94 protein-coding genes, 2 pseudogenes and 1 riboswitch (1 of these 97 running past the window's edge) are annotated in these 115,343 nt (G+C 71.0%); of the genes and pseudogenes, 51 read left to right on the top strand and 45 right to left on the bottom strand.

The genetic code is table 11. From position 1 onward, the window contains the following. A protein-coding gene (locus tag ACIP5M_RS29055; RefSeq protein WP_401202196.1) for a malate dehydrogenase crosses the window boundary here: on the top strand, nt 1-46 show its 3' portion. The gene continues 944 nt to the left of window position 1, outside the view; the window shows 46 of its 990 coding nt (coding positions 945-990); its start codon lies off the left edge, out of view; it ends in the stop codon at nt 44-46. 95 nt (nt 47-141) lie between these two features. On the opposite strand, the gene ACIP5M_RS29050 is transcribed toward ACIP5M_RS29055, so the two are convergent. Further along, on the bottom strand, nt 142-681 hold the full coding sequence (locus ACIP5M_RS29050) for a carboxymuconolactone decarboxylase family protein (protein WP_401202195.1): 540 nt from the start codon (nt 679-681) through the stop codon (nt 142-144). Between the two features lie 47 nt (nt 682-728). Between ACIP5M_RS29050 and ACIP5M_RS29045 the strand changes: the two genes are divergently transcribed. Both ACIP5M_RS29045 and ACIP5M_RS29040 read left to right on the top strand, forming a co-directional pair. Then, nucleotides 729-2,123 (top strand): PLP-dependent aminotransferase family protein, encoded by a 1,395-nt coding sequence (locus tag ACIP5M_RS29045; protein WP_401202193.1) that lies wholly within the window; start codon nt 729-731, stop codon nt 2,121-2,123. Nucleotides 2,124-2,209: 86 nt separating this feature from the next. After that, a complete protein-coding gene (locus tag ACIP5M_RS29040) occupies nt 2,210-2,602 on the top strand; it encodes a nuclear transport factor 2 family protein (RefSeq protein ID WP_401202191.1) in 393 nt (130 codons plus the stop codon). A gap of 67 nt (nt 2,603-2,669) precedes the next feature. Here the strand turns inward: ACIP5M_RS29040 and ACIP5M_RS29035 are convergent, their stop codons facing one another. After that, nucleotides 2,670-3,491: a hypothetical protein gene (locus ACIP5M_RS29035; protein ID WP_401202293.1), complete on the bottom strand. Its 822-nt coding sequence runs from the start codon at nt 3,489-3,491 to the stop codon at nt 2,670-2,672. A gap of 111 nt (nt 3,492-3,602) precedes the next feature. Here ACIP5M_RS29035 and ACIP5M_RS29030 point away from each other — a divergent pair, with 111 nt between their 5' ends. Both ACIP5M_RS29030 and ACIP5M_RS29025 read left to right on the top strand, forming a co-directional pair. Continuing rightward, nucleotides 3,603-3,920, top strand: a complete 318-nt coding sequence (locus ACIP5M_RS29030; RefSeq protein ID WP_401202190.1) for a hypothetical protein — start codon at nt 3,603-3,605, stop codon at nt 3,918-3,920. A 47-nt stretch (nt 3,921-3,967) separates the two neighbouring features. Continuing rightward, a complete protein-coding gene (locus ACIP5M_RS29025; RefSeq protein ID WP_401202189.1) occupies nt 3,968-5,158 on the top strand; it encodes a glutathionylspermidine synthase family protein in 1,191 nt (396 codons plus the stop codon). A 162-nt stretch (nt 5,159-5,320) separates the two neighbouring features. On the opposite strand, the gene rocD is transcribed toward ACIP5M_RS29025, so the two are convergent. Continuing rightward, nucleotides 5,321-6,526 (bottom strand): ornithine--oxo-acid transaminase, encoded by a 1,206-nt coding sequence (rocD, locus tag ACIP5M_RS29020; RefSeq protein WP_401202187.1) that lies wholly within the window; start codon nt 6,524-6,526, stop codon nt 5,321-5,323. A gap of 109 nt (nt 6,527-6,635) precedes the next feature. Continuing rightward, nucleotides 6,636-6,726, top strand: a riboswitch (ZMP/ZTP riboswitch). Nucleotides 6,727-6,761: 35 nt separating this feature from the next. Here rocD and glyA point away from each other — a divergent pair. From glyA to ACIP5M_RS29000, 4 genes are all read left to right on the top strand, one after another. After that, on the top strand, nt 6,762-8,027 hold the full coding sequence (gene glyA / locus ACIP5M_RS29015; protein ID WP_401202185.1) for a serine hydroxymethyltransferase: 1,266 nt from the start codon (nt 6,762-6,764) through the stop codon (nt 8,025-8,027). Nucleotides 8,028-8,392: 365 nt separating this feature from the next. Next, nucleotides 8,393-9,406: a tryptophan--tRNA ligase gene (gene trpS / locus ACIP5M_RS29010; protein ID WP_401202183.1), complete on the top strand. Its 1,014-nt coding sequence runs from the start codon at nt 8,393-8,395 to the stop codon at nt 9,404-9,406. A 130-nt stretch (nt 9,407-9,536) separates the two neighbouring features. Continuing rightward, nucleotides 9,537-10,145, top strand: a complete 609-nt coding sequence (locus ACIP5M_RS29005; RefSeq protein ID WP_401202181.1) for a 2'-5' RNA ligase family protein — start codon at nt 9,537-9,539, stop codon at nt 10,143-10,145. A gap of 178 nt (nt 10,146-10,323) precedes the next feature. Further along, entirely contained in the window at nt 10,324-11,226 is a 903-nt protein-coding gene (locus ACIP5M_RS29000; RefSeq protein ID WP_401202179.1) for a YihY/virulence factor BrkB family protein, read from the top strand. Between the two features lie 46 nt (nt 11,227-11,272). Here ACIP5M_RS29000 and ACIP5M_RS28995 read toward each other — a convergent pair whose 3' ends face one another. Further along, nucleotides 11,273-12,544, bottom strand: coding sequence for a D-alanyl-D-alanine carboxypeptidase family protein (locus ACIP5M_RS28995; protein ID WP_401202177.1), 1,272 nt, complete (start codon nt 12,542-12,544; stop codon nt 11,273-11,275). A 121-nt stretch (nt 12,545-12,665) separates the two neighbouring features. Here ACIP5M_RS28995 and ACIP5M_RS28990 point away from each other — a divergent pair. Beyond that, nucleotides 12,666-12,896 (top strand): annotated as a pseudogene (locus tag ACIP5M_RS28990) (SCO4848 family membrane protein); the annotation flags it as partial. Between the two features lie 128 nt (nt 12,897-13,024). Beyond that, complete coding sequence (locus tag ACIP5M_RS28985) at nt 13,025-14,332, top strand: metallophosphoesterase (protein WP_401202176.1); 1,308 nt, start codon at nt 13,025-13,027, stop codon at nt 14,330-14,332. A 58-nt stretch (nt 14,333-14,390) separates the two neighbouring features. On the opposite strand, the gene ACIP5M_RS28980 is transcribed toward ACIP5M_RS28985, so the two are convergent. From ACIP5M_RS28980 to ACIP5M_RS28935, 10 genes are all read right to left on the bottom strand, one after another. Continuing rightward, nucleotides 14,391-15,143, bottom strand: a complete 753-nt coding sequence (locus tag ACIP5M_RS28980; RefSeq protein WP_401202174.1) for a TetR family transcriptional regulator — start codon at nt 15,141-15,143, stop codon at nt 14,391-14,393. Nucleotides 15,144-15,154: 11 nt separating this feature from the next. Beyond that, nucleotides 15,155-15,580, bottom strand: a complete 426-nt coding sequence (locus ACIP5M_RS28975; RefSeq protein WP_401202172.1) for a thiol-disulfide oxidoreductase DCC family protein — start codon at nt 15,578-15,580, stop codon at nt 15,155-15,157. 3 nt (nt 15,581-15,583) lie between these two features. After that, entirely contained in the window at nt 15,584-15,988 is a 405-nt protein-coding gene (locus ACIP5M_RS28970; RefSeq protein ID WP_401202171.1) for a hypothetical protein, read from the bottom strand. 1,849 nt (nt 15,989-17,837) lie between these two features. Then, nucleotides 17,838-18,359, bottom strand: a complete 522-nt coding sequence (locus ACIP5M_RS28965) for a hypothetical protein (RefSeq protein WP_401202169.1) — start codon at nt 18,357-18,359, stop codon at nt 17,838-17,840. A 42-nt stretch (nt 18,360-18,401) separates the two neighbouring features. Next, nucleotides 18,402-19,562 (bottom strand): serine hydrolase domain-containing protein, encoded by a 1,161-nt coding sequence (locus ACIP5M_RS28960; RefSeq protein ID WP_401202167.1) that lies wholly within the window; start codon nt 19,560-19,562, stop codon nt 18,402-18,404. A gap of 154 nt (nt 19,563-19,716) precedes the next feature. Further along, nucleotides 19,717-20,493, bottom strand: coding sequence for a succinate dehydrogenase iron-sulfur subunit (locus ACIP5M_RS28955; protein ID WP_401202166.1), 777 nt, complete (start codon nt 20,491-20,493; stop codon nt 19,717-19,719). Next, nucleotides 20,493-22,247, bottom strand: coding sequence for a succinate dehydrogenase flavoprotein subunit (gene sdhA, locus ACIP5M_RS28950; protein WP_401202164.1), 1,755 nt, complete (start codon nt 22,245-22,247; stop codon nt 20,493-20,495). Before sdhA ends, ACIP5M_RS28955 begins: the two co-directional genes overlap by 1 nt. Nucleotides 22,248-22,271: 24 nt before the next feature. After that, entirely contained in the window at nt 22,272-22,754 is a 483-nt protein-coding gene (locus tag ACIP5M_RS28945) for a succinate dehydrogenase hydrophobic membrane anchor subunit (protein WP_046779165.1), read from the bottom strand. 5 nt (nt 22,755-22,759) lie between these two features. Next, a complete protein-coding gene (gene sdhC, locus ACIP5M_RS28940; RefSeq protein ID WP_401202162.1) occupies nt 22,760-23,140 on the bottom strand; it encodes a succinate dehydrogenase, cytochrome b556 subunit in 381 nt (126 codons plus the stop codon). A 152-nt stretch (nt 23,141-23,292) separates the two neighbouring features. Continuing rightward, entirely contained in the window at nt 23,293-23,925 is a 633-nt protein-coding gene (locus ACIP5M_RS28935) for a 2-oxo-4-hydroxy-4-carboxy-5-ureidoimidazoline decarboxylase (protein ID WP_401202160.1), read from the bottom strand. Nucleotides 23,926-24,253: 328 nt separating this feature from the next. On the opposite strand from ACIP5M_RS28935, the gene ACIP5M_RS28930 reads away from it, so the two are divergent. Continuing rightward, a complete protein-coding gene (locus ACIP5M_RS28930; RefSeq protein WP_401202291.1) occupies nt 24,254-24,985 on the top strand; it encodes an RNA polymerase sigma factor in 732 nt (243 codons plus the stop codon). Next, a complete protein-coding gene (locus tag ACIP5M_RS28925) occupies nt 24,985-26,013 on the top strand; it encodes a hypothetical protein (protein WP_401202158.1) in 1,029 nt (342 codons plus the stop codon). Before ACIP5M_RS28930 ends, ACIP5M_RS28925 begins: the two co-directional genes overlap by 1 nt. A gap of 258 nt (nt 26,014-26,271) precedes the next feature. Here ACIP5M_RS28925 and ACIP5M_RS28920 read toward each other — a convergent pair whose 3' ends face one another. Further along, entirely contained in the window at nt 26,272-27,105 is an 834-nt protein-coding gene (locus ACIP5M_RS28920; RefSeq protein WP_401202156.1) for a peptidoglycan-binding protein, read from the bottom strand. A gap of 241 nt (nt 27,106-27,346) precedes the next feature. On the opposite strand from ACIP5M_RS28920, the gene ACIP5M_RS28915 reads away from it, so the two are divergent. Beyond that, nucleotides 27,347-28,927 (top strand): methylmalonyl-CoA mutase, encoded by a 1,581-nt coding sequence (locus ACIP5M_RS28915; RefSeq protein ID WP_401202154.1) that lies wholly within the window; start codon nt 27,347-27,349, stop codon nt 28,925-28,927. A gap of 44 nt (nt 28,928-28,971) precedes the next feature. Beyond that, complete coding sequence (gene leuE, locus ACIP5M_RS28910; protein WP_401202152.1) at nt 28,972-29,622, top strand: leucine efflux protein LeuE; 651 nt, start codon at nt 28,972-28,974, stop codon at nt 29,620-29,622. A 6-nt stretch (nt 29,623-29,628) separates the two neighbouring features. Here leuE and ACIP5M_RS28905 read toward each other — a convergent pair whose 3' ends face one another. Next, a complete protein-coding gene (locus ACIP5M_RS28905) occupies nt 29,629-29,799 on the bottom strand; it encodes a hypothetical protein (protein WP_401202151.1) in 171 nt (56 codons plus the stop codon). Here ACIP5M_RS28905 and ACIP5M_RS28900 point away from each other — a divergent pair. The 8 genes and pseudogenes from ACIP5M_RS28900 to ACIP5M_RS28865 all read left to right on the top strand — a co-directional run. Then, nucleotides 29,781-30,353: pseudogene (locus ACIP5M_RS28900) on the top strand (hypothetical protein); the annotation flags it as partial. The gene ACIP5M_RS28905 and the pseudogene ACIP5M_RS28900 overlap by 19 nt on opposite strands. Nucleotides 30,354-30,489: 136 nt before the next feature. Continuing rightward, nucleotides 30,490-31,734 carry an amidohydrolase gene (locus tag ACIP5M_RS28895; RefSeq protein ID WP_401202289.1) on the top strand — a complete coding sequence of 415 codons (1,245 nt, stop codon included), beginning with the start codon at nt 30,490-30,492 and terminating at the stop codon, nt 31,732-31,734. A gap of 229 nt (nt 31,735-31,963) precedes the next feature. Continuing rightward, nucleotides 31,964-33,025: a BMP family protein gene (locus ACIP5M_RS28890; protein ID WP_401202149.1), complete on the top strand. Its 1,062-nt coding sequence runs from the start codon at nt 31,964-31,966 to the stop codon at nt 33,023-33,025. Nucleotides 33,026-33,266: 241 nt separating this feature from the next. Further along, entirely contained in the window at nt 33,267-34,862 is a 1,596-nt protein-coding gene (locus ACIP5M_RS28885) for an ABC transporter ATP-binding protein (protein WP_401202288.1), read from the top strand. Beyond that, entirely contained in the window at nt 34,859-35,971 is a 1,113-nt protein-coding gene (locus ACIP5M_RS28880) for an ABC transporter permease (protein ID WP_401202148.1), read from the top strand. The genes ACIP5M_RS28885 and ACIP5M_RS28880 overlap by 4 nt, the downstream gene beginning before the upstream one ends. Continuing rightward, nucleotides 35,968-37,233 carry an ABC transporter permease gene (locus ACIP5M_RS28875; RefSeq protein WP_401202146.1) on the top strand — a complete coding sequence of 422 codons (1,266 nt, stop codon included), beginning with the start codon at nt 35,968-35,970 and terminating at the stop codon, nt 37,231-37,233. The genes ACIP5M_RS28880 and ACIP5M_RS28875 overlap by 4 nt, the downstream gene beginning before the upstream one ends. Further along, nucleotides 37,230-37,628, top strand: coding sequence for a cytidine deaminase (locus ACIP5M_RS28870; RefSeq protein ID WP_401202144.1), 399 nt, complete (start codon nt 37,230-37,232; stop codon nt 37,626-37,628). Before ACIP5M_RS28875 ends, ACIP5M_RS28870 begins: the two co-directional genes overlap by 4 nt. An 88-nt stretch (nt 37,629-37,716) precedes the next feature. Continuing rightward, nucleotides 37,717-38,994, top strand: a complete 1,278-nt coding sequence (locus ACIP5M_RS28865; protein ID WP_401202142.1) for a thymidine phosphorylase — start codon at nt 37,717-37,719, stop codon at nt 38,992-38,994. A 59-nt stretch (nt 38,995-39,053) separates the two neighbouring features. Here the strand turns inward: ACIP5M_RS28865 and ACIP5M_RS28860 are convergent, their stop codons facing one another. Then, complete coding sequence (locus ACIP5M_RS28860; RefSeq protein WP_401202140.1) at nt 39,054-39,614, bottom strand: ferredoxin; 561 nt, start codon at nt 39,612-39,614, stop codon at nt 39,054-39,056. Between the two features lie 56 nt (nt 39,615-39,670). Between ACIP5M_RS28860 and ACIP5M_RS28855 the strand changes: the two genes are divergently transcribed. Next, entirely contained in the window at nt 39,671-39,979 is a 309-nt protein-coding gene (locus ACIP5M_RS28855; protein ID WP_401202138.1) for an STAS domain-containing protein, read from the top strand. Nucleotides 39,980-40,189: 210 nt separating this feature from the next. Here ACIP5M_RS28855 and ACIP5M_RS28850 read toward each other — a convergent pair whose 3' ends face one another. After that, the gene (locus tag ACIP5M_RS28850; RefSeq protein ID WP_401202137.1) at nt 40,190-41,167 is read right to left on the bottom strand and encodes a sigma-70 family RNA polymerase sigma factor; all 978 of its coding nucleotides are present in this window, start codon (nt 41,165-41,167) and stop codon (nt 40,190-40,192) included. A gap of 82 nt (nt 41,168-41,249) precedes the next feature. Further along, nucleotides 41,250-42,575: an MFS transporter gene (locus ACIP5M_RS28845; RefSeq protein ID WP_401202135.1), complete on the bottom strand. Its 1,326-nt coding sequence runs from the start codon at nt 42,573-42,575 to the stop codon at nt 41,250-41,252. Nucleotides 42,576-42,673: 98 nt separating this feature from the next. Here ACIP5M_RS28845 and ACIP5M_RS28840 point away from each other — a divergent pair, with 98 nt between their 5' ends. Continuing rightward, nucleotides 42,674-43,615: a LysR family transcriptional regulator gene (locus tag ACIP5M_RS28840; RefSeq protein WP_401202286.1), complete on the top strand. Its 942-nt coding sequence runs from the start codon at nt 42,674-42,676 to the stop codon at nt 43,613-43,615. Nucleotides 43,616-43,697: 82 nt separating this feature from the next. Further along, the gene (locus tag ACIP5M_RS28835; RefSeq protein WP_401202133.1) at nt 43,698-44,744 is read left to right on the top strand and encodes a hypothetical protein; all 1,047 of its coding nucleotides are present in this window, start codon (nt 43,698-43,700) and stop codon (nt 44,742-44,744) included. 21 nt (nt 44,745-44,765) lie between these two features. Here the strand turns inward: ACIP5M_RS28835 and ACIP5M_RS28830 are convergent, their stop codons facing one another. Further along, nucleotides 44,766-45,782 carry a LuxR C-terminal-related transcriptional regulator gene (locus ACIP5M_RS28830; RefSeq protein ID WP_401202132.1) on the bottom strand — a complete coding sequence of 339 codons (1,017 nt, stop codon included), beginning with the start codon at nt 45,780-45,782 and terminating at the stop codon, nt 44,766-44,768. 137 nt (nt 45,783-45,919) lie between these two features. On the opposite strand from ACIP5M_RS28830, the gene ACIP5M_RS28825 reads away from it, so the two are divergent. Continuing rightward, nucleotides 45,920-47,236 (top strand): ATP-grasp domain-containing protein, encoded by a 1,317-nt coding sequence (locus tag ACIP5M_RS28825; protein WP_401202130.1) that lies wholly within the window; start codon nt 45,920-45,922, stop codon nt 47,234-47,236. Here ACIP5M_RS28825 and ACIP5M_RS28820 read toward each other — a convergent pair. After that, entirely contained in the window at nt 47,212-47,580 is a 369-nt protein-coding gene (locus ACIP5M_RS28820) for a cupin domain-containing protein (RefSeq protein ID WP_401202128.1), read from the bottom strand. The genes ACIP5M_RS28825 and ACIP5M_RS28820 overlap by 25 nt on opposite strands. 64 nt (nt 47,581-47,644) lie before the next feature. Beyond that, nucleotides 47,645-48,382 (bottom strand): alpha/beta hydrolase, encoded by a 738-nt coding sequence (locus tag ACIP5M_RS28815; protein WP_401202127.1) that lies wholly within the window; start codon nt 48,380-48,382, stop codon nt 47,645-47,647. A 113-nt stretch (nt 48,383-48,495) separates the two neighbouring features. Here ACIP5M_RS28815 and ACIP5M_RS28810 point away from each other — a divergent pair, with 113 nt between their 5' ends. From ACIP5M_RS28810 to ACIP5M_RS28800, 3 genes are all read left to right on the top strand, one after another. Next, a complete protein-coding gene (locus ACIP5M_RS28810; RefSeq protein ID WP_401202125.1) occupies nt 48,496-49,644 on the top strand; it encodes an adenosine deaminase in 1,149 nt (382 codons plus the stop codon). A 139-nt stretch (nt 49,645-49,783) separates the two neighbouring features. Then, the gene (locus ACIP5M_RS28805; RefSeq protein ID WP_215018220.1) at nt 49,784-50,044 is read left to right on the top strand and encodes a hypothetical protein; all 261 of its coding nucleotides are present in this window, start codon (nt 49,784-49,786) and stop codon (nt 50,042-50,044) included. A gap of 130 nt (nt 50,045-50,174) precedes the next feature. Then, nucleotides 50,175-50,939: a hypothetical protein gene (locus ACIP5M_RS28800; RefSeq protein WP_401202123.1), complete on the top strand. Its 765-nt coding sequence runs from the start codon at nt 50,175-50,177 to the stop codon at nt 50,937-50,939. 34 nt (nt 50,940-50,973) lie between these two features. Here ACIP5M_RS28800 and ACIP5M_RS28795 read toward each other — a convergent pair whose 3' ends face one another. The 5 genes from ACIP5M_RS28795 to ACIP5M_RS28775 all read right to left on the bottom strand — a co-directional run bounded on the left by ACIP5M_RS28795 (nt 50,974) and on the right by ACIP5M_RS28775 (nt 54,278). Continuing rightward, a complete protein-coding gene (locus ACIP5M_RS28795) occupies nt 50,974-51,174 on the bottom strand; it encodes a PspC domain-containing protein (RefSeq protein WP_401202121.1) in 201 nt (66 codons plus the stop codon). A 54-nt stretch (nt 51,175-51,228) separates the two neighbouring features. Continuing rightward, nucleotides 51,229-51,795 carry a VanZ family protein gene (locus ACIP5M_RS28790; RefSeq protein ID WP_401202119.1) on the bottom strand — a complete coding sequence of 189 codons (567 nt, stop codon included), beginning with the start codon at nt 51,793-51,795 and terminating at the stop codon, nt 51,229-51,231. Nucleotides 51,796-51,927: 132 nt separating this feature from the next. Further along, nucleotides 51,928-52,572: a PH domain-containing protein gene (locus tag ACIP5M_RS28785; protein ID WP_401202118.1), complete on the bottom strand. Its 645-nt coding sequence runs from the start codon at nt 52,570-52,572 to the stop codon at nt 51,928-51,930. A 25-nt stretch (nt 52,573-52,597) separates the two neighbouring features. Beyond that, nucleotides 52,598-53,221 carry a class F sortase gene (locus tag ACIP5M_RS28780; protein ID WP_401202116.1) on the bottom strand — a complete coding sequence of 208 codons (624 nt, stop codon included), beginning with the start codon at nt 53,219-53,221 and terminating at the stop codon, nt 52,598-52,600. An 85-nt stretch (nt 53,222-53,306) separates the two neighbouring features. Then, entirely contained in the window at nt 53,307-54,278 is a 972-nt protein-coding gene (locus ACIP5M_RS28775; protein WP_401202115.1) for a hypothetical protein, read from the bottom strand. A gap of 266 nt (nt 54,279-54,544) precedes the next feature. On the opposite strand from ACIP5M_RS28775, the gene deoC reads away from it, so the two are divergent. Genes deoC through ACIP5M_RS28760 form a run of 3 tightly spaced genes read left to right on the top strand, consistent with a single transcriptional unit; the run spans nt 54,545 to nt 57,841 of the window. Next, nucleotides 54,545-55,507, top strand: a complete 963-nt coding sequence (deoC, locus tag ACIP5M_RS28770) for a deoxyribose-phosphate aldolase (RefSeq protein WP_401202284.1) — start codon at nt 54,545-54,547, stop codon at nt 55,505-55,507. Between the two features lie 5 nt (nt 55,508-55,512). Beyond that, nucleotides 55,513-56,949: an aldehyde dehydrogenase family protein gene (locus tag ACIP5M_RS28765; protein WP_401202114.1), complete on the top strand. Its 1,437-nt coding sequence runs from the start codon at nt 55,513-55,515 to the stop codon at nt 56,947-56,949. Continuing rightward, nucleotides 56,942-57,841, top strand: coding sequence for an aldehyde dehydrogenase family protein (locus tag ACIP5M_RS28760; protein WP_401202112.1), 900 nt, complete (start codon nt 56,942-56,944; stop codon nt 57,839-57,841). Before ACIP5M_RS28765 ends, ACIP5M_RS28760 begins: the two co-directional genes overlap by 8 nt. A 77-nt stretch (nt 57,842-57,918) precedes the next feature. Here the strand turns inward: ACIP5M_RS28760 and ACIP5M_RS28755 are convergent, their stop codons facing one another. Continuing rightward, entirely contained in the window at nt 57,919-58,263 is a 345-nt protein-coding gene (locus ACIP5M_RS28755; protein WP_401202111.1) for a hypothetical protein, read from the bottom strand. Nucleotides 58,264-58,322: 59 nt separating this feature from the next. Here ACIP5M_RS28755 and ACIP5M_RS28750 point away from each other — a divergent pair, with 59 nt between their 5' ends. Continuing rightward, the gene (locus ACIP5M_RS28750) at nt 58,323-59,030 is read left to right on the top strand and encodes a uridine kinase (protein ID WP_401202282.1); all 708 of its coding nucleotides are present in this window, start codon (nt 58,323-58,325) and stop codon (nt 59,028-59,030) included. 579 nt (nt 59,031-59,609) lie between these two features. Here ACIP5M_RS28750 and ACIP5M_RS28745 read toward each other — a convergent pair. Continuing rightward, nucleotides 59,610-60,317: a SigE family RNA polymerase sigma factor gene (locus ACIP5M_RS28745; protein ID WP_401202109.1), complete on the bottom strand. Its 708-nt coding sequence runs from the start codon at nt 60,315-60,317 to the stop codon at nt 59,610-59,612. A gap of 191 nt (nt 60,318-60,508) precedes the next feature. Here ACIP5M_RS28745 and afsQ1 point away from each other — a divergent pair, with 191 nt between their 5' ends. The 3 genes from afsQ1 to ACIP5M_RS28730 are packed head-to-tail and all read left to right on the top strand — an operon-like array spanning nt 60,509 to nt 63,298. After that, on the top strand, nt 60,509-61,186 hold the full coding sequence (afsQ1, locus tag ACIP5M_RS28740; protein ID WP_401202107.1) for a two-component system response regulator AfsQ1: 678 nt from the start codon (nt 60,509-60,511) through the stop codon (nt 61,184-61,186). Further along, nucleotides 61,183-62,667, top strand: coding sequence for an ATP-binding protein (locus tag ACIP5M_RS28735; RefSeq protein WP_401202105.1), 1,485 nt, complete (start codon nt 61,183-61,185; stop codon nt 62,665-62,667). The genes afsQ1 and ACIP5M_RS28735 overlap by 4 nt, the downstream gene beginning before the upstream one ends. Beyond that, on the top strand, nt 62,654-63,298 hold the full coding sequence (locus tag ACIP5M_RS28730) for a hypothetical protein (RefSeq protein WP_401202104.1): 645 nt from the start codon (nt 62,654-62,656) through the stop codon (nt 63,296-63,298). The genes ACIP5M_RS28735 and ACIP5M_RS28730 overlap by 14 nt, the downstream gene beginning before the upstream one ends. Nucleotides 63,299-63,614: 316 nt before the next feature. Here the strand turns inward: ACIP5M_RS28730 and ACIP5M_RS28725 are convergent, their stop codons facing one another. From ACIP5M_RS28725 to ACIP5M_RS28715, 3 genes are all read right to left on the bottom strand, one after another. Further along, nucleotides 63,615-65,264 (bottom strand): phospho-sugar mutase, encoded by a 1,650-nt coding sequence (locus ACIP5M_RS28725; protein ID WP_401202280.1) that lies wholly within the window; start codon nt 65,262-65,264, stop codon nt 63,615-63,617. Nucleotides 65,265-65,302: 38 nt separating this feature from the next. Beyond that, nucleotides 65,303-66,109, bottom strand: coding sequence for a purine-nucleoside phosphorylase (locus ACIP5M_RS28720; RefSeq protein WP_401202102.1), 807 nt, complete (start codon nt 66,107-66,109; stop codon nt 65,303-65,305). A gap of 135 nt (nt 66,110-66,244) precedes the next feature. Then, nucleotides 66,245-66,682 carry a gamma-glutamylcyclotransferase gene (locus ACIP5M_RS28715; protein WP_362308388.1) on the bottom strand — a complete coding sequence of 146 codons (438 nt, stop codon included), beginning with the start codon at nt 66,680-66,682 and terminating at the stop codon, nt 66,245-66,247. Nucleotides 66,683-66,866: 184 nt separating this feature from the next. Here ACIP5M_RS28715 and ACIP5M_RS28710 point away from each other — a divergent pair, with 184 nt between their 5' ends. Beyond that, the gene (locus ACIP5M_RS28710) at nt 66,867-68,306 is read left to right on the top strand and encodes an NAD(P)H-quinone dehydrogenase (RefSeq protein ID WP_401202100.1); all 1,440 of its coding nucleotides are present in this window, start codon (nt 66,867-66,869) and stop codon (nt 68,304-68,306) included. A gap of 175 nt (nt 68,307-68,481) precedes the next feature. Continuing rightward, entirely contained in the window at nt 68,482-69,423 is a 942-nt protein-coding gene (locus ACIP5M_RS28705; protein ID WP_401202098.1) for a DeoR/GlpR family DNA-binding transcription regulator, read from the top strand. Between the two features lie 109 nt (nt 69,424-69,532). On the opposite strand, the gene ACIP5M_RS28700 is transcribed toward ACIP5M_RS28705, so the two are convergent. Together ACIP5M_RS28700 and ACIP5M_RS28695 are read right to left on the bottom strand one after the other, a co-directional pair. Further along, complete coding sequence (locus tag ACIP5M_RS28700) at nt 69,533-69,898, bottom strand: hypothetical protein (protein ID WP_401202097.1); 366 nt, start codon at nt 69,896-69,898, stop codon at nt 69,533-69,535. Nucleotides 69,899-69,908: 10 nt separating this feature from the next. Next, the gene (locus ACIP5M_RS28695) at nt 69,909-77,117 is read right to left on the bottom strand and encodes an RHS repeat-associated core domain-containing protein (RefSeq protein WP_401202096.1); all 7,209 of its coding nucleotides are present in this window, start codon (nt 77,115-77,117) and stop codon (nt 69,909-69,911) included. A 457-nt stretch (nt 77,118-77,574) separates the two neighbouring features. Between ACIP5M_RS28695 and ACIP5M_RS28690 the strand changes: the two genes are divergently transcribed. Next, the gene (locus tag ACIP5M_RS28690) at nt 77,575-82,584 is read left to right on the top strand and encodes an FG-GAP-like repeat-containing protein (RefSeq protein ID WP_401202095.1); all 5,010 of its coding nucleotides are present in this window, start codon (nt 77,575-77,577) and stop codon (nt 82,582-82,584) included. 97 nt (nt 82,585-82,681) lie between these two features. Here ACIP5M_RS28690 and ACIP5M_RS28685 read toward each other — a convergent pair whose 3' ends face one another. Both ACIP5M_RS28685 and ACIP5M_RS28680 read right to left on the bottom strand, forming a co-directional pair. Continuing rightward, on the bottom strand, nt 82,682-83,092 hold the full coding sequence (locus tag ACIP5M_RS28685) for a hypothetical protein (RefSeq protein ID WP_401202093.1): 411 nt from the start codon (nt 83,090-83,092) through the stop codon (nt 82,682-82,684). Nucleotides 83,093-83,109: 17 nt separating this feature from the next. Continuing rightward, the gene (locus ACIP5M_RS28680) at nt 83,110-90,354 is read right to left on the bottom strand and encodes an RHS repeat-associated core domain-containing protein (protein ID WP_401202091.1); all 7,245 of its coding nucleotides are present in this window, start codon (nt 90,352-90,354) and stop codon (nt 83,110-83,112) included. 430 nt (nt 90,355-90,784) lie between these two features. On the opposite strand from ACIP5M_RS28680, the gene ACIP5M_RS28675 reads away from it, so the two are divergent. Further along, nucleotides 90,785-95,758, top strand: coding sequence for an FG-GAP-like repeat-containing protein (locus tag ACIP5M_RS28675; protein ID WP_401202089.1), 4,974 nt, complete (start codon nt 90,785-90,787; stop codon nt 95,756-95,758). An 87-nt stretch (nt 95,759-95,845) separates the two neighbouring features. On the opposite strand, the gene ACIP5M_RS28670 is transcribed toward ACIP5M_RS28675, so the two are convergent. Next, nucleotides 95,846-97,609, bottom strand: coding sequence for an acetyl/propionyl/methylcrotonyl-CoA carboxylase subunit alpha (locus ACIP5M_RS28670; RefSeq protein ID WP_401202088.1), 1,764 nt, complete (start codon nt 97,607-97,609; stop codon nt 95,846-95,848). 375 nt (nt 97,610-97,984) lie between these two features. Here ACIP5M_RS28670 and ACIP5M_RS28665 point away from each other — a divergent pair, with 375 nt between their 5' ends. Next, on the top strand, nt 97,985-98,458 hold the full coding sequence (locus ACIP5M_RS28665) for a hypothetical protein (protein ID WP_401202086.1): 474 nt from the start codon (nt 97,985-97,987) through the stop codon (nt 98,456-98,458). Here ACIP5M_RS28665 and ACIP5M_RS28660 read toward each other — a convergent pair. From ACIP5M_RS28660 to ACIP5M_RS28645, 4 genes are all read right to left on the bottom strand, one after another. After that, the gene (locus tag ACIP5M_RS28660) at nt 98,439-99,059 is read right to left on the bottom strand and encodes a nucleoside triphosphate pyrophosphatase (protein WP_401202085.1); all 621 of its coding nucleotides are present in this window, start codon (nt 99,057-99,059) and stop codon (nt 98,439-98,441) included. The genes ACIP5M_RS28665 and ACIP5M_RS28660 overlap by 20 nt on opposite strands. 87 nt (nt 99,060-99,146) lie before the next feature. Then, nucleotides 99,147-99,278, bottom strand: a complete 132-nt coding sequence (gene mmpB, locus ACIP5M_RS28655) for a morphogenic membrane protein MmpB (RefSeq protein ID WP_401202083.1) — start codon at nt 99,276-99,278, stop codon at nt 99,147-99,149. Between the two features lie 169 nt (nt 99,279-99,447). Next, nucleotides 99,448-99,654 carry an acyl-CoA carboxylase subunit epsilon gene (locus tag ACIP5M_RS28650; protein ID WP_401202081.1) on the bottom strand — a complete coding sequence of 69 codons (207 nt, stop codon included), beginning with the start codon at nt 99,652-99,654 and terminating at the stop codon, nt 99,448-99,450. An 18-nt stretch (nt 99,655-99,672) separates the two neighbouring features. Continuing rightward, nucleotides 99,673-101,259 carry an acyl-CoA carboxylase subunit beta gene (locus ACIP5M_RS28645; RefSeq protein WP_401202080.1) on the bottom strand — a complete coding sequence of 529 codons (1,587 nt, stop codon included), beginning with the start codon at nt 101,257-101,259 and terminating at the stop codon, nt 99,673-99,675. 131 nt (nt 101,260-101,390) lie between these two features. Here ACIP5M_RS28645 and ACIP5M_RS28640 point away from each other — a divergent pair, with 131 nt between their 5' ends. The 5 genes from ACIP5M_RS28640 (at nt 101,391) to hutH (ending at nt 107,545) form a co-directional block, all read left to right on the top strand. Next, a complete protein-coding gene (locus ACIP5M_RS28640) occupies nt 101,391-102,257 on the top strand; it encodes a biotin--[acetyl-CoA-carboxylase] ligase (protein ID WP_401202078.1) in 867 nt (288 codons plus the stop codon). A 162-nt stretch (nt 102,258-102,419) separates the two neighbouring features. Next, on the top strand, nt 102,420-103,574 hold the full coding sequence (locus tag ACIP5M_RS28635) for an adenylate/guanylate cyclase domain-containing protein (protein ID WP_401202077.1): 1,155 nt from the start codon (nt 102,420-102,422) through the stop codon (nt 103,572-103,574). A 27-nt stretch (nt 103,575-103,601) separates the two neighbouring features. Then, nucleotides 103,602-104,423: an enoyl-CoA hydratase/isomerase family protein gene (locus ACIP5M_RS28630; RefSeq protein WP_401202075.1), complete on the top strand. Its 822-nt coding sequence runs from the start codon at nt 103,602-103,604 to the stop codon at nt 104,421-104,423. A gap of 103 nt (nt 104,424-104,526) precedes the next feature. After that, nucleotides 104,527-105,642 (top strand): diguanylate cyclase domain-containing protein, encoded by a 1,116-nt coding sequence (locus ACIP5M_RS28625; protein WP_401202073.1) that lies wholly within the window; start codon nt 104,527-104,529, stop codon nt 105,640-105,642. 361 nt (nt 105,643-106,003) lie between these two features. Next, nucleotides 106,004-107,545, top strand: a complete 1,542-nt coding sequence (hutH, locus tag ACIP5M_RS28620) for a histidine ammonia-lyase (RefSeq protein ID WP_401202278.1) — start codon at nt 106,004-106,006, stop codon at nt 107,543-107,545. A 67-nt stretch (nt 107,546-107,612) separates the two neighbouring features. Here the strand turns inward: hutH and ACIP5M_RS28615 are convergent, their stop codons facing one another. Beyond that, nucleotides 107,613-107,936, bottom strand: coding sequence for a hypothetical protein (locus ACIP5M_RS28615; RefSeq protein WP_401202071.1), 324 nt, complete (start codon nt 107,934-107,936; stop codon nt 107,613-107,615). 146 nt (nt 107,937-108,082) lie between these two features. On the opposite strand from ACIP5M_RS28615, the gene ACIP5M_RS28610 reads away from it, so the two are divergent. After that, complete coding sequence (locus ACIP5M_RS28610) at nt 108,083-108,385, top strand: hypothetical protein (protein WP_401202070.1); 303 nt, start codon at nt 108,083-108,085, stop codon at nt 108,383-108,385. A gap of 133 nt (nt 108,386-108,518) precedes the next feature. Then, on the top strand, nt 108,519-109,787 hold the full coding sequence (locus ACIP5M_RS28605) for an Ig-like domain-containing protein (RefSeq protein ID WP_401202068.1): 1,269 nt from the start codon (nt 108,519-108,521) through the stop codon (nt 109,785-109,787). An 87-nt stretch (nt 109,788-109,874) separates the two neighbouring features. Here ACIP5M_RS28605 and ACIP5M_RS28600 read toward each other — a convergent pair whose 3' ends face one another. Next, on the bottom strand, nt 109,875-110,798 hold the full coding sequence (locus tag ACIP5M_RS28600) for a helix-turn-helix domain-containing protein (RefSeq protein ID WP_401202067.1): 924 nt from the start codon (nt 110,796-110,798) through the stop codon (nt 109,875-109,877). A 159-nt stretch (nt 110,799-110,957) separates the two neighbouring features. Between ACIP5M_RS28600 and ACIP5M_RS28595 the strand changes: the two genes are divergently transcribed. After that, complete coding sequence (locus ACIP5M_RS28595; protein ID WP_401202065.1) at nt 110,958-112,004, top strand: NAD(P)-dependent alcohol dehydrogenase; 1,047 nt, start codon at nt 110,958-110,960, stop codon at nt 112,002-112,004. 45 nt (nt 112,005-112,049) lie between these two features. Here the strand turns inward: ACIP5M_RS28595 and msrA are convergent, their stop codons facing one another. Both msrA and ACIP5M_RS28585 read right to left on the bottom strand, forming a co-directional pair. Then, nucleotides 112,050-112,712 carry a peptide-methionine (S)-S-oxide reductase MsrA gene (gene msrA / locus ACIP5M_RS28590; RefSeq protein WP_401202064.1) on the bottom strand — a complete coding sequence of 221 codons (663 nt, stop codon included), beginning with the start codon at nt 112,710-112,712 and terminating at the stop codon, nt 112,050-112,052. A 118-nt stretch (nt 112,713-112,830) separates the two neighbouring features. Continuing rightward, nucleotides 112,831-113,940 (bottom strand): hypothetical protein, encoded by a 1,110-nt coding sequence (locus tag ACIP5M_RS28585; RefSeq protein ID WP_401202062.1) that lies wholly within the window; start codon nt 113,938-113,940, stop codon nt 112,831-112,833. Between the two features lie 98 nt (nt 113,941-114,038). On the opposite strand from ACIP5M_RS28585, the gene ACIP5M_RS28580 reads away from it, so the two are divergent. Further along, a complete protein-coding gene (locus ACIP5M_RS28580) occupies nt 114,039-115,196 on the top strand; it encodes a cystathionine gamma-synthase (RefSeq protein WP_401202060.1) in 1,158 nt (385 codons plus the stop codon). The last annotated feature ends 147 nt before the right edge of the window (nt 115,197-115,343 follow it).

Genomic DNA, 115,343 nt, shown 5'->3' with positions numbered 1-115,343 from the left:
GCTGTCGGAGGAGCGCGACGCGGTCCGCGAGCTCGGCCTCATCTGACCCCTCGGATGTGATCGGTCCGATCCGGCCGCTCCGGCCTGATCCGCTGTCCCGAAAGGCCCCGGCGCATGGTGCGCCGGGGCCTTTCGGCGTGCTCAGCCCTGCTTGTACATCCCCGGGGTGTAGTGCCCCGGCACCATGCGGGTGGTGACGCCGAAGCGGTTCCAGACGTTGATCGTCGCGATGACCGCGATCAGCTGGGTCAGCTCGCGCTCCTCGAAGTGCCGGGCGGCCTTCTCGTAGACCTCGTCGGGCACGAACCCGTCGGTGAGGACGGTGACCGCCTCGGTGAGCTCGATCGCGGCGAGCTCCTTCTCGGTGTAGAAGTGCCGGGACTCCTCCCACGCGCCCAGCAGCACGATCCGCTCCACGCTCTCGCCGGCGGCGATCGCGTCCTTGGAGTGCATGTCGATGCAGAAGGCGCAGTGGTTGAGCTGCGAGGCACGGAGCTTGACGAGCTCGACGAGGGCCGGGTCCAGGCCCTTCGTGGAGGCGATCTCCAGTGCCGTGACCGCCTTGTAGACCTCGGGGGCGAGCTTCGCCCACTGCAGGCGGGGGGTGTGTTCGGGGGCGTGGGAACCGGCGTCGGAGTGGCTGTGGCGGTGGGTCTGCTGCTGCACGTTCGTGGTCGTCATGCGTCCCACCGTAGGAGGGAACCGGACCGCCGATATGGTCCATATCCATGACGGATTCCTGGGCCACTTTCGGCGCCGACCTCCATCTCGACCTCTCCGCCGGCCGCGGTCTGCGGGCCGGGCTCACCGAGGCGCTGCGCGAGGCCGCGCGCAGCGGGCGGCTGGCCGCCGGGACGAGGCTGCCTTCCTCCCGCTCGCTCGCCGCCGATCTGGGGATCGCCCGCAACACGGTCGCGGAGGCCTACGCCGAACTCGTCGCCGAGGGCTGGCTGACGGCCCGACAGGGCTCGGGCACCCGGGTCGCCGAACGGGCCCGGCCGCGCAAGCCCGCGGCGGCGGCCCGGGTACGGCACCCCGTGCGCCGGGGGGCCTCGTACAGCCTGCAGCCCGGCTCCCCCGACGTGGGCGGCTTCCCGCGCGCGGCGTGGCTGTCGGCGGCCCGGCGGGCGCTGACCGACGCGCCGAACGAGGCCTTCGGGTACTCGACCGACGGGCGCGGCCGGCCGGAGCTGCGGGAGGCGCTGACCGGGTACCTGGCTCGGGCCCGCGGGGTGTACGCGGACCCGGACCGGATCGTGCTGTGCGCGGGCTTCGTCCACGCGCTGGGGCTGCTGGCCCGGGTGCTGCGGGCGCGGCGGGTCCGGGAGATGGCGGTGGAGGGGTACTGCCTGGGCATCCACCGCAACCTGCTGGCACGGGAGGGCCTGCGGACGCGGCCGCTGGGCGTGGACGCGGAGGGTGCCCGTACGGAGGAACTGACCGGGGCGGTGGGCGCGGTGCTCCTGACCCCGGCGCACCAGTTCCCGACCGGGGGCGCCCTGTCCCCGGCCCGGCGGGCGGCCGTGGTGGACTGGGCCCGGACCACGGGCGGGCTGGTCCTGGAGGACGACTACGACGGGGAGTTCCGCTACGACCGCCAGCCGGTCGGCGCACTGCAGGGGCTGGATCCCGACCGGGTGGTCTACCTCGGCACCGCGAGCAAGTCCCTCGCCCCCGGGCTGCGCATGGGCTGGATGGTGGTCCCGCCGGGGCTGCTCGACGAGGTGCTGGCCGTGAAGGGCCCGGGCGACTGGACGTCCAGCGCGCTGGACCAGCTCACGCTCGCGGAGTTCATCACCTCCGGGGCGTACGACCGGCACGTGCGCGGCATGCGCCTGCGCTACCGGCGCCGCCGGGACGAGCTGGTGGCGGCCCTGGCCGGCCGGGTGGCCGTCTCCGGCATCGCGGCGGGACTGCACGCCGTACTGGACCTCCGGGCGGGCACGGAGCGCTCGGTGATCCAGGCGGCGGCCTGGCAGGACCTGGCGGTGGAGGGCCTCTCCGCCTTCCGCCACCCGGAGGCGGACCTTCCGCCGCGCGAGGCGCTGGTGGTGGGCTACGGCACCCCGTCGGACAGCGCGTGGGCCCCGACGCTGGCCGCGCTGTCGACGGCGCTTCCGTAGCCGGTGCCATTCCCCGGAGGGAATTGAGGGGGCCGGGGCGGGCGGGGAGGATCGCTGCAACGTCCAGGCCGAGGAAGGGACCCCCGATGACGACGACGGTGACGGAACTCGACACGGCAGAAGTGATCAGCCGCTTCAACAAGGCCTTCACCGACCGCGAGCCGGAACTCCTGACGGACCTCGTGGCCGAGGACTGCGTGATGGTCGGCGTCCAGCCGGCCCCCGAGGGCGCGCGCTACGAGGGCCGTGAGGCCTGCCTGGAGTTCTGGCAGAACCTGGCCGCCGACCGGTCGACCACCTTCACGCCGTACGAGGTGTTCGTGGCGGGCGACCGCGCGGTGATCCAGTGGCGGGCGGTCTTCACGGACGGCGAGGCGGTCTTCGGCACCGGCCAGGAGACGTCGGTCCTCGGCGTCAACCTGATGCGGATCCGTGCCGGCCGCATCACGGAAGCCCTGGGCTACGCCAAAACCCCCTGACGCCCGGCCCGCCCAGCCCCGCCGCCGGGCCCGGGGCACGGGCCCGGGGCACGGGCGCGGGGACACCCTAAGGCGGCGGCTCCGCGGGGGGTTCGCCGAAGCGGGCCAGGGCCAGGGAGCCGGCCACCGCCACCGCGAAGCCGGCCACCGCCAGCCAGGTGAGGCCCTCACGGGTGCGGTCGCCGAGCCAGGCCACCCCCGCCACCGCCGGGGCGATCGTCTCGCCCAGCACCAGCCCCGCCGTCGCCGCCGTCACCGAGCCGCGCGCCAGTGCCGACGTGAGGAGCAGGAAGGCCGCGCCCCCGCCCAGCAGCAGCGCGTACAGCGCCGGGTTCCCCACGTCCCAGACGGAGTCGAGCAGACGGACCGCCACCTCCACCACGCCGAAGCCCGTTCCCGCCGCGAAACCCAGGACCAGCGCGCGCGGCCGGTCCGGGAGCCGGCCCGCCGCCGCGCCGACGAGCAGCACCAGCCCCGCCACCCCCAGCAGCGCCAGCTTCAGGGCGAGCGACCCCTTCCCCGAGCCCTCCTCCCCGGACGCCAGCCCCAGCATCAGCAGCCCAGCACACACCACCCCCACCGCGCCCCACTCCATCCCCGACAGCCGCACCCGCAACAGCCTGGCCGCCACCACCGCCGTCACCGCCAGGCTCGCGGCGAGCGCGGCCCCCACCGCGTAGATCGGAATGTGACGCAGCGCGATGATCTGGAGGACGAAACCGACCGCGTCCAGGCCGAGTCCGGCCAGGTACCGCCACTGCCGCGCCGCCCGCAGCAGCAGCGCCGCGTCCACCCCGGAGCCCGTCCCCGGCTCGGCGGCCCGCGCCGCCACCGCCTGCAGAACGGACGCCGTACCGAAGCAGACCGCCGCCGCCAACGCGCAAACCATCCCAATCAGCACGAACTGACTCTAAGTCACCGCGCTCGCCACGGCCGGATTCCATCGGCCCGGTGCCCCGCTCTAGGCTGTCGGCAGCACGCCACCAGGGGGAGCAGCCACATGGACGACACCAGCAGCACCAACACCGCCACCACCCGGCGCCGTATGCGCTCCGGCGCCGTGGCCCTCGGCGGCATGGGCCTGCTCGCGGCCACGCTCGTGGCCTGCGGCAGCAGCGACGAGCCCGACAAGCGGTGCGCGTCGCGTTCCACGCTGGACCACCTGAACAACAAGGACTGCAAGAGCGGCGGCCGCGGCTCCTGGTACTACGGCGGCTCCGTCAGCCGCGGCAAGGTCACCGGCGGCAGCTTCGACAAGTCCGCCGTCACCCGCGGCGGCATCGGCGGACACAGCAGCTCCGGCTCCAGCGGCGGCTGACGAGCGCCACGAACGAGCGCCACGAACTCCAGGGAACCCCCACACGCATGAAGCGGCACACCATCGAGCCCCGCCCCGACTGGCAGAAGACGGTCGAGGAGCAGGGCCTGATCTACCCCCTCACCCGCTACCCCGACGATTCCCTGCGCCCCTACTGGGACGAGAGCGCGTACTACTCCTTCTCCCTCCCCGAGGTCGAGGCCCTGGAGAACGTCGTCGAGGAGCTGCACGCCATGTGCCTGGCCGCGGCCGGGCACATCGTCGAGCACGACCGCTTCGCCGACCTCGGCATCACCGACCCGAAGCTCGCCGCGCTCATCGCCGAGTCCTGGCGCCGCCGCGCCGAACAGCCCTCCCTCTACGGCCGTTTCGACCTGCGCTACGACGGCTCCGGCAGCCCGGCCAAGATGCTGGAGTACAACGCCGACACCCCCACCTCCCTCGTGGAGGCGGCCGGCCCCCAGTGGTTCTGGATGGAGGAACGCTTCCCCGGCGCCGACCAGTGGAACTCCCTCCACGAGCGCCTCGTCGACGCCTGGCGCCGGCAGGCCGAGCTGCTCCCGCCCGGCCCGCTGCACTTCGCGCACTCCGAGACCGACGAGCTCGGCGAGGACCTGATGACGGTCGCCTACCTCCAGGAGACCGCCGAGCAGGCCGGTCTGGAGACCCACGCCCTGTCGGTGGAGCAGATCGGCTGGGACAGCCTTTCCGGCCGGTTCGTCGACGACCGGCTGCGCTTCATCCGCGGCTGCTTCAAGCTCTACCCGTGGGAGTGGCTGGCCACCGACGCGTTCGGCCCGCAGGTCCTCGGCACGTACGACCACGGCGGCGGCTCCGGCACCACCTGCTGGATCGAGCCGCTGTGGAAGATGCTGCTGTCCAACAAGGCGCTGCTGGCGATCCTGTGGGAACTCTTCCCGGAGCACCCGAACCTGCTGCCCGCCTACCTCGACGGTCCGCGCGAGCTGGCCGAGGAGGGCGGTTACGCCGCGAAGCCGCTGCTGGGCCGCGAGGGCGCCGGGGTCACCCTCCACGAACCGGGCGGCGAGCCGTTCGTGGCGAAGGAGGACGAGCGGTACTGCTTCCAGGGCCTCGCACCGCTGCCCGATTTCGACGGGAACCGGGTGGTGCTCGGCGCGTGGGTCGTCGAGGACGAGGCGGCGGGGCTGGGCATCCGCGAATCGGCGGGTCCGGTCACGGACGAGTACGCCCGTTTCCTGCCCCACGTCATCCTGTAGGGCCGGGGCCGGTCCTGGCGGGCCGGTTTCGACGGGGCCGGGCGCGCCTGGGCACCTCCTCGGGCGCCGGACGTGACCAGGGGCCGGAGAGTGCATCGGCGTGTGTTCGGCGCCCTGCGAGGGCGCCCCGCCACACACCCGGCTCCGTCGAAACCGGCGGGGTCAGCCGGCGAGCACCGCCCTCAGCTGGTCCAGCCCCCAGTCCAGGTCCTCCTTGGAGATCACCAGGGGCGGGGCCAGCCGGATCGTCGACCCGTGGGTGTCCTTCGCCAGCACCCCCCGCTCCATCAGCTTCTCGGAGATCTCCCGGCCCGTCCCGTGCGCCGGGTCGATGTCCACCCCCGCCCACAGCCCCCGCCCCCGTACGGCGGTAACCGCGCCCCCGCCGACCAGCAGGCCCAGCTCCCGGTGCAGGTGGTCGCCGAGTTCGGCGGCCCGCTGCTGGTACTCGCCGGTCCGGAGCATCGCGATCACCTCCAGCGCGACGGCGCACGCGAGGGGGTTCCCGCCGAAGGTGGACCCGTGCTCGCCGGCCCGGAACACCCCGAGCACGTCCGAGTCGGCGACGACCGCCGACACCGGCACCACGCCGCCGCCGAGCGCCTTGCCGAGGACGTACACGTCCGGCACGACCTCCTCGTGCTCGCACGCGAAGGTCCGCCCGGTGCGCCCGAGCCCCGACTGGATCTCGTCCGCCATGAAGAGCACGTTCCGCTCGCGCGTCAGCTCCCGTACGCCCCTCAGGTACCCGGCGGGCGGCACCAGCACCCCCGCCTCGCCCTGGATGGGCTCCAGCAGCACGGCCACCGTGTTCTCCGTGACCGCGTGCGCGAGCGCGGTGAGGTCCCCGTACGGGACGATCTCGAAGCCCGGCGTGTACGGACCGAAGTGGTCGCGCGCGTCGTGGTCCGTGGAGAAGGAGACGATGGTCGTGGTCCGCCCGTGGAAGTTGTCGGCGGCGACCACGATCTTGGCGTGGCCGTCCGGGACACCCTTGACCTCGTAACCCCACTTGCGCGCGGTCTTCACGGCCGTCTCCACCGCCTCCGCGCCCGTGTTCATGGGCAGCACCATCTCCTTGCCGCACAGCGCGGCGAGTTCGGTGCAGAAGTCCGCGAAACGGTCGTGGTAGAAGGCGCGGGAGGTGAGCGTGACCAGCTCCAGCTGCGCCTTGGCGGCGTCGATCAGGCGGCGGTTGCCGTGCCCGAAGTTGAGCGCCGAATAGCCGGCGAGCATGTCCAGATAGCGGCGGCCCTCCACGTCGGTCATCCACGCGCCCTCCGCGGAGGCGACGACGACGGGCAGCGGATGGTAGGTGTGCGCGCTGTGCGCGTCGGCGGAACGGATGGCATCAGCAGTTGTCGACACGGGGTCTCCGATCGTCCGTCAGGCCTGTGACGAGGGTGGCGTCACCCTCCATCCTCGCTCGTATACAGGGCGGAGAAACCTTTCTCGTGGCGCGCCCGCTAAGGTGACCGGTACGCACGGCGACTGGCGTACGGAGAACGAACTCCGGGGGAGTCGTGCGCGTACGACCGCACACAGGGCCGCTCGCCTGGGCCTCGCGGGGACGAGATCTGACATCGACCCCGGAGGAGCCGCCATGACCGCGCGCCGCCACCCCGCCCTCTTCGCGACCGACCCCGAACTGGCGTCCTTCGTCGCGGCGGAAGAAACACTCCAGGCCCAGACCCTGCGCCTGATCCCCAGCGAGAACTACGTGTCCGCGGCCGTGCTCGAAGCCTCCGGCACGGTCCTGCAGAACAAGTACAGCGAGGGCTACCCCGGCCGCCGCTACTACGAGGGCCAGCAGAACATCGACCGCGTCGAGGCGCTGGCGGTCGAGCGGGCCAAGGGCCTGTTCGGGGTGGACCACGCGAACGTGCAGCCGTACTCCGGCTCGCCGGCCAACCTGGCGGTGTACCTGGCGTTCGCGAAGCCGGGCGACACGGTCATGGGCATGGCACTGCCGATGGGCGGGCACCTCACCCACGGCTGGGGCGTCTCGGCGACGGGCTCCTGGTTCCGGGGCGTGCAGTACGGGGTCCAGCCCGGCACCGGCCTGATCGACTACGACGCGGTGCGCGACCTGGCCCTGGCGGAACGCCCCAAGCTGATCTTCTGCGGCGGCACGGCGCTGCCCCGCACGATCGACTTCGCGGCCTTCGCGTCGATCGCCGAGGAGGCGGGCTCGATCCTCGTCGCGGACGTGGCCCACATCGCCGGCCTGATCGCGGGCGGGGCCCACCCGTCCCCGGTGGGTCACGTGGACGTCGTCTCGACCACCACCCACAAGACCCTGCGGGGACCGCGTGGCGCGATGCTGATGTGCCGGGAGGAGCACGCGAAGGCCATCGACAAGGCGGTCTTCCCGGGCCTCCAGGGCGGCCCGCACAACCAGACGACCGCCGGCATCGCGGTGGCCCTCCACGAGGCGGCGCAGCCGTCCTTCACCGCCTACGCGCACGCGGTCGTCGCGAACGCCAAGGCGCTGGCGGAGGCGCTGCTGGCGCGGGGCTTCGACCTGGTCTCGGGCGGTACGGACAACCACCTGATCCTGATGGACCTGACCTCGCGGGACGTGCCGGGCAAGGTGGCCGCCAAGGCGCTGGACCGCGCGGGGATCGTGGTGAACTACAACACGGTGCCGTTCGACCCGCGCAAGCCGTTCGACCCGTCGGGCATCCGCATCGGTACGCCTTCGCTGACGTCGCGGGGCCTGTCGACGGACCACATGCCGCTGGTGGCGGACTGGATCGCCCGCTCGGTGGACGCCGCCGCCAAGGCCGACGAACCGGCCCTCGCCGCAGTCCGCGCGGAGGTCGCGTCCCTGATGGCCGCCTTCCCGGCCCCGGGCCTCCCCCTCTAGCGGTTCTTCCGGGTCGTACCGGCGCGGCGCCGCTGCTGGGGCTCCGCCCCAGGCCCCGCGCCTCAAACGCCGGCGAGGCCGGATTCCGGCCGCTCTCGCCTGCCCCTGGCGGGCTTGGACTGCGCGCAGCGCCAGTCGAGCCCGCCAGGCGTTCGAGGGCGACCTGCAGCGAAGCCGCCCGGCGCCGGTGGCGCCCGCGGCCCGGGCGGCGGCCATGGCGCAAAGCGGTCGCTCGGCCGAAGCGAGATCCGGACGCCGCGCTACTGCTCGGTACCCGTACGGGGCACGGGCCGGCCGGGGCCGACCCGGAAGGATCCGGCCAGTGGCGGGCCCGAGCCCGCCCCCGCACCTGAGAGAATGAGGGCATGGCTTCTGATCGTCCTCGCGCGCTCTCCGGCATCCAGCCCACCTCCGGTTCGTTCCACCTCGGGAACTACCTCGGAGCCATTCGCCAGTACGTCGCCCTGCAGGAGACGCACGACGCCTTCTACATGGTCGTCGACCTGCACGCGATCACCATGCCGCAGGATCCGAAGGACCTCCGCGCGAACACCCGCCTCTCCGCCGCGCAGCTGCTCGCCGCCGGCCTGGACCCCGAGCGCTGCACGCTCTTCATCCAGAGCCACGTGCCCGAGCACGCGCAGCTCGGCTGGGTCATGAACTGCATCACCGGCTTCGGCGAGGCCAGCCGGATGACCCAGTTCAAGGACAAGTCCGCCAAGCAGGGCGCCAACAACGCCACCGTCGGGCTCTTCACGTACCCGATCCTCCAGGTCGCCGACATCCTGCTCTACCAGGCGAACGCCGTCCCCGTCGGCGAGGACCAGCGCCAGCACATCGAGCTGACCCGCGACTTGGCCGAGCGCTTCAACCAGCGCTTCGGCCAGACCTTCACCCTCCCCGCCGCGCACATCGTCAAGGAGGTCGCGAAGATCTACGACCTCCAGGACCCGGCGATCAAGATGTCCAAGTCCGCGTCGTCCCCCAAGGGCCTGATCAACCTCCTCGACGAGCCCAAGGTCACCGAGAAGAAGATCAAGAGCGCGGTCACCGACACCGAGGCCGAGGTCCGCTTCGACACCGAGAAGAAGCCCGGCGTCAGCAACCTGCTCACGATCTACTCCACCCTCACGGGCGAGAGCGTCCCGGCCCTCGAGGCGAAGTACGAGGGCAAGGGCTACGGCGCGCTGAAGACCGACCTGGCCGGCGTGATGGTCGATTTCGTCACACCCTTCAAGCAGCGCACCCAGGAATACCTGGACGACCCCGAGACGCTGGACTCCATCCTGGCCAAGGGCGCGGAGAAGGCCCGCGCGGTCGCCGCCGAGACCCTGGCACAGGCGTACGACCACCTCGGTTTCCTGCCCGCCAAGCACTGACGGAAGCCCTGACGGGGCACCTGGCGACCGAGGGCTCTGGCGAGACGGGGGGTGTCGGCCCCACACTGGGGCGACACTCCCTGTCGGCAGTCGCGCCGGCAGTCCACAGACACAAGCGGAGGAGAGATACGTGGGGACCGTAACGCTCGGCGTTTCGATCGCGGTCCCGGAGCCGTACGGCCGCCAGCTCCAGCAGCTGCGCGCCGGCTTCGGGGACGCCGCCGCGCACGGCATCCCCACGCACGTCACCCTCGTCCCGCCCACCGAGGTCGAGGCCGACCGGCTCCCGGCGATCCGGGCCCACCTGGCCGAGGTCGCCGCCGCCTTCCGCGCCTTCGGCATGCGGCTGGCCGGGACGGGAACCTTCCGCCCCCTCTCGCCGGTCGTCTTCGTACAGGTCGTCGAGGGCGGCGCCGGCTGCACCCGGCTCCAGTCCGAGATCCGGGACCCCGCGGGACCGCTCGACCGCGAGCTGGCGTTCCCGTACCACCCCCACGTCACCGTCGCCCACGGGATCTCCGAGGAAGCGATGGACCTGGCGTTCTCGACCCTCGCCGACTACGCCGCCGAGTGGGTCTGCGACGGCTTCGCGCTCTACGAACAGGGCTCGGACGGGGTCTGGCGCAAGCTGCGCGAATACCCCTTCGGGGCCGGTACCACCGGCGTCCCCGCCCAGCCCGGCTCGCTCACCGACGCCGCGGCGGAAGCGGCCGTGCGCCCCTCCGTACGCCACTCCTGACGGAGCGGACGCAGGGCCCGACACAAGGCCCGGAGCGTGCGGAAGCGGAGCCCGCGCAGGACCAGGACGTGGAACGGGCACCCCACCGGCAGCCCTTCGCGAAAAGTCACAATCGACGACCGTAGTCCCCGAAAGCGACAATCCCTGCTATTTCCGTCCGCTCATTTACGGTGACTTCATGGACTGGCTGACGAAACTTCCGGTGATCGGTCCGCTCGTGGCCCGTCTGATGCGGACGCACGCCTGGCGTTCGTACGAGCGCCTCGACCGCGTGCACTGGACCCGGCTCGCCGCCGCCATCACCTTCATCAGCTTCCTCGCCCTCTTCCCGCTGATCACCGTCGCCGCCGCCGTGGGCGCGGCGCTGCTCAGCGAGGAACAGCTGGACCGGCTGGAGAAGAACCTCGCCGAACAGGTCCCCGGCATCTCCGACCAGCTCGACATCGGCGGGCTCGTCGCGAACGCGGGCACGGTCGGCCTCGTCGCCGGCGCGATCCTCCTCTTCACCGGCATCGGCTGGGTGGGCTCGATGCGGGACTGCCTGCGCGCGGTGTGGGAGAAGGACGACGAGGACGGGGGGAACCCCTTCGTCCGCAAGGGCAAGGACGGGCTCGTCCTGCTCGGCCTCGGCGGAGTGGGCCTGGCCTCCGCCGCGGCGTCGATCTTCGGCGCCAGCGCGGTGGGCAAGACCGCCGACTGGCTGGGCATCCCGCAGCACGGCCTCGGCGGCGGGCTGCTGCGGGCCGCCGCCTTCGCCGTGGGCGTCCTGGCCGCCTTCCTGATGCTGCTCTACGCACTGACCCTGCTGCCCGGCGTCGAACCGCCGCGCCGCCGCCTGCTCGAAGCGGCCCTCATCGGCGCCGTCGGCTTCGAGCTGCTGAAGCTGCTGCTCAGCGGCTACATGCGCGAGGTCGCCGCGAAGAGCATGTACGGGGCCTTCGGCACGCCGATCGCCCTGCTGCTCTGGATCAACTTCACGGCGAAGCTGCTGCTGTTCGTCGCGGCCTGGACGGCCACGGGCGCCGATGACGACGCTTCCCGTACGGGTGGACCAAGGGCACAGGCGCCGGCGGCCGGCTGAAGATCCCCGGCCGGCGAGGGTCTTCCCGTCCCGGTGTCCGCGCCCGTCAGACGAGCTCCTCGTCCCGGTCCCGGTCCCAGGCCCGGTTGCGGCGGCCGCGCGGCCAGCGCCGGTTGAACACGAACGCGCCGCCCGCCAGCACCGCCAGCGCGCCGCCCGCGACACCGAGCGCGGTGCCGATCCCGCCCCCGCGCCCGCCCGAACCCTTGCCGGCCACCGACGGGGTGTTCTCGTGCGACCGGGCCGGGGAGCCGACGGAGGAGGTGTCCGCGCTCTTCGGCGGCACCAGCTCACCCACCGGCTTGACCTTCCCGGCCGCCGCGAACCCCCAGTCGAAGAGCGCGGCCGTCTCCTCGTACACCGAGTTGACGCCGCCCGCGTCCGGGTTCATCACCGTGACGAGCAGCTTCCTGGCACCCTGCTGCGCCGCACCGGTGAAGGTGGCACCGGCCATCGTCGTGTTGCCGTTCTTCACCCCGGCGATGCCCTTGTACGGGGCGATGCCGCCCGCCCCCGTCATCAGCCGGTTGGTGTTCTGGATCTCGAAGTACTCCCGCGGCTTGCCCTCCTCCTGCCGGCCGGGGAACTTCGCCTCGGCCGTGCCGCAGTACTCCCGGAAGTCCTTCTTCTGCAGCCCGGAGCGGGCGATCAGGGTGAGGTCGTACGCGCTCGACACCTGCTCCGGTGCGTCGTACCCGTCGGGGGACACCACGTGGGTGTCCAGGGCCTGGAGCTCCTCGGCGTGCGCCTGCATGTCCTTGACGGTCTTGTCGATGCCGCCGTTCATCGCCGACAGGACGTGCACGGCGTCGTTCCCCGACCGCAGGAACACCCCCAGCCACAGGTCGTGGACGGTGTACTCCAGGTCCTCCTTGACCCCGACCAGGCTGCTGCCCGGGCCGACGCCCTCCATGTCCTGCTCGGTGACCTTGTGCACCTGGTCCTTGGGCAGGCCCGGCAGCACGGTGTCCGCGAAGAGCATCTTCATGGTCGAGGCCGGGGGCAGCCGCCAGTGGGCGTTGTGCGCCGCCAGCACCTTCCCGGACTCGGCGTCCGCCACGATCCACGAGCGGCCGGTGAGGTTCGCGGGCAGGGCGGGCGCGCCGGGCAGCAGGTTGACCTGGGTGCCCGGCTGCCCGAGGAGCGAACCGCCGACCGTCGACATCGAGACGGGCGGAGCGGGTGCCGCCGGGGCCTTGCCGGGCCGCGCCTTTCCGTCGGCCGGCGGGGCCGGCGCGGCGTGCGCGGAGGTCACGAGGAGGGAGGGGACCAGCAGCGCGGCGGAAAGGACCGTCAGCGCGGTCTTTTTGGCAGACACGCAGGTGAAAGTACATCCCGATGGGCTGTTTGCGGTCATGGACCGGCCCATTCGGTAGAACCACTGCCGGGACAGCCCACCCCCGCGCGTCCGTCCTGGGGACGAATCCGATACTGGGGGCATGAAACTCAGCCGTGCCGCCTCCTGGTTCCTGCTCGCCTTCGGAGTGTGGAGCTGGTTCATCTGGGTGTCTTTCGTCCGGAACCTGTGGAAGAACGGCAGCGGCCTGGCATTTGATGCGGCGGGCGACCCCACGTCCTACTTCTGGGTGCACCTGACACTCGCGGTGACGTCCTTTCTCCTGGGGACGGCCGTCGGCGTGATCGGGTTGCGCGGGGTCCGGGCCCTGCGGCGTGCGTCACGTACGGGGTCGGATGCGGATGCGGGTGCGGGGACGGGCTCGCAGCCGCGTACGGGCACGGACCCGGGCACGGGTACGGACACGGGCGCGGACAGCGGCTCCGGCGCGGGGAGCGCGACATGAAGATCGCGCTCGTCGTACTGATCGCGCTGGCGGTCCTCGCCCTCCTGGTGCTGGTCCACCGCTGGCTGTGGATCCGCCTGGTCCGTGACACCACGGCCCCCGGTGGCCTGCCCCGCCGCATCGGCACGGTCTCGGTCATCGTGCTGCCCCTCCTCTCCGTGGCCGCACTGACCGCGGGCCGCGCGGGCGCCCCGTTCCCGGTCCAGCAGGTGGTGTCCTGGCCCGGCTACCTCTGGCTCGCGGTACTCCTGTACCTGACCCTGACGATGCTGGTCGCCGAGCCGATCCGCGCGCTGTTGCTCCGCCGTCTGGCCCACCGGAACCCCTCGGGGGAGGACCGGGACCCCGCGCCGCACACGCCGGCGGTACTGATGCAGCCCGCCTCCGGCTCCGGCTCCGACCTCGCGCCGGTCTCCGCGCCCGCCCCCGCCGCCGGCGCCCCGGAGGGCTCCGATAGGCCAGGGGTGACCTCACCCGGCCTGACCCGGCGCCGGTTCGTCGCGCGCACCGTCGGCGGGGCCGCCGCAGCCGTGGCCCTCGGGACCGTCGCGGGCGGCACCTACGGAGTCCTGCGCGGCCCGAGCGTCCGCCGCGTCCAGGTGCCGCTCGCCAAGCTTCCGCGCGCGGCGCACGGGTTCCGGATCGCCGTCGTCAGCGACATCCACCTCGGCCCGGTCCTCGGCCGCGCCCACACCCAGCGCATCGTCGACACCGTCAACCGCACCCAGCCCGACCTCATCGCCATCGTCGGCGACCTCGTCGACGGCAACGTCCACGACCTCGGCCCGGCCGCCGAGCCGCTGCGCCGACTCAGCGCCCGCCACGGCTCGTACTTCGTCACCGGGAACCACGAGTACTTCTCCGGCGCCCAGCAGTGGGTCGACCACGTACGCGAACTCGGCCTGACCCCCCTGGAGAACGCCCGCCGCTCCCTCCCGCACTTCGACCTCGCCGGCGTGAACGACATCGCGGGGGAGAGCGAGGGCCACGGCCCCGACTTCCGGGCCGCCCTCGGAGACCGCGACCGGACCCGTGCCGCCGTACTCCTCGCCCACCAGCCCGTCGTCATCCACGACGCCGTCCGGCACGGCGTGGACCTCCAGCTCTCCGGGCACACCCACGGCGGCCAGCTCTGGCCCGGCAACTACCTCGCCGAGCTCGCCAACCCCACCGTCGCCGGGCTGGAGCGCTACGGAGACACCCAGCTCTACGTGTCCCGCGGAGCGGGCGCCTGGGGACCCCCGGTCCGCGTCGGCGCGCCGTCCGACATCACCGTGGTCGAACTGGCCTCGCCGCAGGCCTGACGGGGCTCCCGGGGGGTCTCCTCCGGATCACGGCCGGGCCCGGGACGTCCGGCACCCCCTAAGCGGGATCGCGGTCCGTCTCCGGGCCCGGGTCCGGGTCCGAGGCCCGCTTGCGGGCGCCGGCCGTGGCCGTCTGGGCCATGCCGGGCAGGAAGTCCGCGAACAGCTCGTGCACCTCGCGCACCAGCGGCCGCAGCACCCGGAACCGGGCCAGCACGATGCCGCGCGTCGTCAGCTGCGCGCCGCGCTCCGCGAGCCGCCGCGTCTTCTCGCTGTTCGGCGAGCGGTCGAACACCCAGTACAGCACCAGCCCCATCTGCGAGAGCCACATCAGCTCCGGCAGTACGTCGGCCAGCTCCGCCGGCACCTTGGTCTTCGCCCCGGCCAGCACCTCGCGGTGGATGTCGATGGCCGCCTGGCGCGCCGGCTCCGACTCCGGAGAGAAGGGGCTGAGGGGACTTTCCGGGTCCGCCGCGTTCTTGAAGAACTGGGAGGCGAACTCGTGGTACGGGGCAGCGATGTCCATCCAGCTCGTCAGCACGCCGGCGAGCCGCTTCTGCAGATCGGTCTCGCTGTCCAGGATCGGCCGGACCGCCGCCTGGTGCGCGGCGCCGATCCGGTCGTAGAACCCCTGGACGAGGTGTTCCTTCGACTCGAAGTAGTAGTAGGCGTTGCCGACCGAGACACCGGCCTCCTTCGCGATACCCCGCATCGTCGTCTTGTCGAAGCCGCGCTCCTGGAAGAGCCGGAGCGCGGTTTCGAGGATGAGCGTGCGGGTCTGCTCGCTCTTGGGAGCCTTCTGATCAGTCACGGTGTACGAGCCTAACGGGGTACGGAGCACTGGTCGTCACAGGCCGGTACCTCAGGCCCCTGCGGCCCGCCTTCGGTCCGTACGGCCTCCCGCCATTTCGAGGCGGTGTACATGGCCGCCCGGGCGAAGGGCCGACCGGCGGCAGTGGCGAGCCAGTTGGCCTTCGGGCGGTGCTCGACCAGCGCCCACAGGCACACGATGAACGCGTCCGTGCCGGTCCACACCTGCCCCGAGTCCCCGATGACGGTGATCTCCCGCAGCGTCGCCGCGTGGTCGAGCCGCGGGTACTGCCGCTGCGCCTCGTAGGAGCCGGCGGGGATGAGCCGGAGCGGTACCAACCAGCGCTGCGCGAGCAGCCAGTGCCGGATGTGGACGCAGAGCGGGCAGTTCGCGTCGTACAGCACCGTCAGCCGCCGCACTGCCCCGGTGACCGCCACCGCTCAGGCCCCGGCCGGAGCGGTCCACCCCTGCGGGGCGACGGGCGGGGTCTGCTGCCGCTCCATGATCCCGCGGCGGCGCATCTTGTTGAGGACCCAGACGTTCCCGAGGTGCATGACCCCGAGGACGAGCAGGACGACGCCGAGCTTGACCGAGAGCGCCTCGAAGAGGTCGCGGGCCTGGAGGATCTCCTGGCCCGAGCGGAGGTAGAGGGTCACGAAGCCGATGTTCACGAGGTAGAACCCGACGACGAGGAGCTGGTTGACGGCGTCCGCGAGCTTCTCGTTGCCCTGGAGTACGTCACCGATGAAGACGCGACCGTTACGGCTGAGCGTACGGGCGACCCAGACGGTGAGCCCGATGCTGATGAGCAGGTAGATGACGTACGTGACCACGGTGAGGTCCATTGCCCCAGCCCCCTTGAACGCGTTCAATTGCTTACGGGGTCGACTGTAGGGGTTCGTTTGAACATGTTCAAGTGGGGGGTTGGGGGTGGGGTTGGAGTGGGGTGGGAGTGGGGCTGGTCGGGGGTGGGGGCGGGGGTGCGCAGGGGCGGGACGGGGATGCGAAGCGGCACACGATGGGCGGCAGCCGACTTACCCGGAAGTGGTGAGGGTTTGGGGGTTTCCCGTCAGTCCCATCGTCTCTCCGGTTCGGGCCGGTCCCTCAAGGGCGCTCCCTGCGGTCGCGTCGCTTCGCGATGGCCTGCGGCCACCCTTGACCGACCGACCCGAACCGGAAAGCCGAAAGACTGCCGGGAAGCCCCCAAAAGAACGATCCACGGGTCCATGCCCATATGCGGGCCCGCCAGGGAGCCGACGACCCCGCTCCCCTAATACGGCCAAGGCCGCCTGGGAGGGCTGGACGGCACCGAGCCCCGGGCAGAGAGCCTCCGCCCGGGCCCGTTTCCCTCACACTCCGGGCCGGGGGCGGCCCAATCTGCGCCAAACGGCGGCTAGACGGGCGTCGGGGCAGGTCGGGCGGGCAGATCGCGTCAGATCGCTACGCGCTTCTCGCGGCTTGGCGTCCGGTGCCCGTCTGGGGCTGGACATAAGCCGCCCAAGATCGCTACAAGCGTCCCCGAGACCGCGACAGCGGGTAGTTTGTCCCTATTTGGCGGCTAGTTGGGGGCTGTGAAGCGTCTTGGCGGAGTGAGAGGTTGAGAAATCCGCTCTCACGCTCCGTCTGGCCCTTTCTTCGCGCGAAAACGACCCCAAGAGGCTCCCCAAGGGGTTCATTTGTGTCGCTGGTGGCTTCCGAGTGGCAGTCGGCTGGCTGTGCATGGCAGTCGGCCGACCGCAGACGCCAGCCCACGGGCACATGTGACGTCGTGGGCGCCGCCCACTTCCCCTGAAGCCCCAAGGAGCCCATTCCTGCCGCCGGATGCCATCCACTTCCCGCAGGCGCCTGCCGGCCGGACTTCTCCTCCTGGTAGGCGCGGCGAGTGGCCCGCAGGCGCCCGTCCACCGTGCGTTTACTCGCCGTAGGCGGCTTATGGGAAGCCCATGGCGGGCTGATCGCCGCCAGATTCCCCCAGCTGTGTAGCGATTTGTGGCGGCTTATGAGCAACCCAAGACGGCATGATCGCCGCCAGATCACCTCAGCTGTGTAGCGATTTGTGGCGGCTTATTCCCAGCCCCAGACGGCCGCAGGACGCCGATAAATGGGGAGCGCGTAGCGATTTGACGCGCTGGTGGGTGCGGAGGGGCTTCTCGCCGCCGTTTGGTGCAGGTTGGGCCGCCCCCGGCCCGGAGCGTGAGGGAACGGGCCCGGGCTGAGGCTGTCTGCCCGCGCCTTGGCTCTGCCCGGCTTCCTGGTTGGCTTTGGCCGGATTGGGGGAGCGGGCTCGAGCATCCCTGGCGGGCCCTTGGTCATGTCACTGAACCGGTGATCGTTCTTTTGGGGGCTTCCCGGCAGTCTTTCGGCTTTCCGGTTCGGGTCGGTCGGTCAAGGGTGGCCGTAGGCCATCGCGAAGCGACGCGACCGCAGGGAGCGCCCTTGAGGGACCGGCCCGAACCGGAGAGACGATGGGACTGACGGGAAACCCCCAAACCCTCACTGATTCCGGGTTATTGGGTGCCGCTCATCGGGTGCCGCTTCACTTTCCCGTCCCGCCCGGCAAGTTTCCGACCCTCCAGCCCCCGCCGCACCTGTCACCCCGTCCCGCCCCCGTCGCCGCGCGCGGTGGGTGGGCAACCGCCGTCCGCGGGGGCGGGGAGAGGGGGGCGGAGGCCCCGCCCGACCCCCCCTCTCCCCCTACATGCTCAGCGACCGCGCGTAGTTGATCTGGGTCATGACGCGCTGGTACGCCATCGGGTCCGTGGCCGGGAGCATCGTGGAGTGGTGGCGGCCGCCGCTGGTGACCGTGATCTGGATGTAGCCCGTGGTCTTCTTCTCCTTCATCAGGAGGAAGAGCAGGCCGAGCAGGCAGAACAGGAAGAAGATGACGGCGAGCACGATCGCGTGTGCGGGGATCTTCTCCTCCGTGCGCGAGAAGTCCGTCGCGTTCCACATCGCGCCCCTCAGCGGCATCGAGCCCGACGGGGTGATGATCTGGTCGCCGGCGATGCTGATGTCGCCGATCGAGAAGCCGGCGCCGCCCGGTGCGGCCATGGGGTAGGCGGGGGCCGGCATGCCCGCGCCCTCGGTGGTGGGCGGGTAGGGCGGGGTGGCGGGGTAGGGCTGCGGGTAGCCGTAACTGGCCTCGCCCGGGCCCCACTTGTAGTCGCCGCCCTGGCCGGGGTCGCTCGCGTAAGGATTCGGCTGCTGCTCGCTCATGCGGCCGATCCTTCCACAACGACACCCGGTCCCATACCCCGGTCAGAGAGCTGCTTCGACAATGCCCTGGACGCGCAAGACGATGTCGGTGCTCTTCGCCTCCTCGGTCGGCAGGAAGGACCAGGTGACGATCCGTCGGCCGCTGTCCGTCCCGAAAACGCCGTTGGAGTACTGGGCCATGCTGCCGGTCTTCCCCCAGACCTCGGTCCCGTCGTCCAGCTTGAAGTACGACAATCCACCCTGGCTGAACGGCAACTTGGCGGTCTTGGCGAGTGTGGGCATGACGAACAGCTGCCGCTGCTGGGCCGGCGGCAGCAGCCGGCCGCCCAGCAGCGCCTTCATGAAGCGCTCCATGTCGGGGGCGTTGGAGATCATCCCGCCCTCGGCCCACGCCCAGGGCTCCTTCGGGGTCGGCGCGGCCAGTGACGGGCTCGGCATGGACGCGTCCCCGGTCCGCGGGAGGTACGTGTGTCGCAGGCCGAGCGGGCGGGTGATGCGGCGCTGGAGCTCGTCGGCGTAGGAGCGGCCGGTGACCTTCTCGATGGCGAGGCCGAGGATGAAGTAGTTGCCGCCGTTGTACTGCTGCCTGGTGACGGGGTGTTCGGGGGCGGGGCAGCCGTCCGCGGTCCAGGCGGCGACGACCTTCTCCGGGGTCAGGCCGAGCCCGTCCTCGAGCGTCCCGCAGTGCATGCCCAGGCCGCTCGTGTGGCTCAGCAGCTGACCGATGGTGATGGGCTCCCAGCGGGCCGGGATGGTGTCCGGAAGGACCTCCCGGATCGGGGTGTCCAGGGTGAACCGGCCTTCGGCGACCAGCTGCAGCACCAGCGTGGAGGTGAACAGCTTGGTCATGCTGCCGATCCGGAAGGAAGCGGCCGGGTCCTGGGAGAGCGGGCCCGTCGCCTTCGTCCAGCGGATGCCGGGCCCGCCGGGCCCGCCGGCGCCGGAGACCCGCACCATCGTCCCGTTCGCGAGGCCGTCCGGGGTCATCAGCCTGGTCAGCTCCGCCTCGTCGAGCGAGTACCGCTGCTCCCCGCTCCCGGCGGCCGCCTGAACCCGCCCCGGCACCGATGCCGGGTCCTGCTGCCGGGCCGATGCCGGCAGGGAGCCGGCGGTGAGCGATACGAGGGCTGCGCCGGCGGCGACCAGGGTGATCCAGCGGGCCTTGGCCGTGGTCGAGCGGGAGGAGTTCGCGGGGTTCGTCATGGCTGCCATGGTGGCGCGGGGAAGATCCACTCCACATGGGGGACGCCCCCCACCCACCCCTGAGGCGCCCCTGATCCCGGGTACGGGCGAGGGCCCCGCCCCCGGGGTGAACCGGGTGCGGGGCCCTCGCCGCGCGTGCAGGCGCAGACGGGAATCAGAAGCGGCGCGTGATGAGGGCGCGCTTGACTTCCTGGATCGCCTTGGTGACCTCGATGCCACGCGGGCACGCGTCGGTGCAGTTGAAGGTCGTGCGGCAGCGCCACACGCCGTCCTTGTCGTTCAGGATCTCCAGCCGCTGCTCGCCGGCCTCGTCGCGCGAGTCGAAGATGAAGCGGTGCGCGTTGACGATCGCCGCCGGGCCGAAGTACTGGCCGTCGTTCCAGAACACCGGGCAGGAGGAGGTGCAGGCCGCGCAGAGGATGCACTTCGTCGTGTCGTCGAAGCGCTCGCGGTCCTCGGCGGACTGCAGCCGCTCACGCGTCGGCTCGTTGCCCTTGGTGACCAGGAAGGGCATGACGTCGCGGTACGCCTGGAAGAAGGGCTCCATGTCGACGACGAGGTCCTTCATCACCGTGAGGCCCTTGATGGCCTCGATGGTGATCGGCTTCTCCGGGTTGATGTCCTTGATCAGCGTCTTGCAGGCGAGCCTGTTCTTGCCGTTGATCCGCATCGCGTCGGAGCCGCAGATGCCGTGCGCGCACGAGCGGCGGAAGGTCAGCGTGCCGTCGAGGTCCCACTTGATCTTGTGGAGACCGTCGAGCACGCGCTCCTTCGGGTCGATCTCGATCTGGAAGTCCTGCCACTGCGCCTCGTCCGAGATCTCGGGGTTGTAGCGGCGGATCCGGAACGTGACCGTGATGAAGGGGGAAGCCGCGGCCGACTCCTCCATCTTGTCCATCTTGTCCGTCTTGGACAGGGTCGGGGTTCCCATCAGTACTTACGCTCCATCGGCTGGTAGCGGGTGACGACGACGGGCTTGTAGTCCAGCCGGACGGAGTCCTTGCCGTCGTCGCCGACCTCGCGGTACGCCATGGTGTGGCGCATGAAGTTGACGTCGTCGCGGTTCGGGTAGTCCTCGCGGTAGTGACCGCCGCGGGACTCCTTGCGCGCCAGCGCGGACACGGCCATGACCTCGGCCAGGTCGAGCAGGTTGCCCAGCTCGATGGCCTCCAGCAGGTCCGTGTTGAAGCGCTTGCCCTTGTCCTGGACGGACACGTTCTTGTAGCGCTCGCGCAGCTCGGCGATCTTCTCGACCGCGGTCTTGATGGTCTGCTCCGTACGGAACACCATCACGCACGCGTCCATCGTCTCCTGGAGCTCCAGGCGCAGGTCGGCGACCCGCTCCTTGCCCGTGGAGTTGCGCAGGCGCTCGACGAGCTCGGCGACGTCCTTCGCCGGGTTCTCCGGCAGCTCGACGTAGTCGTTCTCGTGGGCGTACTTCGCGGCCGCGATGCCCGAGCGCTTGCCGAAGACGTTGATGTCCAGCAGCGAGTTGGTGCCCAGGCGGTTCGCGCCGTGCACCGATACGCACGCGACCTCGCCGGCCGCGTACAGGCCGGGGACGACGGTGGTGTTGTCCGCCAGGACCTCACCCTCGACGTTGGTCGGGATGCCGCCCATGGCGTAGTGCGCGGTGGGCTGGATCGGGATCGGGTCCGTGTACGGCTCGATGCCCAGGTACGTACGCGCGAACTCGGTGATGTCCGGGAGCTTCGCGTCGAGCTGCTCCGGCGGCAGGTGCGTCAGGTCCAGGTACACGTGGTCACCGGCCGGACCGCAGCCGCGGCCCTCGCGGATCTCGGTGTAGATGGAGCGCGAGACGACGTCACGGGACGCGAGGTCCTTCATGACCGGCGCGTACTTCTCCATGAAGCGCTCGCCGTCCTTGTTGCGGAGGATGCCGCCCTCACCGCGGGCGCCCTCCGTCAGCAGGATGCCCATGCGCCAGATGCCCGTCGGGTGGAACTGGAAGAACTCCATGTCCTCGAGCGGCAGGCCGCGGCGGTAGCAGGCCGCCTGGCCGTCACCCGTGAGGGTGTGCGCGTTGGAGGTCACCTTGAAGAACTTGCCGGTGCCGCCGGAGGCGTAGATGACGGCCTTGGCCTGGAACACGTGGATCTCGCCGGTGGCGAGCTCGTACGCGACCACACCGGCCGACTTCTTGACGCCGTCCTCCTCGACCAGCAGCTGGTCCAGGACGTAGAACTCGTTGAAGAACTCCACGCCCTCCTTGACGCAGTTCTGGTACAGCGTCTGGAGGATCATGTGACCGGTGCGGTCCGCGGCGTAGCAGGACCGGCGGACCGGGGCCTCGCCGTGGTTGCGGGAGTGGCCGCCGAAGCGGCGCTGGTCGATGGTGCCGTCCGGGGTGCGGTTGAACGGCAGGCCCATCTTCTCGAGGTCGAGGACCGCGTCGATGGCCTCCTTCGCCAGGATCTCGGCGGCGTCCTGGTCGACCAGGTAGTCACCGCCCTTGACCGTGTCGAAGGTGTGCCACTCCCAGTTGTCGTCCTCCACGTTGGCCAGCGCGGCGGCCATGCCGCCCTGCGCGGCGCCCGTGTGGGAGCGGGTGGGGTAGAGCTTCGTCAGCACTGCGGTGCGGCTGCGCTTCGTCGCCTCGATGGCGGCGCGCATGCCCGCGCCACCGGCGCCGACGATGACGGTGTCGTACTTGTGGATCTTCATGAGTCGATTCGCCTCAGCCCGTGCCTAGCGGATGTTCGGGTCGAAGGTGAAGATCACCAGCGTGCCCAGAAGGATGGTGAACACCGTGGCGGTGTAGAGCAGGCCCTTCAGCCACAGCCGCGTGTTGGCGCGCTCCGCGTAGTCGTTGATGACGGTACGCAGACCGTTGGCGCCGTGCAGCATGGCCAGCCACAGCATCAGCAGGTCCCAGACCTGCCAGAACGGGGACGCCCAGCGGCCGGCCACGAAGGCGAAGCCGATCTTGGAGACGCCGCCGTCGAGCACCAGCTGGATCAGCAGGTGGCCGATGACCAGGACGACGAGCACGATGCCCGAGAGGCGCATGAAGAGCCAGGCGGCCATCTCGAAGTTGCCGCGGGTCGAGCGCGGCGTCTTGCCGGTGCGCTTGCGCGGGGCCTCGATGTAGGGCGCCGGGTTGTCGACGTCGTAGAGGGAGACACCCTCGACGTCGCCGATGACCTTGGCGGAAGAAGTGTCAGAAGACATGCGTGTCACTTCCCGAACAGTTCGAGGTACGCGTGGTTCAGGACGGGGTACACGGCCCCGGCCATCAGCACGATCCAGAGGATCACGACGCTCCAGAGCATCTGCTTCTGGTAGCGCGGGCCCTTGGACCAGAAGTCCACAGCGATGACACGGAGACCGTTGAGCGCGTGGAAGAGGATGGCGGCGACGAGGCCGTACTCCAGCAGCGCGACGATCGGGGTCTTGTAGGTAGCCACGACATCGTCGTACGCCTCGGGGGAGACGCGGACGAGAGCGGTGTCGAGGACGTGTACGAACAGGAAGAAGAAGATGAGGACGCCGGTGACTCGATGAGCCACCCAGGACCACATTCCTTCCCGGCCGCGGTACAACGTTCCAGCCGGCACGGAAAACCCTCCGGAAGCGGGGCGGGGGCCAGCCGGCTTCTTTGTCGGTCGGGCCCGGCCGGGTACGGTCCTCCGGCCCCGGACATCGTAGCGACGCTTTGTCGGTTCCCTCGCCCGGGGTCCGCCGGTGTGATCAAACAGGCACGGACGGACTATCCCACAGGGGCGAATAGCCCGATTTCCGGAGCAGACGGCCCATTCGCCGAGGTCAGTCGGAGCGTCAGGTCCAGCAGCCGGGCCTGCGCGACGCGGCGCAGCTCGTCCGCCGAGATGGCGCGCTCCTCGTCCACCTCGTGGCCCATGCGGCGCCGGATAGCGGCCAGCAGCTGGTCCGCCTGCTCCTCCGGCGGGTGCCCGGTGAGGCAGATCACGAACGCGTGGCCGAACTTCCGTTCGTACTCGGCGTGGGCCGCGTCGAGGGCCAGCAGTGCGGCGTACGGGGCGCCGTGGCCCAGCTCCGCCGAGAGCTCGGCGGCCAGTGCCTCGGACAGGTCCGACTGGGAGAGGTCGTACGAGGCCTCGTCCGCGGCGGCGAGCAGAGCGCCGGAATCGGGGTAAGGGCGGTGTGCGGCGACCCGGTGCGCCCAGCGCCGGCTGCCGCAGCACTGCATCAGGGCCGCCTGGGCGGTTTCGGGGGACAGGGTGTTGAACCGTGCCAGCCCGGAGCCGTGTGAGGAGTCGGAACTCCCCCCGGACTCTGCCCGGAAGGTGCCCCCAGGGGCCTGTGCCGGAAGGTGGCTGGACAGCAGGGGGCTCCTCGGGGCGTGGCGCGGGTGTACCGCCACGCTATCGATGCAGGGCAGGCTGTGTCGTACCCATTCGGGGATTTCACCCGGAAGTGAGCCGAAAGGATGACGTGGGCGCCGAAGGCAGGACCGAGAAGGGGAGGGCGACCGAGGCCGCCACCCCCCACAGGAGAGGCCCCGGCCGCCATCCGTCACGGGCTCGTGCGACAAGCCCGTATCCCTGTCAGCGCCCTCGGTGCGTTTTGTGTCACACCCCGCTCCGCACAGGATTGGTTGCTGGTTGTACAACTCGTGGACGAGAGGTACTGGAAAGCCGTAACGTGCTGATTTGCGCCACACGTACAGGACAGTGAACGGGTTGGGGACTTTGCTGGGGGACGACGCGGAGCTGACCGCCGCGGTGCTCGCGGCACAGGACGGCGACGAGAACGCGTTCCGTACTGTGTACCGCGCCGTGCACCCGCGCCTGCTCGGATACGTACGCACGCTCGTCGGAGACGGCGACGCGGAGGACGTGACCTCCGAGGCCTGGCTGCAGATCGCCCGCGACCTCGACTCCTTCACCGGCGACGCCGACCGCTTCCGCGGCTGGGCCGCCCGCATCGCCCGCAACCGGGCCCTGGACCACATCCGCATGCGCGGCCGCCGTCCCGCCATCGGCGGCGATGAGACGGAACTCACGGGCTGGGCCGCCGACTGCGACACCGCGGGTGCGGCGATGGAGGCCCTGTCCACCGGAACGACCATGGCGCTCATAGCCCGGCTCCCGCAGGACCAGGCGGAGGCCGTCGTCCTGCGGGTCGTGGTCGGGCTGGACGCCAAGAGTGCCGCCGAGACCCTCGGCAAGCGGCCCGGAGCGGTACGAACCGCCGCACACCGGGGCCTCAAGAAGCTGGCCGAGCTGCTCGGTGACGATCCGGACCGTGATACGGACTCGGACGTGGAGGGCCGGGTCGGCCATAATGCCGGTGGCCGGCCGCGGGACGGCGGAGGTGGGAGGGATCTCGACGCCGTACCCGCACAGCGCGGCCACGGCGGGGGCCTCGTAGAACAAACCGGTGTGACGCATTCACGTTGGCGGACGCAGAAGGACATGTGATGGCCGACGAGCGCGACAGGTGGCTGGACGGAGCCGCGGCGGAACGACTGCTGCGCGGAGAACCGGTGGAACCTGTGGGGCCGGCAGCCGATCCCCGGGCCCGCCGGGAAGCCGCCCGGCTGCGAGCCGCCCTCGACTCCCTCGACGCGCTGGGCGCCCCCGCGGCGGCCGGCACGGAACTGCCCGGCGAAGCCGCGGCACTGGCCGCCTTCCGCGCGGCGCGCGCCGCAGCCGCTCCGGCAGCGGCCGGTTCCGGGGCGGGGGCCTCCGCAGCGCCCGCCGCACCCCTGGTCGACCTCGGCCGCACCGTCATCGGCAGTGGCGGGAGCCGGGTCTGCGCAGCCCGGCGCGGCCGGCCCGTGCGGTTCGGCCTGGCCGCCGCCCTCGCGAGCATCGCGGTCGGCGGTCTGGCCGCCGCGGCGGGGGCCGGATGGCTCGACCAGCCCCTGCGCACCACCGCGGGCCCCGGTCCGGCGATGTCCGTCAGCGCGGACGGGAGCCCGACCCAGGGCGCCGACAGCGGCTCTCCCACGCTCAGCCCGCAGCTGCGGCCCTCGCTGCCGGAAGGCTCCGGGGAGTCGGGGAGCGCGGGCACGGTGCCGCCCTCGGGCGGCGCCGGAGAACGTACGGCGGACGGCGGAACGCGCGCCGGTTCCGGGGCCTCGCCGGGTGCCGGCGCGGTCGGCGGCGCCGGCAAGGACGTCAGGGGCGGCACGGACGGGAACCGGCAGGGCTTCGGCGGCGGAAGCGAAACCGAAACCCTCCTGGCGGACCGCGACCGGGACCGTGAGAACCACCGCAGGGCCGTGGACCTGTGCAAGGACTACCGGGCCGGGCACCTCAACGACGACCGGCGCAGGCGGCTCTCAGCCCTGGCCAACGGTCTCGCCCGGATCCCCTTCTACTGCGAGGCGCTGCTCGACGGCGTCACCGACAGCAGCCGCAGTGCCGCCGGCCCGGGGGACGTGGTGCTCAAGGCCCCGTCCCTGGCGCCGGCCCTGTCGGGAACCCCGACGAACGGGCGCTGAATCCGGCCCCGGCACACGCACCTGACACATGCGCTGATGTGCCTGTAACACTTTTCGAACCGGTGACGCAGTACGTAACGAGCCGACTGGTCATCGGCCGCGCATGAGCCGGGGTTCCCCCCGTACCCCTGGGCTCTGCGCAACCGGCGCGGGCGGGGCACGTTCCCCCGGCCCTGCCCGCGCCCTCTACTTCTCGACCGGCCCGCCTCCGGGCCCCGGCCTCCGGCCGACGCCCGGCCCCCGGCCCGACTCCGCGCCTCACCAGTAGACGACGACCTTGTCGCCCACCTGCACCTGGTCGAAGAGGGCCGACAGCTTCGCCTTGTCCCGGACGTTCACACAGCCGTGCGAGGCGCCGGCGTAGCCGCGGGCCGCGAAGTCGGCCGAGTAGTGCACCGCCTGGCCGCCGCTGAAGAACATCGCGTACGGCATCGGGGTGTGGTAGATCGTCGACGTCCAGTCCTTGGCCTTCCAGCCCACGTTGAACACGCCCTCGCGGGTCGGGGTGTTCTCCGAGCCGAAGCGCACGTCCATCGTGGAGACGACCTTGCCGTCGATCATCCAGGCGAGGGTGCGGCTCTCCTTGCTGATGCACATGACCCGGCCCTCCATGCAGCGCGGGTCCGGCGCGTCCGCCTCGTTGACCGCCGGCGGGCGCAGCTCGTCGGCGGTGGGCTTCTTCGTGGCGTTCTGGATCTTCTTCCAGGTGGCCTCGTCGACCGAACCGGTGGGGTTCAGGCCGTTCTTCGACTGGAAGGACTTGACCGCCGAGGTGGTCTTCGTGCCGTAGAAACCGGTCGGCGCGACCGACATCAGCTTGAGCTGCTTCAGGCGTGCCTGGAGCTCGCGCACCTGCTCGCTGTCGTCGCCGTTGGCCATGATCTGCTTCACGGTCGGCGAGGGAGAGGCGGACGGGGACGCCGAGGCGGACGGTGAGGCCGAGGGCGAGGCCGCGGGCTTGTCGTCCGTGGACGGCGACGCTTCGGGTGTGGCTCCCGCCGCGGGCGAGGACGGAGCCGTGGAAGCGGAGCCCGTGGACTCGGCCTTCTGCGGTCCGCAGGCGGTCGCGGCGAGCGCGACGGCGGTGGCCACTCCAAGCGCGCGGATTATGACTCTTTGGCGGTGCATTGCTGTCCCCCGATTTCTACGTGGTGTATCTAGGTGATGCCTCGCGCGCGTGGAGAGTTGCACTCCGCCCCGGGATGTTGCGCCATTGTGACCAGGGCCCGTACGCGGCCTTGCGAAGCGATGAGCGGCCGGGGCGTTCCCCGGCGTTCGCTGGGGGAGGTTGTATCAGCCCCGGGCCCCGTCGCTCTACGGAGGGTGTGGTCACATGGCGCACAGCGAGAGCGGTATCCCCATCGAACCCGTCTACGGGCCGGGCGATCTGACGGGGTGGGACCCGGAGACCGAACTGGGACAGCCGGGGGCATTCCCGTATACCCGGGGCATTTACCCGAACATGTACACCGGCAGGCCGTGGACCATGCGGCAGTACGCCGGTTTCGGCACGGCCGTCGAGTCCAACGCCCGGTACCGGCAGCTCATCGCGGGCGGTGGTACCGGGCTGTCCGTGGCCTTCGACCTGCCGACGCAGATGGGGCACGACTCCGACGCACCGCTCGCGCACGGCGAGGTCGGCAAGGTGGGGGTCGCCGTCGACTCCCTCGACGACATGCGGGTCCTGCTCGACGGGATCCCCCTCGACCGGGTCTCCACCTCGATGACCATCAACGCGCCCGCCGCGCTGCTCCTGCTGCTCTATCAGCTGGTCGCCGAGGAGCAGGGGATCGAGGGCGCGCAGCTGACCGGGACCATCCAGAACGACGTGCTGAAGGAGTACATCGCGCGCGGGACGTACATCTTCCCGCCCGAGCCCTCGCTCCGGCTCACCGCCGACACCTTCCGCTACTGCCGGGCCGAGATCCCCAAGTGGAACACCATTTCCATCTCCGGCTACCACATGGCCGAAGCGGGGGCCTCGCCCGTGCAGGAGGTGGCCTTCACCCTCGCCGACGGCATCGCGTACGTCCGTACGGCGTTGGCGGCGGGGATGGCGGTCGACGAGTTCGCGCCCCGGCTCTCCTTCTTCTTCGTCGCCCGCACCACCCTGCTGGAGGAGGTGGCGAAGTTCCGCGCGGCCCGCCGGATCTGGGCCCGGGTCATGCGCGAGGAGTTCGGCGCCCGGGACCCGAAGTCGATGATGCTGCGCTTCCACACCCAGACGGCCGGGGTGCAGCTGACGGCGCAGCAGCCCGAGCTGAATCTCGTACGGGTGGCCGTGCAGGCACTGGCCGCCGTGCTCGGCGGCACGCAGTCGCTGCACACCAACTCCTTCGACGAGGCCATCGCCCTGCCGACGGAGAGGTCCGCCCGGCTCGCGCTGCGCACCCAGCAGGTGCTCGCGTACGAGACGGACGTGCCGCACACCGTGGACCCCTTCGCGGGCTCGTACGCGGTGGAGCGGATGACGGACGAGCTGGAGGCGGCGGCGCTGGACCTGATGCGGAAGGTCGAGGAGCAGGGCGGGGCCGTGGCCGCGATCGAGAACGGCTTCCAGAAGGCGGAGATCGAGCGGAACGCCTACCGCATCGCGCAGGAGACCGAGAGCGGGGAGCGGGTGGTCGTCGGAGTCAACCGCTTCGCGCTGGAGCGGGAGGAGCCCTACGAGCCGCTGCGCGTGGACCCGGCGATCGAGGCGCGCCAGTGCGAGGCCCTGGCGCGGCTGCGGGCGGAACGGGACGGGGCGGCGGTGGAGGCCGCGCTCGCGGCCCTGCGGGAGGCGGCCGCGGGGACGGAGAACGTGCTGTATCCGATGAAGGAGGCGCTGCGGGCCCGGGCCACGGTGGGGGAGGTGTGCGGGGCGCTGCGGGAGGTGTGGGGGAGCTACGAGCCGTCCGCTTCCACGTGGTGAAACCCACTGCCTGACAGGTGCAACCTTATGGGACACTCCTGCCCATGCTGGGTGTGACCGATCTACCGACCTACCTCGCCGGCCTGGTGCTGATCATTCTGCTGCCGGGGCCGAACTCGCTCTACGTGCTCTCCGTCGCCGCCCGCCGCGGGGTGCGCACCGGGTACAAGGCCGCCGCAGGGGTGTTCACCGGCGACGCCGTGCTGATGCTGCTGACCGCCGTGGGCGCCGGGGCGCTGCTGCGGGCGAGTCCGCTCGTGTTCACCGTGGTGAAGTTCCTCGGAGCCGGGTACCTGGCGTGGCTGGCCGTGGGGATGATGCGCGGTGCCTGGGCGCTGTGGCGCACCCGCCGGGAGCGGGAGGAGGCGCGGGCCGCCGGCCCCGCCGAGGCGGCGGAGGGCGAGCGGCCCTACCGGCGGGCGCTGCTGATCAGCCTCCTCAACCCGAAGGCCATCCTCTTCCTGATGTCCTTCTTCGTGCAGTTCGTGGACCCGTCCTACGCGTACCCGGCGCTGTCATTCCTGGTGCTGGGCGGCCTGCTGCAGACCGGCAGCTTCCTGTACCTGACGCTGCTGATATTCGGCGGCACCCGCCTCTCGGAGGCCTTCCGCCGCCGCAAGCGGCTGTCGGCGGGGGCCACTTCGGCGGCGGGCGTGCTGTTCCTGGGCTTCGCGGCCAAGCTCGCCGTCAGCTGAGGCCCCTCACCGCAGTACGCGCCGCACGGCCCGGCTGCGCGGCAGGAAGGACAACGGGGCGGGGATGCCGCCCGGCAGTCCCAGCGAGGCCAGCCGGCGCCCGGTGACGTAGCGCCGGGTCCGCGGGGTCGGGTGCAGGGCCAGGTGGGCCTCGGCCGGTCCGGTGGCAGGAGGCACGCGGCCGCTCGGGGGCGCCGTTCAGGGCGGTCGGCGCCCTCGCCGGCGACGTCCGGCGGGCCGGGCGCCTCGTGATCGGCGACCCCTTCTCCCGCTTCGGCCCGCCCCGCCTGACCAAGGGCACCGACCTCGTCGGGACCTCGCTCGTGGAGACCGGCGTGGTGGACCCGGACCGCTACCGGGAGGCGGTGCGGGCCCTGACCCGGGAGCACGGAGCCACCCGCTACTTCGCGCACCGCCGCGAGTCCCCGGAGAAGCTGCGCGCGCTCGGCGAGGCGACGGGGCTGGAGATCGTCCGGCCGGACCTGCCGCTCGAGCTGATCGCGCGGCGCGGACCGATCGGACGTACGGTCCTCGGCTTTCCGTCCACGGTCGTCCACACCCTGCCGTACGCACTGGCCGGTACCGGTGTGACGGTCGTCGTATGCGAAATCGACCCGGAATGGCTCACCGGCTCCGCATCCCCCCGGGCCCGCAGCTCCCTCGCCGGGGTCACCGACACCGCCCGTGATGTGCACAGACTCCCAGCCCAGGCGGCTCCGGCGGCCGGATGAGCGGGCGAGTTTACCCCCCTGCCGGCCCGGTCATGCGCCAGAGGCCGGGTTTCTTTCCCCTAACGGCATGAACTTTTCGTGATCCCCGGCCAGTTGACCCGCCCGTGCGCCTACCCTTCAACGGGTGAACCAGTTGATGTCCCGCGAGTCCCAGACCGCCCAGCCCGCCGTGTCCGAGCGGCCCGAGCTGCCCGGCAAACTTCCGGACCACCTGCGTGCCGAACTGATCGCCTTCCGCCGGGACTTGCACATGCACCCGGAGCTCGGACACCAGGAATTCCGCACCACGGCTGCGATCAAGGCCCGGCTCGAGAAAGCCGGCCTGCGACCACAGGTGCTGAAGTCCGGCACGGGCCTGATCTGTGACGTGGGCACCTGGGACGGAGTACGGCCCATGCTGGCTCTGCGCGCGGACATCGACGCCCTGCCCATCCCGGACGCCAAGACGCACGTCGCGTACCGCTCGACCTTCCCGGACCGCGCCCACGCCTGCGGCCACGACGTGCACACCGCCGTCGTCCTCGGCGCCGGCCTGGTCCTCGCCGAGCTCGACCGCCAGGGCCTGCTGCCCCGGCCGGTGCGGCTGCTGTTCCAGCCCGCCGAGGAGGTGCTCCCGGGCGGGGCGACCGACGCGATCGACTCCGGGGTGCTGGACGGCGTCGGGAAGATGATCGCCGCGCACTGCGACCCCCGGGTGGACGCCGGCCGGATCGGGCTGCGGCCCGGGCCCATCACCTCGGCCTGCGACCGGCTGGAGGTCAGCCTCACCGGCTCCGGCGGGCACACCGCGCGCCCGCACCTGACCACCGACCTGGTGACGGCCGCCGCCCGCGTGGCCGTGGACGTCCCGGCCCTGCTGACCCGCCGGATGGACGCCCGTTCGGGCATGTCGGTCACCTGGGGCCGGATCGAGGCCGGGCACGCCTGCAACGTGATCCCGATGCACGCCGAGCTGTCCGGCACCGTGCGGTGCCTGGACCTGAACGCCTGGCACGAGGCCCCCGACATGATCCACGCGGCGATCGACGAGGTCGCGACCATGCACGGCGCCAAGTTCGAGATCAACCACGTCCGCGGGGTGCCGCCGGTGGTGAACGACCCGGTGGTCACCGAGCTGCTCCGCGAGGCGATGTCGGTCCGCCGCGGCGCCGAGTCGATCGAGGACACCGAGCAGAGCCTGGGCGGGGAGGACTTCTCCTGGTACCTGGAGCACGTCCCGGGCGCCATGGCCCGCCTGGGGGTCCGCGCGCCCGGCGACACGGCCAAGCGGGACCTGCACCGGGGTGATTTCGACGTGGACGAGTCCGCGATCGCCGTCGGAGTGGAGTTCTTCACCGCCGCGGCCCTGCTGGACGGGCGGCGCGCCGGGCATGTGAGGTAAAACGCGGGGCGGGGTCACTACAACATCCGCGCGCCTCCCGGCGGACGCGTCCAGCCCTTGGTACACAAGGGCTGGACGCGTGAGGAGTTACCGATCGGTCACTGTCCGGTTCGCGACGATCCGATAACGACTCATGAACGGGCCTTTAACTGACATCTACGCGCGTTACGATCGCGGCGAAACCAGCGCCGGTCGTGGCGCTTCGGTCAGGTTTTGAAGGAGCCTCCCCTTGCGCCGGATCACCAGGATCGCCACCGTGGGCATCGCGTCCGCGGCGCTGGCCCTCTCGGCCACCGCCTGTGGCGGAAAGAAGTCGTCCGACGGCGGAACCGCCGCCTCTTCCGACTCGAAGTCGGCCAGCGCCGCCATCGCGTACGACATCGGCGGCCGCGGCGACCAGTCGTTCAACGACGCCGCCTTCGCCGGTCTCGACAAGGCCGAGAAGGAGCTCAAGATCAAGGGCGCCGAGGCCGAGCCCACCGAGGGCGAGAGCGAGGCCGACAAGGTCCAGCGCCTCACCGAGCTCGCGCGCAAGGGCAACAACCCGGTCATCGGCGTCGGCTTCGCCTACGCCCCGGCCATCAAGAAGGTCTCCGAGAAGTTCCCGAAGACCACCTTCGGCCTCATCGACGACACCTCGGTGACCGGACCGAACGTCGCGAACCTGGTCTTCAACGAGGAGCAGGGCTCCTACCTGGCCGGCGTCGCCGCCGCCAAGGCCTCCAAGACCGGCACGGTCGGCTTCATCGGCGGTGTCGAGGTTCCGCTGATCAAGAAGTTCGAGGCGGGCTTCGCCCAGGGCGTCAAGGACACCAACCCGAACGCCAAGGTGCTGTCGGCCTACCTGACCCAGCCGCCGGACTTCTCCGGTTTCGCCAAGCCCGACCTGGGCAAGGCCGCCGCCAAGGGCCAGCTGGACAGCGGCGCCGACGTGGTCTACGCCGCCGCGGGCCTCGCCGGCTCCGGTGCGATCGAGGCCACCGCCACCGCCGGCAAGTGGGCCATCGGTGTCGACTCCGACCAGTACAACCAGGCCGGTCTGTCCAAGTACAAGGACAAGATCCTCACCTCGGTCACCAAGGACGTCTCCGACGCCGTCTTCAACCTGATCAAGTCGGTCCAGGACGGCAAGCCGCAGACCGGTGAGATCCGTTACGGCCTGGACAGCGACGGCGTGGGCCTGGCCGACTCGAACCCCGAGTACAAGAAGATGGCCGACGTCATCGCCGCGGTGGAGAAGGCGAAGGCCGACATCATCGCGAAGAAGATCACCGTCAAGACCGCCCCGTAAGGCCGTTCCTGACAGGTAGTCGTGGTCTCCGGGGTCCGGGAAGCGGTCTCTGCCGCTCCCGGGCCCCGTACCGCGTCCGCCCCTGAGTCCGTGATCCTTGTGGCCGGTTGGCCACAGGTTTTCACTTTCGACAGTGCTACGCGCGTAGAAGCATCATGGACGCGATACCGTCCTCTCCCGCCTCCCCGCCCTGCCGTCTGTCCCCCTGCCTCCGCTCCTTCCGCGCCAAGGAGAGTGCGTCATCAACGCGTCCAGCCCGCCCCCAGCAGTCGAACTGCACGGCATCACCAAGCGTTTCCCCGGCGTCGTCGCCAACAAGGACATCGCCATCACCGTCCGCAAGGGCACGGTCCACGCCCTCATCGGTGAGAACGGTGCCGGCAAGTCGACCCTGATGAAGATCCTCTACGGCATGCAGAAGCCGGACGAGGGCACCATCGCCATCGACGGGGAGCAGGTCACCTTCGCCAACCCCGGCGAGGCCATCGCCCGCGGTATCGGCATGGTGCACCAGCACTTCATGCTCGCCGACAACCTCACCGTCCTGGAGAACGTCGTCCTCGGCGGCGAGAAGCTCCACGGCATCGGTGCCAAGGCGCGCAAGAGGATCCTGGAGATCTCGGACGCGTACGGCCTGGGCGTGCGCCCGGACGCCCTGGTCGAGGACCTCGGTGTCGCCGACCGCCAGCGCGTGGAGATCCTCAAGGTCCTCTACCGCGGCGCCCGCACCCTCATCCTCGACGAGCCCACCGCGGTGCTCGTGCCGCAGGAGGTGGACGCGCTCTTCGACAACCTGCGCGAGCTCAAGGCCGAGGGCCTGACCGTCATCTTCATCTCGCACAAGCTGGGCGAGGTCCTGAAGGTCGCCGACGACATCACCGTCATCCGCCGGGGCACCACGGTCGGCACCGCCGACCCGAAGACCGCGACGACCAAGCAGCTCGCCGAGCTGATGGTCGGCAGCGAGCTGCCCACCCCCGAGACCCGCGAGTCGACGGTCACCAGCGTTCCGATGCTGAACGTCCAGGACCTGCGCCTGACCGCCACCGACCCGGACGGCGTCGTCCGCGAGGTGCTCGCCGGCATCGACTTCACCATCCACAAGGGCGAGGTCCTCGGCATCGCGGGTGTCGAGGGCAACGGCCAGACGGAGCTCATCGAGGCCCTCATGGGCATGAGCCTCCCGGACGGCGGCGTCATCACCCTGGACGGCAAGGACATCTCCACCACGCCGACGCGCAAGCGCCGCGAAGGCGGCATCGGCTACATCCCCGAGGACCGCCACCGCCACGCCCTGCTGCTGGAGTCCCCGCTCTGGGAGAACCGCATCCTCGGCCACGTCACCGAGGCGCCCAACTCCAGGCGGGGCATCCTCGATCCGAAGGCGGCCCGCAAGGACACCGAGCGGATCGTGCGCGAGTACGACGTCCGCACGCCCGGCATCGAGGTCACCGCGGCCTCGCTCTCCGGCGGCAACCAGCAGAAGCTGATCGTCGGCCGCGAGATGAGCCACAGCCCGAAGTTCCTCATCGCCGCCCACCCCACCCGCGGTGTGGACGTCGGCGCGCAGGCCCAGATCTGGGACGCGATCCGCGAGGCCCGCCGAGAGGGCCTGGCCGTGCTCCTGATCTCCGCGGACCTGGACGAGCTGATCGGCCTGTCCGACACCCTGCGCGTCATCTACCGCGGCCGCCTGGTCGCGGACGCCGACCCGGCGACCATCACGCCCGAGGAACTCGGCACGGCCATGACCGGTGCCGCCCGCGGACACCTGGAAGCCAACGACAACCCTTCCGCCGCTGCCGACGGTGACACGACGGAGGACGAGGCCCGATGAAGAAATTCGACAAGGACCGGCTGCTCCTCGCGGCCGCCGGCCCCGTGCTCGCACTGCTCAGCGCCTTCGTGCTGACCATGATCGTGCTGGCCGCTTCGGGCGTGGACCCGATCGAGCCGCTGCGCATCATGATCGACCAGGCCGGTTACGAGGACATCCAGGTCCTGATCGTCAACCAGGCCGGCATCTACTTCCTGGCAGCCCTGGCCGTGGCCATCGGCTTCCGGATGAACCTCTTCAACATCGGCGTCGACGGCCAGTACCGCCTCGCGGCGATGGTCTCGGCCGTGGTCGGTGCGTCGGTCTCGCTGCCCGGTCCGCTGCACATCCTGCTGATCGTGCTCGTCGCCATGGCGACCGGTGCCTTCTGGTCCGGCATCGCGGGCATCCTCAAGGCCCGGCGCGGGGTGAGCGAGGTCGTCTCCACGATCATGCTCAACGCCATCGCGACCTCCCTGATCGCCTGGCTGATCCTGCCGAAGAACTTCGGCGTCCAGCCGGCGGGCTCGAACGACCTGACCACCGGTGACATCCCCGAGTCCGGCTGGTTCCCGGCGCTGTCCCTCCCGGGCGGCGACATCTACGGCTTCACGTTCGTGGCCTTCGCGCTCGGCATCGTCTACTGGTTCGTGCTGAACCGGACCCGCTTCGGCTTCGACCTGCGCGCCTCCGGTGCCAGCGAGTCCGCCGCGCAGGCCTCCGGCGTCGAGCCCAAGAAGATGATCATGACTGCGATGCTCATCTCGGGCGCGGTCGCCGGTCTGACCGGCATGCCGCTGCTGCTCGGCGAGTCCCACACGTACAACCTGTCCTTCCCGCTGGGCATCGGCTTCACCGGCATCACCGTCGCCCTGCTCGGCCGCAACAACCCGGTCGGCATCCTCTTCTCGGCCTTCCTGCTCGCCTTCATCAAGCAGACCTCCGCCGGTCTCGACCAGAACGGCTACGCCCAGGAGATCGGCACGATCATGCAGGGCCTGATCGTGATCGCCGTCGTCGTCAGCTACGAGCTCGTCCGCCGCTACGGCATCCGCCGCCAGCAGCAGAAGGTCGGCGAAGAGCTGGCCGCCGGCCACGCCCTCACCGACAACAAGGAGGTCGCGGCGTGAGCACCAGCACCGTTTCCGCGACGAGCGCCGCGCCCAAGAAGGGCGGCGGCCGCCGCAAGCTCACCCTTCCCTGGATCCTGCTGATCATCGCGGGCGGCCTCGCCCTGATCTCGCTGGTTCGGGTCATCTCCGGCGCCGACGACCTGACGTCCGTCGGCCAGGTCTCCGGGGCCCTCCAGCTCGCCGTGCCGATCGGCCTCGCGGGCCTCGGCGGCCTGTGGGCCGAGCGTGCCGGCGTGGTCAACATCGGCCTCGAAGGCATGATGATCCTGGGCACCTGGTTCGGCGCCTGGGCCGGCTACCAGTGGGGTCCGTGGACCGGCGTCGTCATGGGGATCGTCGGCGGCGCCCTCGGCGGGCTGCTGCACGCGATCATCACCGTGACGTTCAACGTCAACCACATCGTCTCCGGTGTGGCGGTCAACATCCTGGCCGTCGGCTTCACCCAGTACCTGTCGAACTACACCTTCGACGAGGCCCCGGGCGGCTCCTCCAAGCAGTCCCCGCGCATCGAGCCGATCACCGAGATCACCATTCCGGGGCTCTCGGACGGGCTGGCCACCCTGCAGGGCAAGCACTGGTTCCTGCTCTCCGACATCGCCGGAGTCCTCGGCGGCCTGGTCACCAACCTGTCGCTCCTGACGGTCGTGGCGGTGCTGCTGGTCCCGGTCACCTGGTGGGTGCTGTGGCGGACCGCCTTCGGTCTACGCCTGCGCTCGTGCGGCGAGAACCCGATCGCCGCCGAGTCCCTCGGCGTCAACGTCTACAAGTACAAGTACATCGCCGTGATCGTCTCCGGCGCGATGGCCGGTCTCGGCGGCGCCTTCCTCGCGATCGTCTCCACCGGCATCTACCAGGAGGGCCAGACCGGCGGCCGCGGCTACATCGGTCTCGCCGCGATGATCTTCGGCAACTGGATGCCGGGCGGCATGGCCCTCGGCTCGGGCCTCTTCGGCTTCACCTACAGCCTCCGCCTGCGCGGCGGCGCGGAGAACGTCCACGCGATGCTCCTGCTCATCGCGATCCTCCTTGTGGTCGCCGTCGCCTGGCAGCTGTACAAGAAGAAGTACGTCCAGGCCGGCATCGCCGCGGCCTGCGCGGCGGGCCTCTTCCTCTGGTACGCCCTGACCGACGCCGTCCCGAGCCAGTTCGTCGACGCCGCGCCGTACGTCACCACGCTGCTGGTCCTCGCCCTGTCCGCGCAACGCCTGCGCATGCCCAAGGCGGACGGCATGCCGTACCGCAAGGGCCAGGGCAAGTGACCACGGCCCACGCGGTGGACTGGGAGGCCCTTCGGGTCGCGGCGCGCGAGGCCATGTCCCACGCGTACGCGCCCTACTCGGGCTTCCCGGTCGGCGTCGCCGCGCTGGTGGACGACGGCCGGATCGTGACCGGCTGCAACGTGGAGAACGCGAGCTACGGCCTGGGCCTGTGCGCCGAGTGCGGCCTGGTCTCCTCCCTCCAGGCCACCGGCGGCGGCCGGCTGACGCACTTCACCTGCGTCGACGGACGGGGCGAGATCCTCGTCCCGTGCGGCCGCTGCCGGCAGCTGCTCTTCGAATTCGGCGGCCCGGAACTGCTGGTGGAGACCCCGAAGGGGGTCCTCCCGCTGGCGGAGATGCTGCCGCAGGCCTTCGGGCCCGATCACTTGAGATAGCCGTGCCGACGGCCCTCCACCCCCCTGGGCGGAGGGCCGTCGCACTCCCGCAAACCCCTCTCTCTATGCGCGTAGAAAGAAGCACCTCATGGACGTCATCTCCGTCATCCGGACCAAGCGGGACCGCGGCGAGCTGAGCCCCGAGCAGATCGACTGGGTCATCGACGCCTACACGCGGGGTGTCGTGGCCGACGAGCAGATGTCGGCGCTGGCGATGGCCATCCTGCTGAACGGCATGAACCGGGCCGAGATCGCGCGCTGGACCGCCGCGATGATCGCCTCCGGCGAGCGCATGAACTTCGACTCCCTGTCCCGTCCGACCGCCGACAAGCACTCCACCGGCGGCGTCGGCGACAAGATCACCCTGCCCCTCGCCCCACTCGTCGCGGCCTGCGGTGCGGCCGTGCCCCAGCTGTCGGGCCGCGGGCTCGGCCACACCGGCGGCACCCTCGACAAGCTGGAGTCCATCCCCGGCTGGCGGGCGCTGCTCTCCAACGAGGAGATGCTGCACGTCCTGGACACCACCGGAGCGGTCATCTGCGCGGCGGGCGACGGCCTGGCCCCGGCGGACAAGAAGCTGTACGCGCTGCGCGACGTGACGGGCACGGTCGAGGCCATCCCGCTGATCGCCTCCTCGATCATGTCGAAGAAGATCGCCGAGGGCACCGGCTCGCTGGTCCTGGACGTCAAGGTCGGCAGCGGCGCCTTCATGAAGAACATCGAGGACGCCCGCGAGCTGGCGCGGACCATGGTCGGCCTGGGCACCGACTCGGGCGTCAAGACCGTCGCGCTCCTGACGGACATGTCCACCCCGCTCGGCCTGACGGCCGGCAACGCGCTCGAGGTCCGCGAGTCGGTCGAGGTCCTCGCCGGCGGCGGCCCCGCCGACGTGGTCGAGCTGACCATCGCGCTGGCCAAGGAGATGCTGGACGCGGCGGGCATCAAGGACGCCGACCCGGCGAAGGCCCTGGCCGACGGCTCCGCCATGGACCACTGGCGCCGGATGATCGCGGCCCAGGGCGGCGACCCGGACGCGGCCCTGCCGGTGGCCCGCGAGCAGCACGTGGTCACCGCCCCCGCCTCGGGCGTCCTGACCCGCCTGGACGCGTACGCGGTCGGCGTGGGCGCCTGGCGCCTCGGCGCGGGCCGCGCCCGCAAGGAGGACCCGGTGCAGGCGGGGGCCGGCATCGAGCTGCACGCCAAGCCGGGCGACGCGGTCACCGCCGGCCAGCCGCTGATGACCCTGCACACGGACACCCCGGAGAAGTTCGACTACGCGCTGGCCTCCCTGGAGGGCTCGTACGACATCGCCCCGGCGGGCACCGCGTTCTCCGCCACGCCGATCGTCCTGGACCGCATCGCCTGATCGCGGTCCCCCCCGACCCGTCGGCGCGGCTCCCCGTCCGGAGCCGCGCCGGCGTCTTCTCACAGGCCCGGCAGGGCCTCCCCGGGCCGTGGCTCGCGCCGGTGCTCCAGCCAGAACAGGTAGCCGCGCAGATAGCCCTCCAGGCCGTCGTCGATGTGGGCGACGAAGTCGCGGTGGCCCTGCGCGGCTTCGTGGTAGTGGGCCGCGTACCGCGGGTCCTCGTCGTAGGCGGCCCACTCGGCGGCCGCGGCCACCGCCCACTCCCGCACCCGGCCGCGGTCCCGCCACCAGTCACGGACGGACCCGACGGTCCAATGGTCGTCCCCGTCACAGCCGTAGGCGGTGTACAGCTCCAGCTGCGCACCCCGCACCAGGTTCCCGGTCTCGTGGACGTTCACCGGCTGGCGGAAGACGAACTCCTGCCCGTCTTCGTCATACGCGATGTGGTGCGGGGCCTCGTCGCGGCCCATCATCATGCAGTCCGTGTCTGCCCCGTAGAAGGGGCCGGGGACGTTGCGCCAGTTCCGCTCCGCCCAGACGCCCCGGAACACGGGGAAGGCGGCGTCGGCCGGCGCGAGGGAGCGGGCGGTGGGCAGCGGATCCCAGTAGGCAGGCTTCATCGCGCCATTGTCCGCACCCGCCGATGAATTGCGGACGGCCGGGGAGTCCCCCCTGCGTGGAGATCACCCGACTCGTGCTGCCCGGACCCAGCCCGACCGCGCGCGACGCCGTACTGCTGTGCGCGCGCCTGGCCCGCCTGTACGAGGACGGGGCGCGGGCGGTGGAGTGCGACGCCGGGGCCGTCACCGCGCCGGGCCTCGGTACCGTCGAGGTGCTGGCGCGGCTGCGGCTCACGGCCCGGGGCCGGCCGCTGCGCGTGACCGGCGCCGGCCCCGCGCTGCGGGCACTGCTGGACCTCGTGGGCCTCGCCGGGCTGCTCGCGGAGTCCAAGGAGCGGGAGCCGCCGTTCGGCGTCCGGGAGTAGGCCGGCCTTCCGAGTGGTTCCGGGGCGCGGGAGCGGCCGCGGTGGCGCCTAGGGGGTGTCTTACGGATCAGGCCGGGCTCGCGGTGTCCGGCACCGCGCCTCGCCGCGTTGTCCTCACTCGCCGACGCTCCGCGTCGACTCCCTCGTCCGCCTTGCGATGCACGGCACCAGACACCGCTCCCTCATCCGGCCTGATCCGTAAGACACCCCCTAGCCCAGCCGCTCGGGGAGACCGAAGAGCGGGAACCACCGCTCGGTGTCCAGGAAGGCGTTCAGCCCGACGATCTTGCCGTCCGAGATCTCCAGTACCTGGAGCGCCCACGGGGTGTGGCCCGGTCCGGAGGCCGCCGGGCGGTACTGGCCGAAGGCCGGCATGCCGTTCGCCGTCGTCGGGACCAGGCGAGAGCCCTTGCAGCCGATGCCCTGGTTCAGGTGCCAGGCCGCGATGTCGGCGCGGCCCTGGAGCCACAGGTCGAACGGCGGCATCGACAGCACCGCGTCCTCGTGCAGCAGCGTGGTGAGCCGCGTGATGTCGTACGCCTCGAAGGCGGACAGGTACTGCTCCAGCAGCTTCACCTGGGCCTCGTCCAGCGGGTCGGCGGACTCGCTCTCGCGGATCCGGGTGCCCGAGAGGGTGGCCCGCGCCCGCTGGAGGGCGCTGTTCACCGACGCGACCGTGGTGTCCAGCAGCTGCGCGACCTCGTCGGCCTTCCACGCCAGGACCTCGCGCAGGATGAGCACCGCCCGCTGCTTCGCCGGCAGGTGCTGCAGCGCCGCGACGAACGCCAGCCGGACGGACTCCTTCGCCAGGGCCATCTCCGCCGGGTCGGCGGTCTGCGGCAGCACCCGGCCGTCCGGGACCGGCTCCAGCCAGGTCACCTCGGGCCGCTCGTTCAGCACGGCGGAGGCCTGGTGCTGCGGGGCGGTCAGGTCCATTGGGCGGGCCCGCTTCTTCCCGGCGTTCAGCAGGTCCAGGCAGACGTTGGTGGCGATCCGGTACAGCCACGACCTCAGCGAGGACCGGCCCTCGAAGGTCGCGTGGCTGCGCCAGGCGCGGATGTAGGTGTCCTGCACCGCGTCCTCCGCGTCGAAGGACGAACCGAGCATCCGGTAGCAGTAGCCGGTCAGTTCGACGCGGTAGCGATCCATCGCCGCATCGAGGTCCATGTCCGTCACGAGGTCTGTCATGTCCGCCGATCCCCCTGGTAGCACCCGATGCTTCGGAAACTACCGGAGGGGTCTGACAGCCGCAGCCCGACCGGCCGGAGCCTCAGCGTGCGGCGGCCGCCGCCCGGCCCGCCCCGGCCGGGAGCCGGCGTTGCGCGCGGGCCGCGCGGGACCCGTACAGCGTGATCGAGACGACGCCGAGCACCGCCAGCAGCGCGATGCCCACCGTGGCCGCCCACCCCGCGGAGTGGTAGGCGAGGGCGCCCAGGGTGCCGCCCGCGCTGGAGCCCAGGTAGTACGCCGACTGGTAGAGGGCGGAGGCCTGCGCCCGGCCCATCTTCGCCGTACGGCTCACCGCCGAGGAGGCCACCGCGTGGCCGGCGAAGAAGCCCGCCGTGATCAGGACCAGGCCGAGGAGGATCGCCGGCAGGGAATCGGCCAGCGAGAGCAGCAGGCCCAGCGCCGTCGTCGTCACCGCCAGGTACAGCGCGCCGCGCCGGCCCGTCCGCGCCACCAGCCGACCGGCGGCCGCCGAGGAGACCGTACCGACCAGGTAGATCAGGAAGACCGACCCGACCACGCCCTGTCCGAGCGAGAACGGCTCGTCGACGAGGCGGTAGCCGATCACGGTGTACACCGCGCCGAAGACGGTCATGAACAGCGCGCCGATCCCGTACAGCCGCAGCAGCAGCGGATCACGCAGGTGCCCGGCGACCGTACGGCCCACCGCGCGCGGGTTCAGCGACGCCGGGCGGAAGAACCGGGCCCGGGGCAGCAGCACCAGGAAGGCCGCCGCGCAGGCCAGCGACATCAGCCCGACGGCCAGCAGACCCACCCGCCAGCCGCCCAGCTGCGCCGCCCAGCCCGTGACGAGGCGGCCGCTCATGCCGCCGATGGAGTTCCCCGCCACGAACAGGCCGATCGCACCGACCAGGGCCTTCGGCTTGACCTCCTCCGCCAGGTACGCCATCGCGGAGGCCGGGATGCCGGCGATCGCCGCGCCCTGTACGGCGCGCAGCGCGACCAGCCACTCCAGGCTCGGCGCGAAGGGCACCAGCAGGCCGACGCCGACGGCCACCGCCATCGACCAGGTCATCATCCGGGTCCGCCCGAACCGCTCGGACAGGGCGCTCAGCGGCAGGACGAACAGCGCGAGCGCGCCGGTGGCCGCGGACACCGACCAGCTGGCCTGACCCGCCGTCACCCCGAAGCCGTCGGAGATCGCGGGCAGCAGCGCCTGGGTGGAGTAGAGGAGGGCGAAGGTGGCGAGCCCGGCGGCGAAGAGCGCGAGGCTCATCCGGCGGTAGCCGGGGCGGCCGGGCTCCCGGCCCTCGGGGGTGCGGGTCTCGGGGGCGTGGGTCTCGGGGTCCGGGAACGACGGGGTGGAGGCACCCGGGATGACGGGCGCCCCGGTATGAGCGGGAGGCATGCTTCGAAGGTAGGCCCCCCTTTTTGATGCGTCCAATGCACGGATTCGCAATAATCGATCCATTCACGCATCAGCACAGCTCAGGGCGGCGCATGTCGATGAACCGTTACGAAGAAGACGTGTCGGTGACACGTTTGCTGGCCCCGCGCCTCGCGTACTTCGCGGCCGTCGCCCGGCACGAGCACGTCACCCGCGCCGCGCACGAACTGGGGGTCCCGCAGTCCACCCTGTCGCGCGCCATGGTCCGCCTCGAACAGGACCTGGGCGTCACGCTGTTCGCCCGCACGGGCCGCGCGGTCGCGCTCACCACGGCCGGCCGCACCTTCCTGGCCTCCGCCGAACAGGCCCTCGACGGCATCGCCCGCGCCGCCGAATCCGTGCAGCAGGACGCCGACCCCGCCTTCGGCAAGGTCGCCTTCGGCTTCCTGCACACCCTGGGCCCCGAGACCGTACCCGGCCTCATCCGCGCCTTCCGCGCCGACCACCCGCGCGTGCGCTTCTCCCTGGTCCAGAACTACGGCGAGGCCATGCTGGAACGGCTGCGGGCGGGCGAGCTCGACCTCTGCCTCACGTCACCGCTGCCCGACGCCCCCGACCTCGTCGCCCGGCGCCTCGACGAACAGCGCCTGCGCCTGGTCGTCCCCGACGACCACCGCCTCGCCGGCCGCAAGCGCATCCGCCTCGCCGAGGCCGCCGAGGAAACCTTCGTCACCCTGGAGCCGGGCTACGGTCTGCGCCGCATCACCGACGACCTGTGCGCGGAGGCCGGGTTCACCCCGCGCGTCGCCTTCGAGGGCGAGGAGGCCGAGACCCTGCGCGGCCTGGTCGCCGCCGGCCTCGGCGTGGCCCTCCTGCCACCCCCGGCGGTCGCCCGCCCGGGCGTGGTCGAGCTGACGGTCACGGCCCCGCGCGCCGTCCGGGAGATCGGCCTCGCCTGGCTCGACGGCCACCCCGACACCCCACCGGTGGCGGAGTTCAAACGCTTCCTCCTCTCCCGCCGGGGCCGCCTGATCCCGGACCTGGAACCGCCGGCCGCGTAAGGCGGCCCGCCGCGGGAAAAGCGTTGGACCGTCCACCGGGCGGCCGGGACAATTCCGGGGTCACCAGCCGAGGGGGGCTTGTTTGGACGTGTTCGCGTGCGCCGGGTGCGGTGCGGAGCTGACGGCGCCGGTCACCCGGGTCGCCCTCCCCGACCACACCTACTTCGGGGCGTGGGAGGAGTTGCATCCCCCGCTGATGGAGCCCGCGACGTACGCCGTGGACCCCCTGCCCACCGGACCGCCCTGGCGGTTGTGGGACGAGGTGGGGGACGACCTGGCGGCCCGGCAGGGCATCCACGCGCCGGTGCACTCCGTGTCCTTCGGGGCGCCGGGCAGGATCGTCATCGCGCCCGGCGACTCCCGGGGGATGGTCCTGATCCCCGAGAGGTGCGAGGGCTACTGCAGGGGCGTGGACGGCCGTGACGGCCCCAACCTGGCCTGCGAGCGGTGCGGTTGTGCGGTCGCCACCCGCCTGGACGACTGCGGTCTGTGGCAGGCGGTGTGGCTGGAGCCCGACGCGGTCCGCAGGCTCCCCCCGGGCCCGCCCGAGGCCCCGGTTCCCGGCTGGGACGACCTGGAACCGGCGGCGTACGCCGTCCCGCCGGTCGAACTCGACGGGTCGTGGAGCCGCCGCTGGGAGGCCGCGGTCCCCGTGGCGCTCGCCCACCTGGTGGTGGCCTGCGAGGGCCGTCCGGTGGCGCTGCCCGGTCCCTTGGCCGAGCTGCTGGGCCACGCCGTCGCCGGCTACCTCCCCGCCGGGTCTCCCGCCCTGACCCTAGGCCTGGCCGGGCCGGGCCGGCCCGCGCTCCGGCCCGGGCCCGACCTCCTGCTCGTCCCGCGTCATCCGTTCACGGGGGAGCCGTGGCGGCCCCCGGACGGCACGGCGACGGTCGTCCCGCTGGACATGGGAGTCTGGGCGCACCTCGTGCTCCCCGAGGAGACCTCGCCGATGCCCGCAACCGGCGGGCTGCCGGAGGGCGTCCTGCGCGACGACTACCCGCTGCCGCTTCACCCGCGGCGGTCCTTCCTGCCCCACCCCTTCGCCTTCTCGCACACCCTCGTCAGGCTGCCGGACATCCGCCGGCCGTCGCTGCGGGCGTACTACGACCGGTTCGGCGCGGCGCGCTAGGGGGTGTCCTGCGCAAACCCGCTACACCGGATCCGCCGGGGCGGGGGGCGGTGTGGCGGGCGGGCCCAGCAAGTACCCGGCCTGGAACCGGGACTTGGCCCCAACGGCCCGCATGATCTCGGCGATGTGCCGCTGGCAGGTCCGCTCCGACATGCCGAGGCGACGGGCGATCACCTTGTCCTCCAGCCCCTCCGACAGCAACCGCACGATGGTCTGCCGCAGCTCGTCCGAGATCGACCGCGCCGCCTCCGGACTCACCGTCACCGGAAACGGTTCCGCCCGCACCCACGACCGCTCGAACGCCGCCGTCATGAAGTGCACGACGTTCGGCTCCCGCACCACCAGCGCCGCCCCGCTCCGGTCCGGCACCGCCATCAGCCCCGTGTGCCCGTCGAAGACCAGCATCCGCATCAGCCCGTCGCCCAGGGTCCGTACCTGCGCCCCCAGCGCCGTCACCCGCTCGACGTACGCCGCCGTCGGCCGCGAGTACCGCGCCGTGTGCTGGTAGAGCGTCCGCATCCGCACCCCGCGCGTCAGCAGCTGCTCGTCCCGCCCGATCGACTCCTCCAGCGTCTCCAGCGGCCGGCCCCCGCCCGGCTGCGAGGTCAGCAGCTCCTTCTCGCACGCCGCGACCAGCTCCGCGATCAGCCCGCGCACCGCCCCCAGGTCCGTGACCAGCTCCAGCCGCCCCGCCCCGCTCAGGTCCCGGTGGGCCGTCCCCGCCTCGTACGCCGGCACCAGCGCCTCAAGCCGCCCCCGCAGCCGGTCCATCTCGTCATGGGTCTCGCGCGCCAGCAGGGCGAGCGGTGCCAGCGCCCTGGCCGCCGCGGCCCGGGGCGCCACCGCGGTCCACCGGTCCGGCGCGCCGCCCGGAGCCCGCTGGAGCAGGTGCGCGGCGGCCAGCTCGGTGATGGCGGCGGCCGCGCGCACCCCCAGGGCCTCGGTGGCCTCGGCCGTGCTGAAGGCGTGCCGCTCGACCGCGTACGCGTAGAGGCGCCGCGCCGCAGGGCTCAGTTCCTCTGCTTCTTCGGCTGGCATATGCGTATTGGTCCCGGATTGCATGCGTTTATAAACCCCTCGTGTTCCCGCAAGGCGGCAAGACGACGCCTGTCCGGCGGCATTCGGCATATGCCGAAGAGGCACAGTGGCTCCACGGCGTGAGGGGGGAGCGCGGTATGCAGGACCGGACACCCAGGGACGGGCGGGGGCCCGTGGCCGTCCTGCTCAGCCCGCGACCCGCCGTGGTGGCGGCCGCCCGCCGGGCGGGCGCGCGCCCCGTGGTGGTCGCGCCGGATCCATCGGTGCCATCCGACCGTGAGGGGGCGGAGCGGCGGGTACGGACGGACTGGCGCGACCACCGGCTGCTCGTCGGGACGGTCGGCCGGCTGGAGGCGGTGCGCCGCGGACGCGCCGCCGTCTTCGGCTTCGACGCCGCCGGAGCCCTCGCCGCCGCCCGCGCCAACGAGGAGCTGGGCCTGCCCGGCACGCCCACCTCGGCCGTGACGGCCCTCATGGACAAGGCCGCCCTGCGCGCCCGCTCCAACACCCTGCACCCCGCCCGGCCCGTGTCCTTCGCGCGCTGCGGCCGCGCCGCGACGCTCCCGTTCCTCACCACCCTCATCGGATACCCGTGCGTCATCAAGCCCCGCGCGGGCGCCGACGGCGAAGGGGTCCGGCTCGTCCGCGACGAGACCGAGGCGCGCGCCGCCGCCCGCGGCTATCCCGATGTCACCGACCTCCTCGTCGAGGAGTACCTCGAGGGGCCGGAGCTCACCGTCGAGACCCTTTCGCGTGCCGGCCGCCACCGCGTCCTCGGCTGGACCCGCCGGCTCACGGGCCCCCGGCTCACCGCCGCGGGCCACGACCTCCCCGTCGCCCTGGACCCCGGGACCGCGGACGCCGTACGGGCCTTCGTGCGCGGGGTCCTCGACCTCGCCGGGCACCACGACGGCGCCTCCCACACCGAGGTCATCCTCACCGCGCACGGGCCGCGCCTCGTCGAGGCCCACGCCCGTCCCGGCGGCGAGGAGCTCAGCCGGCTCCTGCGGCTCGCCCACGGCACCGACGTCCTCGCCCTCGCCCTCGCCTCCGGGCTGGGCCTGCCCGACCCCGTGAGCAGCCCGCGTGCCACCCACGCCGGACTGCGGTACGTGGACTTCCCGCCCGGCCTGCGCGTCGACGGCATCCGCCCCGGCCTCACCGCCGCCCGCTCCGTGCCGGGCGTGGTCCGGGTGCAGCTGGAGATCCCGCCGGGCGCGACGGTCCGCCAGGCCCCGACGGGCGCGCTCCACCACGCGTACGTCCTCGCCGCCGCCCCTACGGCGTGCGCCCTCGAGCACCGCCTGGAGCGGGCGGTCGTGCTGCTCCGGCGGCCGGACCGGCCCGCCCGCACCGGCGCACGCCGACCCTGCGCCCCGCGCTCAGGGTGCGGAATCGGGGTGGGGCAGGCGACGGATCCCTGCGGCGGTCAGCCGCCGGCCCCCTTCGCGTAGTCGCCGAAGCCGGTCCAGTCCACGGCCACGCACGGCTCGTCCCCGACGACCCAGGCGTCGTGGCCCGGCGTGATCTGCATGAAGTCGCCGGGGCCGTAGTCCTCTTCCTCGCCGTCGTCCATGACGACGTGCATCTTGCCGCTCACCACGTAGCTCGTGTGCGCGGACTGGCAGCTGTCCGTGCCGGCCAGCGGCTTGATGTGCTCCGACCAGCGCCAGCCCGGTTCGAACACCGCACGGCCGACAGGGCCGCCCTCGGCCTGGATCAGATCCAGCCGGCCCTTGCCGTCCTCGAACGGACGGGTCTCGTCGGCCTCGTCGAAGTTCCTGCGCACGATGCCCATACCCATCGCCTCCCGCAGCGGATCACCCCGAGTCCGATCTCAGCTTACGCTCGGGCGCCCTTCCTCACCCGCGCAGCGACCGGCCGAAGCCCGAGGCCAGCGGCATGCGCAGGCCCAGCGGCGGCGGAGCGGCGAAGGCGTCCGTCACCGGGCGGGAGTACCGCCCCGAGAACACGGCCCCGAGAACGAAGTCCACGCCGAGCGCCACCACTTCCGCCTGGTGCTCGCGCAGGGCGTGCCCGTCCGAATGGACCTCGAACCGGCACGTCGACCGGTTCGCCTTCTTCGCCCGGGCCGCCAGCCGGAACGAGCTCTCCGGGTCGCTGCGGGCGTCGTTCGTGCCGTGCACGATCAGCACCTGACGGCCCGCGAGGTGTTTCACCGGTTCCGGTGACTGGGCCCCGGCGACCGGTTCGCCCGGACAAGGGGCCAGCGCCAGAACGGAGTTGACGGCCTCGTGCCCCGCCGCGCGCAGCGCGGCCAGCCCTCCCGCGTCATAGCCGGCCAGGCACACCGGCACGTCCCCGTACCGCCGCACCACCTCGTCCGCGGCCCGCGCCGCCTCCTGCTCCCGACAGGCGCCCCCGTCGTGGAGGAGGGTGTGCGCGACCAGCCCGTCCGCCCCGCCCGCCCGGGCCAGCGCCCGCGCGAGCGGACGTACCGGACCGGGGGAGAATCTGGACGCCCCGGGAATCAGGAGCACCACCCCGTTGACCGGTCTGTCCGACGTCGATCCCGAGCCGATCGCACCGGCTGCCCGTCCCAGACGGACCCCGCGCGTCGGCGGCGCATGCTGTGCCATGGCGGAACAGTCTCAGATCCGGAGGTGTACGCCATCCGTCCGTGCGGTCTCTGTTACATATCGGCGCACGCCGCGGGGGGACACTCTACGCGCGTAGGAGTTAGAGTGCCCAGATGACGAGCGAGACCCCCAACCTGCCGACCCCGGATCAGATCCGCCGCTCCCCGAAGGTGCTGCTCCACGACCACCTCGACGGCGGCCTGCGTCCCGGGACCATCATCGAGCTGGCCCGGGAGGTCGGCTACGAGAACCTCCCCGAGACCGATGCCGACAAGCTCGGCATCTGGTTCCGCGAAGCCGCCGACTCCGGCTCCCTCCCGCGCTACCTGGAGACCTTCGCGCACACCTGCGCGGTCATGCAGACGAAGGCCGCCCTCTTCCGGGTCGCCGCCGAGTGCGCCGAGGACCTGGCCGAGGACGGCGTCGTGTACGCCGAGATCCGCTACGCCCCCGAGCAGCACCTGGAAGCCGGCCTGACCCTCGAAGAGGTCGTCGAGGCCGTGAACGACGGCTTCCGCGAGGGCGAGCGCCGCGCCAAGGCCAACGGCCACCGCATCCGCATCGGCGCCCTGCTGACCGCGATGCGCCACGCCGCCCGCGCGCTGGAGATCGCCGAGCTGGCCAACCGCTACCGCGACAACGGCGTGGTCGGCTTCGACATCGCCGGCGCCGAGGCCGGGTTCCCTCCCACCCGCCACCTCGACGCCTTCGAGTACCTCAAGCGCGAGAACAACCACTTCACGATCCACGCGGGCGAGGCCTTCGGCCTGCCGTCGATCTGGCAGGCCCTGCAGTGGTGCGGCGCCGACCGCCTCGGTCACGGCGTGAAGATCATCGACGACATCGAGGTCGCCGAGGACGGCTCGGTGACCCTGGGCCGCCTGGCCTCGTACGTCCGGGACAAGCGCATCCCCCTCGAGATGTGCCCGACGTCGAACCTCCAGACGGCCGCGGCCGCCTCGTACGCCGAGCACCCGATCGGCCTGCTGCGGAAGCTGCACTTCAGGCTCACGGTCAACACCGACAACCGCCTGATGAGCGGCACCAGCATGAGCCGCGAGTTCGAGCACCTGGTGGACACCTTCGGCTACACGCTCGACGACATGCAGTGGTTCACCGTCAATGCCATGAAGTCCGCGTTCATTCCTTTCGATGAACGACTGGCCATGATCAACGAGGTCATCAAGCCCGGTTATGCGGAGCTGAAGTCGGAGTGGCTGTTCCAGCAGACCGCTTCGACCAGCGGTTCTGTCTCGGCTTAGGCCACGGCATGACGTACTGAAAGCGCCCGGGAGGGGCAATTCCCGGGCGCTTTCTCGTATTTAACGATGTTTGCGGGCGGGGGTTTGAAGTGACTAGTTTGCGGAGCCGCTCAATTCCCCGTCGCAAGGACACGTTTTCATGAAGCAGTCAGCTGCCAAGATCCTCGGTGCCGCCGCTGTCGGTGCCGCCTTCGCCGCCGTCGCCGCCGGTACCGCCTCGGCCGCCGTTCCGGCCGTCGGCCTCACCGACGCGCTGGGCACGGTCACGGGTGGGCTCCAGGGTGTCACCAGCCAGCAGCACATGGGCGCGGAGGACGGTCAGCAGTCGAGCGACCCCACCTCTCAGGTCACGGGTCTGCTGAACCCGCTCACCAACAGCCTGAACGGCCTCGGCGGCTGACCCAGCCGTCCGTGGACGTACGCGCGTGCGGCGGGCGCACACCTCTTCGACGAGGTGTGTGCCCCGCCGCGCCGTGTGCCACGATCACCACCAACTGCCCGCCGACGCACTCGGTATGAGGTCATTGGTCATGCGCATGAAGGCACGAGCGACGATGGTCGCGCTGGTCCCCGCCCTGCTGTTCGCGGCCATGGGGTGCAGCAGTACGGCCACCCCCGCGAAGGACAAGGCCCCGGACCCCAAGGGCTCCCCGGGCCACGCCTCGGGCGCACCCGGTGCCCCGGCCGGATCCGCCCCCGCCGGATCGGCCGCGCCTAAGACCGGCGGCAGCAGGCTGGAGCGGTCCGCGCTCGAACAGGGCGACCTGGCCGGCTACCAGATCTCCGCCCAGGGCAAGAACCCGAACGCCCCCGACGGCCAGCCCCAGGCCGACAGGAAGGCCTGCCAGCCGCTCGCCGACATCATGGGCGACGAGCCGGACCCGGCCGCCCGCGAGACCGTCAACCGGGGCGTCGGCTCCCAGAAGCAGGTCGGACTCGCGGTGTCCGCCTCCGTCAGCTCCTACGCGCAGAACGACGCCAAGGCGCTGATCGCCCGGCTCAAGGCCGCCGTCGCCGCCTGCGGTACGGGATTCTCCGCCACGGTCGAGAAGCAGACCGGCAGCTACCGCGACGTGCAGGCGGCCGACTTCACCACGGCCGGTGACGAGAGCGTCAGCTGGACCACGGTCGCGGCCGCCGAGGGCGTCTCGGCGCAGGTCCACCTCGTCGTCGTACGCGAAGGCGACACCATCGTGCGGCTCATGGCCCTCAACGTGGCGTCCGGCGCGCAGAAGGCGCGGGTGCCGCAGGAGGTCGCCGACAAGCAGCTCGAGAAGGTCAAGCGGGCGGTCTGACCCGCCGGCTCGTGCTACCCGGCGCCGGCACCGGCTACCAGGCGGCGGATGCGGACTTCTCGTTCGGCAGGAGCAGCCACAGCGCCAGGTAGACCAGGAACTGCGGGCCGGGCAGCAGGCACGAGACGACGAATATCGCGCGCATCGTGTTCGCGGACATTCCGAAGCGGCGCGCCAGACCGGCACAGACTCCGCCGATCCATCGTCCGTCACGGGGGCGGGCAAGGGCGCTCATGGTTTCTCCTTCGTCGGGATCGCTGCTTTGAGGACCAGCACGGCTTGCGATGCCTCAATATTCCCGCGGGACCGCCGACAGAACCTCGGTCCAGGGGCCGAGCCCGACCCTGGTAATTCTCGGGGTCGCCCCCTGATAAGCGGCCTGTGAGCGCCTCATGCGGGCGCGCAGCGCCGGTACGACGGCCGCGTGCGCGAGCAGCACCCCGAAGGTGTTCAGGAGTACCGAGTCCACGTCGACGACCTGGCCCGGAACGGCGGTCTGGAGCATCTCGATGCACACCGAGACCAGCGCGCCCGCGGCGGCGGTCCGGGCCAGCGAGGACCACGCGGAGAGCGCCGTCGGCGCGAGCCGCCCGCTGACCAGCGGCAGCAGCACCCCGAGCGGGGCCAGCAGCGCCAGCCCCGACCCGATGTGCCGCGCGGCCTCCAGCGGGCCGCGGGCGAGGGCGGCACCGATCCCCTCCAGCGGGGTCAGATTGGCCGCCGCGGCCCACGGGACGTCCAAGGGCAGGAGGGTCAGCAACCCCACGACCACGAGGTGGGCTGCCAGGAGGGCGCCGGCCAGGATCCGGACCCGGGGATGGATGGCGGCGCTGCCGCCGGCCTCAAGACGCTGCACACCTGCGAGGACGCACCCCGCGGTACCGGTGGTTCCGGACATTCGGCCTCGCCGGCGTTCTCGGATCGGAGGGCGTGGAGCGGGCATCGGCGACGGCGTGGACCGGGGATCGGCGGGAGCGTGGCCCGGCGGTCAGCGGGTGGCGAGGAGCACGACGAGCAGCAGCGCGCCGGCCACGGTGGGCACGATGATCTCGTACGACCAGTGCACCTGCACGCTGCCCTGCGCACCGGCGCGCGAGGCTCCGCGCTCGGCCAGCTCCCGCAGTTCGTCGATGACCTTGTCGGCGTGGGCGCGCGGCGGCCCGGCCGGTGCGGCGGCCTTGTCCGCCCCCGGGCCGGAGGAGAGCCGGCCGGTGAGCCCGCCGCGGCGGCTGAGCTGCCCCCGGCTCGCCCTCTTGCGCTCGCGCAGCGAGACGGGGACGGACCAGAGCTGGTACTTCGCGCCCTCGGCCAGCACCTCCGCCGAGTACCCGGCCCGTACCGCGTCCACGGCGGCCCACGGCAGCTCGATCACGCGGAAGGGGTTGCGTACGCGCATCCGGTCGTCATTGGCGAAGACGGCGGGGCGCAGGGTGAAGGCCACGGTCAGCGGTACCGCGCACAGCGCGACCGCGAGCGCGATCCAGGGGGTGCTCCCGGAGCCCCGCACCACGGCGTCGCCGCACAACCACACAATCAGGGCCAGCAGCGCGACCCCACTGGCGACGGCCATGGAGGAGCGGTAGACCCGGTCGTCGTAGACCGGCTCGTCGGTCGGCTGCTGATGGCTGCTCATGGGGCCGATTCTGCCCCAAGCCGTCTCACCCCACGAGATCGGCGTACAGAATGATGTTGTCGGGCCGGTGGCCGTCGGTGATTTCCCCGCCGCAGGTGATGACGCGCAGTTCGGGGCGGGTGGTGTTCCCGTAGACCTTGTCGGTGGGGAACCGCTTCTTGTCGACCTGCTCCAGCTCGCGGACGCGGAAGACGGCGGTGCTGCCGTCCGTGCGGGAGACCGTGATCTCGTCGCCGGTGTGGACGCGGGAGACGTCCTTGAGCACGGCCGGTCCCCGGGCGGTGTCGAAGTGGCCGATCAGCACGGCGGGGCCGGTCTCGCCCGGGGTGACGCCCTTGCCGTACCAGCCGATCTTGTCCCCGTCGGCGACGGAGGGCACCTCGACGGTGCCGTCGGCGGCGAGCCCCAGCGTCAGCAGCGGTGAGGCGTCCACCCCCGCCGCGGGGATCCGTACGCGTACGGGCACGGAGGCGGGCAGGGGCGCAGCCGACGCCGTAGCGGCGGGGGCGGCCGTGGGGGTGACCGCGGGCGGGGCCGCGGAGCCGGCCGCGGGCGGGGCGCCGGTCGTGGTGGCGGCGCCGCCGCAGCCGGTCAGGGCGGCGGCGAGGAGGACGGCGGCGAACAACGGGCGGGCGGCGCGGTGGGCCATGGGGACGCTCCGGGAAACGGGCTCCGGCGGACCACCGGGAAGGTGGCCCGCCGGGGGGCGAGACGAGAAGTGGGGGAAGGGCGGATCAGCCCTGGACGCGGCGGCGGCGCAGCACCACGCTCGCGCCGAGCGCCCCGAAGATCGCCATGAGCCCGGCCCCGGCCGCCACGGTGGTGGCGTTGTCGGTGTCCTCGGCCGCGATCTCGGCCCCGGCGGCGACGGCGCCCTTGGGCACGACGGTCGTCTGGCCGGCGGTCTGAGCCTTGGGGGCGGAGGAGGTGCCGGAGCCGGTGGAGGCGCTCGGGCTGGGCTTCGGCGCGGGCGGCGGGGTGGTGGTCTTGGACTCGACGAGCTGGTAATTCCGCACGCAAGCCGGCTGGAGGTCGGGGAAGGAGGAGCGGCCGGGCCCGGTAGCGCCCTCGAGCTGCCACTCCAGGAGGGGCTCCGCGCCGCTCGGGTTCACGATCCTGACCGTGTTGCCGGGGCCCGACGAGGGGTGCGTGCGGTCCAGCTTCTCCCAGACGCCCCCCTCACCGGAGGAGTACAGGTCGGCCTTGGGGCCGTCCACGGTCATCCACAGCTCGGCCCGCAGGCCTGCCCCGAGGGTCACCCGCTTGGGACCCGAGACGCAGATGGCGGTCACCTCGGCCTTGGGCAGCTTGAAGGACTTCGCGGTCCCGTCCTTGGCGGTCACGGTGAGGAACGGGATGTCGGTGTCCACGCCGGAGAGCTTGAGCTGGAGGCCGCTGACCGCGGCGCTGGTCTGGCTGCGGTTCAGGAGGGCCATCAGCTTGACGATGTAGGGGTCGCCCGGCTTCCAGTCGGTGCCGACGTAGCGGATCCAGGCCTCGGGGCCCTCGGACTTGTTGCGCAGCACCGCGACCAGGCCCTCGCCGATGTAGACGGGCTCGCCCTCGTAGCGGCTGCTGTCCGAGGCGACGGCGGTCTGCGGGGTGGCGGCGGGCGCGGCGAACGCGGCACCGGCGGCCGGTATGAGCATCGCGCCCGCGAGGGCGGCGGTGACGATCGAGGTACGGAGGGCGCGGGCGGTACGCATAACGACTCCTTGAAGCGCGGTGAGGAAAGTGGAGGAGAGTCGCATGCCGCGTTGAGTCTGTTCGGTCTGGTTCACCGGGTCAGGTGTGGCGGGCTGCTGAAGACAAATTTATGGATCTTGTGCGGACGGACGATCCGGCTCCTGTCATGGACGTGTAACACCAGGTGCGTGTCGGAACGGAGGTGTCGATTCCATAGCGGTTGCCCGGGAATCGGGTGCGGGGGGTGACAGGTCGCTACGCGCGTAGATATGCTCATGTGGTGACCATGCCCACCACCCTCACCGCATTCGCCGACGTGACGACGTCCGACAGTGCGCTGCGCCGCTTCCTGCACGGGCTGCCCGGCGTCGACGCCGTCGGCCTGGAGGCCCGCGCGGCCGCTCTCGGCACCCGCTCGATCAAGACCACGGCCAAGGCGTACGCCATCGACCTGGCCATCTCGATGATCGACCTGACGACCCTGGAAGGCGCGGACACCCCGGGCAAGGTCCGGGCGCTCTCCGCCAAGGCCGTCCACCCCGATCCGACCGACCGCAGCACGCCGATGACGGCCGCCGTCTGCGTGTACCCCGACATGGTGGCCACCGCGAAGGCCGCGCTGAACGGCGCCGACGTCAAGGTCGCCTCCGTGGCCACCGCCTTCCCGGCCGGCCGCGCCGCCCTGCCCGTGAAACTCGCGGACACCGCCGACGCCGTCGCCGCCGGCGCCGACGAGATCGACATGGTCATCGACCGTGGCGCCTTCCTCGCCGGCCGCTACCTGGAGACGTACGAGCTGATCAAGGCCGTCAAGGAGGCCTGCGTCCGCCCCGACGGCACCGCCGCCCGCCTCAAGGTCATCTTCGAGACCGGCGAGCTGTCCACGTACGACAACATCCGCCGCGCCTCCTGGATCGGCATGCTCGCGGGCGCCGACTTCATCAAGACGTCGACCGGCAAGGTGGGGGTGAACGCCACCCCGGCGAACACCCTGCTCATGCTCGAAGCCGTACGCGACTTCCGCGCGCAGACTGGAATCCAGATCGGCGTGAAGCCGGCCGGCGGCATCCGCACCACCAAGGACGCGATCAAGTTCCTGGTCCTGGTCAACGAGACCGTGGGCGAGGACTGGCTGAGCAACCACTGGTTCCGCTTCGGTGCGTCCAGCCTGCTCAACGACCTGTTGATGCAGCGGCAGAAGCTGAGCACCGGCCGTTACTCCGGTCCCGACTACGTGACGGTGGACTGATCACCATGGCATCTGTATTCGAGTACGCACCGGCTCCCGAGTCCCGCTCGGTCGTCGACATCGCCCCCTCCTACGGGCTCTTCATCGACGGCGAGTTCACCGACGCCGCCGACGGCAAGGTCTTCAAGACCGTCTCGCCGAGCAGCGAGGAAGTGCTGGCAGAGGTCGCCCAGGCCGGCGCCGCCGACGTGGACCGCGCCGTCAAGGCCGCCCGCAAGGCCTTCGCGGGCTGGTCCGCACTGCCGGGCTCCGAGCGCGCCAAGTACCTCTTCCGCATCGCCCGGATCATCCAGGAGCGCAGCCGCGAGCTCGCCGTCCTGGAGACCCTGGACAACGGCAAGCCGATCAAGGAGACCCGCGACGCGGACCTCCCGCTGGTCGCAGCCCACTTCTTCTACTACGCGGGCTGGGCCGACAAGCTCGACCACGCCGGCTACGGCCCGAACCCGCGTCCGCTGGGCGTGGCCGGCCAGGTCATCCCCTGGAACTTCCCCCTGCTCATGCTCGCGTGGAAGATCGCCCCGGCGCTCGCCACCGGCAACACGGTCGTCCTGAAGCCCGCCGAGACCACGCCCCTGTCGGCGCTGTTCTTCGCGGACATCTGCCGCCAGGCCGGCCTGCCGAAGGGTGTCGTCAACATCCTCACGGGCTACGGCGACGCGGGCGCGGCCCTCGTCGAGCACCCGGACGTCAACAAGGTCGCCTTCACCGGTTCGACCGCCGTGGGCAAGAAGATCGCCCGTCACGTCGCCGGCACCGACAAGAAGGTCACCCTGGAACTGGGCGGCAAGGGCGCCAACATCGTCTTCGACGACGCTCCCGTCGACCAGGCCGTCGAGGGCATCGTCAACGGCATCTTCTTCAACCAGGGCCAGGTCTGCTGCGCGGGCTCCCGCCTGCTGGTCCAGGAGTCGATCCACGACGAGCTGCTGGACTCGCTCAAGCGCCGCCTCTCCACGCTGCGGCTCGGCGACCCGCTCGACAAGAACACCGACATCGGCGCCATCAACTCCGCCGAGCAGCTCGCCCGGATCACCGCGCTCGCCGACACCGGCGAGGCCGAGGGCGCCGAGCGCTGGTCCCCTGCCTGCGAACTTCCGTCCGCCGGCTACTGGTTCGCTCCGACGCTCTTCACGAACGTCACCCAGGCGCACACCGTCGCCCGTGACGAGATCTTCGGCCCGGTGCTGTCCGTGCTGACGTTCCGTACGCCGGACGAGGCCGTCGCCAAGGCCAACAACAGCCAGTACGGCCTGTCCGCCGGCATCTGGACGGAGAAGGGCAGCCGCATCCTGGCGGTCGCCAACAAGCTCCGCGCGGGTGTGGTGTGGGCCAACACGTTCAACAAGTTCGACCCCACCTCGCCGTTCGGCGGCTACAAGGAGTCGGGCTTCGGCCGCGAGGGCGGTCGCCACGGCCTGGAGGGCTACCTTGATGTCTGAGTCTTCTGCGACCCGTCTGAACGTCTTCAAGACCTACAAGCTGTACGTCGGGGGCAAGTTCCCCCGTTCCGAGAGCGGCCGGGTGTACGAGGTGACCGACTCCAAGGGCAACTGGCTGGCCAACGCCCCCCTGTCCTCCCGCAAGGACGCGCGTGACGCCGTCGTCGCCGCCCGCAAGGCCTTCGGCGGCTGGTCGGGCGCGACCGCGTACAACCGCGGGCAGATCCTCTACCGCATCGCCGAGATGCTGGAGGGCCGCCGGGGGCAGTTCGTCCGCGAGGTCGCCGAGGCGGAGGGGCTGTCCAAGTCCAAGGCCGGCGCGCTCGTGGACGCCGCCATCGACCGCTGGGTCTGGTACGCGGGCTGGACCGACAAGATCGGCCAGATCGTGGGCGGCGCCAACCCGGTCGCGGGCCCGTTCTTCAACCTCTCGACCCCGGAGCCGACCGGCGTCGTGACGGTCGTCGCCCCGCAGGACTCGTCCTTCCTGGGCCTGGTCTCGGTGATCGCCCCGGTCATCGCGACCGGCAACACGGCGGTCGTGATCGCCTCGGAGAAGGCCCCGCTGCCCGCGCTCTCGCTGGGCGAGGTGCTCGCCACCTCCGACCTGCCCGGCGGCGTGGTCAACATCCTGTCCGGCAAGGCCGCCGAGATGGGCCCGCACCTGGCCTCCCACCAGGACGTCAACGCGATCGACCTGGCCGGCGCCGACGCGGCCCTGGCGAAGGAGCTGGAGATCGCGGCGGCGGACAACCTCAAGCGCGTCCTGCGTCCACAGCCTGTGGACGACTGGAGCGCGGACCCGGGCACGTCGCGCATGACGGCGTTCCTGGAGACCAAGACGGTCTGGCACCCGACGGGTTCGCTGGGCGCGTCCGGATCCTCGTACTAGTACGGGGTCACGGGCACACGAAGACCGGCCCCGGCAGCGTCCCCCGCGCTGCCGGGGCCTTTCCCGTACCCGGTCGCCTACTCCCTGACGGGACCCAGCAGCGAGGACACGGCGGCGCCGGGGAGTTCGGCGACCGACGGCCCCTGGGTCAGGGCGCCCGTGACCATGCCGGTGCCGACGGCCGGGAAGTCCGCGACCTTGGTGCCGACGCCGTTGTCGAGGGGGTCGACGCCGGTGTGTGCGAGCGGGTTCACCTTGAGGTTCGCGATCGGGTCGGTGACCCCGGCCAGGGCGGCCGGGACGTCGAGCTCGCCGGCCTGGGCGCCCCCGGCGGCCAGCGCGAGGGCCGCGCCGGCCATCGAGACGGTCAGGCCGGCGTTGCGGAGCCGGCCGGCTGCGGAGGGGACTGCGTGGCGTGCCATGGGATTCCCGCCCTGTGATTGGTCGTGTTCGCGTGCGCACGCAGCGTAGTCGAGGTGTGATCCTGGATACCAACCGGCCACCGGGAGGATCCCCTACCCGGGGGAATGGTTCAGACTGGTGTCCCGTGAGCTGTTCTTCTCCCTCGCCGACCCGTGTCGTCCTGCTGACCGGTCCGTCGGGCTCCGGAAAATCCGTACTGGCCGCCCGCTCCGGGCTGCCCGTGCTGCGCCTCGACGACTTCTACAAGGAGGGCGACGACCCCACCCTCCCGCTGGTCGACGGCAGCTCCGACATCGACTGGGACTCCCCGCTGTCGTGGGACGCGGAGGCGGCGGTGGCGGCGATCGCCGAGCTGTGCGCGTCCGGCCGTACGGACGTACCGGTCTACGACATCGCGACGAGCGCGCGGGTCGGGGCGGAGGTGCTGGACATCGCGGGGGCGCCGCGGACGCCGCTGTTCATCGCGGAGGGGATCTTCGCGGCGGACATCGCCGCCCGGTGCCAGGAACTGGGCCTGCTGGCGGATGCGATCTGCCTGCGCGGGCGGCCGTCCACCACGTTCCGGCGGAGGCTGGCCCGTGACCTGCGGGAGGGACGCAAGTCGGTCCCCTTCCTGCTGCGCAGGGGCTGGAGGCTGATGCGGGCCGAACGGGGCATCGTGGCCCGGCACGTGGCGCTGGGCGCACACCCGTGCGCCCGCGACGAGGCCCTCGGCCGCCTGGCCGCCGCCGCGGCGGGCCGCCACCGGGCCACGACTCCGGCTTAGGAGGCCGGGGTTCCCCCTCAAGTCCCGAAAAGTGGCGGCATGACCGGCCTTCCTGCGTCGCCGGTGGGTGCGGCGCCGTTGCCGGGGGCCGGCCCCCGGACCCCCGCGCCTCAAACGCCGGCGGGGCTGGAGGTGCCGGGTGGCAGCAGCCGCAACCAGCCTCGCCGGCGTTTGAGGCGCGGGGTCTGGGGCGGAGCCCCAGGGGGCACCTCCCAGCGGTAGCTGGGGGAGGAACGGTGGAAGGGCGGGTAGGGGACGGCCCCGCGCAGCGGCAGCCACCGACCCCGAGCGCTTCGAGCGCCCCCTCGGCCCGCCGGCCAGACGCCCGCGACTCAGCGCGGTGAGCGCGGCCCCATCGGCGCAGGGCCGCCAGGGCAGAGCATGCGGGCGGCGCGTACCCCCAGCCCATCGGCGCAGGGCCGCCAGGGCCGAGCGTGCGGGCGGCGCGTAAAGGAGAAGGCACGCGAAAAGGCGGGATCCTGCGGACCCCCGGCCGCATGATCCCGCCTTTTCCCCCCGCGGCCCCCGCCCCACCCCCGTGGGGACGGGCCCCCCGGCCCGATGGTTTTCGGGTGGCCGTTACGCCACCAGCTCCTCGAAGGACTCCGCCTCGTCACGGCCGAAGCTCAGCGCCTCGTCGTCCCGCAGCCGCCGCAGCGACCGCCAGATGCTCGACTTCACCGTGCCGACGCTGATCCCCAGGATCTCCGCGATCTCCGGGTCCGTGCGGCCCTCGTAGTACCGCAGCACCAGCATCGTGCGCTGCGGCTCCGGGATGCGGGCCAGCGCCTGCCACAGCACTGCGCGCAGTTCCGTACCGCGCATCGCGTCCGTGTCCGACGCCGTCTCCGGCAGTTCCTCCGTCGGGTACTCGTTCAGCTTCCGCCGGCGCCACGCGCTGATGTGCAGGTTCGTCATGGTGCGCCGCAGGTACCCGCCCACCGCGGCCTTGTCGCTGATCCGGTCCCAGGCGCGGTACGTCGAGAACAGTGCGCTCTGCAGCAGGTCCTCGGCTTCGTGCCGGTCGCCGGTGAGGTGGAAGGCCGTCGCGTACAGCGCGGCCCGCCGCTCCTGGACGTACGCCGTGAACTCCGCCTCCGAGGAGGAGGAGACGGCCGAAGAGGTGGAAGAGCCGGTGGCGGCGGCCTGGTACGTGTTCGCGTCGATGGCCACCACGTGTGCCGGCCGGGTCCGGGAGACCGTCACCGAACGGACACCCGCCCGACGGTTCACATCGTGCAGCCGCGTGACAACCGCGCTGGTCGTGGTGCTGTGCAGCGTGTTCATCTCGCGCCCCCCGTCGTGGAGTCTGCTGGGTTTCGGTGTTCGGTTCCGTGCTTTCGTTCGCTGATAGAAGAGTGCCCCGCCGACTTAACCGGGGTGTCCGCCGACTGTCACAGCCCTGTCACAGCGACCTCCGTCAGATCCCGTGCCCCCGACGGTCGAACTCCCGACGGCCGATGGGACAGAATGAGCCCGTGCCTTTCCTGTTGCTGATCGAGGACGACGACGCCATCCGCACGGCCCTCGAACTCTCCCTGTCTCGCCAGGGCCACCGTGTGGCCACCGCGGCGACGGGCGAGGACGGCCTGAAACTGCTGCGCGAGCAGCGGCCGGATCTGATCGTGCTGGACGTCATGCTGCCCGGGATCGACGGTTTCGAGGTGTGCCGGCGCATCCGCCGCACCGACCAGCTGCCGATCATCCTGCTCACCGCGCGCAACGACGACATCGACGTCGTCGTCGGCCTTGAGTCGGGCGCCGACGACTACGTGGTCAAGCCCGTCCAGGGGCGCGTCCTCGACGCCCGCATCCGGGCCGTGCTGCGCCGCGGCGAGCGGGAGTCGAGCGACTCCGCGAGCTTCGGTTCCCTCGTCATCGACCGAGCCGCCATGACGGTGACGAAGAACGGCGAGGACCTCCAGCTCACGCCGACCGAGCTGCGCCTGCTGCTGGAGCTGAGCCGCCGTCCCGGACAGGCCCTCTCCCGCCAGCAGTTGCTCCGCCTCGTCTGGGAGCACGACTACCTCGGCGACTCGCGGCTCGTCGACGCCTGCGTGCAGCGGCTGCGCGCCAAGGTGGAGGACGTGCCGTCCTCGCCCACCCTGATCCGGACCGTCCGCGGCGTCGGCTACCGCCTGGACAACCCGCAGTGATCCGCGCGCTGCTCGCGGGCCGGCGCTGGACCAGCCTGCGGCTGCGGCTCCTCGTCGTCTTCGCCCTGGTCGCACTGACGGCCGCGGTCTCCGCGTCCGGGATCGCGTACTGGCTCAACCGCGAGGCCGTCCTGACGCGTACCCAGGACGCCGCCCTCGGGGACTTCCGGCAGGAGATGCAGGACCGCGCCGCCGCGCTGCCCGCCGACCCGACGCCCGAGGAGATGCAGCGCACCGCCGAGCTGATGGCGGGCAGCAGCCCCGTCTACAGCGTGCTGCTGGTGCAGCAGCGCAAGGACGGCCGTCAGGTGGCGGGCCAGGCGGGGCCGGACGCCTTCAGGCTGTCCGACGTACCGAAGTCCCTCCAGAACGCGGTCAACGACCGGCAGAAGACGACGTCGGCGAACGACTCCGAATACCACGTGTACTGGCAGCGGACGAAGCCGCGCGGCAATCCGTACCTGGTCGGCGGGACGCGGATCGTGGGCGGCGGGCCGACCGGCTACATGTACAAGTCGCTCGCGCAGGAGCGGGACGACCTCAACGCGCTCGCCTGGTCGCTGACGATCGCTACGGGGCTGGCGCTGCTGGGCTCCGCGCTGCTCGCGCAGGCCGCGGCCCGTACGGTGCTCAAGCCCGTGCAGCGGCTCGGCGACGCGGCGCGCCGGCTGGGCGAGGGGGAGCTGGACCACCGGCTGGACGTGTCGGGTACGGACGAACTCGCCGACCTCTCGCACACCTTCAACAAGACGGCGGAGGCGCTGGAGAAGAAGGTCGCCGACATGAGCGCGCGGGAGGAGGCGAGCCGGCGCTTCGTCGCGGACATGTCGCACGAACTGCGCACGCCGCTGACGGCCTTGACGGCGGTCGCCGAGGTGCTGGAGGAGGAGGTCGACGACCTCGATCCGATGATCGCACCGGCGGTGGCGCTCGTCGTGAGCGAGACGCGGCGGCTGAACGACCTGGTGGAGAACCTGATGGAGGTCACCCGCTTCGACGCGGGCACGGCCCGGCTGGTGCTGGACGACGTGGACGTCGCCGACCAGGTCACGGCCTGCATCGACGCGCGGGCCTGGCTCGACGCGGTCGAACTCGACGCCGAGCGCGGCATCGTGGCGCGGCTCGACCCGCGCCGCCTCGACGTCATCCTGGCCAACCTGATCGGCAACGCGCTCAAGCACGGCGGCTCGCCGGTGCGGGTCTCGGTGGTCGTGGAAGACGAGTGGCTGGTGATCGCGGTCCAGGACAACGGACCGGGCATCCCGCAGGAGGTCCTGCCGCACGTCTTCGACCGCTTCTACAAGGCGAGCGCGTCCCGTCCGAAGTCGGACGGAAGCGGGCTGGGCCTGTCGATCGCGATGGAGAACGCGCACATCCACGGCGGTGACATCACCGCCTCCAACGTGGAGGGCGGCGGGGCGCTGTTCACGCTGCGGCTGCCGGTGGACGTGGGGAAGGTGATCGCGGGTGACGAGGCGTAATTCCCTCCCGGCGGTGGTGCTGCTGTCCGTCCTGCTCTCGGGGGCCCTTTCCGGGTGCGGGATCAGGGCGACGACCGTTCCGGTGGACGTGGGTCCGGCGCCCTCGCGGGTGTCGTGCGACACCCCGGCGCAGCCGAGCGGGCAGGGCGGGGTGCAGGGCTTCCGGGCCACGGTGGAACTGGTCTGCGGATCGCAGCTGGTGGGCGTGGAGCGGGTGGTCCCGGTACCGGAGAAGCGGGTGCTGAAGGACCCCGTCGCGCTCGTCGCGCAGGCGCTGCTGGAGGCGCTGGAGCGGACGCCGTCCGCGGAGGAGCGGGACGCGGGCTTCACGACCGGGGTCCCGGCCGGGCTGACGGCGGTCGCGCCGAGGTCGGGGGATCCGGCGGGCACGGTGCGGTTGAGCCGTAAGCCGGAGGACCTGCCGCCGGTGGCGCTGTCGCAGATCGTGTGCACGCTGGCGGGCAACGACGCCGTGTCGGCGGGCCCGGGGCCGGTGGTCCTGGGCGGCCCGGACGCGGATCCGCCGCGCGCGTGGGAGTGCACGGACGCGGTCCGCTCCCGCCCGGAGTCGGTCCCCACCCTGGGCGAAATCGTCCGCCCGTCCGCCTCCGCGGGGGCCACACCCCACTGACGGCCCCGCGCCTCAATCGCCGGCGGGGCTGGTTGTGCCTCCGTCGTAGGCTGGGTGCGGCGCCGTTGCCGGGGGCCAGCCCCCGGACCCCCGCGCCTCAAACGCCGGCGGGGCTGGAATTGCCCTGCGGGCCATCCAGCTTCGCCAGGCGGGCGGCAGCAGCCACATCCAGCCTCGCCGGCGTTTGAGGCGCGGGGTCTGGGGCGGAGCCCCAGGGAACGGGTGGAAGGGCGGGTAGGGGACCGGCCCCGCAGGGATACGGCGACGGCCCCCCGGGCCGGGGGGCTCAGGGGGCCGTCGCCATACGAGGCGCGCGCTAGATCCCGGCCGCGGCGGCCAGGTCCTTCTTGATGGCGTCCAGGAGCTCCCGCCCCCGCGCACGGGCCGGCCCCAGATCCGAGGCTCCGCCCACCGGCACCACGACCTCCAGGTAGCACTTCAGCTTCGGCTCCGTGCCCGACGGCCGGACGATCACCCGGGCCTTGTAGTCGCCGTCGAGGTAGTACCGCAGGCCGTCCGTCGGCGGCAGGGACGCCGTGCCCCGGGTGAGGTCCTCCGCCGAGGTGACCCGCAGGCCCGCCAGCGAGACCGGCGGCTCCGCGCGCAGCGCGGCCATCGCCGAGGCGATCACCGACAGGTCCGAGACCCGCACCGACAGCTGGTCGGTGGCGTGCAGGCCGTGTGCCAGCGCCAGGTCGTCCAGCAGGTCGGTCAGCGTGCGGCCCTGCTCCTTGAGCTCCGAGGCCAGCTCCGCCACCAGCAGCGCGGCGGTGACGCCGTCCTTGTCGCGGACGCCCTCGGGGTCCACGCAGTAGCCGAGCGCCTCCTCGTACCCGTAGCGCAGTCCCTCGACCCGGGAGATCCACTTGAAACCGGTGAGGGTCTCCTCGTACGGCAGGCCCGCGGCCTCCGCGATCCGCCCGAGGAGGGAGGAGGACACGATCGACTCCGCGAAGGTCCCGCGCGCACCCTTGCGCACCAGGTGGGCCGCCAGCAGCGCGCCGACTTCGTCGCCGCGCAGCATCCGCCAGCCGGAGGCCGACGCGTCGTCCGGGACGGCCACCGCGCAGCGGTCGGCGTCCGGGTCGTTGGCGATCACGATGTCCGGCCCGGTCTCGGCGGCCTTCGCGAAGGACAGGTCCATCGCGCCCGGCTCCTCCGGGTTGGGGAACGCGACCGTCGGGAAGGCCGGGTCGGGCTCGGCCTGCTCGGCGACCAGGACCGGCGTCGGGAAGCCGTGCCGGGCGAAGGCCGCCATCACGACGTCCTTGCCGACGCCGTGCATGGCCGTGTAGACGGTCCGCACGCCACGGGGGGAGCCCGGGGTCAGGACCGCGTCCGTACGAGCCAGGTAGGCCTCCAGGACCTCGTCGCCGAGCTCCTCCCAGCCGGAGTCCGGGCGGGGGACCGAGGCCAGCGAGGCGATCGCGTCGATCTCCGCCGCGATCTCCGCGTCTGCCGGGGACACGATCTGGGAGCCGTCGCCGAGGTAGACCTTGTAGCCGTTGTCCCGGGGAGGGTTGTGGCTCGCGGTCACCTCGACGCCGGCGACGGCGCCCAGGTGCCTTATGGCGTACGCCAGGACGGGCGTCGGCAGCGGGCGGGGCAGGACGGCCGCGCGCAGCCCGGCGCCGGTCATCACGGCCGCGGTGTCGCGCGCGAAGTCCGCGGACTTGTAGCGCGCGTCGTAGCCGACGACGACCAGGCCGCCGGCGTGGCCCTGGGCCTTCAGGTAGGCCGCGAGGCCCGCAGCGGCCCGGATGACCACGGAGCGGTTCATCCGCATCGGGCCGGCGCCGATCTCGCCGCGCAGTCCGGCGGTGCCGAACTGGAGGGTTCCGGAGAAGCGGTCCGCGAGGGCGGCCGTGTCACCGGCCTCGATGAGCGCGGCCAGCTCCTGCGCCGTCTCCGGGTCCGGGTCCTCGGCCAGCCACGCCTGGGCCCGTGCGATCAGGTCGTCCTGCACTTCCTGCACTACTTCCGCCTTACTTCTCGTACGGTCACTCAGATGCGGGCGAGAACCTGGGTCAGCAGCGTCCCCATGCGGGCGGCCGAGTCACGGCCGGCCTGGAGCACCTCTTCGTGGTTCAGCGGCTCGCCGGACAGGCCCGCCGCCAGGTTGGTGACCAGGGAGATGCCGAGCACCTCGGCGCCGGCCTCGCGGGCGGCGATGGCCTCCAGCACGGTGGACATGCCGACCAGGTCGGCGCCCATGACGCGGATCATGTTGATCTCGGCCGGGGTCTCGTAGTGCGGGCCGGGGAACTGGACGTACACGCCCTCTTCGAGGGTCGGGTCGATCTCCTTGCACATCGCGCGCAGCCGCGGCGAGTACAGGTCGGTGAGGTCCACGAAGTTCGCGCCGACGATTGGGGAGGTCGCCGTCAGGTTGAGGTGGTCGCTGATCAGGACCGGCTGACCGGGCTTCATGCCGGCGCGCAGGCCGCCGCAACCGTTGGTCAGGACGACGGTCTTGCAGCCGGCGGCGACGGCGGTGCGGACACCGTGGGCGACGGCGGCGACGCCGCGGCCCTCGTAGAAGTGGGTCCGGCCCAGGAAGAGCAGCGCACGCTTGTCGCCGATCTTGTACGAGCGGATCTTGCCGCCGTGGCCCTCGACGGCGGGCGGCGGGAAGCCGGGCAGCTCGGTGACGGGGAACTCGGCCTCGGGGGTGCCCAGCGCCTCTGCGGCGGGGGCCCAGCCGGAGCCCATGACGAGGGCGACATCGTGGGTCTCGGCGCCGGTCAGCTCACGCAGGCGGGCGGCTGCGGCGGAGGCGTCGGCAAAGGGGTCGGTAACAGATGCGTTCACGCAGACGAGCGTAGCCGCTCTGAGCCTACGCGCGTAGATGGCACAGCTCACGGTGTTCGGATCGTTGCCTTGTCGTTTCCGCCGAATCGTTCCGGGACGGGCGTTACGGCGGCGGGAGCCCGCCCCGCGGGCGGCTCAGCAGGGGCGCTTGCGCAGTTCCATCACGTAGTCGTGCGGTGCGCCCGCGGACTCGGCGGCGTCCGCGATCTCGCCCAGGTAGCGCGCCGAGGGCAGACCGCCCTCGTAGCCGTTCAGGACGTACACCCAGGCCGCCTCCTCGCCGTCCAGCGTGTGCACGCGCACCCGCATGCGGCGGTAGATGTCGAGGCCCACGCCCTCCCACCGGTCCATGGAGTCCTCGTCCAGCGGCGCGATGTCGTACAGGGCGACGAAGACCTGGTGGCGCGGGGCTTCGACGACCGTCGCCAGCGCCCCCTCCCAGCCCATCTGCTCGCCGCCGAAGGTCAGCCGCCAGTCGTTGATCCAGCCCGTGCCGCGCAGCGGCGAATGGGGAGCGCGGCGCGTCATCAGCCGCGGGTCGAGGTTGCCGGCGTACGCGGCGTAGAGCGACATGGGGTCGAGAGTACGGGAGGGTCGGCGCCCGCCGCGTGCCCGGACGGCGCCCGGATGGCCGGACCGGGGGAGAAGCACCTTGAAGCGTGCGGGACAATGGGGCACGGAATGCATCCCCCGGGGAGACCCCCCGGACCACCGGCCGGGGCGGCAGCCGGCCGGGTAGACGTGAGGCGGAGTTTTCGTGACCCGGATCGTGATCATCGGCGGCGGACCCGGCGGGTACGAGGCGGCCCTGGTAGGGGCCCAGCTCGGCGCGGAGGTGACCGTCGTGGACTGCGACGGCCTGGGCGGGGCCTCGGTCCTGACCGACTGCGTACCGTCCAAGACCCTCATCGCGACCGCCGAGGTCATGACGACCTTCGACTCGTCGTACGAGGAGCTCGGCATCGTCGTCGCGGACGACACCCCGCCGCTGGAGCAGGCCGCGCGCGTCGTCGGCGTCGACCTCGGCAAGGTGAACCGGCGCGTCAAGCGCCTCGCCCTCGCCCAGTCGCACGACATCACCGCCTCCGTCACCCGGGCCGGCGCCCGCGTCGTACGGGGCCGCGGCAAGCTCGGCGGCCCGCAGGGCATCGACGGCACGCGGGACGTCATCGTCACCGCCGCCGACGGTACGGAGACCATCCTGACCGCCGACGCCGTGCTGATCGCGACCGGCGGCACCCCCCGCGAGATCCCGGACGCCATGCCCGACGGCGAGCGGATCCTGAACTGGACCCAGGTCTACGACCTCGACGAGCTCCCCGAGGAGCTCATCGTGGTCGGCTCCGGCGTGACCGGCGCCGAGTTCGCCGGCGCGTACCAGGCCCTCGGCTCCCGCGTGACGCTGGTGTCCTCCCGCGACCGCGTGCTGCCGGGCGAGGACCCCGACGCGGCCGCCGTCCTCGAGGACGTCTTCCGGCGGCGCGGCATGAACGTGATCGGCCGCTCCCGTGCCGAGTCGGCCAAGCGGGTCGGCGACCGGGTCGAGGTCACCCTCTCCGACGGCCGGGTCATCTCGGGCACCCACTGCCTGATGGCGGTCGGCGCGATCCCGAACACCAAGGACATGAACCTGGAGGAGTCCGGGGTCCGGCTCAAGGAGTCCGGGCACATCTGGACCGACAAGGTCTCCCGTACGTCGTCGCCCGGCGTGTACGCGGCCGGCGACGTGACCGGCGTCTTCGCGCTGGCCTCGGTGGCCGCCATGCAGGGACGCATCGCGATGTACCACTTCCTGGGCGACGCGGTGGCCCCGCTGAACCTCAAGACGGTGTCGTCGAACGTCTTCACCGACCCGGAGATCGCCACCGTCGGCTACACCCAGGCCGACGTGGACGCCGGCAAGATCGACGCCCGGGTGGTCAAGCTCCCGCTGCTGCGCAACCCGCGGGCCAAGATGCAGGGCATCCGGGACGGTTTCGTGAAGCTGTTCTGCCGTCCGGGCACCGGCATCGTCGTGGGCGGTGTGGTCGTGTCCCCGCGGGCGAGCGAGCTGATCCACCCGATCTCGATCGCGGTCGACAACAACCTGACGGTGGAGCAGATCGCAAACGCGTTCACGGTGTACCCCTCCCTGTCGGGGTCGATCGCCGAGGTGGCCCGCCAGCTGCACACGCGCAAGGCGGCCGGGGAGGCCTGATCCGCCCCAACCGCCCCATGCATCAAGGGATTTGGGGCGGCTGGGCGTCCTGTGGCCGGGTGTTCACCCAGTCCTCGGGCTGCGTATACCACTAGTCGCCCGGCCATATGGACAACTTCGGTATTCCGGCGCAAGGAGCTGAAACCAGACGGTCGTTGGGGTTACTGTCAGTTTCGTGTTCGCTGCAGAACGTCGCCAATTGATCCTCGAAATGGTGCGGGCCAACGGAGCGGTGTCGCTCCGGGAGCTCGCCCGCGTCGTCCAGACCTCCGAAGTGACCGTACGGCGGGACGTGCGGGCACTGGAGGCCGAAGGACTCCTCGACCGCCGGCACGGCGGTGCGGTGCTGCCGGGCGGGTTCACCCGTGAATCCGGCTTCCCGCAAAAGTCCCATCTCGCGACGGCGGAGAAGACCGCCATCGCCGACGTGGCGGCCTCCCTCGTCGAAGAGGGCGAAGCCGTCGTCGTCGGCGCGGGCACCACGACCCAGGAGCTGGCCCGCCGGCTCGCCCGGGTGCCCGGCCTGACCGTCGTCACCAACTCCCTCCTGGTGGCGCAGGCCCTGGCCCACGCCAACCGGGTCGAGGTCGTCATGACCGGCGGCACCCTGCGCGGCTCCAACTACGCGCTGGTGGGCAGCGGAGCCGAACAGTCCCTCCAGGGGCTGCGGGTCTCCCGCGCCTTCCTCTCGGGCAGCGGCCTGACCGCCGAGCGCGGCCTGTCGACCTCCAACATGTTGTCGGCGAGCGTGGACCGCGCCCTGGTCCAGGCGGCGGCGGAGGTGGTGGTCCTGGCGGACCACACGAAGCTCGGCACGGACACCATGTTCCAGACGGTGCCGACGGACGTGATGACCCGCCTGGTGACGGACGAGCCCCCGCCGCACGACGAACGCGCGGCGACGGAGCTCCAGGCCCTGGCGGACCAGGGAGTCCAGATCACGGTGGCGGGCGCCTCCGCGGCGACCCCGGTGGACGGCATGCCGGGCCGCCGCCCCCGCCGGGACACCCCCCTCCCGGTCCAGCGCCGAGGCGGCCCCCAACTCCGCAGCGCGGCCCCGATGCCGGAACCCCAGCCGGGGGACCGGGCGAGGGTGGCGGACATGCGGCGGCGGTAGGGGCGTGCGCACGCAGTACTCGCGCCAAAAAGGGGCGGTCGACCGGGTTTCCCCGGCCGACCGCCCCCTGATGTGTCAATTGGCACCTGTTCGTCACAGGGGAGACAGATCAGCCACTTTCGGAATCCGAATGCTTGTCTCGTTCGGCTTCCAATTGATCAGCGCGTTGCATCAAGCCCGCCGCGATGTCATCCCAGTCGGGCCCGAAAGCGTCTAGATCCAGTCCGGCCTCCCGCAGGAGTGCAGGATCGTCGGGACGCTGGAGACAGGCCAGCCGGTACGACAAGTTCCGTGCCCACGGCATCATGGCCATCCACTCCTCGTCCATGACTTCGTGCAGCATGGACAGGATCTCGTCAGCGTCGGCGAACGTGACGCATTCGGTGAATTTCCATTCCGCTTCCCGAACGCGACGGATGTCGCCCTCCGAGATCGTCTGGATCATCTCTTTTGCCAACGCGGTGAGCCTCGACAAAGCGCCTCCCTTAGCGGTTGTGCCAGTAGGTCGGAACCTGGAATGAACCATCCTTGGCCGAAATGCCGACCTTATAGCCCACTTTGAAGCCCCGGACTTCGACTTCCCGGATCTCTGGCGCCTTGCCTGCCATGACAGGCACGACGCCGCCTTCGCTTCTCCACATGTGGACGTCCGTCACGATCGCCTGTTCGATCTCGTCCGGATTGAGATCCGTGTCGCGAGCGAGGAAGTTCTCGCGAGGGGTTCCCGGCTGGTGCGCCCGGCTGAAGCTGTGGCCGGTGTTGAAGTTCCACTTCTCACCGCCTGCCTCTGCGGAGCGGCGAAGGTTTACGTCGCCCGCGGGCAGCCCGTTGTCCTTGTACGGGCCGAGCTTGCAGTTGTGGACCAGCACCGGGGCCGCCGCCACCACCACGTAGTACGTGTGGAGGTCGGTGACCGTCAGGTTGTGGACTGTGGCCGACGAAGCCGTCCACCGCTTGACCTCGGCGATCTGGACGTACGTACCCGAGCTCGTCTGGAGCCACTCACCCGACTTCAGGTGTGTCGCGTCGACCCACTCTCCCAGCTCCTCCACCCAGAAGGGGTGGCCGTCGGTCGCGGTGACAGAGGCTGTGGCAGTGCCTCTGTCGCCATCGGTGTCGATGGTGACCTCGACCAGGTTCTTGACGCCTTGGCCCTTGATCTCGGCGGTGACCGTCTCGGTTCTGGTTTCGCCCGTCTCCGGGTCGCCGGCCAGGACCTGGTCACCGTTCTTCACCCCCTCGATCGGCTTGGTGGTGCCATCGGCCATGAGGACCTGAGTGCCGGGTACGAAGCTGTTGGTGTTGCAGCTCGGAGCCGCACCCTTTCCGGACCCCTCAGACCCGCCGCCGGAGTCGTTGTCCTTACCCGAGGACTTCTTCGGGCCGTCGCCCTTCTTCGTCTCGGCGGACTTGGACGCCTTGCCGTCGCCGTCGGCCTTCTTGGCCTTCGTCGCGGAGGATTTGCCCTGCTTGGCGGCTGTGGCCTTGGCCTCGTCGGCCTTCTTGGCGGCTGCGGCTGCTGCCTCTTGGAGTCTTCTTCTGGCTGCTGCGGCTTCTTCCTCCAGTTTTCTCGCGCGTTCGGCGGCTTCCTCTATCTGCCGCTTCCATTCGGCGAGGTCCTCGGCGTACTTGGCCATGGCCTGCTGGTAGCGCTCGACCCGGCGGAGGATGTCGCGTGCCAGGGCGAGCTTGTGTGCCCAGCTGTTGAAGGCTTCCCAGGCGCGGTCGAGTGCCTTGAGGATGCGCTTGGCGCGGCCTGCGAAGGGCAGTGCTGCGTCGAGGGCGAGTCCGGCGCAGGCGCCCCAGTCGCCGCCGAGGCAGTCGCGGATGTCGTTGTAGCCGGAGGCGTCCTTGAGGATGCCCATGGCGACTTCAAGGGCGATGTCCAGGGCGCTCTTGCCCTGGATCATGTTGGCCCAGGCGGCTTCGGCGTCCGTGAAGTCCTTGATGGGCATCACGGGCGGTGCGATGGACAGGCCGCTGGGGTCGCTGAACGTCACCGGCGAGTTGTTCGCGTAGACGTACGGGTTCATCTGCTTGGGCTCGTTGTAGTCGATCACCGGATCAACTGACAGGAATCGGCCCGTCGCTGGGTCGTACTCTCGTGCACCGAGATGCACCAGGCCAGTGGACTCGTCGAGTTCGCCACCGACGAAGTTCGCCTTGCCCGGCCATATGGACGGGGCCGCGCCGCGCACCTCGCCGTAAGGCATGAACTTGCGGCGGGTGACCGCAGAAGTGGTCGTGTCCACGGCGGTGGTCGCCGTGCCGTTCTGGTCGCCCATCAGGTACGACGTCGTGATGACGCCGTCCTTGGCCGTCTTGACCATTGCCGGACCGGCCGGGTGGGCGTAGTACCGCGTGCCCTCCAGCTTGCCCGCTGCCGTGAGTTTCACCTGAGTGCCCGGCAGGTACAGCGTGGTGCCGGACGGCTCGCGCTTGATCAGGCGATTGCCGTCTGCGTCATAGACGAACTCCGTCGACTCGGTGCCCTTCGTCACCTTCGCCAGTTGACCCGAGGCATTCCATTCCAGGTTCTGGGTGTCGCCTTGGATGGTGCGGGATTTGGTGTTGCCGGCCTCGTCGTAGCCGTAGGACTCGGTGCGTGCACCGCCGGGTCCGGTGGTGTCGACCTTCTGCAGCCTGTTGGCGCCGGCCTGGCCGGGGGTGCCGTAGGTGTAGGTGCGGGTGACGTCCTTGGTGAGGTCACCGGTCGGGGAGTGCTGGACCTCCTTGGTGCGATTGCCCGCAGCGTCGAAGCTGTACGAGCTCCAGTAGGCACTCGGGCCGCCGACCTGCGGCTTCGAACCGGGGCCGGAGGCATTCGGCTGGGCCGCGCAGTCGTCCGTCGCGGTCCACGCCTCGCTCATGCGGCGCAGGTAGTCGTACGCGAAGCACTGGGTGTCCGTGGTCGGAGAGGCCTCCGGACCCTCCTTGTCGGTGACCTTCAGGATGTTGCCGACGGCGTCGTACTGGAACGACGTGTCGTTGATCCGGCTCGGCGAGATCTCTCGGTCGTTGACCGTGCGGGTGAGCCGACGGGTCTGCTCGTCGAAGAAGTGCGTCGAGTAGACCTGGGATCCGGCGGGGCCGGATTCCGTGCGCAGGACATCGCCCATGGGCGAGTAGTCAACCTTGCCGACGAAGGTTCTGCCCTGGATGCCCATGATGGTGGGCAGTTCGAGGTGGTTGTACTTGATGTTGGTGAGCTCGGCGGGCAGGCCGGCTACGGCGGGCTGATTGGTCCACGCGGGCAGGCCGGTGTTCGGCCTGTAGCCGGTGGAGTAGGTGTAGGAACCAGCGAGGGCTCCCTCGGAGGACGGGATGGTGATCTTCGTCCCGGTCGGGCGGTACTCGCTGTCGTAGCCCGTGACCTCCTGCGTGTAGGCGTTGCCATTGACGTACCGCGTCGAGGACACGGGCAAGCCGACGGCACCCGGCAGGGTGTCGAACGTGGCTGAGGTCAGCTTCGGTCCCGTCACCGAACCCTCATGGGTGGCGATGACGCGGCCCAGCTCGTCGTACTCGGGGGCGATGGTCTTGCCCCGGGCGTCCGTGATGGTCGCGAGTCGGTCGCCCTGGCCGTACGTCATCGTCGTCGTACCCTTGTCGGGGTCCGTCTGCTTGGTCTGGCGACCGCGGATGTCGTACTCGAAGCCCCACTTGTCGCCGGCCTGGTTGACGACCGACTCCAGCGCGCCGCGCTGGTTGTACGCGTACGTCGTCTTGTCGTAGGCGCCGGTCGGGGAGTCGGAGCGGAAGAAGCGGAGTTCCGTCTTGCGGCCGGCGCCGTCGAGGAAGGCCCGGGTGGGGGTTTCGCCCTTGGGCGGGTCGACGGTGATGTTGTCGCCACCGTAGGAGGTGGTCGTACGGGAGGTCTCCACGCCGAACTTGCGGGAGATCTGGGCGGTCGAGCGGCCGGAGCCGTCGTACTCGGTCACCGTGGAGGAGGGGACCTGGTTGTCCGTCGGGGCCCACTGGACGCCGGAGGGTGCTCCGTCGGTGTAGTAGGCGCCGTTGCTCTTCCAGACCTGGCCGAGGCTGTTGTAGAAGGTGTCGGAGATGAGCCGACCCCCGCCCAAGGCCTCCATCTGGGTCTGGCGGATGCGCAGGCTGCTGTCGTAGATGTCGTAGCTGGTGCGGTAGGTACCGTCATCCAGCAGGGACTTGTTGCTGATGACGACCGGACCGTCGGTGCGGACGTCGTAGGAGAACTCGCCGTCCGGGGACTTCGAGAGCGGGTCGCGGTCCGGGGACCAGACCTTCAGCAGCCGGCCGAGGCCGTCGTACTGCATGACCTGACGGCGACCGTTGGTGTCCTGCTTGGCCAGGACCGAGCCGCGGCCCTGATCGGTCTCCGTCGTCTGGGTGTGACCAGCCGAATTGGTGGACACGACCTTGGTGACGATCTGGCCGGAGGCCGGCGTGTAGTCGATCTTCGAGACCTTGCCGAACACATCGGTGCTGGTCTTCGGGCGGCCGTAGGTGTCGAAGGTGGCGCTGCCGTCTGCCTGGTAGACCGGGTTGCCGTTGGCGTAACCGGACAACGACTCGGTGGACTTCAGATTGCCAGCGGCGTCGTAGTACATCCGCGCATCAGTGGTCACGTCCTCGGGACGCTTGACGTCGGTAGCAGCGCAGGATTTGGCAACTGTCTCGACCCGCTTCTGGCGGGCGATGATCCAGCGGGTCTCGTCCGAGTCGTACTCGTAACGCGTGCAGCTGTCGTCCGTCGGATCGGCGACATCGCCCAGGTTCGACACCGACTGGGCGAAGCCACGGTTGTCGTACTTGGTCTCCATCGCGGTGCGGCGCCAGCCGCGGCCGTCAGAGAGCAGGATGCGGGAGTTGACGTTCGTCGTCTGCTCGACGAACGACTGCTGCGGTTCGATGTCCTCCTCGGGGACCGCGCCCTTGCGCAGGCGGGTCGCGGTGGGGCCGTAGATCCACGGGGTGTAGGTGGTGGCTGCCTCGAGGGCGCCGCCTTCACCGTTGTAGGCCAGGACCTCGCGGGTCTGGCCTGCGTAGAGGCGGTGGTCCGCGATCTGATTGCCTTCGGAGTCGGTGACCTTCACCGACTTCTTGCCGCCGGCAGGCGTTGCCCTGTCACCGTCCAGGCCTCGGAAGAACAGCGTCTCGGTCTGGGAGCGCTTGTCCGGGGCCGAGCCGATGAAGGTACGCACCCGTTCGTAGCCGCGCCACTGAGACCAGGTGCGCGTCTTGGGCCGCATCATCTCGGTCTCGTCATCGAACGCCCACGCGGGGCTTCCCATGAACTGGTACTCGGTGCGACGCGTCGGCGAGTTGCCGTTGCGGTCCTCTTCCTGGACCCAGTCGACGACGTGCTTGTGGAACCAGTCGGTGACGTACAGCTTCTTCTCGTGCGCCGGATCGTTCGGATCCGGAATCTCCGAGACCACCGGGTAGCAGCGCAGCGTGTTCGTCTCCGGCGAGGCCGGCATCACACGAGGGTCCGCCGCCCGGCACTCGGGATCCTTGTAATGTGCCAGGATCGTCGAACCGGTTTCGCTGTCGATCGCTTCGATGCGGTAGCGCAGGTACGGCGGCTTGCCGTCCGAGGCACCGTCGACCCGGTTGGGAAGCTGCTTGCCCCGGAACTTCACCGGCGGCAGCGGGGTCTCGACCCCGTTCTTGCCGGTGTGCTTGATCTCGCCGAGCCACAGCGGGTAGTCGGTGCCGTCGCCCGTCATCGGGAAGTCCTGGGTCAGCTTCCAGGAGTCCACGGGCTTGCGCGCAGAACCGTTCCAGACCGAGGTGCTGATCTCGGTCAGGCGCTTGCGGGTGAAGAAGGTCGGCGTGAACCGGCCCTTGCATTCTTCGCCTGCCGCGCAGAGCTGGTCACCGGGGGTGTCAGGCCAGTTCTTCGCGATGTCCCACGCGACTTCCGGCTTCAGCTTTGCCGGGTCGCAGTCGAACGTCGCCGTGACGAGGCAGCGTTCGGCGACGGTGAAGTTGACCTGGGCCGGAGCCTCAACGAACAGGTTGTCGTTGCGCAGACCGTAGGAGATGTGGTCCAGCCAGCCCGAACGGTCATACGCGCGGGCGGTCGAACCACCGGCGATCTTGTAGTTCGAGCCGTAGTAGTTGACCTCCTTCTGGTACCAGTAGGTCATCGCGTTGCCGCGAGGGTCCACGACGTAGTCGAGGTTCCAGCGGTAGGCCTGGTCGCACACCGCGTCGGCGAACGTCGCGTTGTAGCACGGCTCACCCGGCTGGTTGCCGTAGACCGGGACATTCCACGTCGAGTTGGTGACCGGCTTGCCCGACACCCAGCCCGGGACCTTGTTCAGGCCGAAGTAGAACTGGATGCCCTGGGGGTTCGTGAACCGCCAGTGATCCCCCTCCTTGTCACCATTCGACGCACCCTGGAGCAGCTCGACCCGCGAACCGTCGTCCTTCGTCGGGCGCCACTTCTTCGTGGTGTCGTCCAGGACCAGCTGCTGGGAGCCGCCGTTCAGCGACAGGGTGACCATCGGAGCGCCGTGGCAGAGGTCGCCGGTGTCGTCCTTCGGGTTGTTGAACCCCGAGCCGGCCAGCTTGTCCTGGCTGCACGGGACGTAGCCGCGCTCGATGTAGTTCGAGGCCAGGTCCCAGCCGTCACCGACCCACGACGTCTGCTGCGCCGAGGCCGAGGTGCGACCGTCGATCTGCGCGCTGGAGTAGCCCAGCGAGAGCGAGGGGCTCGGGCCGCCGAGGGAGGCGGGGATGTCCATCGGGTAGGACCACGAGAAGTCACCCGCCGAGCCGCCGGCCTGCCAGGCACCCGACGGGTTCAGCGAGGTGGCCTTGTACGTGCCGTTCGCGCCGTCGGCGCCCGGGCTCGCGGCCAGGGTCATGCTGCCGGTCGTCGCGGCGGTCGCGTTCACCGAGCTGGCCGAGGACAGGCGCATGTCGGCCTGCTCGGATGCGGTCGGCGCCGGGGCCGAGGAGGCGGGCGCCATGAAGGTGGCGACGAGCTTGCCGGTTACCGGGTCGTTCTTCGTGGTGACCGGGAAGCTGCCCTTGCACTCGGGCTTGTTCGGTGTCGTCAGCGCACACGTGGGGACCGCCGTGAAGCGGAGCCGGGAACCCCAGCTGCCGCCGTAGGCGTTCTTGAAGGCGTTGTAGTCCAGCTCCACCGAGACCGGTGCCGCGGTCTTGCCGGGGTCGGTGCGCTTGACCGACAGCAGCAGGCTGTTGGCCAGACCGGCCTTCTTGGCGGCCGTCTGGTCGTGCAGGTCGACCTTCAGCTTCACCGGCGAGTCGGCTGCGGCCGCGTCGGACTGCGGGGCGGCCTTCAGACCCGACTTCGGGCCCGCTGCCGCCGACGCCGGGAGCGCGGCGAAGGTCACCGGCAGCGTGCCCGCCTTGACGGGGTTGCCCGGGGCCTTCGACGGGCCGAGGGCGAAGGCACCGGCCGTGCCCTGGGGGGCCGACTTCAGGCTGACGACCGGCGGGGCGGATGCGTCGGGCAGGGCGATTTCCGCCGTGCCGGCCTTCGGCCAGGCGATCTTCGGCGCGGAGGTCTTCCACGCCTTCTTCTGCGACTCCGCGGGGCCCGCGGCGGGCTTGCCCTTGACGGGGGCTCCGCCGACCTTCGTGAGCTTTTGCAGGCCCGGCTTCTTCAGGTCGGAACCTGCCGCCATGGCCGGGGTCGCGGTGAGACCGGCGGTCAGCATGCTGAGCGCCAGCACCGGTATCGGCCACCGCCAGACACGCCTCAAAGGCGCACGCAAAGCGTGCGCCTGGGATCTTTTCAAAATTCGAACACTCCAAGCCGTCACGCGCGGTGGTTCAAGACACCGCGCTAATGGGCAACGGCGCTGAACTTAACAAGCGGACAGACGGTGCGTCGAAGGTGATCCGAGCGGAGGCTGACGGAATCTCAACAAAAGTCCGCTGGTCAGCAACTCGCCAAAAGGTTGTACGGGAAAGGTGCCCAAGTTTGGCCGGAGGTTTTGTAGGACCTGATCATGCTGCGGGTCCGTCGAGGACTTCTGTCTGGAAACTCTTCCCCCGACTGCTACAAATCAATCGAACAGTCGGAGACCGATCGCCAGGATGGCCGAAAACAAGCCATCGGTGGGAGGTCGTCTCAGCCATCGGTCGCCGCCCAGGCGCGGCCGCCGCATCACCCTTGAGGACCTGTCAGTGAGACCACTCCCGACGCGCACCCGCGTCGACGATCCGCCCTCCCGCAGAACGCGCGTGCTCGCCACGGCCACCGTGCTGACCGCCGCGCTGACCGCGACGCTGCTCGGCGGCCTGCCGGCCGCCGCCGCGGGCACGCCCAACGCCGCCACCGCCGACAAGGCCAATGACAAGGCGCGGCTGACCGACGCCGCCGCCGAGGCGAAGGCGAAGAGCGAGGCGAAGAAGTCCGGCAAGCCGGTCGAGATCCACTCCAAGCGCACGGAGACGGACGACGTTTGGGCCAACCCGGACGGAACGCTCACCGCGAACCACGCGCTGGTTCCGGTACGCGTCTACCGCGCCGGGCAGCTCGTCGACGCGGACACCACGCTCGCGAAGGCGGCGGACGGGCGGATAGCCCCCGCGGCCACCGCAGTCGGCCTGTCCTTCTCCGGCGGCGGTACGGGCGCGCTGGTCACCATGCGCAAGGACGGCCGCGACGTCTCCCTCACCTGGCCCAAGGCGCTGCCCGCGCCGAAGCTGGAGGGCAACAGCGCCACGTACGCGAACGTTCTCGACGGCGTGGACCTGCGCGTCACCGCTGACGTGAACGGCTTCTCGCACCAGATCGTCGTGAAGACGCGCAAGGCCGCCGAGAACCCGGCCCTCGCCACCCTCGACTTCGGCCTCGAAGGCAATGGAGTCACGATCCGGAAGGAAGCCAACGGCCAGCTCAGCGCCGTCGACCCGGCCGGCAGGACCCTGTTCAGCGCCGCCAAGCCGCAGATGTGGGACTCCGGCGCCGAGAAGATCCTCCCCGAGGCCACCGCGGGAGCGACGAACCCGACGCCCACGGCGGACCCGAAGACCGCGGACCCGAAGACCGCCGCCCCCAAGACCTCCGCCCTCAAGGGCGCCCCGGCCGCCGAGGCCGCCGCCGCCCAGGGCGCGGTCCCCCCGGTTCCCCCGGTGCCCGCCGTCGACGGCATCTCCACCGGCGCGAAGGAGGCCGACCTCGGTGTCGACCTCAAGGGTTCCAAGCTCACCCTGAAGCCGGACCACAAGCTGCTCACGGCGGCCGAGACCACCTACCCGGTCGTCATCGACCCCGTCTGGCGGGACGACTGGAAGTCGGCCTGGACGATCGCCTACAAGCACACCGCCTTCTCCAACTCCGCCAACACCAACTACTGGAACGGCGGCACGCTCAGCAAGGAAGGCCGCGTCGGCTGCGCCAAGGACTCCGCCAACGGCGGGACCGTCTGCGCCAAGACCTTCTTCCAGGTCGGAATGGGCAGCCTGTGGGACAAGCAGATCATCAGCTCCACCTTCCGCATCCAGCAGAAGTACGCGGGTTCCTGGAGCTGCAGCTCCGGTGAGCTGGAGGTCTGGGACACCGACGCCATCGGCGGCGGCACCACCTGGAACAACCAGCCGGCCTGGAAGCGGAAGGTCGCTTCCATCGGCGAGTCCTACGGCGGCCGCAACTGCCCGGGCGACGGCGACACCGTCGAGATGAACGTGACCTCCGCGGTCGCCGACGCCGCCCGCTGGCACTGGCCCGCGTGGACGCTGGGTCTGAAGTCCGCCACCGACACCATCGACGTGTCGTGGCGCAAGTTCAACCCGGACAGCGCCCGCATCTCGACCCAGTTCAACACGCTGCCCGTCACCCCGTACGACCGCAGCTCCGACCCGTCGGTCCCCTGCACCGGCGGCGCCCCGATCGGCACGACCGACCAGGTCGTCCTGCGTGCCCGTATCGCCGACAACGAGGACAACTCGCTGTCCGCCGAGTTCCACTACTGGAACGCGAACGACTACGGCACGCTGAAGACCGCCAAGGTCCCCGTGACCAGCGGCAACATGGCCGAGCTGCGGATACCCGCCGCACCGCTCGGCAGCAACACCTACCGGTGGGACGTGCGCGGCAACGACGGTACGGCAGATGGCCCCTGGGCCGGTCAGTGCGTGTTCACCATCGACGCGACCCGTCCGAGCTCGCTGCCCGGCGTGTCCTCGGTGCAGTTCCCCGAGAACAACCCGGACACCACCGGCTACGTCCGTACCGAGGGAACCTTCAAGGTGACCTCCGGCGGCGAGACCGACATCACCAAGTACGAGTGGTGGACCGAGTCCGACCCGAAGGTCCAGGTGGCCACCCCGGCCGCCGTCGGCGGCTCGGTGGACGTCAAGTTCACCCCGACCACGGCCGGCCCGCAGGTGATGTACGTCCGCAGCCTGGACGCCTCCGGCAACCGCTCGGACCTGAAGTCGTACCTCTTCTACGCCAAGCGCCAGCCGACCCGCGACAAGCCCGGTGACCTCAACGGTGACGGCACCGTCGACCTGTGGAGCGTCGACCCGGGCTCGGGCCAGCTGTGGATGCACCCGGGCAAGGGCGACGGCTCCTTCGACCTGTCCCGGAAGCTGAACCACGCGTCCTTCGGCAACGTCAAGTCGATGAGCCACCGCAACAGCTGGAACGAGGACTTCTACGAGGACCTCCTCGTCCTGCGTCCGCAGAACGGCGACGCCAGCCGCAGCAGCCTGTGGGTCTACCCCGGCAAGGGCGACGGCGACCTCCAGCCCCTGGACGCGAACGCGATCGAGCTGTCGGCCTTTGACGAGGCGAACAACCACTGGGCGCAGGCCGACCAGGTCGTCTCGATCGGCAGCGTCAACGACGATCCCCTCCCCAACCAGACGGTCGGCGACGGCAAGATCGACGACAGCGACGTGCCCGACATGCTGGTCAAGAAGGGCGGTGAGCTGTGGCTCTACTTCGGGACGCCGACCGGCTTCGTCGACTTCCCGGGTTTTGAGCCGATCCTGCTCGGCAACGCCGACTGGCAGAACATGACGATCATGTCTCCCGGCGACCTGAACGCCGACGCGCTGCCCGAGATCTGGGCCCGCGACACGGTCAGCGGCAAGATCCACCAGTACACGAGCAAGAAGACGACGACCAACACGTCGCCCGCGGTGATCGACCTGACGGTGTACCGCGACGCGGCCGTCCGGACGACCTCCATCGCCACCGGGTTCACCGGCGCCGCGTACCCGCACCTGACGACCGACGGCGACTTCGAGAAGGACGGCTACGCCGACCTGTGGTCGCGCGACGGCAACGGCCAGATCACCGAGTTCCCGGGCCGCGTCCTGACCAGCGGCTCCGTCTTCGGCCCCGGCCGCAAGCTGGTCCTCGGCGGCACGCCGTGGACCGAGTGCCAGTCCTTCACCAAGCCCGGTACCACCACCCCGCGCTCGCTGTGCGGGCCGATCCTGGCGAAGTTCCTCGCCAAGGGCGGCACGGCGACCATGGGGTACCCGACCACCGACATCACCGTGTCCACCGACACCGTCGGCCGCTTCGTGCACTTCCGTAAGGACGGTGAGACCAGCGACAACGGGTCCATCTACTGGCACCCGAGCAGCGGCGCCTGGACGATCGTCAACGGCATCCGCCAGAAGTGGATGAGCCTGGGCGCCGAGAGGGGCGTCATGGGCTACCCGACCTCCGACGAGGCCCTCACCTTCGACAATGTCGGCTGGTTCAGCACCTTCAGCGGCGGTGGCGGCGGCGCCATCTACTGGACGTGGGAGTTCGGCGGCCAGTCCGTCCGGGGCACCATCTACAGGAAGTACATCGAGCTCGGCGGCCCCGCCGGCGCGCTCGGCTACCCGACCACCGACGAGACCAACCACCCCGACGGCGTCGGCCGGTACAACCACTTCCGCCACCGCGGCCAGACCTCCGACACGGCGTCCATCTACTGGACGACCACCACCGGCAAGGCCTGGTCGGTCCGCGGCACGATCCGCGAGAAGTGGGTCAGCCTCGGCGCCGAGAAGAGCTTCCTGGGCTACCCGCAGTCGGACGAGTACGACGTCTACGGCGGCCCGCGCGAGGACTTCTCGGGCGGCTACATTCGTCACAACCACACCACGGGCGTCAGCGTCGAGCACAAGGCGACCGACCGCACCATGGACAAGCGCACCGACCTGGGCGGCGACTTCAACGGTGACGGCCTGTCCGACATCGCCACCGTCTACGACTACGGCAATGACACCACGGCGCTCTACGTCGCGCTGGCCAAGACGGGTGGCGGATTCAGTGCCCCCATCCTCGCCTTCAACAGCGGCGCATGGAACTGGCGTTACAGCCAGTCGCAGTGGGTGGCCGGCGACTTCAACAACGACGGCCGCGACGACCTCGCCGCGCTGTACGACTACGACGACGCCAACGGCATGTTCACGTTCCTCGGCAACGCCGACGGAACCTTCACGTCCCTGCCCCGCAGCGCCTACACCCCCGCGGGCAACTGGGACGCGGGGAGGGCCAAGCTGGTCGCCGGCGACTTCAACGGGGACAAGCGCGACGACGTGGCCATGATGTTCGACCACGGCGGCTCGACGGGCGCCCACACCTTCCTGTCGAAGGCGGACGGCTCCTTCAACCTCTCCTTCCCGAGCTGGCGTTCGGGCCAGGGCGAGTGGTACTGGAACGAGTCCAAGCAGGTCGCCGGTGACTTCAACGGCGACGGCCGCGACGACATGCTCGCCCTGTACGGGCACGGCGACGGTTCCGTCGAGATGTACACCCTGCTCGGCAAGACCGACGGCGGCTTCGCGGCCCCGTTCCGGTCGTGGTACCGGACCCCGGGCAACTGGGACTACAACCGCTCCAAGCTCACCTCGGGCGACTTCAACGGCGACGGCCGGGCCGACGCCGCCATCCTGTTCAGGTACGACAACGGCCGCGCGGCCCTGTTCACCCTGACGGGCAAGCCCGACGGCGGGGTCAACGAGGACTTCAAGAGCTGGGACAGCGGCGAGAACTCCTGGTACCTGGAGAACACCGGGAACCTGGTGGCCGGTGACAGCAACAAGGACGGTCGCGACGACCTCGCGATCATGTACAACTACTCCTCCGGAGCCACTTCGATCTTCGGCTTCAAGGCCAAGACCGACGGCGGCTTCGAGGCTCCGGTGAAGAGCTGGACGGCACCGGCAGGCACCTGGTAGCGGTAACCGGCAGGAGCCACACATGACATCGGCCCCCAGGACCCGTTCGGGACCTGGGGGCCGACGTCGTTAAGGATCGGCGTCTTCTTCGCAGACGTCAGCGCAGGGCGTCGGTCAGCGGCCGGACGGTCGGTGCCACCTCGATCCAACCCGGAGCTCCGGCCGGCAGGTACATCAGCCGGGGGGCCGGCTCACCGGGGCGGTAGTGCAGGGCCAGCGGCATGTCGAACCCGAGATCGCCGATGAGCACCGATTCCGCCACCGGGACGGACACGTACTGCTCGGCGGCCACCGGGCCGGCACCGTAGAGGGCGGCCTGTTCGGGCGTCTCGGCCCACCAGTGGCCGGTCTCCCGAATCATCGCCTCCAGGGAGTACAGCACCGCTTGGGCCGTCGGACGGTCGGGCACGGCAGCCGTCAGGAACCCGGCGGCCCGCTCGAACGTCCAGGAGCCCGAGAGAATGGCGCCCACGATCTCCTGCGGGAGTTCGAAGGTGCCGATGCTCACTGTAGGAAGTGCGGCTCTCAATCGCCCGTCACCCTTCTGCCCGTGGCGGTCCGCAGGGCGCCGAGGATCGCGGCCCGGTGTTCGGGAGGCGCGAAGCCGCCGTGCTGCGGGAAGTTCCGCCCGTTGACCCCGCGGGACAGCCAGGTCACGTGCAGGCCACCGCCTTCCTGGATGACCGCGGTGAATCCGACGGTGCTGTCGGAGTCGCCGAACATACCCTTGTTCAGGATGTCGTGCCCGCCGCGCCGCGGCAGGATGCCGCCCGGGGTGTCCCGGTCGCTGCGTCGTGCCTCGAAGTGCCCGGTCTTGGGATCGTAGATCCCGCTGTAGGCCAGGTCGGGCGCGTTGCCGTCGATGGAACCCTGGTTCTCTTCCTGGGTCCACTTGCTCGACAGGCCACCGCACTTGTTGTTGTGGACGAGGACGGGTGCGTCGTCGACGAGCACGTAGTACGTGTGCAGGTCGCTGACCGTCAGGTTGTGCACGGTCGCGGACAGCGCCATCCGGTGCTCGACCGCGGTGATCTGGACGAGCGTGCCGGCGCTGGTGCGCAGCCACTGGCCCTGCCGCAGGTCGGTGGCGTTCACCCACTTGCGCAGGTCCTCGACCCAGAACGGGTGCCCGTCGGTGGCCGTGACCGAGGAGTCGGCCGTCGCCGCATCGCCGTCCGTGTCGACGGAGACCTTCACCAGGTTCTTGAAGCCCTGGTTCCGGAACTCGGCGCTGACCTTCTCGACCTCGGTCTCGCCCGTCTCCGGGCGCGTCGCGACGACCTCGTCACCGACCTCGACCTCCTCGATGGGCTTGGTCGAGCCGTCCCCCATCAGGACCTTCGTGCCGGGCAGGAAGCTGTTGCTGCAGCTGGTGGCCTTGGTCTCGCTCCCGCCGGAGTCGGTTTCCTTGCCCTTCGACTTCTTCGGGGCGTCGCCCTTCTTCGTCTCTGCGGACTTGGACGCCTTGCCGTCGCCGTCGGCCTTCTTGGCCTTCGACGCGGAGGATTTGCCCTGCTTGGCCGCCGTTGCCTTGGCCTCGTCGGCCTTCTTGGCGGCTGCGGCTGCTGCTTCTTGGACCTTCCTTCGGGCCGCCGCTGCTTCTTCCTCCAGTTTTCTGGCGCGTTCGGCGGCTTCCTCTATCTGCCGCTTCCATTCGGCGAGGTCTTCCGCGTACTTGGCCATGGCCTGCTGGTAGCGCTCGACTCGCCTGAGGATGTCGCGTGCGAGGGCGAGTTTGTGCGACCAGCTGTTGAAGGCTTCCCAGGCGCGGTCGAGTGCCTTGAGGATGCGCTTGGCGCGGCCTGCGAAGGGGAGTGCTGCGTCGAGGGCGAGTCCGGCGCAGGCGCCCCAGTCGCCGCCGAGGCAGTCGCGGATGTCGTTGTAGCCGGAGGCGTCCTTGAGGATGCCCATGGCGATTTCGAGTGCGATGTCCAGGGCGCTCTTGCCCTGGATCATGTTGGCCCAGGCGGCTTCGGCGTCCGTGAAGTCCTTGATGGGCATCACGGGCGGTGCGATGGACAGGCCGCTGGGGTCGCTGAACGTGACGGGTGAGTTGTTGGCGTAGACGTACGGGTTCTGCTGCTTGGGTTCGTTGAAGTCGACGATGGGGTCGACGGAGATGAACCGTCCCGTCGCGGGGTCGTACTCGCGTGCGCCGAGGTGGACCAGGCCGGTGGACTCGTCGACCTCTCCGCCGACGAAGCCCTTCTTGCCGGGCCACAAGGACGGGGCCGCGCCGCGGACCTCGCCGTAGGGCGTGAACTTGCGGCGGGTGATCGCCATGGTGGTGGCATCGACGGACGTCGTCGCCGTGCCGTTCTGGTCGGTCATCAGGTAGGACGTCGTGATGACGCCGTCCTTGGCCGTCTTGACCAGGGTCGGGCCGGCCGGGTGGCCGAAGTAGCGGGTGCTCTCCAGCTTGCCCGCCGTCGTCAGTTTGACCTCGGTGCCCGGCAGGTAGAGCGTGGTGCCGGACGGCTCGCGCTTGATCAGGCGGTTGCCGCCGGAGTCGTAGACGAACTCCGTGGTCTCCGTGCCCTTGGTGACCTTCGCCAGCTGGCCCGAGGCGTCCCACTCCAGGTTCTGAGTGTCACCCAGGATGGTGCGGGTCTTGGTGCTGCCCGCCGCGTCGTAGGTGTAGGACTCGGTGCGGGTGCCGGTCGGTCCGGTGGTGTCGACCTTCTGCAGCCTGTTGGCTGCGGCTTGGCCGGGGGTGCCGTAGGTGTAGGTGCGGGTGATGTCCTTGGTGAGGTCACCGGTCGGGCTGTGCTGGACTTCCTTGGTGCGGTTGCCCGCGGCGTCGAAGCTGTAGGAGCTCCAGTAAGCGCTAGGCCCGCCGACCTGCGGCTTCGAACCGGGGCCGGATGCGCCCGGCTGGGTGCCGCAGTCGTCCGTCGCGGTCCATGCCTCGTTCATGCGACGCAGGTAGTCGTACGCGAAGCACTGGGTGTCCGTGGTCGCAGAGGACTCCGGACCCTCCTTGTCGGTGATCTTCAGGATGTTGCCGACGGCGTCGTACTGGAACGACGTGTCGTTGATCCGGCTCGGCGACTGTTCCTTGTCGTTGACCGTCCGGGTGAGGAGGCGGGTCTGCTCGTCGTAGAAGTTGGTCGAGTAGACCTGGGATCCGGCCGGGCCGGATTCCGTGCGGAGCACGTCGCCCATGGGCGAGTAGTCGACCTTGCCGACGAAGGTCTTGCCCTGGATGCCCATGATGGTGGGCAGTTCCAGGTGGTTGTACTTCATGGTGCTGACTTCGGCGGGCAGGCCGCCGACGGCCGGCTGGTTGGTCCAGGCCGTCAGGCCGGTGTTGGGCCGGTAGCCGGTGGAGAAGCTGTACGACCCTGCGAGAGCTCCCTCGGAGGACGGGATGGTGATCTTCGTCCCGGTCGGGCGGTACTCGCTGTCGTAGCCGGTGACCTCCTGTGTGTAGGCGTTGCCGTTGACGTATCGGGTCGATGCGACCGGCAGGCCAACGGCACCCGGCAGGGTGTCGAAGGTGGTCGAGGTCAGCTTGGGACCGGTGATCGACCCCTCGTGGGTGGCGATGGTGCGGCCGAGGTCGTCGTACTCGGGGGCGATCGTCTTGCCGCGGGCGTCGGTGACGGTTGCCAGTCGGTCGCCCTGGCCGTACGTCATCGTCGTCGTGCCCTTGTCAGGGTCCGTCTGCTTGGTCTGGCGGCCGCGGATGTCGTACTCGAAGCCCCACTTGTCGCCGGCCTGGTTGACGACCGACTCCAGCGCGCCGCGCTGGTTGTAGGCGTAGGTCGTCTTGTCGTAGGCGCCGGTCGGGGAGTCAGAGCGGAAGAAGCGGAGCTCTGTCTTGCGGCCGGCGCCGTCGAGGAAGGCGCGGGTGGGGGTCTCACCCTTGGGCGGGTCGACGGTGATGTTGTCGCCGCCGTACGAGGTGGTCGTGCGGGAGGTTTCCAGACCGAACTTGCGGGAGATCTGTGCGGTCGAGCGGCCGGAGCCGTCGTACTCGGTCACCGTGGAGGAGGGGACCTCGTTGTCCTTCGGGTCCCACTGGACTCCGGAGGGCTCGCCTGCGGTGTAGTAGGCGCCGTTGCTCTTCCAGACCTGGCCGAGGCTGTTGTAGAAGGTGTCGGAGATGACCCGACCGCCTCCGAGGGCCTCCATCTGGGTCTGGCGGATGCGCAGGCTGCTGTCGTAGATGTCGTAGCTGGTGCGGTAGGTACCGTCATCCAGCAGACTCTTGTTGGAGATGACGACCGGACCGTCGGTGCGGACGTCGTAGGAGAACTCGCCGTCCGGGGACTTGGAGAGCGGGTCTCGGTCGGGGGACCAGACCTTGAGCAGGCGGCCGAGCCCGTCGTACTGCATCACCTGGCGGCGGCCGTTGGTGTCCTGCTTGGCCAGGATCGAGCCGCGGCCTTGGTCGGTCTCCGTCGTCTGGGTGTGGCCGGCCGAGTTGGTGGTGACCACCTTGGTGACGATCTGGCCGGAGGCCGGCGTGTAATCGATCTTCGAGACCTTGCCGAACACATCGGTGCTGGTCTTCGGACGGCCGTAGGCGTCGAAGGTCGCGCTGCCGTCCACCTGGTAGGTCGGGGCGCCGTTGGCGTATCCGGTCAGGGACTCGGTGGACTTCAGGTTGCCCGCGGCGTCGTAGGACATACGGACGTCCGACGTCACGTCCTCGGGCCGCTTCACGTCCGTGGCGTCACAGGCCTTGGCGACCGACTCGACCCGCTTCTGGCGGGCGATGATCCAGCGTGTCTCGTCCGAGTCGTACCAGTAGCGACTGCAGCTGTCGTCCGAGGGGTCCGCGACGTCGCCCTTGTTCGATACCCATTCGGCGAAGCCACGGTTGTCGTACTTGGTCTCCATCGCGGTGCGGCGCCAGCCGCGGCCGTCCGACAGCAGGATGCGGGAGTTGACGCCCGTGGTCTGCTGGACGAAGGACTGCTGGGGCTCGATGGTCTCCTCGGCCGTCGCGCCCGGTCGCAGCCGTGTGGCCGTGGGGCCGTAGATCCACGGGGTGTAGGTGGTGGCTGCCTCGAGGGCACCGCCTTCGCCGTTGTAGGCGAGGACTTCGCGGGTCTGGCCGGCGTAGAGGCGGTGGTCCGCTATCTGGTTGCCTTCGGAGTCGGTGACCTTGACCGACTTCTTGCCGCCGGCAGGCGTTGCCCTGTCACCGTCCAGGCCTCGGAAGAACAGCGTCTCGGTCTGGGAGCGCTTGTCCGGGGCCGAGCCGATGAAGGTGCGGACGCGCTCGTAGCCGCGCCACTGAGACCAGGTGCGGGTCTTGGGCCGCATCATTTCGGTCTCGTCGTCGAACGCCCACGCCGGGGTGCCGAGGAACTGGTACTCGGTGCGGCGGGTCGGCGAGTTGCCGTTGCGGTCTTCTTCCTGGACCCAGTCGACGACGTGCTTGTGGAACCAGTCGGTGACGTAGAGCTTCTTCTCGTGCGCCGGGTCGTTCGGGTCCGGGATCTCGGACACGACCGGGTAGCAGCGCAGCGTGTTCTTCTCCGGCGAGGCCGGCATGACACGAGGTTCGGCCGTCCGGCACTCGGGATCCTTGTAGTGGGCCAGGATCGTGGAGCCGGTTTCGCTGTCGATGGCTTCGATGCGGTAGCGGAGGTACGGCGGCTTGCCGTCCGTGGCGCCGTCGACGCGGTTGGGGAGCTGCTTGCCGCGGAACTTCACCGGTGGCAGCGGGGTCTCGACCCCGTTCTTGCCGGTGTGCTTGATCTCGCCCAGCCACAGCGGGTAGTCCGTGCCGTCACCCGTCATCGGGAAGTCCTGGGTCAGCTTCCAGGAGTCGACCGGCTTGCGCGCAGAACCGTTCCAGACCGAGGTGCTGATCTCGGTCAGGCGCTTGCGGGTGAAGAAGGTCGGCGTGAAGCGTCCCTTGCATTCTTCGCCTGCGGCGCAGAGCTGGTCACCGGGGGTGTCAGGCCAGTTCTTCGCGATGTCCCATGCGACTTCGGGCTTCAGCTTGGCCGGGTCGCAGTCGAACGTCGCGGTGACGAGGCAGCGTTCGGCGACGGTGAAGTTGACCTGGGCCGGAGCCTCGGCGAACAGGTTGTCGTTGCGCAGGCCGTAGGAGATGTGGTCCAGCCAACCGGAACGGTCGTAGGCGCGGGCGGTGGAACCGCCGGCGATCTTGTAGTTCGAGCCGTAGTAGTTGACCTCCTTCTGGTACCAGTAGGTCATCGCGTTGCCGCGAGGGTCCACGACGTAGTCGAGGTTCCAGCGGTAGGCCTGGTCGCACACCGCGTCGGCGAAGACCGCGTTGTAGCAGGGCTCACCCGGCTGGTTGCCGTAGACGGGCACGTTCCACGTGGAGTTGGTGACCGGCTTACCGGACACCCAGCCGGGGACCTTGTTCAGGCCGAAGTAGAACTGGATGCCCTGGGGGTTGGTGAACCTCCAGTGGTCACCCTCCTTGTCACCGTTCGAGGCACCCTGGAGCAGTTCCACGCGGGAACCGTCGTCCTTGGCGGGACGCCACTTCTTGGTGGCGTCGTCCAGGACCAGCGGCGTGGAGCCGCCGTTCAGGGACATCGTGACCATGGGTGCGCCGTGGCAGAGGTCGCCGGTGTCGTCCTTCGGGTTGTTGAACCCGGAACCGGCCAGCTTGTCCTGGCTGCAAGGCACATAGCCGCGCTCGATGTAGTTCGAGGCCAGATCCCAGCCGTCACCGACCCACGACGTCTGCTGCGCCGAGGCCGAGGTGCGACCGTCGATCTGCGCGCTCGAGTAACCGAGGGAGAGGGAGGGGCTGGGCCCGCCCAGCGAAGCGGGGATGTCCATGGGATAGGACCAGGAGAAGTCACCCGCGGCGCCACCGGCCTGCCACGAACCCGAGGGGTTCAAGGACGTGGCCTTGTACGTGCCGTTCGCACCGTCGGCACCGGGGCTGGCGGCCAGCGTCATGCTGCCGGTGCTGGAGGCGGTCGCGTTCACTGCCGACGGGGCCGAGGCCAGGTTCATGTCGGCGTGGTCCGATGCGCCGGCCGCCTGGGCGGGGGCGTGGGCAGACGGGGCCGTGAAGGTGGCGACGAGCTTGCCGGTGACCGGGTCGTTCTTGGTGGTGACCGGGAAGCTGCCCTTGCACTCGGGCTTGTTCGGTGTCGTCAGCGCACACGTGGGGATCGCCGTGAAGCGGAGCCGGGAACCCCAGCTGCCGCCGTAGGCGTTCTTGAACGTGTTGTAGTCCAGCTCCACCGAGACCGGAGCCGCGGTCGTGCCGGCGTCCGTGCGCTTCACAGAAAGCAGCAGGCTGTTCGCCAGGCCCGACTTCTTCGCGGCCGCCTGGTCGTGCAGGTCGACCTTCAGCTTCACGGGCTCGGTCGACGCCGTGTCCGACTGCGGAGCAGCCTTCTGCGAGGACTTCGGGCCCGCGGCCGCGGAGGCCGGGAGCGCCGAGAAGGTGACCGGGAGGGTGCCCGCCTTGACGGGGTTGCCCGGGGCCTTCGACGGGCCCAGGGCGAAAGCGCCCGCTGCGCCCTGGGACTTCAGGCTGACGACCGGCGGGGCGGACGCGTCGGGCAGGGCGATTTCCGCCGTGCCGGCCTTCGGCCAGGCGATCTTCGGCGCGGAGGTCTTCCACGCCTTCTTCTGCGACTCCGCGGGGCCCGCCGCGGCCTTGCCCTTGACCGGGGAACCGCCGACCTTCGTGAGCTTTTGCAGGCCCGGCTTCTTCAGGTCGGAACCTGCCGCCATGGCCGGGGTCGCGGTGAGACCGGCGGTCAGCATGCTGAGCGCCAGCACCGGTATCGGCCAGCGCCAGACACGCCTCAAAGGCGCACGCAAAGCGTGCGCCTGGGATCTTTTCAAAATTCGAACACTCCAAGCCGTCGCGCACGGTGGTTCAAGGCACCGCGCTAGTGGGCAACGGCGCCGAACCTAACAAGCGATCAGGTGGAGCGTCGAAGGTTTCCCGGAGTACGGACTGACGGCATCTCAACGCAAAAGCGGAGGTCAGCGTTCCGCGAAAAGGTTGTAGGGCGAAGGTGCTGAAGTTTCGTCAGCAATCTTGTGGAGTGTGCTCACACTCGTGCCCCGCGAGGGGATTCCGTCTGAAAACTGTTCCCCGGCTGCTACAAATCATTCGAACAATCGGCGACCGATTGCCAGGATGGCAGTAACAGGGCCAGCGCAGGAGGTCGTCTCAAACACCGGTCGGTAGCCGTCTCGGCATGCCCACCGCAACACCCTTGAGGACCTGTCAGTGAGACCACTCCCGACGCGTGCCCGCGTCGACGATCCGCCCTCCCGCCGAAGGTCGGCCGTCGCCACGACGACCGTGCTGACCGCCGCCCTGACCGCCACGCTGCTCGGCGCCGTGCCGGTCACCGCCTCCGCGGCCGACAAGGCCAAGGAGCCGCTGTCCGACTCGGTCGAGGAGGTGAAGGCGAAGGATGACGCGAAGAAGTCCGGCAAGCCGGTCGAGCTCACCTCCAAGCGCACCGAGACGGACGACGTCTGGGCGAACCCGGACGGGACGCTCACGCAGAACCACGCGCTGGTGCCGGTCCGCGTCTACCGCGGCGGCAAGCTCGTCGACGCCGACACCACGCTCGCGAAGGCTGCGGGCGGGCGGATAGCCCCGGCGGCCACCGCCGTGGGCCTGTCCTTCTCCGGCGGCGGTACGGGCGCGCTGGTCACCATGCGCAAGGACGGTCGCGACGTCTCGCTCACCTGGCCGAAGCCGCTGCCCGCGCCGAAGCTGGACGGGAACACCGCGACCTACGCGAACATCCTGGACGGCGTGGACCTGCGGGTCGTCGCCGATGTGAACGGCTTCTCGCACCAGATCGTCGTGAAGACGCGCAAGGCCGCCGAGAACCCGGCCCTCGCCACCCTCGACTTCGGCCTCGAAGGCAAGGGCGTCACCCTCCGCAAGGAGGCGAACGGCGAGCTCCGCGCGCTGGACCCGACCGGCAAGGCCGTGTTCAGCGCGGCCAAGCCGCAGATGTGGGACTCCGGCGCCGAGAAGATCCTCCCCCAGGCCACCGCGGGAGCGACGAACCCGACGCCCACGGCGGACCCGAAGACCGCCGCCCCCAAGACCTCCGCCCTCAAGGCCGCCCCGGCCGCCGAGGCCGCCGCCGCGCAGGCCGCCGCCCCGGCCGCCGCCGACCAGGCTCCGGTGCCCGCCGTCGACGGCATCTCCAACGGTTCCAAGGAGGCCGACCTCGGTGTCGACCTCAAGGGTTCCAAGCTCACCCTGAAGCCGGACCACAAGCTGCTCACGGCCCCGGAGACCACCTACCCGGTCGTCATCGACCCGGTGTGGCGGGACGACTGGAAGTCGGCCTGGACGATCGCCTACAAGCACACGGCCTTCTCGAACTCCGCCGGCACCAACTACTGGAACGGCGGCACCCTCAGCAAGGAAGCCCGCGTCGGCTGCGCCAAGGACGCCGCCAACGGCGGGACCGTCTGCGCCAAGACCTTCTTCCAGGTCGGCATGGGCAGCCTGTGGGACAAGCAGATCCTGGAGTCCACCTTCCGGATCCAGCAGAAGTCCGCCGGTTCCTGGAGCTGCCAGTCCGGCCAGCTCCAGATCTGGGACACCGGCACCATCAGCCGGTCCACCACCTGGAACAACCAGCCCAACTGGACGCGTCTCGTCGACTCCTCCGGTCAGTCGTTCGGCGGCCGCAACTGCCCCGGCGACAGCGACACCATCGAGCTGAGCGTGACCTCCGCGGTCGCCGACGCCGCCCGCCTGCACTGGTCGCAGTGGACTCTGGGTCTGAAGTCCGCCAGTGACACCGTCGACGTGTCGTGGCGCAAGTTCAACCCGGACAGCGCCCGCATCTCGACCAAGTTCAACACGCTGCCCGCGCGGCCCAGTGACCGCACCACCGACCCCTCGGTCCCGTGCACCGGTGGCCAGATCGGGGTGACCGACGAGATCGTCCTGCGCGCGCGCATCTCCGACGCCGAGGACAACTCGCTGTCCGCCGAGTTCCACTACTGGAAGGCCAGCGACTACAGCGGCACGCTGAAGTCCGTCAAGGTCCCCGTGACCAGCGGCAACGTCGCCCAGCTGAGGATCCCCGCCGCACCGCTCGGCAGTGACACCTACCGGTGGGACGTGCGGGGCAGCGACGGAACGGCGAACGGCCCCTGGGCCGGTCAGTGCGTGTTCACCATCGACCGGACCGCCCCCAGCCATCTGCCGGGCGTGACGTCGACACAATTCCCCGAGAACGATCCGGACAACACGGGCTACGCCCGCAGCGAGGGAACGTTCACCCTCAACGCCGGCGGCGAGAAGGACATCGCCAAGTACCAGTGGTACACGGAGTCCGACCCGAAGGTCCGTGAGGTCAGCCCGGCCGCCGCCGGCGGCTCGGTGGACGTCAAGTACACCCCCACCACGGCCGGTCCGCAGGTGCTGTACGTCCGCAGCCTGGACGCCTCCGCCAACCGGTCCAACCTGAAGTCGTACCTCTTCTACGCCAAGCGCCAGCCGACCCGCGACAAGCCCGGTGACCTCAACGGCGACGGAAACGTCGACATCTGGAGCATCGACCCGGGCTCGGCCCAGCTGTGGATGCACCCGGGCAAGGGCGACGGCTCCTTCGACCTGTCCCGGAAGCTGGAACGCGGCTCCTTCGCCAACACCAAGTCGCTGACCCACCGCGGTTCGTGGAACGACACGGACTACTACGAGGACCTCGTCGCCCTGCGGCCGAGCAACAGCGACCCCAGCCTCAACACCGTGTGGGTCTACCCCGGCAAGGGTGACGGCGACCTCCAGCCCGTCGACGCCAACGCGTTCGAGCTGGACACCTACACCCCGGACAACAAGCACTGGACCGCCGCCGAGCAGACCGTGCTGATCGGCAGCGTCAACGACGACAACGGCGACGGCAAGACCGACGACGGCGACAAGCCCGACCTGCTGGTCAAGGAGGGCGCCAACCTGTGGCTCTACTTCGGGCAGCCGGACGGTTTCGTCGACCTCCCCGGTCTTGAGCCGATCCTCCTCGGCAACACCGACTGGCAGAACATGACCGTCATGGCGCCCGGTGATCTCAACGGCGACGCGCTGCCGGAGATCTGGGCCCGCGACACGGTCAGCGGCAAGATCCACCAGTACACCAGCAAGAAGAGCACCGACGCCACGTCGCCCGCGTGGATCGACCTGGCGGTGTACGGGGACCCGGCCGCCCGGGCGACCTCCATCGGCACCGGATTCACCGGCGCCGCCTACCCGCACCTGGCCAGCAACGGCGACTTCGAGAAGGACGGCTACGCCGACCTGTGGTCGCGCGACGGCAACGGCCAGATCACCGAGTTCCCGGGCCGCGCCCTGACCGACGGTTCGGCTTTCGGTCCCGGCCGCAAGCTGGTCCTCGGCGGCACGCCGTGGTCCCAGTGCCAGGCGTTCACCAAGCCCGGTACCACCACCGCCCGCTCGCTGTGCGGGCCGATCCTGGCGAAGTTCCTCGCCAAGGGCGGCACCGCGGCCCTCGGCTACCCGACCACCGACATCACCGTGTCGACCGACACCGTCGGCCGCTTCGTGCACTTCCGCAAGGACGGCGAGACCAGCGACAGCGGCTCCGTCTACTGGCACCCGAACACCGGCGCCTGGGCGGTCGTCAACGGCATCCGCACCAAGTGGATGAGCCTGGGCGCCGAGACCGGCTTCATGGGCTACCCGACCTCCGACGAGAACCGCACCTTCGACCAGGTGGGCGCGTTCTCCACCTTCACCGGATCCGGCGGCAACGGCGCCATCTACTGGGCGCCCGAGTTCAGCTCGAAGTCCATCCACGGCGCGGTCTACAAGAAGTACCTCGAGCTCGGCGGCCCCGCCGGCCCGCTCGGGTACCCGACCACCGACGAGACCAACCACCCCGACGGCATCGCCCGTTACAACCACTTCCGCCACCGGGGCGAGACGGCCGACACGGCCTCCATCTACTGGACGAAGACCACCGGCAAGGCCTGGTCGGTCGGCGGCGGCATCCGCACCAAGTGGATCGCACTCGGCGCCGAGAAGAGCTTCCTGGGCTACCCGCAGTCGGACGAGTACGACGTCTACGCGGGTGTCCGCGAGGACTTCTCGGGCGGCTACGTCCGCTACAACAGCACCACCGGCGCCAGCGTCGAGCACAAGCCGAACGACCGCACCGCCGACAAGCGCACCGACCTGAGCGGTGACTTCAACGGCGACGGCCGCTCCGACATGGCCACCGTCTACGACTACGGCAGCGATGCCATGGCGATCTACGGCCTGACCGCCAAGGAAAACGGCGGGTTCAACGCCCCCGTTCTCGGCTACGTCACCGGCAAGGGGAACTGGAACAACTCCCATGCGCAGTGGGCCGCCGGTGACTTCAACGGCGACGGCCGTGACGACCTGGCCGCGCTCTACGCCTACAGTGACGGCGGCAACGGCCTGTTCACCTTCGTCGGCAACGCCGACGGAACCTTTACCAGCCTGGGCCGCAGCGCCTACTATGCCCCCGGCGGCTGGTCGGGCAACTCGGCGAAGATCGTCGCCGGCGACTTCAACGGCGACAAGCGCGACGACGTGGCCATGATGTACGACCACGGCAGCTGCACCACCGCCGCGTACACCTTCCTCTCGAAGGAGGACGGCCGGTTCAACAACTTCACCGGCAGCTACCGCTCGGCCAACGGCAACTGGTGCTGGAACGAGTCCAAGCAGGTCACCGGTGACGTCAACGGCGACGGCCGCGACGACATGCTGGCGCTGTACGGCCACAGCGACGGCAGCGTCACCCTGCACACGCTGCTCGCCAAGGCCGACGGCGGCTTCGCGACTCCCATCCGTACGTGGACCCGCACCCCCGGCAACTGGGACTACGACCGCTCCAAGCTCACCTCGGGCGACTACAACGGCGACGGCCGCGCCGACGCCGCCATCATGTACCGCTACGACAACGGCCGCTCGGCGCTGTTCACCCTGACCGGCAAGACCGACGGCGGGGTCAACGAGGCCGTCAAGAGCTGGGACACCCCTGAGGGGACCTGGTACGGGGAGAACGCCGGAATGCCGGTGTCCGGCGACACCGACAAGGACGGCCGCGACGACATCGCGATCATGTACAACTACTACGCCGGAGGCACGGCGGCCTGGACCTTCACGTCCCGTACCGACGGCGGGTTCAACAGCCCCCTGAAGAGCTGGGAGGCGCCGGCCGGCACCTGGTAGCAGCCGGGAGCCCCCCCATGACATGACACCGGCCCCCGGGATCCGAAAGGATCCCGGGGGCCGACTTCGTTCCTGTGACGAGCGGGATCAGTCCTTGATCTCGCAGATCGCGGCGCCCGAGGTGACCGAGGCGCCGACCTCGGCCGTCAGGCCGACGATGGTGCCGGAGCGGTGCGCGTTGAGCGGCTGCTCCATCTTCATCGCCTCGAGTACGACGACCAGCTCGCCCTCCTCGACGCGCTGGCCCTCCTCCACCGCGACCTTGACGATGGTGCCCTGCATCGGGGAGGCGAGGGTGTCACCGGAGGCGGCCGGGCCGGACTTCTTGGCGGCGCGGCGCTTCGGCTTGGCACCGCCCGCGGCGGCCGTACGGGCCAGGGTCATGCCGAGCGACGACGGGAGGGAGACCTCCAGGCGCTTGCCGCCGACCTCGACGACGACCGTCTCGCGGCCGGGCTCGTCCTCGGTGTCCTCCGCGGCCGGGGCCGTGAACGCCGGGATCTCGTTGACGAACTCGGTCTCGATCCAGCGGGTGAAGACCGTGAACGGGGTGCCGTCCGTCGGCGCGAACGCCGGGTCCGTGACGACCGCGCGGTGGAACGGGATGGCCGTGGCCATGCCCTCCACCTCGAACTCCGCCAGGGCGCGGGCGGCGCGCTGGAGGGCCTGCTCGCGGGTGGCGCCGGTGACGATCAGCTTGGCGAGCAGGGAGTCCCACGCCGGGCCGATGACCGAACCCGACTCGACACCCGCGTCGAGCCGCACGCCGGGGCCCGACGGCGGGCTGAACTTGGTGACGGTGCCGGGGGCGGGCAGGAAGCCGCGGCCCGGGTCCTCGCCGTTGATGCGGAACTCGATGGAGTGGCCGCGCAGGACCGGGTCCCCGTAGCCGAGCTCCTCGCCGTCGGCGATGCGGAACATCTCGCGGACCAGGTCGATGCCGGTGACCTCTTCGGAGACCGGGTGCTCGACCTGCAGACGGGTGTTGACCTCCAGGAAGGAGATCAGGCCGTCGGCGGAGACCAGGAACTCGACCGTGCCGGCGCCGACGTAGCCGGCTTCCTTCAGGATCGCCTTGGACGCGGCGTACAGCTCCGCGTTCTGGGCCTCGGAGAGGAACGGCGCGGGGGCCTCCTCGACGAGCTTCTGGTGGCGGCGCTGCAGCGAGCAGTCACGCGTGGAGACGACGACCACGTTGCCGTGGGAGTCGGCCAGGCACTGGGTCTCGACGTGCCGCGGCTTGTCGAGGTAGCGCTCGACGAAGCACTCGCCGCGGCCGAAGGCGGCGACGGCCTCACGGACGGCGGAGTCGTAGAGCTCCGGCACCTCTTCGAGGGTGCGGGCGACCTTGAGGCCGCGGCCGCCACCGCCGAAGGCGGCCTTGATGGCGATGGGCAGGCCGTGTTCCTTGGCGAACGCGACCACCTCGTCGGCACCGGACACGGGGTCCGGGGTGCCGGCGACCAGGGGCGCGCCGGCCCGCTGGGCGATGTGACGGGCGGCGACCTTGTCGCCGAGGTCCCGGATGGCCTGCGGCGGCGGGCCGATCCAGGTCAGTCCGGCGTCGAGCACGGCCTGGGCGAAGTCGGCGTTCTCGGAGAGGAAGCCGTATCCGGGATGGATGGCGTCCGCACCGGAGTCGGCTGCGGCCTGAAGGACTTTGGAGATGTCCAGGTAGCTGGCGGCCGGGGTGTCACCGCCCAACGCGAAAGCTTCGTCGGCCGCGCGGACGTGCAGAGCGTCCCGGTCCGGGTCGGCGTAGACGGCTACGCTCGCGATCCCGGCGTCCCGGCAGGCCCGAGCAACGCGGACAGCGATTTCGCCACGGTTGGCGATGAGCACCTTGCGCACGATGGCTCCCTCCTTGAAACAAGCTGAGTTTAGGGACAGCCCACACGGCCTTTCGACCCTTCCCCAGTGGTGACCTTGCCCACACAGAGTGTGATGCGAGGTCCGGTGGGCCGGAAAACCCGTATGGCGCCCCAGGTCAGGGGGATCCCCGACTGCACAGTAACCCCGTCATGTAGCCAAGGTCTCTGTCCGGCCGGTCAGCGGGCCCGGGTGATTCTTTGTCGAGTCCCTACGAACGGCCCACATTTTCTTTGCTTGATCGCTGTCCGGGGGCCCTACCGTAACGAAGCGGCCCCGACCCCTTGTCCGCACGTTTACCCGTTAGTAGCCTCCAGGCGTCGAACAGGCTTGTGACGTGTGGGGGGTGGGGGCGTCGTGCTGCGCAGACTCGTGGCCGGACTGGCCGCGATCGTGCTCGTCGCGGAAGCGGCCGTGCTCGTGCTCGTCCACCTCGTGCTGGGCGCGACCACGCGGAACCAGTCGATGTCCATCGCGGGCAGCGATCCGGATCTCATGTCCAAGGCCACGTACGCCCTCGGGGCGGGCCTGGGGGCCTTCCTGCTCCTGTGCGCCGTGATCGCCGCCCTGACCGCGGTACGCGACCGGGAGCCGGGCCGCTTCGCCCGTGTCCTGCTCGTCTCCGCCGCCGTCACCCACGGCGTCCTCGGGGTCCTCACCGTCGCCCTGGTCGGCTGGGGCGCCTTCGCGGTGATGATGCTGATCCTGTGTCTCCTCGTCCTGACCCTGACGCTCTACGCCGGGAGGCCCGGGAGCGGAGCCGCGGAGGGCGACGTACGGGACACGCCGCCGCCTCCGCCGCTCGGGGAGCTCAAGCCCACAAGTCCGTGATGGACACACCCAGTTCGCCCAGCAGGGAGCGCAGCAGCGGCAGCGACAGCCCGATCACGTTGCCCGGGTCCCCGTCGATGCCCTCGATGAACGGCGCCGACAGCCCGTCCAGGGTGAACGCGCCCGCCACGTGCAGCGGCTCTCCGCTCGCCACGTACGCCGCGACCTCCGCGTCCGTGGGCTCGCCGAAGTGGACCGTCGTGGAGGCCGTCGCCGAGACCTGACGGCCACTCGCCGTGTCGATCACGCAGTGCCCCGTGCGCAGCACCCCGGACCGCCCGCGCATCGCCTTCCAGCGCGCCGTGGCCTCCTCGGCGTCCGCCGGCTTGCCCAGCGCCTCGCCGTCCAGCTCCAGTACGGAGTCACAGCCGATCACCAGCGCGCCCGCGGCCTCGTCCAGGGCCGCCACGACCGCCGCCTTCGCCTCGGCCAGGGCGAGGGCCAGGGCGGCCGGCTCGTCGTGGTCCAGCGTGTCCTCGTCGAAGCCGCTGACGATCACGTGGGGGGCGAGCCCGGCCTGCCGCAGCAGGTTCAGGCGGGCGGGGGAGGCGGAGGCGAGAACGAGCGTGCGGCCGTTCGGGGGCGGCGGAGTGGCGGTCATGGGGTCATCGTAGGGGCGCGCACGGACCCCTGCGGAAGCCCCCGGGGCCCGCGGACCCGGCCCCGGCCTGATCCGTGAAGACACCCCCTAGAAGCCCACGCCCAGGACGTAGACCACGACGAGCATGGCGAGGGCGAGCACCACGGTCATCCGCCGGACCATCGCCTGCGCGTCGCGCATGTCCTTCGGCGGCTCGTTCTTCGGATCGGACCAGAGCATGCCCCGATCCTGGCCCCGAAGACGCCTGTGGCGCCTGAGTACGGGTACTCAGGCGCCACCGTCCGTTCGCGTCATGTTCCGCCGGAGCGGCTATGTCGTGTCGGCAAAGTCCCGCCTGGCCGGAGGGGCCCCGCCCTTCGGGCGGCCGGCGCCACTTTGACGACACTCCCTAGGGCCAGTACGTACGGCCCCAGGCCCGCGGCCCCGGCCGCGGCAGCCGGCGCCGCGCCACGCGGGCCGGCGTCGACCACTCGTCCGCGACCCGGGGCGCGCCCGGCGGCGTGGAGGCCAGCGCCGCCGCGCGCGCTTGGACCACCGCCAGTGTGGCGGCCAGCTCCTCCGGCGTCGGATTGCCCTTGACGACCTTGATCACCACAGAGACCTCCTGGAGGGGCTAGAGGGGGATGTTGCCGTGCTTCTTCGGCGGCAGGGACTCCCGCTTGGTGCGCAGCTGCCGCAGCCCCTTCACCACGTGCGCCCGGGTCTCGGACGGCATGGTCACCGCGTCGATGTAACCGCGCTCGGCGGCCGTGTACGGGTTGAGCAGCGCGTCCTCGTACTCGGCGATGAGCCGTGCCCGGGTCTCCTCCACATCATCCGCCTCCGCGATGGCGCGCCGGTGCAGGATGTTCACCGCGCCCTGAGCGCCCATGACGGCGATCTGCGCGGTCGGCCAGGCCAGGTTGAGGTCCGCGCCGAGGTGCTTGGAGCCCATGACGTCGTACGCGCCGCCGAAGGCCTTGCGGGTGATGACGGTGATCAGCGGCACGGTCGCCTCCGCGTACGCGTAGATCAGCTTCGCGCCGCGCCGGATGATTCCGTTGTACTCCTGGTCGGTGCCCGGCAGGAAGCCCGGCACGTCCACGAACGTCAGCACCGGGATGTTGAAGGCGTCGCACGTACGGACGAAGCGCGCCGCCTTCTCGGAGGCGTTGATGTCCAGGCAGCCGGCGAACTGCATCGGCTGGTTGGCGACGATGCCCACCGGGTGGCCCTCGACCCGGCCGAAGCCGGTGAGGATGTTGGGCGCGAAGAGCGACTGCGTCTCCAGGAACTCCGCGTCGTCGAGCACGTGCTCGATCACGGTGTGCATGTCGTACGGCTGGTTCGCGCTGTCCGGGATCAGGACGTCCAGCTCGCGGTCGGCGTCGGTGACCTCGGTGTCCGCCTCCTCCGGGAAGGCGGGCGGCTCGGAGAGGTTGTTCGACGGCAGGTAGGCGAGCAGGGACTTCACGTACTCGATGGCGTCCTTCTCGTCACCCGCCATGTGGTGCGCGACGCCGGACGTGCTGTTGTGCGTGCGCGCCCCGCCCAGCTCCTCGAAGCCCACGTCCTCGCCGGTGACCGTCTTGATGACGTCCGGTCCGGTGATGAACATGTGCGAGGTCTGGTCGACCATGACCGTGAAGTCGGTGATCGCGGGGGAGTAGACGGCGCCGCCCGCGCAGGGCCCGACGATCAGGCTGATCTGCGGGATCACGCCGGAGGCGTGGACGTTCCGGCGGAAGATCTCCCCGTACATGCCCAGCGCGCTGACACCCTCCTGGATGCGGGCGCCGCCGGAGTCGTTGATGCCGATGAGGGGGCATCCGGTCTTCAGCGCGAAGTCCATGACCTTCATGATCTTCTGGCCGTAGACCTCGCCGAGGGCCCCGCCGAAGACGGTGAAGTCCTGCGAGAACACCGCGACCGGCCGCCCGTCGACGGTGCCGTAACCGGTGACGACGCCGTCGCCGTAGGGGCGGGTCTTCTCCAGCCCGAAGCTGGTGGAGCGGTGCCGGGCGAACTCGTCCAGCTCGACGAACGAGCCCTCGTCCAGCAGCAGGGCCACCCGCTCACGCGCCGTCAGCTTGCCCTTGGCGTGCTGCTTCTCCACGGCACGCGCGGATCCGGCGTGGGTGGCCTCGTCGATGCGGCGCTGCAGGTCCGCGATCTTGCCCGCGGTGGTGTGCATGTCGATCGGCTCTGAGGGTTGTGACATCGGGGTCGCGGCTCCCTGCGTGGTGTCAACTGCCTGGTCAATTGATTGACTACGGCTGGCTACTGGTGCGTAGCGTATCGGCGGGCATGGCGCTCGGCAGTGCGGCGTTTGACACACCTACATTGGGTTGCATGACGCCATCAGATGCATCAGCAGGAGCCTCCGCCGGACGCTGGTCGAACCTGGAGCGGCCGCCCCTCAACGCCGCCGGCCTTCAGCGGGCCCTGGTCGGCGAGGGCGGGCTGTGGACCTCCCTGGAGGTGGTGACCGCCACCGGGTCGACCAATTCCGATCTCGCCGCGCGGGCCGCGGAGCTGCCCGAGGGGGCTGTGCTCGTCGCCGAGGAGCAAACCGCCGGACGCGGGCGGCTCGACCGCAGCTGGGTCGCGCCTCCCCGGTCCGGGCTGTTCTTCTCCGTCCTGCTCAAGCCGGGCGACGCGGTGCCCCAGGAGCGGTGGGGATGGCTGACCCTGCTCGCCGGGGTGGCCACCGCCGCCGGGCTGTCCCGGGCCGCCGGGGTGGACACCGCGCTCAAGTGGCCCAACGACCTGCTGGTCACCGTGGAGGGCGAGGAACGCAAGGCCGGCGGGATCCTCGCCGAGCGCGTCGCCGACGGCGTGGTGATCGGGATCGGGCTCAACGTCAGCCTGACGGAGGACGAGCTGCCGGTGCCGGGCGCCGGCTCCCTCCTCCTGGCCAAGGCCGCCGTGACCGACCGGGACCCGCTGCTGAGGGCCGTACTGCGGGCCCTGGAGCAGTGGTACGGGAACTGGCGCGCGGCCGGTGGCGACCCGGCCGCCAGCGGCCTCCAGGAGACCTACGCGGCCGGCTGCGCCACCCTGGGCCGGCACGTCCGCGCGGAGCTCCCCGGCGGCCGCACGCTCACCGGAACGGCCGAAGCGGTCGACACCGATGGCCGCCTGGTGATCCGTACGGCCGAAGGGCAGCACGAGGCCGTGGGCGCGGGGGACGTCGTCCACCTGCGGTCGGTGCACTGACCCGGTGGCACCGGGGCCCGAGGCCGCGTTCCCCCTCCTCCGAGAAACGGGGAGGGGGAGTGAGCTACGGCACACCTGCCGTATGGTTTAGGCGATCCCGGTGCTCGTGGTGATCAACCGGTTCGGCAGGGCATTGCGCACGGAATGGACAGGAGGCGGCCCTTGACCGTCGACGACTCAACGTCCAGCGCGCCCAACCCCGGGCACACCGGTCCCGGCACCCCGATCGGGCGGGACCAGCACACCCCGCACCACGAGGTCGACCACACGGCGCAGCCGACGGCCGACCCGCTCGCCATCCGGCTGGAGCAGCTGATCCTCGGCGCCGAGCGCCGCTACACGCCCTTCCAGGCCGCCCGCAGCGCCGGGGTCTCGATGGAGCTCGCCTCCCGCTTCTGGCGGGCCATGGGCTTCGCCGACATCGGCCAGGCGAAAGCGCTGACGGAGGCCGACGTACTGGCGCTGCGCCGGCTCGCCGGCCTGGTGGAGGCGGGGCTGCTGTCGGAGCCGATGGCGGTGCAGGTGGCCCGGTCCACCGGGCAGACCACGGCGCGGCTCGCGGAGTGGCAGATCGACTCCTTCCTGGAAGGGCTCACGGAGCCGCCGGAGCCGGGCATGACCCGTACGGAGGTCACGTACCCCCTGGTGGAGCTGCTGCTGCCCGAGCTCGAGGAGTTCCTCGTCTACGTGTGGCGGCGCCAGCTGGCGGCCGCGACCGGGCGCGTGGTGCAGGTGGCGGACGACGAGGAAATGGTCGACCGGCGCCTCGCCGTGGGCTTCGCCGACCTGGTGGGCTTCACCCGGCTGACGCGGCGGCTGGAGGAGGAGGAGCTCGGCGAGCTGGTCGAGTCCTTCGAGACCACGTCGGCGGACCTGGTGGCCGCGCACGGCGGCCGGCTGATCAAGACCCTCGGCGACGAGGTGCTGTACTGCGCCGACGACGCGGCGACGGCGGCCGAGATCGCGCTGCGGCTCATCGAGACGATGGAGGCCGACGCCCAGATGCCCGAGCTGCGGGTCGGGATCGCCTTCGGCACCGTGACGACCCGGATGGGCGATGTCTTCGGGACCACGGTGAACCTGGCGAGCCGGCTGACGTCGATAGCGCCGAAGGACGCGGTGCTGGTGGACGGGGCGATGGCCGAGGAGCTGGGCCGGACCGGGGCCGCGCCGGTCTCGGAGAAGGAGGCCGAGTCGGAGGAGGGCGGCGGCGGGTACCGCTTCGCGCTCCAGCCGATGTGGCAGCGGCCGGTGCGTGGTCTGGGCGTCGTGGAGCCCTGGTCGCTGACGCGGCGCAAGCCTAAGATCCCGGGGTAACGTTCGTTAACCGGGAGGGTCTGTCCGATGTCCGAGTCCGAGTCCGAGTTCTCGTCGGGGTCCGTGTCCGCGTTCGTGTCGGTACGCCGGCACGGTGAGGACGGGGTCGTGGAGCTGGCCCTGGACCGCCCGAAGGCCATGAACGCGGTGTCCACGGCGATGGCGCGCGCCATCCGCGACGCGTGCGCGGCGCTGGCCGCGGATCCTTCCGTACGGGTGGTCGTGCTCTCCTCCACCGCGGAACGGGCGTTCTGCGTCGGCGCGGACCTCAAGGAGCGCAACTCGCTCTCGGACGCCGAGCTGGTGCGGCAGCGGCCGACCACGCGCGGGGCGTACGGGGGCGTGCTGGAGCTGCCGATGCCCACGATCGCCGCCGTGCACGGCTTCGCGCTGGGCGGCGGCTTCGAGCTGGCCCTGGCCTGCGATGTGATCGTCGCCGACGAGACGGCCGTGGTCGGCCTGCCCGAGGTGTCGGTGGGCGTGATCCCGGGCGGCGGGGGCACGCAGCTGCTGCCGCGCCGGGTGGGCGCGGCGCGGGCGGCCGAGCTGATCTTCACGGCGCGCCGGGTGGAGGCGGCGGAGGCGCTGTCCCTGGGCCTGGTGGACTCGGTGGTTCCGGCGGGCGAGGACCGGGCGCAGGCCCTGGCGCTCGCCGCGCGGATGGCGGCGAACTCCCCGGTGGGCCTGCGGGCGGCCAAGCGGGCGCTGCGGCTCGGGCACGGGATGGACCTGGCGGCCGGTCTGGAGATCGAGGACGCGGCCTGGCGGACGGTGGCCTTCTCCGGGGACCGGGCGGAGGGCGTGGCGGCGTTCAACGAGAAGCGCAAGCCGAACTGGCCCGGGGAGTAGGCAGCGGGGCGGGCGCTGACCCCGCTCACCCTTCGTGATCTTGCGACCGCCGAAAGTCGCGCCGATTGTCACCAAATCGGACAAACTTCCCTAACCTGGGGTGATGGGAGTCGACGGGCGGCTGCGAGCCGTGGTGGGCCTCGCGCAGGCGATGGCCGCGGCCAACGCGCCGCGGGACAGTGTGCGGGCGGCCGCGCGGGGCGCACGGGTGGCCCTGGACGGCTCCTTCGCCGCGATCTCCGCGTGGGAACGCGAACGGGGGCGCCTGCGGGTGCTCGTGAACGAGGGGGAGCGGCGGCCCGGGGAGGTGGAGTTCCCCGACGACGAGTCCTACCCGGTGCACGACTTCCCCGAGATCACCGAATTCCTGCACGAGCGGTGGGCGGGCGGCGGCGGCCCGCACGCCTGGGTCGAGAACGCCGTCGGCGACCGGCCCGGCCGGCGCGGCGACGCGCTGCGCCGGCGCGGGCGCGGGACCTGCGTGGTCGCGCCGATCGTGCTGAGCGGGCGGGCGTGGGGCGAGCTGTACGTCGCCCGGGACGAGGGGCTGCCCGACTTCGACGAGGACGATGCCGAATTCGCGACCGTCCTCGCGGCGGTGGTCGCGGCCGGGCTCGCGCAGAACGAGCGGCTGGAGGAGGCCCGGCGGCTCGCGTTCACCGACCCGCTGACCGGGCTCGCGAACCGGCGGGCCGTCGACATGCGGCTCGACGAGGCCCTGGACGAGCACCGGCGGACGGGGGCCGTGGTCAGCCTCGTCGTCTGCGACCTGAACGGCCTGAAGAAGGTCAACGACACCCTGGGCCACGCCATGGGCGACCGGCTGCTGGAGCGCTTCGGATCGGTGCTGAGCCTGTGCGGGGCCATGCTGCCGGGTGCGTTGGTCGCGCGGCTGGGCGGTGACGAGTTCTGCCTGGTCGGCGTGGGTCCAACGGCGGACGAGGTGGTCCGGGTCACGGAGGAGCTGTGCGCGCGGGCCGCGGAGCTGGAGCTGGGGGAGGGCGTGGCCTGCGGGGTGGCGTCCACCGGCGATCCGATCGGGCTCGTGAAGTCCTCCCGGCGGCTGTTCCGCCTTGCCGATGCGGCGCAGTACAAGGCGAAGGCGGCCCGCTCGGCGAAGCCGGTCGTCGCGGGGCGCGACACCGCCGTGGTCCGCCTGGCCGACGCCGCCGCCGAAGCCGCCTCCGGCGAACGCCGCCGCTTCCGGGGCCGCCAGTGACGGCCCCCCGTCTCCAGACCCCCCAGGGGGCGCGCCTCAACCGCCGGCGGGGCCGGGAGTGCCCGCTGCCGCCGGTGCCCGCCTGCGGGCCGTGTCCTGGGGCTCCGCCCCAGCCCCCGCGCCTCAAACGCCGGCGGGGCTGGATTTGGCGCTGCCGTCCGTTTGGTGCGGCCTGCCGCCCGCAGCCGCAAGCCGAGCGGGGGCACATCCAGCCTCGCCGGCGTTTGAGGCGCGGGGGTGCGGGGCGGAGCCCCGGCGACGGCCCGCAGGCGGGCTGTCGGCGCTTGAGGTGCGGCGGAGCCCGGGCCGCTCGGAGGGGGTGACATGAAGCGATTCAATCCGTAGGGTGCTGAATATGGATATGCACACTGTCGTAGTGGGGACCTCCGGGACCACCGCCGAGGACGTCATCGCCGTCGCCCGCGACAACGCCCGGGTCGAGCTGTCCGCCGAGGCCCTGGCCGCACTCGCCCGCGCCCGCGAGATCGTCGACGCGCTCGCCGCCAAGCCCGAGCCCGTCTACGGGGTGTCCACCGGGTTCGGCGCGCTCGCCTCCCGCCACATCAGCCCCGAGCTGCGCGCCCAGCTCCAGCGCAACATCGTCCGCTCGCACGCCGCCGGCATGGGCCCGCGCGTCGAGCGGGAGGTCGTCCGCGCGCTGATGTTCCTGCGGCTCAAGACCGTCGCGTCCGGGCACACCGGCGTGCGTCCCTCCGTCGCCCAGACCATGGCCGACGTGCTGAACGCCGGCATCACCCCCGTCGTCCACGAGTACGGCTCCCTCGGCTGCTCCGGCGACCTCGCGCCGCTCTCCCACTGCGCGCTCGCGCTCATGGGCGAGGGCGACGCCGAGGGCCCGGACGGGACCGTCCGCCCCGCCGCCGAGCTGCTCGCCGAGGCCGGCATCGAGCCCGTCGAGCTCCGGGAGAAGGAGGGCCTCGCCCTCCTCAACGGCACCGACGGCATGCTCGGCATGCTGGTCATGGCCCTCGCCGACCTCCGCAAGCTCTACACCTCCGCCGACATCACCGCCGCGCTGACGCTGGAGGCGCTGCTCGGCACCGAGAAGGTGCTCGCGCCCGAGCTGCACGCCATCCGCCCGCACCCCGGCCAGGGCGCCTCCGCCGCCAACATGGCCGCCGTCCTCACGGGGTCGGGGCTCGTCCGGCACTACCAGGAAGAGACCGCCCCGCGCGTCCAGGACGCCTACTCCGTGCGCTGCGCCCCGCAGGTCGCCGGCGCCGGCCGCGACACCATGGCGCACGCCGCCCTCGTGGCCTCCCGCGAGCTGGCCTCCGCCGTCGACAACCCCGTCGTCCTGCCCGACGGCCGCGTGGAGTCCAACGGCAACTTCCACGGCGCCCCGGTCGCGTACGTCCTGGACTTCCTGGCCATCGCCGCCGCCGACCTCGGCTCCATCGCGGAGCGGCGCACCGACCGGCTGCTCGACAAGAACCGCTCGCACGGCCTGCCGCCGTTCCTCGCCGACGACGCCGGCGTGGACTCCGGTCTGATGATCGCCCAGTACACGCAGGCCGCCCTGGTCAGCGAGATGAAGCGGCTCGCGGTGCCGGCCTCCGCCGACTCGATCCCCTCCTCCGCCATGCAGGAGGACCACGTCTCGATGGGCTGGTCGGCCGCGCGCAAGCTCCGTACCGCCGTCGACAACCTGACCCGGATCATCGCCATCGAGCTGTACGCCGCCACCCGCGCCATCGAGCTGCGCCACGGGCTGACCGCCGCCCCGGCCAGCCTGGCCGCGATCGAGGCCGTCCGCGCGGCGGGTGTGCAGGGCCCCGGGCCGGATCGTTTCCTCGCGCCGGACCTGGCCGCCGCCGACGAGTTCGTCCGTACGGGTGCTCTCGTCGCCGCGGTGGAAAGCGTGACCGGCCCGCTCGCCTGACGAGCCGACCGCGCGACACGAGGGCCGTCCCGACCGGGGCGGCCCTTCGCGTTGTGCGCCGCTGCCCCTACAGGGCGCGCGAGCGGCGTACCGAGAAGGTGACGAAGCCGGCCCCGATGCCGAGGCAGACCGTACCGCCCAGGAGGTACGGGGTGGTGTCGACCGAGCCGGTGTCGGCGAGCGAGAGCGGAACCGGCTCGGAGGCCGTCTGGGGCCGCGCCCCGGCCGCGGGCGCGGTGCCGTCGGCGCCCGCGCCGTTGGCGGCGGCGGGCACGCCGGAAGGGCCTGCCGGGGCCCCTGGTGCGGTGGCATTGGCCGAGGGCACGAACCAGAGGGCGCCGAGGAGGGTGGTCGCTCCGAGAGCGGTGAGCAGCGGACGACGTGCGGACACGGTGCGATCCCCCTTGTGGCAGCAGCGAATTGGCCGTGTGCGGTGATGCTACGGAAAGGGGCGGGTCGTGGGAAAGCCGGGGGCTGCGCGGGCTTACTCTCCGTCGTATGAACCCTTCTGAGACATCACGATTCATCCGCCTTCGGGTGGATTTGGTACTGGAGGTTCCGGATCCGGATGCACTGACCGGAGCCGCCCTCGCCCACATCGAGGCCGACGAGTTCATGCCGGACGAGGAGCGGGGCCACGCCGAGTCCGCCGTCCGCGAGGACGAATCGGAGGCCCTCGCCTACCTGGTGGACCCCACCGACCTGGTCGCGGAGATCCCCGGCGTCGAGCTGGCGCAGGCCTCCTGGAGCAGCGAGCCCGTGGAATACGACCCCGAGTCCATGGAGTGGGACCTCGACGAGGAAGATGGGGACTTCGACGAAGAAACCGACAACGCCTGACCGTGTGGTTGCCCACATCCAACGGAATGTGGAACCGATCCGCGACGTTATCGCGTTGTCTGGACGAGGCAGGGGGGCGTTCCCCCCTGCCCGGCCCAACCCCGGGACGGCAGCCCAGGGGTTTCCGGCAACGATGGAGTGGCGTGTGAGGACGGACAGCAAGCGGAGGAGAAGGTCCTTGATGGCCGTCTCCGCCGTGCTCGGCGGTGTACTGATGCTCGCGGCGTGCGGCGGCGAGGACGACGGGAAGCCGGCCGCATCGGAGACCAGCAAGTCCCAGGCGGATGTCGACGCGGCGGCGGCCAAGGACGCCTCCAAGGCCCGAATAACGATCACGCCGAAGGACGGCGCCACCAACGTCGGCCTCAACGACGCGACGAACGTCGCCGTCAGCGACGGCACGCTCACCAGCGTCGAGCTGAAGACCTCCGAGGGCACGGCCGTGGCCGGCAAGATCGCCGCCGACGGCAAGAGCTGGAAGCCCGACGCGGCGCTGAAGCGCTCCACCAAGTACGCCCTGTCGGCGACGGCGAAGGACGCCGACGGCCGCGAGGCGCACGAGAACGCCTCCTTCACCACGGTCTCCCCGGAGAACAGCTTCGTCGGCTCGTTCATCCCGGACGAGGGCCAGACCGTCGGCGTGGGCATGCCGGTCTCGATCACCTTCAACAAGCCGATCAAGGATCAGAAGGCCGTCCAGGCCGCCATCTCGGTCACCTCCAGCAGCGGCCAGGAAGTCGTCGGCCACTGGTTCGGCGCGCAGCGGCTGGACTTCCGCCCCGAGCAGTACTGGCAGGCGAACTCCACCGTCACGCTGAAGCTGGCGCTGGAGGGTGTCCAGGGCGCGCCCGGCATCCAGGGCGTCCAGAACAAGACCATCACCTTCAAGATCGGCCGGAGCCAGGTCTCCACGGTCGACGCGAAGTCGAAGAAGATGACGGTCACCCGGGACGGCGCGGTCCTCAAGACCATCCCGATCTCGGCGGGCTCCCCGGAGAACCCGACGTACAACGGCCAGATGGTGATCTCCGAGAAGTTCAAGGAGACCCGCATGGACGGCTCGACCGTCGGCTTCAAGAACGAAGAGGGCAAGGGCGAGTACGACATCAAGGACGTCCCGCACGCGATGCGCCTGTCGACCTCCGGCACCTTCATCCACGGCAACTACTGGGGCTCGGACTCGATCTTCGGCAGCGTCAACACCAGCCACGGCTGTGTCGGCCTGAACGACGCCAAGGGTGCGAACGACCCGAACCAGCCGGCCGCCTGGTTCTACGAGAACTCGCTCATCGGCGACGTGGTCACCGTCATCAACTCCCCGGACAAGACCATCAAGCCGGACAACGGCCTCAACGGCTGGAACATGAGCTGGGCGGAGTGGAAGGCCGGCGCGGCCGTCTGACCCGCCCGACCCCCTGATCCGCGCAACAGACGGCGGGGAGCCCTTCACGGGCTCCCCGCCGTCCGTCTTTCCCCGCGCGGACGGCCCCTAAGAGGCGGCCGGAGTGGCGGGGGCGGCCTGGGCGGCCGGGGCGGCCGCAGTGGTGCGGCCGGGGAGCGGCGCCGCCGACCGGGAGCTCCACGACGACAGCAGGCGCAGGGCGTCCTGCGACGGCGAGCCCGGCTCGGGGTGGAAGGTGACCAGGCACTGCTCCGCATCGCCCGGGAGCGTCAGCGTCTCGAAGTGCAGGTCCAGCGCGCCCACCAGCGGGTGCCGCAGCTTCTTCACCCCGTGCGTCTTGTCCGCCACCGTGTGCGCCGCCCACAGCCGCCGGAACTCCTCGTTCTTCACCGACAGCTCCCCGACCAGCGCCGAGAGCTGCTCGTCGTCGGGGTGCCGGCCCGCGTACATGCGCAGGTTGCTCACCATCTCGCAGGCCCGGCACTCCCATTCCGCGAACAGCTCCGCCGTCGCCGGGTCCAGGAACACCAGCCGCACCAGGTTCCGCTCCTGCGGCGGCAGCGCCCCGAAGTCCCCGAACACCGCGGCCGCCAGCCGGTTCCAGCCGATGACGTCCTGGCGCCGCCCCACGAGGTACGCGGGGACGCCGTCCATCGCGTCCAGCAGGGCCCGCAGTTCCGGCCGGACCTGCTGGGGGCGCCGGCTCTGGCGGCGCCTGCGGGGCACGGGGCGCGCCAGGTGCATCAGGTGCGCCTGCTCGGTCGCGGTCAGCCGCAGCGCCCGCGCGATCGCCTCCAGGACCTCGGTCGAGACGTTGTGCCCGGCGCCCTGCTCCAGGCGCGTGTAGTACGCGACCGACACCCCCGCCAGCTGCGCCAGCTCCTCGCGGCGCAGCCCGGGGACGCGCCGGCGGCGCCCGTAATCCGGCAGGCCCACGTCCTCGGGGCGCAACTGCGCGCGGCGGGTGCGGAGGAACTCGCCGAGACATGCTCCGTGATCAAGCTGGTCCATGGCGCCAGTATGGCCGGGCGGCGAGCCGTCGCACCGGCTTGTTCCTGACCCTGCCAAGGGTAGGTTCGCCCGTCCTAGGCAGGACAGGGGGCTGGGTGGGCACCGCCGGGACCGGCAGTCTGAACACCGTTGAGAACAGCGTCACCCCGAGGAGCACCCATGTCCGTCACCCAGGTCGCCGCCTACGCCGCCCCCGCCCCCAAGGCCCCGCTGGAGCGCACCACCGTCCCGCGCCGGCCCGTCGGCGAGCACGACGTCCTCATCGACATCAAGTACGCCGGCATCTGCCACTCCGACATCCACCAGGTCCGCGACGGCTGGGGCGAGGGCATCTACCCCATGGTCCCCGGCCACGAGATCGCCGGTGTCGTGGCGGAAGTGGGCCCGGGCGTCACCAAGTTCGCCGTCGGCGACCGGGTGGGCGTCGGCTGCTTCGTCGACTCCTGCCGCGTCTGCGCGTACTGCCGGGCCGGCCAGGAGCACTTCTGCGTCCGGGGCGCGACCGGCACCTACAACGCCCTCGACAAGAACGGGGACCCCACGTACGGCGGTTACTCCACCCACGTCGTCGTCGACGAGAACTACACCGTCCGCATTCCCGACGCCCTCCCCCTCGACGTCGCGGCCCCGCTGCTGTGCGCCGGCATCACCCTCTACTCCCCGCTGCGGCACTGGCAGGCGGGCCCGGGCAAGAAGGTCGCCGTCGTCGGCCTCGGCGGACTCGGCCACATGGGCGTGAAGATCGCGGCGGCCCTGGGCGCGGAGGTGACCGTCCTGTCCCAGTCCCTGCGCAAGAAGGAGGACGGCCTCAAGCTGGGCGCGTCCCACTACTACGCCACGAACGACGAGACCACCTTCGAGAAGCTCGCCGGCAGCTTCGACCTCATCCTGTCCACCGTCTCCGCGCCGATCGGCCTGGACGCGTACCTCGGCCTGCTGAAGGTGGACGGCGCGCTCGTGAACGTCGGCGCCCCGGAGGAGCCGGTCGCACTCAACCTCTTCTCCGTCATCGCCGGCCGCAAGACCCTCGCCGGCTCGATGATCGGCGGTATCGCCGAGACCCAGGAAATGCTGGACTTCTGCGCCGCACACGGATTGGGCGCGGACATCGAACTGATCACCGCGGACCAGGTCAACGAGGCGTACGAGCGCGTCCTGGCCAGCGACGTCCGCTACCGCTTCGTGATCGACGCCTCGACCATCTGACCCCCCGCCCTGCCACGCGGGCGGCGGGTCAGCCCGGCCGGGCGGTCACTCCGCCGCGGCCACCCCGATCGGGCAGGAGACGCCCGTGCCGCCGATGCCGCAGTAGCCGCCGGGGTTCTTGTCGAGGTATTGCTGATGGTGAGCCTCCGCCGGCCAGAACGGGCGGTCCGCCGCCGGGAGGATCGCCGTGGTGATGTCGCCGTAGCCCGAGGAGGCCAGCACCTGCTGGTAGGCCGTGCGGGAGGCCTCCGCGGTGGCCTGGTGGGCGGGGGAGTGGGTGTAGATCGCCGAGCGGTACTGGGTGCCGACGTCGTTGCCCTGGCGGAAGCCCTGGGTGGGGTCGTGGGACTCCCAGAACAGCTTGAGGAGGGCCGCGTAGGAGACCCGGTCCGGGTCGAAGACCACGCGGACGACCTCGGTGTGCCCGGTCAGGCCCGAGCAGACCTCCTCGTAGGTCGGGTTCTCGGTGAAGCCGCCCTGGTAGCCGGCCAGGGTGGTCCACACCCCCGGCGTCTGCCAGAACTTGCGCTCGGCGCCCCAGAAACAGCCCAGCCCGAAGTCGGCGACCTCGAGGCCCTCCGGGTAGGGGCCGGCCAGCGGGTTGCCGAGGACCGTGTGGCGGTCGGGAACGGAGAACAGCGGCTCCGCGCGGCCCGTCAGGGCCTCCTCGCGGGTGGGGAGCTCGGGCGTGCGGCGGTACGAGAACATGGAATCGATTCCCTTCTTGTGGGAGTGACAACGGACGGGGGCCGGCCGGGATTCCCCGGCCGGCCCCCGTTCTCGTCGCGCGCGTCCCGCCCCCGGTGCGGGCCGCGGACCGCCCCGTTCAGTGCGGGAGCGTCGCCGGCGAGCCGCCGTTGGCCTCGTACCCGGCCACCGCCAGCGCGCGGTAGATCGCGTACTGCGCCGCCGGGTCCTCCGAGGCCGACCACGGCAGGGCGCCCACGTAGCCGTCCACGTGCCGGACCTGCTCCATCGCCTCCGCCCAGCGCTCCATGTTGACCAGGAACAGCAGCAGCAGGTGCCGTACGTGCGCGAGCATCGGGTCGTCCTGCCGCGCGGTGTGCACCGCGTACAGCGCCCCCTCCACCGCCCGCGTCACGACCGTGCTCTGGTAGAAGCCCCCGGTCAGGATCACGTCCGGCAGGTTCTCGTACAGCGCGAACAGCGGCAGCGCCGCCAGCAGCGAGCCCTGCGGGGCCCGGGCCGCCGCCGCGTGCGAGAAGGCCTCGGCCTTCTCCCGCGAGCCGTGCCACTTCTCGCACCAGTAGTGCAGGGCCGCCAGGTGCGCGCCCATGTGCTGCGGCGCCCGGTCGATGACCTTCGCCCACAGCTCGTCGAACTCCGCCTCCGGGTAGGCCAGGCCCCGCGCGACCGCCAGCTCCGTGATGTACGGGACCGGGTCGCCCGGCGACAGCAGCGCCGCCTTGCGGCACGCCTCCCGCGCCTCCTCCAGGATGATCCGGTGGTCGTCGGAGCCGACACCGCCCGAGGCCCGCCACGCCTGCTGCACCAGCAGCTCCGCGTGCACCTGCGCGCCTCCCGCGTCCTTCTCCGCCTCCAGCCGCCACGCCTTCAGCCACTGCGCGCCGACCCCCGGCTGCCGTACGAGTTCCAGCGCCGCGGCGCCGCCGAAGGCCTGTACGCGCTGCCAGCGCTGCTCGCCCTCCTTCGGGGTCCCGGCGAGCAGCTGCGAGGCCGCCTGCCACTGCCCGGTGCGGCGGACGTTGTCGAGGGCGTCCATCAGGTCGCCGTCGGGCCCCGGGATGCGGATGTCGAGGTCCTCCTGGCGGTCGAAGCCGTAGTTCGCGGGGTCGGCGGCGTCGGGGCTGCCGGGCGCGACCTGGCGGATGCCGCCCCCGCGCCGGGCCCGTACGAACGAAAAGGTCATGGCGGCGAGCAGGGCGAACCCCATCAGGACCCAGATAATCTCCATGCCGCCAAGCGAACCAGACTCAGGGGGCCGCAGGCCAATGGGAGGCCGGTGGCAGGCCAATAGAGGAGCGGAGCCCAGGCGGGGCTTAGGCTCTGCCCATGAGCGACGACAGCCACGAGCACCAGAGCTTCGAGACCCGCGCGATCCACGCGGGCAACACGGCGGACCCGCTGACCGGCGCGGTCGTACCCCCGATCTACCAGGTATCCACGTACAAGCAGGACGGCGTGGGCGGACTGCGCGGCGGCTACGAGTACAGCCGCAGCGCCAACCCGACCCGTACCGCGCTGGAGGAGAACCTCGCGGCGCTCGAGGGCGGCCGGCGCGGCCTCGCCTTCGCGTCCGGTCTCGCCGCCGAGGACTGCCTGCTGCGTACGCTGCTCTCCCCGGGCGACCACGTGGTCATCCCGAACGACGCGTACGGCGGCACCTTCCGCCTCTTCGCGAAGGTCGTCTCCCGCTGGGGCGTGGAGTGGTCGGTGGCGGACACGTCCGACCCGGCGTCGGTGCGGGCCGCCCTCACCCCGAAGACCAAGGTCATCTGGGTCGAGACCCCCTCCAACCCGCTGCTCGGCATCACCGACATCGCCGTCGTCGCCGACATCGCGCGCACGGCCGGCGCGAAGCTGGTCGTGGACAACACCTTCGCGTCGCCGTACCTCCAGCAGCCGCTCGCGCTGGGTGCGGACGTGGTCGTGCACTCGCTGACGAAGTACATGGGCGGGCACTCGGACGTGGTTGGCGGCGCGCTCGTCACCGCGGACGCGGCGCTGGGCGAGGAGCTGGCCTACCACCAGAACGCGATGGGCGCGGTGGCCGGGCCGTTCGACTCGTGGATCGTGCTGCGGGGCATCAAGACCCTCGCGGTACGGATGGACCGGCACGCGGAGAACGCGGCGAAGGTCGCCGAGCTGCTGACCCGGCACCCGAAGGTGCACAAGGTCCTCTACCCGGGCCTGGCCGAGCACCCGGGGCACGAGATCGCCGCCAAGCAGATGCGGAACTTCGGCGGCATGATCTCCTTCCAGGTCACCGGGGGTGAGGCGGCGGCCGTCGAGGTCTGCAACCGTGCCAAGCTCTTCACGCTGGGCGAGTCCCTCGGTGGCGTCGAGTCGCTGATCGAGCACCCGGGGCGCATGACGCACGCGTCGGTGGCGGGCTCGGCGCTTGAGGTGCCGGGGGACCTGGTTCGCCTGTCGGTGGGCATCGAAAACGCCGATGACCTCCTGGCGGACCTGACCCAGGCCCTGGGCTGACCCCCGCTCCCCCCGCCGGGCTCCGCCCGGACCCGGCGGGGCGTACGGACCGGGTGCGGCGGGCGGGGCGGGGGGGCGCGGCGCCCCCCCCGGGCGGGCCGCCCCCCAGCGCGCCCCGCCGGGGGGGGGGGCCGGGGGGGGCGGGAG

Source organism: Streptomyces sp. NPDC088762 (genome assembly GCF_044750905.1).
Classification (GTDB): domain Bacteria; phylum Actinomycetota; class Actinomycetes; order Streptomycetales; family Streptomycetaceae; genus Streptomyces.
Note: the sequence above shows the minus strand (reverse complement) of the source record. Positions and strands in the feature narration are given on the sequence as shown.

Excerpts from the sequence above, each read along its gene's own strand:
- leuE (WP_401202152.1), top strand. The coding sequence starts at position 28,972 with ATGCTGGGTGTGACCGATCTACCGACCTACCTCGCCGGCCTGGTGCTG.
- ACIP5M_RS28955 (WP_401202166.1), bottom strand. The coding sequence starts at position 20,493 with ATGGGAACCCCGACCCTGTCCAAGACGGACAAGATGGACAAGATGGAG.
- ACIP5M_RS28965 (WP_401202169.1), bottom strand. The coding sequence starts at position 18,359 with ATGAGCGAGCAGCAGCCGAATCCTTACGCGAGCGACCCCGGCCAGGGC.
- ACIP5M_RS28785 (WP_401202118.1), bottom strand. The coding sequence starts at position 52,572 with ATGAGCAGCCATCAGCAGCCGACCGACGAGCCGGTCTACGACGACCGG.
- ACIP5M_RS28765 (WP_401202114.1), top strand. The coding sequence starts at position 55,513 with ATGGCATCTGTATTCGAGTACGCACCGGCTCCCGAGTCCCGCTCGGTC.
- ACIP5M_RS28970 (WP_401202171.1), bottom strand. The coding sequence starts at position 15,988 with ATGGACCTCACCGTGGTCACGTACGTCATCTACCTGCTCATCAGCATC.
- ACIP5M_RS28860 (WP_401202140.1), bottom strand. The coding sequence starts at position 39,614 with ATGAAGCCTGCCTACTGGGATCCGCTGCCCACCGCCCGCTCCCTCGCG.
- ACIP5M_RS28865 (WP_401202142.1), top strand. The coding sequence starts at position 37,717 with ATGGACGTCATCTCCGTCATCCGGACCAAGCGGGACCGCGGCGAGCTG.
- mmpB (WP_401202083.1), bottom strand. The coding sequence starts at position 99,278 with ATGCTCTGGTCCGATCCGAAGAACGAGCCGCCGAAGGACATGCGCGAC.
- ACIP5M_RS28850 (WP_401202137.1), bottom strand. The coding sequence starts at position 41,167 with ATGACAGACCTCGTGACGGACATGGACCTCGATGCGGCGATGGATCGC.
- deoC (WP_401202284.1), top strand. The coding sequence starts at position 54,545 with ATGCCCACCACCCTCACCGCATTCGCCGACGTGACGACGTCCGACAGT.
- ACIP5M_RS28780 (WP_401202116.1), bottom strand. The coding sequence starts at position 53,221 with ATGGCCCACCGCGCCGCCCGCCCGTTGTTCGCCGCCGTCCTCCTCGCC.
- ACIP5M_RS28755 (WP_401202111.1), bottom strand. The coding sequence starts at position 58,263 with ATGGCACGCCACGCAGTCCCCTCCGCAGCCGGCCGGCTCCGCAACGCC.
- ACIP5M_RS28585 (WP_401202062.1), bottom strand. The coding sequence starts at position 113,940 with ATGGAGATTATCTGGGTCCTGATGGGGTTCGCCCTGCTCGCCGCCATG.
- glyA (WP_401202185.1), top strand. The coding sequence starts at position 6,762 with ATGACCGCGCGCCGCCACCCCGCCCTCTTCGCGACCGACCCCGAACTG.
- ACIP5M_RS28645 (WP_401202080.1), bottom strand. The coding sequence starts at position 101,259 with ATGTCACAACCCTCAGAGCCGATCGACATGCACACCACCGCGGGCAAG.
- ACIP5M_RS28800 (WP_401202123.1), top strand. The coding sequence starts at position 50,175 with ATGCGCATGAAGGCACGAGCGACGATGGTCGCGCTGGTCCCCGCCCTG.
- ACIP5M_RS29050 (WP_401202195.1), bottom strand. The coding sequence starts at position 681 with ATGACGACCACGAACGTGCAGCAGCAGACCCACCGCCACAGCCACTCC.
- sdhA (WP_401202164.1), bottom strand. The coding sequence starts at position 22,247 with ATGAAGATCCACAAGTACGACACCGTCATCGTCGGCGCCGGTGGCGCG.
- ACIP5M_RS28985 (WP_401202176.1), top strand. The coding sequence starts at position 13,025 with ATGAAGATCGCGCTCGTCGTACTGATCGCGCTGGCGGTCCTCGCCCTC.
- ACIP5M_RS28915 (WP_401202154.1), top strand. The coding sequence starts at position 27,347 with ATGGCGCACAGCGAGAGCGGTATCCCCATCGAACCCGTCTACGGGCCG.
- ACIP5M_RS29045 (WP_401202193.1), top strand. The coding sequence starts at position 729 with ATGACGGATTCCTGGGCCACTTTCGGCGCCGACCTCCATCTCGACCTC.
- ACIP5M_RS28795 (WP_401202121.1), bottom strand. The coding sequence starts at position 51,174 with ATGAGCGCCCTTGCCCGCCCCCGTGACGGACGATGGATCGGCGGAGTC.
- ACIP5M_RS28640 (WP_401202078.1), top strand. The coding sequence starts at position 101,391 with ATGACGCCATCAGATGCATCAGCAGGAGCCTCCGCCGGACGCTGGTCG.
- ACIP5M_RS28945 (WP_046779165.1), bottom strand. The coding sequence starts at position 22,754 with ATGTCTTCTGACACTTCTTCCGCCAAGGTCATCGGCGACGTCGAGGGT.
- ACIP5M_RS29040 (WP_401202191.1), top strand. The coding sequence starts at position 2,210 with ATGACGACGACGGTGACGGAACTCGACACGGCAGAAGTGATCAGCCGC.
- ACIP5M_RS28625 (WP_401202073.1), top strand. The coding sequence starts at position 104,527 with ATGGGAGTCGACGGGCGGCTGCGAGCCGTGGTGGGCCTCGCGCAGGCG.
- ACIP5M_RS29000 (WP_401202179.1), top strand. The coding sequence starts at position 10,324 with ATGGACTGGCTGACGAAACTTCCGGTGATCGGTCCGCTCGTGGCCCGT.
- ACIP5M_RS28760 (WP_401202112.1), top strand. The coding sequence starts at position 56,942 with ATGTCTGAGTCTTCTGCGACCCGTCTGAACGTCTTCAAGACCTACAAG.
- ACIP5M_RS28775 (WP_401202115.1), bottom strand. The coding sequence starts at position 54,278 with ATGCGTACCGCCCGCGCCCTCCGTACCTCGATCGTCACCGCCGCCCTC.
- ACIP5M_RS28805 (WP_215018220.1), top strand. The coding sequence starts at position 49,784 with ATGAAGCAGTCAGCTGCCAAGATCCTCGGTGCCGCCGCTGTCGGTGCC.
- ACIP5M_RS28960 (WP_401202167.1), bottom strand. The coding sequence starts at position 19,562 with ATGACGAACCCCGCGAACTCCTCCCGCTCGACCACGGCCAAGGCCCGC.
- ACIP5M_RS28715 (WP_362308388.1), bottom strand. The coding sequence starts at position 66,682 with ATGTCGCTCTACGCCGCGTACGCCGGCAACCTCGACCCGCGGCTGATG.
- ACIP5M_RS28600 (WP_401202067.1), bottom strand. The coding sequence starts at position 110,798 with ATGGACCAGCTTGATCACGGAGCATGTCTCGGCGAGTTCCTCCGCACC.
- trpS (WP_401202183.1), top strand. The coding sequence starts at position 8,393 with ATGGCTTCTGATCGTCCTCGCGCGCTCTCCGGCATCCAGCCCACCTCC.
- ACIP5M_RS28745 (WP_401202109.1), bottom strand. The coding sequence starts at position 60,317 with ATGAACACGCTGCACAGCACCACGACCAGCGCGGTTGTCACGCGGCTG.
- hutH (WP_401202278.1), top strand. The coding sequence starts at position 106,004 with ATGCACACTGTCGTAGTGGGGACCTCCGGGACCACCGCCGAGGACGTC.
- ACIP5M_RS29025 (WP_401202189.1), top strand. The coding sequence starts at position 3,968 with ATGAAGCGGCACACCATCGAGCCCCGCCCCGACTGGCAGAAGACGGTC.
- ACIP5M_RS28580 (WP_401202060.1), top strand. The coding sequence starts at position 114,039 with ATGAGCGACGACAGCCACGAGCACCAGAGCTTCGAGACCCGCGCGATC.
- ACIP5M_RS28825 (WP_401202130.1), top strand. The coding sequence starts at position 45,920 with ATGCAGGACCGGACACCCAGGGACGGGCGGGGGCCCGTGGCCGTCCTG.
- ACIP5M_RS28815 (WP_401202127.1), bottom strand. The coding sequence starts at position 48,382 with ATGGCACAGCATGCGCCGCCGACGCGCGGGGTCCGTCTGGGACGGGCA.
- ACIP5M_RS28810 (WP_401202125.1), top strand. The coding sequence starts at position 48,496 with ATGACGAGCGAGACCCCCAACCTGCCGACCCCGGATCAGATCCGCCGC.
- ACIP5M_RS28820 (WP_401202128.1), bottom strand. The coding sequence starts at position 47,580 with ATGGGCATCGTGCGCAGGAACTTCGACGAGGCCGACGAGACCCGTCCG.
- ACIP5M_RS28925 (WP_401202158.1), top strand. The coding sequence starts at position 24,985 with ATGGCCGACGAGCGCGACAGGTGGCTGGACGGAGCCGCGGCGGAACGA.
- ACIP5M_RS28840 (WP_401202286.1), top strand. The coding sequence starts at position 42,674 with ATGAACCGTTACGAAGAAGACGTGTCGGTGACACGTTTGCTGGCCCCG.
- ACIP5M_RS28895 (WP_401202289.1), top strand. The coding sequence starts at position 30,490 with ATGTCCCGCGAGTCCCAGACCGCCCAGCCCGCCGTGTCCGAGCGGCCC.
- ACIP5M_RS28845 (WP_401202135.1), bottom strand. The coding sequence starts at position 42,575 with ATGCCTCCCGCTCATACCGGGGCGCCCGTCATCCCGGGTGCCTCCACC.
- ACIP5M_RS29030 (WP_401202190.1), top strand. The coding sequence starts at position 3,603 with ATGGACGACACCAGCAGCACCAACACCGCCACCACCCGGCGCCGTATG.
- ACIP5M_RS29035 (WP_401202293.1), bottom strand. The coding sequence starts at position 3,491 with ATGGTTTGCGCGTTGGCGGCGGCGGTCTGCTTCGGTACGGCGTCCGTT.
- ACIP5M_RS28595 (WP_401202065.1), top strand. The coding sequence starts at position 110,958 with ATGTCCGTCACCCAGGTCGCCGCCTACGCCGCCCCCGCCCCCAAGGCC.
- ACIP5M_RS28830 (WP_401202132.1), bottom strand. The coding sequence starts at position 45,782 with ATGCCAGCCGAAGAAGCAGAGGAACTGAGCCCTGCGGCGCGGCGCCTC.
- ACIP5M_RS28660 (WP_401202085.1), bottom strand. The coding sequence starts at position 99,059 with ATGACCGCCACTCCGCCGCCCCCGAACGGCCGCACGCTCGTTCTCGCC.
- ACIP5M_RS28605 (WP_401202068.1), top strand. The coding sequence starts at position 108,519 with ATGGAGTGGCGTGTGAGGACGGACAGCAAGCGGAGGAGAAGGTCCTTG.
- ACIP5M_RS28880 (WP_401202148.1), top strand. The coding sequence starts at position 34,859 with ATGAAGAAATTCGACAAGGACCGGCTGCTCCTCGCGGCCGCCGGCCCC.
- ACIP5M_RS28630 (WP_401202075.1), top strand. The coding sequence starts at position 103,602 with ATGTCCGAGTCCGAGTCCGAGTTCTCGTCGGGGTCCGTGTCCGCGTTC.
- msrA (WP_401202064.1), bottom strand. The coding sequence starts at position 112,712 with ATGTTCTCGTACCGCCGCACGCCCGAGCTCCCCACCCGCGAGGAGGCC.